This is a genomic window from Nocardioides sp. Leaf374 (assembly GCF_916862475.1).
In the GTDB taxonomy this organism is placed as follows: domain Bacteria; phylum Actinomycetota; class Actinomycetes; order Propionibacteriales; family Nocardioidaceae; genus Nocardioides; species Nocardioides kribbensis.
Map to the genome: position 1 here is coordinate 56,999 of NZ_CAKASO010000003.1, position 101,243 is coordinate 158,241.

Below are 101,243 nucleotides of genomic sequence, written 5' to 3' on the forward strand. Positions count from 1 at the left end.
GGTGCGACGGGGTCGGTAGTTGACGTCTCCACCACCGTAGGGAGCCCGGCTGAGAGCGACCTGAGCCCCGCGTGACGGCCGTGTGACGCCCGGGTGACGTCGCGTCCCGCGATGGGCGAGGATGACGGGGTGCAGCCCGGAGCCGGTCCCGTCGAGGTCCACCACGTCGAGGTCGCCCGCGCCGAGAGCGCGCGCGGCGAGCTGGTGCTGCGCGAGCGCCGCGGCGACGACGGCTCGCGGGCGCTGGAGCTGCGCGCCAACGGCGTCTTCGTCATGGACACCGTGGAGGTGCACACCGAGCGGGCGCTGGCCCGTGCCGCGCTGGAGCTGTGCGACGACCCCCGAGACGTCGTCGTCGGTGGTCTGGGCCTGGGCTACACGATGCACGAGGTGCTGGCCGACCCCCGGGTCGAGCGCTGCGCCGTGGTCGAGGTCGAGGAGGCGCTGGTCGCCTGGATGCGCGACGGCACCGTGCCGCACGGCCCCGCGCTGATGGCCGACGCCCGGGCCCGCGTGGTGGTGGCCGACGTCGCGGTCGCCCTCGCCGAGGCGCGCCCCGCGTCGTACGACCTGCTGCTGCTCGACGTCGACAACGGACCCGACCACCTCGTGCACGACGCCAACGCCTCGCTCTACCAGGCGCCGTTCCTCGACCGGGCCCGCAGCGTGCTGCGCCCCGGCGGGGTGCTGGTGGTGTGGTCGGCCGACGCCTCCCCACGCCTGGAGGAGACGATGCGCGCGGTCCTCGGCGAGGTCGAGGCGCGCCCCTTCCCCGTGCGCCTGCAGGAGCGCGAGGAGACGTACTGGCTCTACGTCTCGCGGGTACCGTCCCAGGTGTGAGCGACTCCGACCTCCCCACCGGTTCCCCGACCCGCACCTCCCCCGCGTCCGACGGCCCGCCGACGCGGGTCGAGCACGACAGCATGGGCGAGGTGGAGGTGCCGCGCGACGCGCTGTGGCGGGCCCAGACCCAGCGTGCGGTGGAGAACTTCCCGATCAGCGGCACGCCGATCGAGCCGCGGCTGGTCGCGGCCATCGGCCAGGTCAAGGCGGCCGCGGCGCGCGCCAACGCCGCGCTGGGCATCCTGCCCGAGGAGCAGGCCGCCGCCATCGCGGCCGCCGCCGACGAGGTCGCCGCCGGCGCCCACGTCGAGGCCTTCCCCGTCGATGTCTTCCAGACCGGCTCCGGCACCAGCTCCAACATGAACGCCAACGAGGTGATCGCCTCGCTGGCCGCCCGCGCGGGCGTCGAGGTGCACCCCAACGACCACGTCAACGCCAGCCAGTCGAGCAACGACACCTTCCCGACCGCGATCCACGTGGCGGCCACCCTGGCCGTCACCGAGGACCTGCTGCCCGCCCTCGACGTGCTGGCCTCCTCCCTGGAGGCCAAGGCCGAGGAGTTCGCCGGGCTGGTGAAGTCGGGGCGCACCCACCTCATGGACGCCACCCCGGTGATGCTCGGCCAGGAGCTCGGCGGCTACGCCGCCACGGTGCGCTACGCCGCGGAGCGGCTGGAGTCGGTGCTCCCCCGGGTGCGCGAGCTGCCGCTGGGCGGCACGGCCGTCGGCACCGGCATCAACACCCCGCGGGGCTTCCCGCAGCGCGCCATCGCGCTGCTCGGCGAGCAGACCGGGCAGCCCTTCACCGAGGCCCGCGACCACTTCGAGGCCCAGGGCACCCGCGACTCCCTCGTCGAGCTCTCCGGGGTGCTGCGCACCTACGCCGTGGGCCTGACCAAGATCTGCAACGACCTGCGCTGGATGTCCTCGGGGCCCACCACGGGTCTGGCGGAGATCCACCTGCCCGACCTCCAGCCCGGCTCGAGCATCATGCCCGGCAAGGTCAACCCGGTCCTGCCCGAGGCCACGCTCATGGTCTGCGCCCAGGTCATCGGCAACGACACCACCGTCACCGTGGCCGGCGCCAGCGGCTCCTTCGAGCTCAACGTCGCGATGCCGGTGATCGCGCGCAACCTGCTGGAGTCGGTGCGCCTGCTCGCCACCTCCTCGACCCTGCTGGCGCGTCGCTGCGTCGACGGCGTCACCGCCGACGCCGGGCGCATGCGCGGCTACGCCGAGTCCTCGCCCTCCGTGGTGACCCCGCTCAACAAGCACATCGGCTACGAGGCCGCCGCGACGGTCGCCAAGCGGGCCCTCGCCGACGGCGCCACCATCCGCGAGACCGTCGTCGCGATGGGCTTCCTCGAGCGCGGCGAGCTCACCGAGGCCCAGCTCGACGAGGCCCTCGACGTGGAGTCGATGACGCACCCCTGAGCCCGGCGGGCGAGCCCGCCGGGCGCGGGTCAGCCCAGCTGGAAGGGGTCGCGGGTGCCGCCGGTGAGCTCCACGAAGACCGACTTGTCCTCGAGGTACTCCCCCACGGCGTCGCTGCCGTTCTCCCGACCGATGCCCGACATCCCGAAGCCGCCGAAGGGCATGTTGGGCGCCACGACGCGGTAGGCGTTGATCCACACCGTGCCCGCCCGCAGCCTGCCGGCCACCCGGTGGGCGCGGTGCACGTCCTTGGTCCAGACCGCCCCGGCCAGGCCGTAGGGGGTGTCGTTGGCCAGGCGCACGGCCTCGTCCTCGTCGCTGAAGGTGTAGGCCGACAGCACGGGCCCGAACACCTCCTCGCGCACGATGGTCGCCTCGGGCTCCGCGACGACCACGGTGGGGCGCACGAAGAGACCGCCGAGGTCGTCGTTGGGGCCGCCGCCGGTGGCGATGGTCCACCCCTCCTCGCGGGCGCCGTCGAGGTAGCCCAGCACCTTCTCGTACTGCGGGCGGTTGGCGACCGGCCCCATCTCGGTGCCGGCGTCGGTCGGGTCGCCCTGCACGATGCTCTCGGCGCGGGCCACGACCTTGGCGACGAGCTCGTCCTTGACCGACTCGTGCACGATCAGGCGGGAGCCGGCCATGCAGGTCTGGCCGGTGGCCGCGAAGACCCCGGCCACCAGGCCGTTGGCCGCCGCGTCGAGGTCGGCGTCGGCGAAGACGACCTGGGGCGACTTGCCGCCCAGCTCGAGGGTGACCTTGTTGATGTTGGCCACGGCGGCCTGGGCCACCTTCGCCCCGGTCGCGGTGGAGCCGGTGAAGGCGACCTTGTCCACGCCCGGGTGGGCGGCCAGGCGCTCGCCGGTGGAGCGGTCCCAGCCGGTGACGACGTTGAGCACCCCGGCGGGCAGGCCCGCCTCGTGGAGCACCTCGGCGAAGGCCACGGTCGAGGCCGGGGCGTGCTCGGAGGGCTTGACCACCGCGGTGCACCCGGCGGCGAGCAGCGGCGCGAGCTTGAAGGTGAGCAGCAGCAGGGGGCTGTTCCAGGGCGTGATCGCGCCGACGACGCCGACCGGCTCGCGCACGGTGTAGCCGAAGTAGGTCTGCGGAGCGAGCGCCGGCACGGTCTTGCCCTCCAGCTTGTCGGCCAGGCCGGAGAAGTAGAGGTACCACGCGCCGAGGCCCTTGAGCTGGCCGCGCATCTCCCGCATGAGCTTGCCCGAGTCCCGCACCTCCAGCAGCGCCAGGCGCTCGGCGTTGGCGGTGATCGCGGCGGCGATGTCGCGCATGACCGCAGCGCGCTCGAAGCCGCTGCGCGCTCCCCACTCGCCCTCGAAGGCCGCGCGTGCGGAGGCCACGGCCCGGTCGACGTCCTCCGGCCCGCCGTCGGCCACGACGGCCCAGGGGCGGCCGGTGTAGGGGTTGGTCGACTCGAAGGTGCGGCCCGACAGGGCGTCGACCCGCTCGCCGTCGATGAAGAGCTGGAAGGTCTCGAGGTCGCCGGACTCGCTCACGTGGACTCCCGTGGTCGGGGGCCGGCTCCGACGCCGGCCGTCGTCACGACGCTAGGCGGCCCGGCGGCGGGCCGACTATCCGTTGCGCGCCCGCCCCCGGCCGCTCAGCGCAGCGCGGCCCCTGGGTGGGCTCAGCGCTGCAGGGTGGCGCTGGGCAGCTCGTCGAACTGCGCGCGGTACTGCTGGGCGAAGCGCGACTGGTGGAAGAAGCCCCAGCGCGTGGCCACGTCGGTGACGCGGGTCTCCAGCGGGTCGCTGGCCAGCAGCTCGGCGCGCACCTTGGCCAGGCGCACCCGGCGCACGTGGGCCATGGGCGACTCGCCCAGCTGCTCCTGGAAGGCGGCGTGCAGCGTGCGGACGCTCACGCAGCCCACCCGGGCCAGCACCTCGGGGGTCAGCGCCTCGTGGGCGTGCTCCTCGATGTGGCGTACGACGGGCGCCAGCCGTCCCAGCCGGGCCCGGTCGTCGCGGCCGGTGAGGTCGTCGGTGTACTGGTGGCGCCCGGCCAGCAGCAGCTGGGTCAGCACGTAGGACTCCAGCTGGCGGCGCGCCAGCGGGCTGTCGGCGAGCCCACCGGGCCGGTCGAGCTCGATGGCCAGGAACTGCACGGAGCGCAGCAGCGACTGCCCGGCCGCCGACTCCAGGTCGAGGAAGAGGTCGAAGGCGACGACGTCGACCACCGGACGGCCCAGCAGGTCGGCGAGGTGCGACTCCAGGCCCGCCCGCGAGATCTTGAGGATGAGCTGCTCGGCGTCGTGGGACCACCGCACCGTGGTCTGCACGTCGGGGGTGAGCACCGTGCCGCCGCGCCGGGGCCGGGTGTGGGCGCTCGACCGGCCGCCGCGCGAGGCCCAGGTCTCCCCGACCAGGTCGAGGTTGACGTGGTAGCACACGTCGGTCGGCGGCATCCACAGCTCTGTCTCGGCCTGGTAGGTGAGGTAGCCCAGCGTGAGGTGACGGTCGGTGACGGCGTTGAGACGCATGTCGAGCACGTCGCTGCCGCCCTCGAGACGGTGGGGCAGGTAGACCGACGTGACGGCCTCCCGGGCCTCCTCGAAGCTGGTGGTGTGCACCACCGGAGCGGTGGTCAGGTAGTCGCCCACGTCGTCCCTCCCCCGGCCGGGGACCTCCCCGTGACCGTCGTCACGCATCGTAGGCGAGACGGTGAAGCCCGACCGCGAGCAGGCCGCGCAGACCCCCGAGGCAGGCGCCGCCTCAGCGGCCCAGCAGGTCGAGGGCCGCCGAGGCGATGCTCGTGACGTCGATCCCGTGCAGGGCGTAGGCGTCGGGCAGGCTCGTGGACTGCCCGAACTGCGAGACCCCGAGGCAGCGCATCCGGTCGCCGCGCGCACCGGCGAGGAAGGCCAGGGTGTGGGGGTGGCCGTCGAGCACCGTGACCAGCGGGGCGGGGTGACCCGGCGGCAGCAGCAGGTCGAGCACGCCCGAGCCGGTGCCGCCCTCGCGGTCGCCACGCTGCTGGAAGGAGCGCCAGACCAGGTCGGGGCTGGTCAGGCAGACCACGCCCGCCACGATCCCGCGCTCGCCCAGCCGCGTCGCCGCGGCGAGCACCTCGGGCATGACCGCGCCCACCCCGACCAGGGTGACCTGCTCCGTCGCGGGGTCGTGGTCGGTGATGCGGTAGCCGCCGGCGACGGCCTGGCGGCGACGCCGCTCGCGCCCCTCCGGGTCCTCCGGCACCCGCGCCAGCGCCGGGTCGACCGGTCGGGTCGAGAGGCGCAGGTAGGCCGAGGTGCCGTCGGGGCGCCCGACCTGGTCCATGGCGCGCAGCACGCACCACTCCAGGTCGTGGGCGAAGGCCGGCTCCCAGGCCACGCAGCCCGGCTGCTCGAGGCCGATCGAGGGTGTCGACACCGACTGGTGGGCGCCGCCCTCGGGCGCCAGCGTGACCCCCGACGGGGTGCCGACGAGGATCGACTGGCCGCCGGCGTAGAGGCCGAAGGACCACGGCTCGAGCGCGCGCCCCACGAAGGGGTCGTAGAAGGTGCCGATCGGGATCAGCCGCTCCCCCCAGCGCGACCAGGTGGCGCCGAGCTCGCCGAGCAGGCCGACGGTGTTGACCTCCGCGATGCCCAGCTCGATGTGCTGACCGCTCTGCGACTCCGACCAGCGCAGCAGCCGCTCGGCGTCGTCGGCGAACCAGTCGCGCCGCTCGGCCACCGACCACACGCCGGTCTTGTTGATCCAGCCGCCGAGGTTGGTCGACGAGGCGACGTCGGGGCTGCAGGTGACGACCCGGGCGGCGGTCTCGGGCGCGTCGCGCACCAGGTCGGCCAGGAGCCGACCGAGCGCGGCCTGCGTCGACACGGGCTTGCGGTGCTCGTGGCCGAGCTCGGCGGGCACGCTGAGCCGGCCCACCTCGGAGACCGGCGGCCGGGCCAGGTCGGCCGCGCGGCGGGCCGCGAGGCGACCGGCGGGCGAGTCGGGGGCGAAGCCGACCCACGGGTCGTCCAGGGACGTGCCGGAGGCCTCCGCGAGGGCCTGCATCTGGGTGGCGTTGAGCAGCACGGAGTGGTTGTTGGGGTGGCCCTCGGTGGGCAGGCCGCGCCCCTTGACGGTGTAGGCGAAGACCACGGTGGGCCGGTGGTCGTCGACCGCGGCGAAGGTGTCGACGAGCAGGCCGAGGTCGTGGCCGCCCAGGTCGCGCACCGCCGCCGACAGCTCGGCCGCGGGCACCGCGGCGAGCAGGTCGCGCAGCGCGGGGTCGCCCTGGTCGCCCAGCACGCGCGCGGCCAGCTCGGAGGAGTCGGCGCGCAGCAGCCGCTGGTACTCCTCGTTGGGCATCGACTCCATGCGCCGGCGCAGCGCCTCGCCGCCGGGGCGCGCGAAGAGCTCGCCGATGCGGCGGCCCCACTTGAGGGTCACCACCTGCCAGCCGGCCGCCTCGAACATCGCCGCGAGCCGCTGGATCTGGATGTCGGGCACGACCCGGTCCAGCGACTGCCGGTTGAGGTCGACCACCCACAGCAGCTCCCCCAGGCTGGCGACCTGGGGGTCGGCCACGGCCTCCCAGATCGCACCCTCGTCGAGCTCGGCGTCGCCGAGCAGGCTGATGAAGCGGCCCGCCTCGGGGGTGGAGCCGGGGAACTGCGAGCGCACGTAGCGGTGGGCCATCGCCGCCCACAGCGTGGCGGTGGCCCCGATGCCGACCGACCCGGTGGAGAAGTCGACGGTGTCGGGGTCCTTGGACCGCGACGGGTAGGCCTGGAGGCCGCCGCGCTCGCGCAGGGTCGGCAGGTAGGAGGCGTCGAGGTCCCCGAGGAGGTGGTTGACCGCGTGGAGCACCGGCGAGGCGTGGGGCTTGACCGAGACCCGGTCGCGGTGGTCGAGACCGTGGAACCACAGCGCCACCATGATGTCGACCATCGAGGCCGACGACGACTGGTGGCCGCCCACCTTCACCCCGGTGTCGTTGGGACGACCGCGGTTGGCCGCGTCGACGATGGCGCTGGCCAGCCACAGCACACGCTGGGAGACCTGCCGCAGGGTCTCGACGTCGACGCCGCGGGTGGCCTCGGGGCCGTCGGGGCCGCTCGGGACGTCGCCGCGGTCGGTGGCCTGCTCGGGGGTGCTGGTCACGCTGTCTCCTGGGATCCGGTGGCGGGGTCGGGCTGGTCGCACTCTGCCTCGGCGGTGCACGCGCGGCACGGGCAGGGTCGCCCGAGCAGACCCGCGACGACCTGGTGGGTGTGCTCGCCGAGGTCGGGCCCGACCTCGCCCAGCGGCAGGGAGCGCTCGCCGAGCACGGGCACGATCCCCGGGAAGGCGACCTCGCGGGTGGTGCCGCCGACGTCGACCGGGCGCCACTGCACCATGTCGCGGGCGAGGTACTGCTCGTCGGCCACGATGTCGTCGGCCTGGTAGATCGGCCCGGCCGGCACGCCCGCCTCCTCGAGGCGCGCGAGGACCTCGGCGCGGTCGAGGGTGCCGGTCCACGCCTCGATGGCCCCGTCGAGCTCCTCGCGGCGCTGCCAGCGCTGGGCGTTGCGCGCGAGCCCGGGGTCCTCGGCGAGGTCGGGACGGCCGATGGCGCGCATGTAGCGCCCGAAGATGCCGTCGGCGTTGCCGGCCACGACCACCGACTGGCCGTCGGCGCACCGGTAGGCGTTGGAGGGGGCGATGCCCTCCATGCGCCCGCCCGTGCGCTCGCGGAGCACGTCGTGGGCGCTGTAGTCGGGCACCAGCGACTCCATCATCGAGAACACCGCCTCGTGCAGCGCGACGTCGATGTGGCGCGCGGCAGGGCCCACCGCGGGCGCGGCCAGCCGGCGGCGCTGCTCGCGGTCGAAGAGCGACATCACGACGCCGAAGGCGGCGTAGAGGCCGGCGATGGAGTCGCCGATCGAGACCCCGACCCGTGCCGGCGGACGGTCGGCCTCCCCGACCAGCTCGCGCATGCCACCGAAGGCCTCGGCGACCGCCGCGAAGCCCGGCCGCGCCGACAGCGGCCCGGTCTGGCCGAAGGCGGAGACACGGGCCACCACGAGCTCGGGGTTGACGCGCTCCAGCGTCGCGGCGTCCAGGCCCCACCGGTCGAGGGTGCCGGGGCGGAAGTTCTCCACCAGGGCGTCGGAGCGGGCGACGAGGTCGAGCACGGTGTCGCGCCCCTCCTGCGTGCGCAGGTCGAGCTCGACGGAGAGCTTCCCGCGGTTGATGGTGCGGTAGAGCATCGAGGTGTCGCCGGCGTAGAGGCGCCAGTTGCGCAGCTCGTCGCCGGTGCGCGGGCGCTCGATCTTGACCACCTCGGCGCCGAAGTCGGCCAGCAGCCGTCCCGCCGTCGGCGCGGCGATGAAGTTGCCCAGCTCCACGACCCGCAGGCCGGCCAGGGGCCGTTCGCGGTCCGGTCCGGCGGCGCTCATGCCGGGCCGCCGAAGTCGCCGGCGGGCACGAGCAGGCCCTGCACGGGGCTGTCGAGCCGCTGCGAGAGCCACCGCGCCACCTCGGCGGCGGCCGGCTGGTCGAGCCGGGCCGGCCCCGCGACGTCGACCCCGCCTCGCCGCAGCAGCCAGGCCAGGTCCTCGGTGGCGATGTTGCCGGTGGCGGCGGGCGCGAACGGGCAGCCGCCGAAGCCGCCGATCGAGGCGTCGAGGGCCACGCGCGCGCCCTCGCGCAGCGCCAGCCCGGTGGCCGCCCAGGCGTTGGCGTAGCCGGTGTTGCGGGTGTTGTGGAAGTGGAAGCGCAGCCCGGCGGCGCGCGCGTCCTGCGCCACGTGGGAGCCCAGCTCCTCGACCTGCGTGGGCACGCCGACGCCGACCGTGTCGGCCAGCGCCAGCTCGTCGGCGCCCAGGTCGAGGGCACGGTCGACGACGTCGCGCCAGCGCGCGGCGGGCACATCGCCCTCGAAGGGGCACCCGAAGGCCACGGCGAGGGTGACCGAGACCGTGCGGCCCGCCTCGTGGCCGATCCTCACGACGTCGCGGGCCTGCTCGAGCAGGGCCGCGGTGTCGGCGCCCTGGTTGCGCACGGCGAAGGTGTCGGTCACCGGCACCACCATGTTGAGCTCGTGACAGCCGGTGAGCACCGCGCGCTCGGCCCCACGGCGGTTCAGCACCAGCCCGACGTACGTCGCGTCGCTGCGGTCGGGCAGGGCGGCGAGGAGCTCCTCGGCCCCGGCCATCTGCGGCACCCGGTCGGGGCGCACGAAGCTCGCGACCTCCAGTCGCCGCAGCCCGAGGTCGAGCAGCCGCTCGACCAGGGCCACCCGGGTCTCGACGGGGAGCGCGCGGTCCTCGTTCTGCAGGCCGTCGCGCGGGCCGACCTCGACCAGCTCGACGGGGGTGCGGGGGGCGCCGGTCACGCGGGCTCCTTCTTCCGAGCGGCCTCGCGGCCGCGTGGTCGGGACGGCAGGACGCACCGCCGGACGGTGCGTCCTCCCGCAGTCTGGTCGGGCCCCCGCGGGGTCACTATCCGGCCTGCGCACCCACCTGACCGATCCGTGCACACCTGGCCCCCAGCCATGGCCGAGCGGCCCCTGCTGTGGCCATCATCACGTCATGGACTACGCCGAGGCCCGAGCCGCCTTCTTCACGCCCCGCGAGGGCACCACCCACGACGTCGGGTGGAGCACCCCCGCCCGCCGCCTGCGCGACACCATCGAGCCGCTGGCCGCGGTCTGCTACTGGAGCGAGCCGGCCTACGACGCCTACGCCGCGCACGGCCTCGACTTCCTGCTCGGCTACGTGTGGGGCCGCTCCAGCAGCCTGGGCGAGCCCGAGGCCATGGTCGCGGTCTCGTCCTTCGGGGTCTTCGAGCCCGGCCTGGTGAGCGGGCTCTACGACGCCGGGCGCGCCGCGCTGCCGCTGGCGCAGATGCGCGCCGCCCGCGCCGCGGGGTCCTCGGCGGCCCTGGCGGCCGTGCTGGGTGAGGACCCCGACGGTCTCGACGAGGTCCTGGCGCTGCTGGAGCGGGCGGTCGCGGCCGCGCCGCTGCCGGGGCGTCCGATGTTCGCCGGGCTGCTCGGGGCCGGCTGGCCCGAGGACCGCCTGGCCCGGCTGTGGCACGGCTGCAACCTGCTGCGCGAGCACCGCGGCGACGGGCACCTGGCGGCGCTCGCCGGCGCCGGCCTCGACGGCGTGGAGGCCAACGTGCTGACCGAGCTGTGGGTGGGCTGGGAGCCGCTGGCCTACACCGCGAGCCGCGGGTGGTCCCCGGAGCAGATGGAGGCGGCGACCGCCTCGCTCACCGCGCGCGGCCTGGTGGCCGACGGGCGCCTGACCGAGGCCGGCCGCGCGCTGCGCGAGGAGGTCGAGGAGGCCACCGACCGCGGGGAGCAGCGGGTCGTCGAGGCGCTGGGCGAGGAGCTCGACGGTCTCCTGGAGCGGCTCTCGGGGTGGTCGCAGGCCGTGGTCGACCGTGGCTGGTTCCCGCCCGACCCCTACAAGCGCGCCGCGGGCTGAGCCCCGCCCCCACGGCCGCGCCGCCCCGAGGGTCTCGGGGCGGCGCGGCCGTCGCGCTGGCGACAGCAGGGCGGGTCGGGGCGGGTCAGGGCGTGACGACGACCTTGATCGCGCCGTCGCTCTTCGAGGCCGCGGTCGCGAAGGCCTCCTCGATCTGGTCGAGGCCGAAGCGGTGCGTCACCACGGGGTCGAGGTCGATGCGCCCGGAGCGCACCAGCTCGAGGCTGCGCTCGTACTGCCCGCGCCCGCCGTTGCCGCCCACGCCGTAGACCGTGAGGGTCTTGGCCATGATCGGGATCACCGGCAACGGGGGCAGGTCGTTGGCCCAGCCGATGTGCGCCACCTTGCCCTCCTTGCGCACCGCGTCGAGCACCATCGCCGACGACGCCGGGAAGCCGCTGGTCTCGATGACGATGTCGGCGCCCGCGCCGTCGGTGAGGTCGAGGATCGCCTGGGTCGCGTCGGTCCGGGTGACGTCGATGCAGTCGCTCGCGCCGTAGGCCCGCGACACCGCGAAGGGCGCCTCCCGGGCGTCGGTGACGATCAGCCGGCCTGCGCCCGAGAGCGCGCAGAGGCGGGTCAGCGCGAGCCCGATCGGGCCCTGCCCGAGCACGACCACGCTCTCGCCCAGCACGATCCGGAGCCGGTCGACGGTGTTGAGACCGACGGCCAGCGGCTCCAGGAGCGCGGCCTGCCAGGCCTCGACGCCGTCGGGACGCGGGATGAGGTTCACCACGGGCACGGCGATCCGCTCGGTGAGGCAGCCGTCGGACCACAGGCCGATGAGCTTCTTCTTCTTGCAGTCGAAGGGCTTGTCGGTGTGGCACTCGGGGCAGTCGCCGCACGGCAGCGACGGCTTCACCGCGACGGCCCGACCCACCCACGACTCGTCGACGCCCTCGCCCACGCTTAGCACCCGGCCGGAGAAGTCGTGGCCCGGGACCCGGGGGAAGGGGGTGTCGATGCGCCCGTCGTACTGGTGGACGTCGGTGCCGCACAGCGACGCCGCCTCGATCGTGAGCACGACCCACCCGGGGCGGGCCTCGGGCTCGGGGCGCTCCTGCAGCTCGACGGTCTCCAGGCCCGTCAGCACCGCGGCGCGCATCAGACGCCCTCGGGCGCGAAGCCGCGGTCGCGCATGATCTCGAAGGCCTGCTCGGTGTGGCCGGAGGCGTGGCCCACGATGAGCGGCGTCCACTCCTCGACCGTCATCGTGCCGAGGTCGGGGATGGTGACGGTGCGTGCGAGCAGCTCGGCCGGCACCACCGCACCGGCGGTGGCCAGGGTGCGCCGGGTGCGGGCGAGCTGCCCACGGGCGAGGTCGATGGTGGGCGGCGGGTAGCCCGTGAGGTCGTGACCGACCTCCTCGCGGAAGAAGAAGTCGAGCTCGGGGTCGGCCTCGAGGCGTCGCATGTCGCCGAGCCACAGGATCGCGCACATGTTGATGTGCGAGACGACCTGGGCCACCGTCCAGCCACCGTCGCGGTGGGCGCGGTGCAGGTCGCCGTCGGTGAGCTCGGCCAGAGCGGCGTCGAGCCGGCCCAGGTCGCGGTCGGCGTCGGCGAGGGCCTGCGCAATGGCCGCAGGGGGGCCGGTGGTGGTGGCGTCGGTGGTGTCAGCGTCGACCACGGTGTGTCCTCTCGGGCAGGGCCAGGTCGGCGACCCGGCGCTGCTGCGATCCTCCGACCGCCCGCACGGCGTCCACAAGGCCGCTGAGCGCAACGCCGCACCACCTCGTCGCAGCCGGGCGCGGCTGCGCGGCGCGACGCCGTGGGTCGGCCACACTGCGGGCGTGGAGACCGAGACGCAGCCCCGCCCCCGCTACCGCACGTCGCTCGGCCTGGGTTACCTCGTGCTGGGCGTGATCGCCCTCGTGCTCGGCGCGCTGACCGTCGACGCCGTCGAGGGCGACCCGGTCTTCACCGCGGCCGGGTGGGTGCTCGGGGTCCTCGGCGCCTACAGCGTGCTGACCGCGGCCGTCGCCCGAGGCGTGCAGCTCGTCCACGACGCGTGAGCGCACCGCGGTCCTGACGTCGACCGGTGGCGGCCGACGCGCCGGTCAGTACCAGCCGACGCTCTCGCTGTGGGCCCAGGCGCCGCAGGGGCTGCCGTAGCGGTCCTGGATGTAGCCCAGCCCCCACCGGATCTGCGTGGCGGGGTTGGTGGCCCAGTCGGCGCCGGCGGAGGCCATCTTCTCGCCGGGCAGCGCCTGCGGGATGCCGTAGGCCGAGGAGGTCGGGTTGTCGGCGTTCACGGTCCAGTTCGACTCGCGGGTCCACAGCGAGTCGAGGCAGCCGAACTGGTCGGAGGAGAAGCCGAACTCGCCCATCAGCGACTGCGCGATCGAGCGCGGGTCGAGGTCGGCGATGTCCTCGGTGCGGGTCAGCGCCGGGCCCTCGTCGGCCGAGAGCGCAGCGACCTTGGCCGGGTCGCTGGCGACGCGGCGGTCGGCGGAGCGCGACACGGCGGGCTGGCGCTCCTCGAGCACGGCGCTGCCGGTGACCAGCTCGACGCCGGCGGTCGCGTCGTCGGGGTCGACCGCCGCCGCGACCGGCGAGGCGGCGTCGGCGCTCACGGAGTCGGCGGCGCTCACGGCCGGGTCGGACCCGACCACGCCGCCGGCGACGCTCACGCCGGTGGCCGCGACGGCCAACGAGGAGAGGACCACGGTGCTGCGCAGGGCCTGGCGGGGCACCTGGGCCACGCGCGAGGGCGCGGGAACCGAGCGGTGCTTCGGGACGTACTTCACGTGCTTCGACAAGGCGATGGACTCACGGGTAGACGACACGGGCCGATGCTCTGGTCACGCGATCGGGCGGTCTGCCCCGGTGGATCACGAGTGACGAACGCCGTCCACCTTGCATGACCATCCAGGGGCACGCAAACCGAACCGCCACGGTGGTGGACAAAGGTGGCGCGGGTCTCGCCACATGCGTCACAGCAGACCTCCGCCGCCACACCGGCCCCGCCCCGGGGTGGGCGGGGCCGGTGAGGGGCGAGGACCTGGGGCCGTCAGAGCGTGACGTTCTCCAGCATCTCGGTGACCAGTGCCGCGATGGGCGAGCGCTCGGAGCGCGTCAGCGTGACGTGGGCGAAGAGCGGGTGGCCCTTGAGCTTCTCGATCACCGCCACCACCCCGTCGTGGCGCCCGACCCGCAGGTTGTCGCGCTGCGCGACGTCGTGGGTGAGGACGACCTTGGAGTTGGCCCCGATGCGGGAGAGCACCGTGAGCAGCACGTTGCGCTCCAGCGACTGCGCCTCGTCGACGATGACGAAGGCGTCGTGCAGCGAACGGCCGCGGATGTGGGTCAGCGGGAGCACCTCGAGCATGCCGCGGTCGAGGATCTCGTCGATGACGTCGCGCGAGGTCATCGCGCCGAGGGTGTCGAAGACCGCCTGGCCCCAGGGCGACATCTTCTCCGACTCCGACCCGGGCAGGTAGCCGAGCTCCTGGCCCCCCACGGCGAAGAGCGGGCGGAAGACCACGACCTTCTTGTGCTGGCCGCGCTCGAGCACCGCCTCCAGCCCCGCGCACAGCGCCATGGCCGACTTGCCGGTGCCGGCGCGGCCGCCGAGCGACACGATGCCCACCTCGGGGTCGAGGAGCATCTCCAGCGCGATCCGCTGCTCCGCCGACCGGCCGTGGACACCGAACGCCTCCCGGTCGCCGCGCACGAGGTGGACCTGCTTGTCGGGTCCGACGCGGCCGAGCGCGGAGCCGCGGTCGGAGAGCAGCACGAGACCCTGGTGGCATGGCAGGTCGCGCGCGGCGTCGAGGTCGACGACGCCGTCGTCGTAGAGCTCGTCGAGGTCGCTGGCCGCGACCTCCAGCTCGGCCATGCCGGAGTAGCCGGTGTCGGAGTCGCTGATCGCCTCCGCGCGGTACTCCTGCGCGTCGAGCCCGACCGCCGAGGCCTTGATCCGCAGCGGCAGGTCCTTGGAGACCAGGGTGACCGCTAGGCCCTCGGTGGAGAGGTTGTGGGCGACGGCGAGGATGCGGGTGTCGTTGTCGCCGAGGCGGAAGCCCGAGGGCAGCGAGCTGGCGTCGGTGTGGTTGAGCTCGACGCGCAGGGTGCCGCCCTCCTCCCCCACCGGCACCGGCTCGTCGAGGCGGCCGTGGAGGATGCGCAGCTCATCGAGCGTGCGCAGGGCGGTGCGGGCGAAGTAGCCCAGCTCGGGGTGGTGACGCTTGCCCTCGAGCTCGGTGATGACCACGACGGGGAGCACCACCTCGTGCTCGGCGAAGCGCTTGAGGGCACCGGGGTCGGCCAGCAGGACGCTGGTGTCGAGTACGTAGGTACGCACCGCCGGCGCCGCGGCGCGGGCGGGGGCCTTGCGGCGGGTGCGGGTGGATCCGGGGGACTGCTGCGACTGCTGGGCCTGAGACGGCACGGGACACCCCTCACGGACCGCCGCGCGCACTCCTCGCCGCGGTCCTACTTCACACGGATGGACCGGGAAGGAACCCGCAGGCGGGAGTGCCCGCCTCCGTCCGCGCACGGCGACGAGCCGTGCGTGGTGCAGTCGTGGGTGAGCACGATCGGGCCTCCTGGTACGGCGGGCTTCCCCACCCGCCGATGCTTGCGAAAGTAGCCCCCCGCCGACCGGTTTCGAGGCAACACGCCGTGACGCGCTCGTGAACGTCACCGGGCCGGGACAGGCGGACGCGCAGGCGCCCCGCCGTCGCCGCCGGGCGGGCGTCGGGCAGGTCGGCCTCAGGAGCCGTGGCGGCGGTCGCGCAGGGCGTAGGCGCGGATCGCGCGCAGGAAGTCGACGCGGCGGAAGTCGGGCCAGTAGGCCTCGCAGAAGTAGAACTCCGACTTCGCGCTCTGCCACAGCAGGAAGCCGCCGAGCCGCTGCTCGCCGCTCGTGCGGATGACGAGGTCGGGGTCGGGCTGGCCCTTGGTGTAGAGGTGGGCGGAGATGTGGTCGACCTCCAGCTGGGCCGCGAGCTCCTCCAGCGAGGTCCCGCGCTCGGCGTGCTCGAGCAGCAGCGAGCGCACGGCGTCGGCGATCTCGCGCCGTCCGCCGTAGCCCACGGCGACGTTGACCAGCATGCCGTCGACCTCGCGCGTGGCCTCCTGCGCCGCCTTGAGCCGCTCCGCGGTGGCCGCCGGCAGCAGGTCGAGCGCGCCCACCGGGTGCAGCCGCCAGCGCTGCTGGTCGGCCAGGGAGGCCACGGCCTCCTCGATGATCTCCAGCAGCGGCTCGAGCTCGTCGGGCGGCCGGTTGAGGTTGTCGGTGGAGAGCAGCCACAGGGTGACGACGCCGATGCCGACCTCGTCGCACCAGCCGAGCAGCGGCTCGATGTTGGCGGCCCCGGCTCGGTGGCCGTGGGCGGTGTCGCGACCCACGGCGCGGGCCCACCGACGGTTGCCGTCGAGCATCACCCCGACGTGCTGGGGCAGGTTGGCGGGCATGCGCCGCAGCACCCGCGCCTCATAGGCCGGGTAGAGCACGCTCCTGAGCCCGCGCTTCCAGTCCGCCACCGGACAAGGTTAGCGCCGTCGGGGCGGTGGTCACCGCCTCGCCGACCAGGCGTCCTGGCTTCGGCGGGTCGACGTGCCGGCCGGTACTGTCGGGCCATGGACCAGCACATCCCCCAGGCGGTGCGCTCGAGGGTCGACTCGGTGCAGGAGACCATCAGCGAGACCCTCGCCGACATCAAGCCGAAGCTGCGCGGGTGGCTGCACCTCGGCACGGCCCCGCTGACCCTGGCCGCGGGCATCGTGCTGGTCGTGCTGTCGCCGACGGAGACCACGAAGATCGGCTCGGCCGTCTTCACCGGCTCCGCGCTGCTGCTGTTCACCGTCTCGGCGATCTACCACACCGGCACCTGGTCGCCGGCCGTCTGGGGCTTCCTGCGCCGCTTCGACCACTCCAACATCTTCATCCTCATCGCGGGCTCCTACACCCCGCTGACGCTGATCCTGCTCGACGGCTCGCAACAGGTCGTGCTGCTGACGACCATCTGGTCCACCGCCCTGCTCGGCGTCGGCTTCCGGGTGCTGTGGACCGACGCGCCGCGCTGGCTCTACACCCCGATCTACATCGCGATGGGCTGGGCCGCGGTGTTCTTCATCCCCGGGTTCATCGAGGGCGCCACCGAGCAGCTCGGCACGTCGATGGCCATCGGCGTGCTGGTGCTCGTGGCCGCCGGCGGGGTGCTCTACACCCTCGGCGGCGCGGTCTACGGCTTCAAGCGGCCCAACCCCTCGCCGCGCTGGTTCGGCTTCCACGAGGTCTTCCACACCTTCACGATCCTGGCCTTCGCCAGCCACTACGTCGCGGTCTCGATGGCCACCTACTCGATGCGCTGACCGACGGCGTGGAAGCATCGGCGCATGCCTGACGCCCTGCCCGACCCGTCCTTCCCCGACAACCGCTCGATGCGCGAGCGGATGCTCGCCGGCGACCCCTACATCGCCGACGACCCCGACCTGGAGCGCGAGAGCCTCGCCGCGCGCGACCTCGCCCACCGCATCAACCACCTGCCGCCCTCGGAGGCGCGGGAGCGTCGCGCCCTGCTGGTCGAGCTCCTCGGCGCGATCGGCGCGGAGACCGAGATCCGCCCCCCGCTCCACGTCGACTACGGCTACCGCACCCGCATCGGCGCCCGCACCTTCGTCAACTTCGGCCTCGTCTGCCTCGACGTCGCCGAGGTGGTCATCGGCGACGACGTGCAGATCGGACCCAACGTCCAGCTGCTCACCCCCACCCACCCCGTCGAGGCCGAGCCGCGGCGCGCCAAGTGGGAGGGGGCGCGACCCATCACCATCGGCGACAACGTCTGGCTCGGCGGCGGCACGATCGTGTGCCCCGGCGTCACCATCGGCGCCAACACGGTGGTCGGCGCCGGCTCCGTGGTCACCCGCGACCTGCCCGCCGACGTCGTGGCCGTGGGCAACCCGGCCAAGGTGATCCGCCGGCTCTGAGGGCCGCCCGGTCGCTCACACCGCGGCGGTGGTGGCGCGCACGACCAGCTCGGTGGCGAGCTCGACGTGCTCGGGCACGACCTCGCCCGGCCCGTCGGCGGCCCCCAGCGACCGCAGGATCTGCTGGGCGGCGATGCGGCCCTGCTCGTGCACGGGCTGACGCACCGTGGTGAGGTCGAAGAACCGCGCCATCTCGTGGTCGTCGACACCGACCACCGAGACGTCCTCGGGCACGCGCAGCCCGGACTCGCGCAGCGCGCTCATCAGCCCGATCGCCATCTCGTCGGAGGCGCAGAAGACCGCGGTGGGACGGTGGCCCAGGGCCGCGACGGCGCGACCGCAGTCGACCCCGCCGTCGAGGGTGAAGCGACCGTCGAGCTCGAGCGCGGGGTCGAGCGGGAGCCCGGCGTCGCGCAGCGAGGAGCGGTAGCCCTCCAGCCGCGCCGTCGGCGTGGTGAAGTCGAGGCCGTCCTCGCCCAGACCCCCGACGAAGGCGATGCGGCGGTGGCCCAGGTCGAGCAGGTGACGCATCGCGGTGCGCGACGCCTCGACGTCGTCGATCCTCACGCTCGACCACTCCTCGACCCGTGCACCCAGGGTCACGACGGGGCTGCCCTGCCGCTGCATCGCCGCGACCTCCTCGGCGGTCGGACCCAGCCCGACCACCAGCACGGCGTCGACGCGCTTGGTCAGCACCTGGGTCCGCAGCACCCGGTGCCGCGCCGCGGAGTCGCCGGCGAGGTTGTAGAGCAGCAGGTCGTAGCCCTGCTCGCGCAGCACCTGCTCGGCGCCGTGCACGACCGCGGCGAAGTACCACCGGGTCACGAACGGCACGACGATCGCCACCGAGCGGGTCTGACCCCCGCTGGCCAGGCCGACCGCGTGCGGGGAGGGCACGTAGCCCAGCCGCACCGCGGCCTCGAGCACCCGCTCGCGGGTGGACTCCGAGACCCGCGGCAGCCCCCGCAGCGCGCGCGAGACCGTGGCGGTCGAGACACCGACCTCGCGGGCGAGGTCGTGGATGCCGGTCATCGGCGCCGTCCTGCCGGTCCGGGGGTGGCGGGCCGTACGGTGTGGCCATGAGCACAGTGGACCCGCGCCCGGCAGACACCGCAGCCCGCCTCCCGCACCGCCTGCCCGACGGGTCGGTGCTCGAGCTGGGCACCGCCACGGCGGCCTACCAGATCGAGGGCGCCGTCGACGTCGACGGCCGCGGCCCGTCGGTGTGGGACACCTTCACCGCGCGCCCCGGCACGATCAAGGACGCCAGCAGCGGCGCCACCGCGTGCGACTCCTACCACCGCCACCTCGAGGACGCCGACCTCGTGGCCGGCCTGGGCGTGCGGTGGTACCGCTTCTCGATCGCCTGGCCCCGCATCCAGCCCGAGGGCCGCGGCCGCGTGGAGACCCGCGGGCTGGACCACTACGACCGCGTCGTCGACGCGCTGCTGGAGCGCGGGATCGTGCCGACCGCGACGCTCTACCACTGGGACCTGCCGCAGGCCCTGGAGGACGAGGGCGGCTGGCTGGTGCGCACCACGGCCGAGGCCTTCGCCGACTACGCCGAGGTCGTCGCCGACCGGCTGGCCGACCGTGTCGGGGTCTGGGCCACCCACAACGAGCCGTGGTGCACCGCCTACCTCGGCCACGCCGCGGGCGTCTTCGCCCCGGGTCGCCGCGAGGGCGGCGGCGCGCACCGCGCCGTGCACCACCTCAACCTCAGCCACGCCCTGGCCGCCGAGCGCATCCGCGCCGCGCACGCCGTCGACGTCGGCACGGTGCTCAACCTCGCCCCGGTGTGGCCGGAGCGGCCCGAGGCCGAGCCGCTGGCCGAGCGCATCGACGCGCTGCGCAACCGGGTGTGGCTCGATCCCCTCGTCGACGGGGAGTACGGCGAGAGCGTGCTCGCCGTGGCGCCGGAGCTCGCCGACCCCGAGCTCGTCCGGCCCGGCGACCTGGAGCTCGTGCAGGGCTCGGCCGACTGGCTCGGGGTCAACTACTACACCCCGACCCGCCCCGACCTGGTCGTGCCCGGCCGACCGCCGCACCCCGAGGGCGCGGCGTACCCGGGGGTGGGCGACTTCGACCTGGTCGTGCGCGAGCCGCGCACCGACATCGGCTGGGAGGTCGTGGCCGACGGGCTGGAGGAGCTGCTCGTCGAGACCCACCGCCGCACCGGGCTGCCGATCCTCGTCACCGAGAACGGCGCCGCCTGCGCCGACGCCGAGCGCGTCGACGGGGTGGTGCAGGACGACGACCGCATCGACTACCTGCGCGGCCACCTCGCCGCCACCCACCGCGCCCGCGCGGCCGGCGCCGACGTGCGCGCCTACGTCGTGTGGACGCTGCTGGACAACTTCGAGTGGGCCGAGGGCTACACCAAGACCTTCGGCCTGGTCCACATCGACCCGGCGGACCAGACCCGCACCCCGAAGGCCTCCTACCAGTGGCTGGCTCAGGTCGCGCGGGGTGAGGTCACCCCTTGACACTGCCGGCCAGCAGCCCGCGCACGAAGTAGCGCTGCAGCGACAGGAACACCACGAGCGGCACGATCAGCGACACGAACGCCCCGGCCGAGAGCAGGTGCCAGTCCTCGCCGCGCTGACCGGCCAGGGCGGCCAGGCGCACGGTGAGCGGTGAGATGTCGAGGTTGCCGCCGCCGAAGACGAGGGCCACGAGCAGGTCGTTCCACACCCAGAGGAACTGGAAGATGCCGAAGGCGGCGATGGCCGGGGCCATCAGGGGCAGCATGATGCGCGTGAAGATCTGCACGTGCCCGGCGCCGTCGACGCGCGCCGACTCGATGAGCTCGCCGGGGATCTCGCGCATGAAGTTGTGCAGCAGGAAGATCGCCAGCGGGAGCGCGAAGATCGCGTGGGAGAGCCAGATCGTGTAGAAGCCGCCGCCGGGGGCGTCGCGGCCGGCCAGCGGCATCAGGTTGAACGGCGGCTCGACGTAGAGCGAGAGCAGCGGGATCAGCGTGACCTGGATCGGCACGATCTGGAGGGCGAAGATCGCCACGAAGAGCGCGTCGCGGCCCTTGAAGTCCATCCAGGCGAACGCGTAGGCGGCCAGGGTCGCCAGGCTGATGGGGATGAGCACGGCCGGGATGGTGATCACCGCGGAGTTGACCAGGTAGGTCGCCAGGTCGGTGTCGGCGCCGTTGATGACCTGCTTGTAGTTGTCGAGGGTGACGTTGGGGTCGGTGAAGAAGTTCCACCAGCCGCTGCCCTTGACCTCGCCCTCGGGGCGCAGCGAGGAGATGAAGAGCCCGAAGGTCGGCACCGTCCACAGCGCGGCGATGACGACCGCTGCGAGCGAGGCCCAGCGGTTGGTGAGCTGCTGCTTGGCCGCGGTCGACGCCGGGACCACGGGCTGGTCGCTCCCGGTCCCGGGGGTGCCGGGCGTGCCGACGAGGGGCGTGGCGGTGGTCATCGGGCCTCCAGCTTGCGCATCTGAACGATGTTGTAGATGACGATGGGCGTCACGAGGATGAAGATGACGACGGCCAGCGCGGTCGCCAGCCCTTCGTTGCCCGCGACGAAGTACTGGCGGTAGAACTCGTAGGCCAGCACGCTGGAGTCGAAGTTGCCGCCCGTGCTGGTGCGCACGATGTCGAAGACCTTCAGCGTGGCGATGCTGATGGTCGTCAGCACGACGATCAGCGAGGGCCGGATGCTCGGCACGGTGATGTGGCGGAAGAGCTTGAGGCCGTTGACGCCGTCGAGCCGCGCGGCCTCGACGATGTCCTCCGGGATGGCCTTGATCGAGGCCGAGAGGATCGTCATGGCGAAGCCGGCCTGGACCCAGACCATGATGACGATGAGGAACAGCGTGTTCCACGGGCCCGTCAGCAGCACCTGGTAGGTGTCGAAGCCCAGGCTCTTGAGCACCTGGTTGAGCAGGCCGATCTGGTCGGCGGAGGTCTGGCGGTAGTCGTAGACGAACTTCCAGATGATCGAGGCCCCCACCAGCGAGATCGCCATCGGCAGGAAGATGAGCGCCTTGGCGACCTTCTCGAAGCGCGACTTGTCGATGATGACGGCGTAGACCAGGCCGATGCCGGTGGCCAGCAGCGGGGTCAGCACCACCCACAGGGCGGTGTTGCGCAGCACGGTCAGCTGCTCCTTGTCGGTGACGACCGTGACGTAGTTCTCCAGCCCGACGAACTCCTCGCCGTTGGGGCCGTGGAAGGACTGCCAGACGGTCAGCACCGCGGGGTAGAGCAGGCCCACGGCGACGAGGAGCAGGGAGGGGCCGAGGAAGGCCGCCGCCTGCACGCGCTCACCGCGGCGCGAGCGCAGCCGCTGGGTGGCCAGGAGGATCAGGGCCATCACGCCGAAGAACAGCACGACGGCGATCAGCATGTGGAGGAGCTTGTCGGAGGTGGTCACGTCTCACCGTTCCTGTCGGTGACCGCGTCGGGCCCCCGAGGGCTCGTCCGCCTGGTCACGCCGTACCTGGGGCTCGACGCTGTGCGCCGGCCGGCTCTGGGCGCCCCGGGAGCCGGGGCGGGGTCGACGTCGGGCCGCGGGCGCGGCCCGCGGCCCGACGTCGGTGGCTCACCTCAGGAGGCGGGCCAGGACTCCTCGATGTTGGTCAGCGCGTCAGCGGTGCTCTGACCGGTGATCCACGCCGTCATCTCCTTCCAGAAGGAGCCGGCGCCGACGGCGCTGGGCATCTGGTCGGAGCCGTCGAAGCGGAAGACGGCGTCGGGGTCCTGGAACGTCTCGGCCGACAGGATGTCGATCGGGCTGCTCAGGTTGGAGATGTCGAGACCGGTGTTGGCGGTGACCCAGCCACCGTCGGGCGTGGCCTTGGCCTTCTCGTTGGCCCACACGTCGGAGGACAGGTAGGTCTGGAAGGCCTGGACCTCGGGACGGCTGTCGAAGGCCGCCACGAACTCGCCGCCGCCGAGCACCGGACGACCGAAGTCCTCGGTGACGGTGGGCAGGTAGAAGGCGAACACGTCGCCGTCCTCCGACACGTCGGTGCCGGGCTCCCACTGGGCGGCGTAGAAGCTGGCCTGGCGGTGCATGACGCACTCGCCGTCGACGACGGGGTAGCCGGCGTCCTGGAAGGCGGTGGTGGCGATGGACTTCACGTCGCCGAGGCCGCCGTTGACGAACTCCTCGTCCTTGAGGATGCTGCCGACGCGGTCGAGCGCGGCGGCGACCTGCGGGTCGTCGAAGGGGATTTCGTGGTTGACCCACTGGTCGTAGACGTCGGGGCCGACCTCGCGGAGCATCGAGTCCTCGAGCCAGTCGGTGGTGACCCACCCGGTGGCGTCACCGGACTCGATGCCGGCGCACCAGGGCTTCATGCCCTTGGAGACGGCGTCCTCGGTGATGGCCATCATGTCGTCCCAGGTCTCGGGGATCTCCCAGCCGTTGTCGGCGAAGGTCTTCGGGGAGTACCACACGAAGGACTTCACGTTGGCGCCCAGCGGGGCGGCGTAGAAGGTGTCGTCGACGGTGCCGTAGGTCTTCCAGTCCTCGCCCCACCACTGGTCGACGTTCTCCGCGACCGTGTCGGGCGCCTCGACGACGGCGTCGTCGTCGCGCACGAGGCTGGCCAGCAGGCCCGGCTGCGGGATGTAGGCGATGTCGGGGGCGTTGCCGCCCTGCACGCGCACCTTGAGCTGGGTCTCGAACTCGCTGGAGCCCTCGTACTCGATCTCGGCGCCGGTGCACTCGGTGAAGAGCTCGTAGGACTTCTTCTGGGCGGCGTCCTCGGGGGCGATGATCGAGGTGTAGACGCTGACGCTGGTGCCGGTGAGGTCACCGAACTGGGTCAGCTGCTCGCATTCGGCCTTGCCCTCGCCGGGCGAGGTGCCACCGGCGGACTGGACCTCGGTGGACTCCTCCTCGGCGCAGCCGGCCAGGACCAGGCCGGCGGCCAGGACGACCGCCACACTGGCGTGTCGGATGGTGCGTGAGCGCATGGGGTGCTCCCTCTCTGGGTCGTGACCCAGACCACTGCCGAGCGTCCGGGGCGTGATGAATGAAAGCGCTTACGCAATCGAGGGGTCAAGGCGGAGGGGTAACGATCGTGTAACGCACGTCACGTGACGGCGGTCATGGTGTCGTCACCCCGACGGGTGAGCGCCTCCGGACACCGCCAGCCGTCCGACCGGTCAGGAACGGGCCGGGCCGGCCCGACCGGTACGGTCCCGGGGTGACGACGACGATGGTCGCGGGCCGCTACCGGCTCGGCGAGGTCCTGGGACGCGGCGGCATGGCCGACGTGCACCGCGCGACCGACACGGTGCTGGCCCGCGAGGTGGCGGTCAAGCTGCTGCGCAGCACCGCCGACCAGGCCAGCGACCGCGCCCGCTTCACCGCCGAGGCCCGCACCCTGGCGGGGCTCTCGCACCGCGGCCTGGTGACCGTGCTCGACGCCGGGGTCGACGACGAGCACCCCTTCCTCGTGATGGAGCTCGTCGAGGGCCCCACGCTCGGCGCCCGCCTGGCCGACGGCCCGCTGCCCGCCGCGGAGACGGCACGGATCGGCCAGCAGGTCGCCGACGCCCTCTCCTACGCCCACGGCCGCGGCGTCGTGCACCGCGACGTGAAGCCCGGCAACGTCCTGCTCGCCCCCGACGGCCGGGTCAAGCTGGCCGACTTCGGCATCGCGCGACTCATCGGCGACACCGTGCGCCACACCCAGACCGGCACCGCCGTGGGCACGGCGGCCTACCTCGCGCCGGAGCAGGTGCGCGGCGAGGAGCTCGACACCTCCGTCGACGTGTGGTCGCTGGGCCTGGTGCTGCTCGAGGCGCTCACCGGCGAGCGCGCCTACCCCGGCAGCCCCACCGAGTCGGCCATGGCCCGGCTGCACCGCCCGCCCCCGGTGCCCGCCGACCTCCCGCCGGGCTGGTCCGACCTGCTGCACGCCATGACCGCGGCCGACCCGGCCGCGCGGCCGAGCACCGCCCAGGTGGCCGCCCGGCTGGGTGCGCTGCGCCAGGGCCCGCCCTCGGGTCCGCCCGGCCCGCCGCCGTACGTCGAGCCCGCGCGCACCGCCGTGCTCACCGCGCCGGTCGCGTCGCCCGGGTCTCCCCCACCCGCCAGACCCCCCGGGCCCGCCACGCCTCCCCCGCCGCCGCTGCACCCGCCGACGGGCGGCCCGGGCCGACCCCGCCGGGGCCCGGGGGCACGCCTGGCCGCGCTCGAGCCGCACCAGAAGGGCCTGGCCGGGGCGCTCGCCGGCATCGTGCTCCTCCTCGTGGTCGCGGCCCTGGCCTCCACCGGGGGCGCCGAGCCCCCCGCCGAGGTCGACCCCGCCCCCGGCGACGTGCCGGCCCGGCTCCAGAGCCCGCTGGAGGACCTCCACGACGCGGTCGGGGAGGCCGGCCGATGAGCCCCGTGCGCCCGGGCGCCCGCAGCCGCGGCGCCCTCGCGCTGGGCACGCTCGCGCTGCTCGGCGCGGGCCTGCTCGGCTGCGGCGAGGAGAGCACCACCGGGCCTCCCGCGGCCGTCACCGACGCCCTCGCCGCGGTCGACGACGCGCTGGTGGCCCGCGACGTCGACGCGGGTCTCGACGCGCTCGACGCGCTGCGCGACGCCGCCGACGAGGCCGCTGACGCCAGCGAGCTCACCGCCGCCGAGCAGGAGCGGATCGAGCGCGCCGCCGACCGCCTCGAGGCGGCCCTGGAGGCAGTGGAGGAGGCCGACGACACCGCGCCCGGGTCGTCGACGACCCCCACGCCCACCCCCACGCCGACCGCGTCCCCCTCCACCGACGCGGGCGGGCCCGACGAGGACGAGCCCGACGAGGACGAGCCCGACGAGGAGGAGCCGGACGAGGAGGAGCCCGACGAGGACGAGCCCGACGAGGGACCGGGCCCGAAGCCCGGCAAGGGACCCGGCCAGGGGCCCGCCGACAAGGGACCGAAGCCGGGCAAGGGACCGAAGCCGTGACCACCGCCCGCCTCGTGCCGGTGACCGTCGAGCTCGACGGTGACGAGCTCGACGCCGAGGACGCCTGGCACCTCGCGCGCCGCCACGGGCTCAAGGCCGTCGCGGTCGGTGCCTTCGTGCGGTTCCGCTACGGCGACGGCTTCACCAACAGCCGGGCCCTGGCCCTGCAGGCCTGCCTCGCCGTCGTGCCCTTCCTGCTCGCCCTCACCGGCCTGGCCGCCGACGTCGACCAGGAGCGCGTGGCCGCGGTCATGGCCGCCACCATCGACGGCGTCTCGCCGGGCAGCGGCTCGGGCGACGCCCTGGCCGGGGCGGTCTCCGGCTCCGACTCCAGCGAGGAGGCCGGAGAGGTCGCGCTCGTCCTCGGCCTGCTGCTCTCCCTGGTGTCGATGACCACGGCCATGGCGCAGGTCGAGCGCGGTGCCAACCGCATCTACGGCATCCGTCGCGACCGGCCCGCGCGGGCCAAGTACGGCCGGGCCGCCGTGCTCACCGCGCTGCTCGCCGCACCTGCGGCCCTGGCCTTCCTGCTGCTCGTGGCCGGCGGTGCCTTCGCCGACGCCGTGACCGAGGCCTACGGCTGGTCGGAGGCCTCACGGACCACGTGGAACGTGCTGCGCTGGCCGGTCGGGGTCGCGCTCGGCGTCCTCACCATCGCCGTGCTGCTCGACCACGCGCCGCGACGCCGGCAGCCCGCGCTGAGCTGGCTGGCCCTCGGCGGGGTGGTCGCGGTGGCGCTCAGCATGCTGGCCACCGTGGGCCTGGCGGCCTACGTCGGGCTCAGCGACTCCTTCGGCAGCACCTACGGCCCCCTCGCGGGCATCGTGGCGCTGCTGCTGTGGTCGCTGATGAGCTCGGTGTCGTTCTTCTACGGCGTCGCGGTGTGCGCCCAGCTCGAGGCGCTGCGCGCCGGTCGCGACGACCCGGCCTACGACGACCCCGGCCGACCCCACGGCCACGTGGTCGACTGAGGCGACACCCCGGGCGGCCCACCCGCCGCCCACCCACCGGGGCGGTGGGGCCCGGCGCGTGCCCGACGTACGGTGGGGGCATGGCCACCATCGAGCTGACCGGGGACAACTTCACCACCCACGTGCAGGGCGACGACATCCTGCTCGTCGACTTCTGGGCCAGCTGGTGCGGCCCGTGCAAGCAGTTCGCGCCGACCTACGAGGCGGCCTCCGAGGCCAACCCCGACATCACCTTCGGCTCGATCAACACCGAGGAGCAGCAGGAGCTGGCCGCCGCGGCAGGGATCCAGTCGATCCCCACCCTGATGGCCTTCCGCGAGGGCATCCTCGTCTTCGCCCAGCCCGGGGCGCTGCCCGCACCGGCGCTGGACCAGGTCATCGGCGCGGTGCGCGCCCTCGACATGGACGACGTGCGCAAGCAGTTCGCCGAGCAGCAGCAGCAGCCCGGCGCCGGCCAGGGCTGAGCCGGCAGCACATAGCGACCCGCAGCCGCGGCGCGTCGGGCCTCAGGCCCGGGGCGTCGGCGGCGCGTCGCCGCGCTCGCCCGAGGGGTCGCCGCCCGGCTCCGTGGCCGGGTCGACCGCCGGGTCCGCTCCCGTCTCGTTAGGAGTCCCGTCGGTCTCGGGGGCGTCGCCGTAGACGCCGGTCTTGCGCGCCGTCTCCACGTTGCGCAGCCGCTTGACGAGGCTGAAGAACAGGAAGACCACGAAGCCGACGAGGAGCAGGAAGAGTCCGAGCGCAGGCCACCCGGCCTTGACGTCCTCGGGCTCGGGCGTCGGGTCGGCGACCCGCAGGACGAGCGCGGTGAGCTGGAGGCTGAGCTGCGATCCGAGCGTGGTCACCATGACGCCATCCTCTCAGGAGCCGTCGTAGGAGGCGTCGACGCCCGCGAAGAGGTCGTCCTCCGGCGTGGCCGAGGACACGTGGGCGGTAACCAGCTCGAAGTCCTCGGTGGGCCACACGTCGACCTGCACCTCGCGCGGGATGGCGAACCAGTGCCCGTCGGGGTCGATCTGGGTGGCGTGGGCCAGCAGTGCCTGGTCGCGCACGCCGAAGAAGTCGCCGCAGGGCACCTTGGTGGTGACCCGGGCGTCCCACTCCGGCTCCGGCTTCCACTCCTTGAGCCGCTCGCCCCACGGCGACTCCAGACCGTGGGCCACGGTGGCGTCGTGCAGGCGCTGCATGCGCTCGCGGTTGAAGGAGTGGTGGTAGTAGAGCTTGGCGACCTGCCAGGCGGCGCCGGCCTCGGGGAAGCGCTCGGGATCGGCGGCGGCCTCGAAGGCGGCCACCGACACCTCGTGGCAGCGCACGTGGTCGGGGTGGGGGTAGCCGCCGCGCTCGTCGTAGGTGGTGAGCACGTGCGGGCGGACCGAGCGGATCAGCCGCACCAGACGCTCGGTGGCCTCCTCCAGGGGGGCCAGGCCGAAGCACCCCTCGGGCAGCGGGGGCTTCGGGTCGCCCTCGGGCCAGCCGGAGTCGACGAATCCGAGCCAGTGCTGGGTGATCCCGAGGATGTCGCGCGCCCGCTCCATCTCCTGGCGTCGCACCTCGGAGATGTTCTGGAGGATGTCGGGGCGGTCCATCTTGGGGTTGAGGATCGAGCCGCGCTCGCCGCCGGTGCAGGTGACCACGTGCACCTCGGCGCCCTCGGCGACGTAGCGCGCGGTCGAGGCCGCGCCCTTGCTCGACTCGTCGTCGGGGTGGGCGTGGACGTGCATGAGCCGGAGGCCCGCGCGGGGTCCGGTGGCGTGCGACTGCGACATGGGCCCGAGTCTAGGTGGGCCGCTCCCCCGTCGCGCCGGGGCACCGGCGCAGCGCCCTGGACCCGCGTGTCACCCTGGTGGGGTGAGCTCCACCGACCTGATGACCCAACGGTACGGCGCGCCTGCGCCCTGGCGACGGCGTGCGCTCCTCGCGCTGGTCGCGGTGGTGGTGCTGGTCTTCGGCGGCTGGCTGACCTGGACCACGGTGGCCCACGCCGACCCGCCGGTGACCTCCGAGCTGGTCACCTTCGACACCGTCGACCAGCACACCGTCGACGCCACCGTGCAGGTCGACCTGCGCGACGCCGACGTCGAGGCCGACTGCCTGCTGCGCGCCTTCGCCGAGGACCACTCCACGGTGGGCGAGCTGGCCTTCACCCCCGAGTCCTCGGGCCGCCTCGACCTCACCATCCGCACCGAGCGGATGGCCACCTCGGTGGAGAAGATCGGCTGCACCGCCGAGGGCCAGCCCCGCCCCCGCTGAGCCACCCCCGCCGGCGGGGATCCGCCCGTGCCGCCCCGGATAGGGGTAAACTCCCTCTTCTGACCGTCCGCAGGGCCGTCCGGCACGGGGCCCAGCACAGACGATCCGGGGTCCTTCGCCGACCGACCGGGGACGGCATGACCGATCCACCATCGACGAGCACGCGGCACGGCCGCAGCCGCTCACCCGCAGGAGTACACCCATGACGCAGTCGACCGAGCAGGGCACGATCTGGCTCACGCAGCAGGGCTTCGACAAGCTGCAGGCCGAGCTCGACGAGCTCAAGGGCCCCGTGCGCCAGGAGATCATCGACAAGATCAGCGCCGCGCGCGACGAGGGCGACCTCAAGGAGAACAGCGGCTACCACGCCGCCCGCGAGGAGCAGGGCCGCATCGAGGGCCGCATCCGCCAGCTCGAGGACATGCTGCGTCGCGCCGAGGTGGGCGAGACCCCCGAGGACGACGGCACCGTCTCCCCCGGCATGAAGGTGACCTACAAGTTCGTCGGCGACGACGACGACGAGGCCGAGACCTTCCTGCTGGGCGCGCGCGAGATGGAGGACGAGGACAGCGACCTCAAGGTCTACTCCCCGCAGTCGCCCCTCGGCTCCGCGATCATCGGCGCCTCGAAGGGCGACACGGTCTCCTACGTCGCACCCAACGGCAAGGAGCTCCAGGTCGTCATCGTCGACGCGGTGCCCTACACCGGCTGATCAACGCCCGGGCGCTCCCCCGGGGCCCAGCACCGCCAGCGCGGCTGCCGCGTCGAGCCTCACTCGACGACGCGGTAGCCGCGTTCGCGCATCCGGGCCAGCACCAGGGCGGAGTGCTCCGCGCCCCGGGTCTCCAGCTGCAGCTGCACGGTGACCTCGTCCATGCCCAACGACGGCGAGATCCGCTCGTGGGCGACCTCGAGCACGTTCGAGCCGGTGGCGCCGACCTCGGTCAGCAGCTGGGCCAGGCCGCCCGGAGCGTCGGGGATGGTCACCTGGAGGTTGAGGTAGCGCCCGGCCGCGGCCATGCCGTGGCGGATCACCTTGCCGAGCAGCAGCGGGTCGACGTTGCCCCCGGACAGCACCGCGACCGCGGGCGTCTCGAAGCGCTCGGGGTGGTCGAGGATCGCCGCCACGGCCGCGGCGCCGGCCGGCTCGACGACCATCTTGGCCCGCTCCACCAGCGCCAGGAGGGCCCGGGCGAGCAGGTCCTCGCTCACCGTGACGACCTCGTCGACGTGGTCGCGCACGGCCGCGAAGGTGATGTCGCCCGGGCGGCCCACGGCGATGCCGTCGGCCATGGTGCGCATGTGCTCCAGCGGCGTGGGCCGGCCCCGCTCCAGGGAGCCGGGGTAGGCCGCGGCGTCCTTGGCCTGCACCCCCACGACCCGTACGTCGGGCCGTGCGGCCTTGACCGCGAGCGCGATGCCCGCGAGGAGCCCGCCACCCCCGGTGGGCACGACCACGGTGCGCACGTCGGGCATCTGCTCGAGCAGCTCCAGGCCCACGGTGCCCTGGCCCGCGACGACGTCGACGTGGTCGAAGGGGTGGATCATCACCGCGCCGGTGCGCTCGGCGAAGGCGCGCGCCGCCTCGAGGGCGTCCTCGAGGTAGCGCCCGGAGAAGACGACGTCGGCACCGTAGCCGCGGGTCGCCCGCTCCTTGGGGATCGGGGCCCCCTCGGGCATGAAGACGGTGGCGGCGATGCCGAGCTGCTGCGCCGCCAGCGCGACGCCCTGGGCGTGGTTGCCGGCCGAGGCCGCGACCACGCCGCGGGCGCGCTCCTCGGCGCTGAGCCGGCTGATCCGCACGAAGGCGCCACGGGCCTTGAACGAGCCCGTGCGCTGGAGGTTCTCGCACTTGAGCCCGACCCGGCCGCCGGCGATGGCCGAGAGCCACCGCGACTCCTCCATGGGCGTGACGATGGCCGTGCCCTCGAGCACCTCCCGGGCGGCCTCGATGTCGGCCAGCGTCACCTCCGGCACCGGCGGCACGGGGCCCAGCGGCACCCCGGGGCCCGCCGGCTCCACCGGCTCGGCCTGCTCGACGGGGGCGTCCGCCTGGTCGGTCATGCGTCCTCCTGGGTCACGGCGGGCTGCTCGCCCGTCACCTCGTAGTCGTCCTCGAGCGCCTCCACCGGGTCGTCACCGACCACCGTGCTCGCCGCGAGGTGCTGGACCACCGCGTTGACGGCGGCGGCCAGCGGCACCGCCACCAGCGCCCCGGCGATCCCGGCGACGAGCACGCCCGCGGCGATCGCGACGATGACGCCGAGCGGGTGCACCGAGACCCAGCGTCCCATCAGGAAGGGCTGCAGCACGTGGCCCTCGACCTGCTGCACGAGGATGATCACGCCGAGCATGAGCAGCGCGGTGACGGGTCCCTGGTCGACCAGGGCCACGAGCACGGCGACGCTGCCGGCGATGGTGGCACCGATCATCGGCACGAAGGCACCGAGGAAGACCAGCAAGCCGATGGCCAGCACGAAGGGCACCTGGAGCACGGCGGCGCCCAGCGCGATGCCGAGCGCGTCGACCGCGGCCACGATGACCGTGGCCCGCACGAACTGCGTCAGGGAGATCCAGGCCACGCGACCGGAGCCGTCGACGTGGGCGCGGGCGGCGCGCGGGGTCAGCCGCACGATCCAGGCCCAGATGCGCTCCCCGTCGGCGAGGAAGAAGTAGAAGGAGAAGAGCACGATGAAGAAGCCGGCGAACACGTGCCCCACCGCCGTGCCGACCTCGGTGATCCGGGCTGTGAGCTCGCCGCCGTCGCTCTGGGCCCGGATGGCCTGCTGGGCCTGGTCGAGGTAGTCGTTGATCTGGGTGTCGCTGGCGTTGAGCGGCCCCTCCTTGAGCCAGGTCCGGATCTCCCCGAGCCCCGCGACCGTCTGCTCGGCCAGGTCGGTCGCGCCGTTGGCGACCTGCTGGGTGGCGAAGGTCAGCAGCGAGCCCACGAGGGCCAGCGTGCCGAGCACCACCAGCAGCGCCGCCAGCCCGCGGGGCAGTCCGACCCGCTGGAGCAGGTCGACGACCGGCACGACCAGGGCGCTGATGAGCAGCGCGACGGCGAGCGGCAGCACGACCACCGCGAAGTAGCCCAGCGTCCAGGCGACCACGGCGCCGGCGGCGACGATCACCAGGAAGCGCCACGACCAGGCCGCGGCGAGGTCGACGCCCCACGGCACCTGGGCGCGGGTGAAGTTCGACCGGCCCGGCGTGATCGGGGCCGGCGTCAGCCGCCGCTCCCGCTCGTCGCGCAGCGCCGCCCACTGCTGGGCCAGCCGCGCCGCCAGCCCCTCGTCGCGCTCGGTGTCGGCGCGGGCCCGGCGCAACGCACGCCGCCGGCGCACCTCGGCGCTCTCCGCACCCCCGAGGTCGCCCTCGGCGCCGTCCGGGGCCTCGGCCGGTCGTGCGTCGTCGTCCACCACCGCAGGCTATCCGCCGCACCACCCCGCCCCGACCGGGGCGGGGTGCTCGTCCGGAGGGGTCAGCCCAGGGCGCGGTCGAGGTCGGCGAGCAGGTCGTCGGCGGTCTCGATGCCGACGCTGATCCGGATCAGGTCGGCGGGCACCTCCAGGTCGGTGCCGGCGACGCTGGCGTGGGTCATCCGGCCCGGGTGCTCGATGAGCGACTCGACCCCGCCCAGCGACTCCCCGAGGGTGAAGACCTCGGTGCGCTCGCAGACCGACAGCGCGGCGTCGACCCCTCCCGCGACCCGGAACGACACCATCCCGCCGTACCGGCGCATCTGGCGCGAGGCGATCTCGTGACCGGGGTGGGAGGCCAGGCCGGGGTAGACCACCTCCTCCACGCGCGGGTGGTCGAGGAGGAAGTCGACGACTTTCTCGGCGTTGTCGCAGTGGCGGTCCATGCGCAGCGCGAGGGTCTTGAGCCCGCGCAGGGTCAGCCAGGCGTCGAAGGGGCCGGCCACCGCACCGATGGCGTTCTGGTGGAAGGCGACCTTCTCGGCGACGTCGAGGTCGCGCACCACGAGCGCGCCGCCGACGACGTCGGAGTGCCCGCCGCAGTACTTCGTGGTCGAGTGCACCACCACGTCCGCACCGAGGGTCAGCGGCTGCTGGAGGTAGGGCGAGGCGAAGGTGTTGTCGACGACCAGCAGCGCCCCGGCGTCGTGGGCGACCGCGGCCAGGGCCTCGATGTCACCGATGGTGAGCAGCGGGTTGGTGGGGGTCTCGACCCAGACCAGGCGGGTGCTGCCCGGGCGGATCGCCGCGCGCACGGCGTCGACGTCGGAGACCGGCGCCGGGCTGTGCTCCAGGCCCCAGGCCCGCTCGACCTTGTCGAAGAGCCGGAACGTGCCGCCGTAGGCGTCGTCGGGGATGACCACGTGGTCGCCGGGACGGCACAGCGCGCGCACCAGGGTGTCCTCGGCGGCGAGGCCGGAGGCGAAGGCGAAGGCCCGCTCCCCCTCCTCGAGCGCGGCCAGGTTGCCCTCGAGGGCGGTGCGGGTCGGGTTGGCCGAGCGGGAGTACTCGTAGCCACCGCGCAGTCCGCCCACGCCGTCCTGCTTGTAGGTCGACGTGGCGTAGATCGGCGGGATCACCGCGCCCGTGGTCGGGTCGGGCTCGTAGCCGGCGTGGATGGCGCGGGTCTCGAAGCCCGCCTTGCTCGGGTGCTGCTGCTCGCTCACCGCTCGAGGTTAGCGCCCGCCGGCCCGCGCGCGCGGCGCCGACCGCGGCTCAGGCCTCCTGCCAGGTGCCGTCGCCGAAGACGGTGAGGCCCCACTCGACGTGCAGGTTGCGCAGGCCGTTGCTGGCCGTGCCGGCGATGGTGACGGGCAGCCGGGCCAGCGGTGCCTGCGGCGTGCCGGCGTTGGTGGGGTTGCGCACCGTCAGGCGCAGGTCGAGGTGCTGGCCCCAGAAGATGTCGTAGCTGGGCACCTCCAGCCACAGGTTGGGGATGAAGGCGCCGCCGCCGCGGTAGGTCGCGGCGTAGTCCCACTTGAGCAGGAAGGTGAAGTCGGCGACGACGTAGTCCTCGAAGGGCCAGGCGCACAGCCGCTCCCAGTGGCCACGGATCGCCATCGGACCGCGCGCCCCCGCGAGGGTCTGCCAGTCGTCGACCTGGGGCACGGCGTTGGCGGTGGAGGAGGTGATCTCCCCCGACGGCGCCCCGTCCTTGAAGACCTCCCACGCGGCCTTGGCCACGTTGACGACCATGTCGGCGCTCATGCGACGACACCTCCGTCGGAGCTCCCGGCGTCGGACATGGCCAGCACCTCGACCGGCTCGGGCTCGGCCTCGGCGGTCACCTGGGAGGTCACCGTGCCCTCGAAGAAGGCCTCCTTCTGCTCGTCGGTCCACTCCGACAGGCTCGCCGGCGCCCCGGCCTCCTGCAGCGAGATCGGCACATCGCCGGTCTCCGCGCCGAGGTCGGGCCCGGGGTCGGGCACCGGCTCGGGGTCGGTCGGGGTCTCGGGCGCGACACTGCCGGTGAGCGCGGCCCAGGTCAGGGGCCCGACCGCGCCGTCGGCGTCGAGGCCCTGGGCGGCCTGGAAGTCGCGCACGGCGCCCTCGGTCGCGGGGCCGAAGTCGCCGTCGGGCTCGGTGGCGAGGTAGCCGGCCTGCTGCAGCAGCTGCTGGAGGTAGGTCACCCACTCCCCGCTGGATCCTGCGCTGAGGTCTGGTTCGTCCATGGTGGTGGCTTCTCTCTGGATCGGTGCACGGGTCGGACAGGGTCAGGTCAGGACGGGTCAGGGCAGGGTCAGTACGGCGCCGACCTGCAGGGCGGCCGGGTCGAGCTCGCCGTTGGCGTGGGCGATCTCCGGCCACCGCGCGCCGTCGCCGTACGCCGCCTGGGCGATCGCCCAGAGCGTGTCGCCGCGCCGCACGGTGTGGGTGCGCGGCTCGGCGGTGCCGGGCTCGGCCGGCTCCACGACCGACTCCACGACCGGCTCCGCCCGGTCGGGGGCGAGCACGGGCTGCGGCGGGAGCGGGGGCAGCTGCTGGAGCATCCACCCGATCACCTGCGGCCCCTCGTGGTCGAGGCGACCGGTGGCCTGGTCGGGGGTGATGTCGAACGGTCCGAACGACGTCGCCGAGCGGGCCAGCGCGAGGTCGGCCGCCGACCACGCGGCGCTGATGTGGAGGCGCCGCACGACGACCATGCCGACCGGCAGGAGCGGGAGGCTGCCGCGACGCGCGGGGTCGGTCAGCTCCCCCGCGACCGAGCCGGGGATGCACCAGCCGTCGTCGTTGACCAGCGAGTCGAGCAGCCACTCGCGGCGCACGTCGACGAGGCAGTACTCCAGCTCGACACGGACCGACGAGGTCGTCACGGCCTCGCTGGGCGCCTGCTCCTGCACCAGCTGGCGCACGTGGAGCCGCTCGGTGAGGTCGAGGCGCAGGGTGGCGGTGTCGAAGGCGCGCGCCAGCAGGGGCGCGTCCACGCTCGCCCCGGCAGGGGCGACCGTGTCCGGCTCCGTCTCGACGAGGCGCCGCAGGGCCGTCGCCCGCAGCGCGGGCTCGGCCCGGAGCGCCAGGGCCGGCTCGGCCCGGAGCGCGACCGCGACCGCGCTCACCGGGGCGGGCTCGGCGACCAGGAGCGCGGTCAGGTCGGGGGCGGCCAGCGCGTCGGCGAGCACCGTGCTGCTGGCCCGCAGCCGCCACTGCAGGTGCTCGGCCTCCGGGTCGACGGGCTCGACGGTGCCCGTGTCGGGCGGGGTGGGCGAGCCGACCTGGAAGGTCGTGCTCGTCCACACCTCCTGCGCGGTCGGGTCGGACCACCGGGAGGGGCTGGCCTCCGCCACCCGGAAGCGGCTGCGCAGGCCGGAGGAGGACTCGAGGCTGAGGTCCTCCCACAGCCGCAGGGCGCGTGACTTGACCAGGCTGAAGACACGCAGCGCCTCGGCCCGCTCCTCGGCGCCGGCGTCGGGGGCCAGGTAGGGCTGCGCCGGGCCGAGGAGCCGGTCGAACCAGAGGCTGTCGACGGAGTCGGAGGTCATCACCACGCTGGCCCCGTCGCCGGCGTCCACCGGGATCCGGTTGACCAGGTCGGAGAAGCGCTCCCGCGCCACCACGGCGCTCCAGCCCGCCGCCGGGTCGGCGGGGTCCTCGAAGTCGCTCGGGGACAGCGTCGATCCGAAGCGGTCGAAGCGGAAGACGACGTGGGTCGACGCCGCCGTGGCGAAGTGCTCCAGGAAGAAGTCGTTCATCGGCTGGTGGAGCGCGTCCAGCGACAGGGCCATGGCCGTCTCCTCCGTCCTCGACCGCGCTCCTCAGCCGTTGGCCGGAGCGGGGGCGACCGGGGCCGGTGCCGGCGCAGGGGTCGCGACGGGCGCGGGGTCCGGAGCGGGCGTCGGGGCCGGCGTCGGGGCAGGCGTCGCGACCGGTGCGGGCGTCGGAGCGGGCGTCGGGGCCGGCGTCGGGGCCGGCGTCGGAGCGGGCGTCGCGACCGGTGCGGGCGTCGGCGTCGGCGTGGCCACCGGAGCCGGCGTCGGCGTGGCCACCGGTGCCGGCGCAGGCGTCGGCGCAGGAGTCGGAGCAGGCGCCGGCGCAGGGGTCGCGACCGGCTCGGCGACGGGGTCCGCGGGCGCCGGCGCGTGCTGGAGGTAGTCCAAGCCGTTCTTGCGCGGGGAGGCCGGGTTGATCTGCGAGACGTAGCCGACCAGCTGGATGCCCTTCACGGTCAGACCCTCGCTCTCGTAGTCGGAGGAGGCGTCGAAGGTGTGCTCGCTGGTGCCGTAGTGCCCCTTGACCGCGAACGGCCCCCAGCCCACCGACGTCGAGACGCTGGTGGTGGCGCTGTCGGACTCCCACTGCGACTTCCAGTCGTCCCACTTGATGCGCAGGTCCTTGACCAGGATCAGGCTGGTGACCACCGAGGGCAGGAAGGCCGGCTCCTTGGTGGAGGGCGTCTGCTGGGCCATGGTGCCGTCGGAGATCGTGTGGGCGGGGTAGTCGCCGAAGAGGAACCAGTTGTCGAGGTTGAGCAGCGAGGTGTCCATCCACGGCCGGAAGATGTCGACGGTGCAGTAGCTGAAGCGGATCTCCAGGTTGCTGCCCTGCATCTGCATGGCCTGGTGCGACTCGGAGTGGTCGACGCTGGCCGAGGCGCTCCAGAAGCCGATGTCGAAGCCGCCGCCCCCGCCGTAGGAGGTGCTCGACGACTGGTAGTGCTCCTCGGAGTGGCTCTTCGTGCTGTCGTACTCGTTCCACCCCTCGTCGTTGTCGGGGTCGGCCCAGGTCTCCGGGATCATGGCGGTCCACGGGATCAGCCCGACGCCGGGGAACTCGAAGAGGTTGTCGTTGAGCTTCTTCTTGGCCCGCCCGATAAGGGCGATGGCCGGGTCGGTGCCGCGGGCCGAGAGGATGGCGATGGCGTCCTCGATCTCCTGCTTGTGCCCGAAGCTCTGCCAGCGGTCCCAGGCCTCGTTGGCCTCCTCGTGGTAGAGCCGGCCCTCGATGGGCCACATCTGGCGGCGGTCGGGATCGGTGAAGACGATGGCGTAGGCCTTGTTCCAGCTGCGGACCTTCGAGCGATACTCGTCCTGGTAGTCGAGGTACTTCTCGTAGTGGGCGGTCGGGTCGCCGGTGGCCGGGTCCATCAGCGTGGCCTGGGCGCGGTCGTAGCCGGCCTGGAGCTCGGCGTTGGCCTCGAGGTCGCCCGCGATCCCGTTGGCGCCGGTGATGATCGCCCACCAGGAGTCGCTGACCTTGCTGGCGGCCGGCATGACCGAGTAGGTGGCGTTCATGTTGAGCTTGCTGTCGGTGAGCATGAAGGTGTTGAGGTAGGTGCGCTGGGAGCGCGAGATGTTGGCGAGCAGCGCGTCGTCGTAGAGCTTCTCCGGGTCCAGGGCCTTGCTTCCCGTGGTCGGCGCCGCAGCGGGATCGGTCTGGGGCGGCACGACCGGTGCGTTCTTGGCGAGGTTGCCGCCCATGGGGTCCCAGGGGTTGTAGAAGTCGTCCTTGCGGATCGGCAGGCCGACGCTGCGGAAGGCCACGAAGTAGCCCTCCTGCATCTTCTTGGTCTCCTCGTCGAGGCCGACGGCCTTCAGCTCGAGCTCGCGCAGGATGTCGTGGACGTCAGGCATGGTGGGGTCCTCCAGTGGGCGGATCGGTCGTGGTGGGTGGGTCGGCGAGCTGGTCGAGGGCGGCCTCGACCTCCGCCTTGTGCCCGAGCGCCTGCCACCGCACGAGGGCGGCGTCGACGGCCTCGGTGCAGGCCCGGGAGTCCTGCGGCCAGGCCTGCAGCAGGGCCGGTCGCAGGTGGGCGCGGTCGCGCGCCTCGTCGCGTCGGCGCACGGCGGCGTCGTACTCGCGCTGCAGCTCGAGGTAGCGCCGGTAGACCGGCGTGGGCCGGTCGTCGGCGTCGAGCAGCAGCGCGCGCGGGTCGGCACGGCGCCGACGGTCGTCGGGCACGACAGCACCTCGCTCACCCGGCGCGCAGCGCCGGAGGCACGGGCAGGACAGGACTGCGTACGCCGCGGGCGCGCGAGCGCCCGCGGGCGACGGGTGGGGCTCCTGAGGAGCGCCGAGGCTCGGCACCCGAGAAGTCGTGAGGTGGCAGCCGGTGGTTCCGCGGGCTGCGACGGCCCCCAACCTCCTCGCGCGACCCGCCCCTGTCAACGGCCCAAGGTCCCCGGATCGGTCCCGATCAGGGGAGCTCGCCGGGAAGGTCGGCGCCACCGGCGGTGTTGCACACTCGTAGGCAACGACCCGAGGAGGTCCCGTGTTCTTCACCCGCAAGCAGACCGACCTGATCGCTCCCGAGCAGACCCTGCCCGGTCGCAGCGAGAGCCCCTTCCGACTCGCCGAGCGCCACGTCGTGCTCGACGCACCCGTGCGCATCGACGAGGCCCCCGAGGGCTACGAGGTCGCCGTCTTCGGCCTCGGCTGCTTCTGGGGAGCCGAGGAGATCTACTGGAAGACGCCCGGCGTCTGGTCGACGTCGGTGGGCTACGCCGGCGGCGACACGCCCAACCCGTCGTACGAGGAGGTGTGCTCGGGGCGCACCAACCACACCGAGGCCGTGCGGGTCGTCTTCGACCCCGCCCAGGTCTCCTACGCCGACCTCGTCAAGGCCTTCTTCGAGGTGCACGACCCGACCCAGGGCATGCGCCAGGGCAACGACGTCGGCACGCAGTACCGCTCGGCGATCTACTACACCTCCCCCGCCCAGGAGCAGACCGCGCGCGAGCTGACGAAGGTCTACGGTGACGAGCTGGCCCGCCGCGGCCTCGGCGAGATCACCACCGAGATCCGCGAGGTGCCGACGTACTACTACGCCGAGGATCAGCACCAGCAGTACCTCGCGAAGAACCCCTACGGCTACCGCTGCCACGCCAACACCGGCGTGCGGTTCCCGCAGACCGCCTGAGCAGCGCCACCACCGTCCGGCGCCCGTAGCCGGACGGGCACACCCCCGGGCCGCGGCCCTCCAGCACCGTGGAGGACCGCGGCCCTGCTGCTGCCCGGACGACCTGTGCCCGTCCTACTCGGGTGCGGTAACGTAGGTAAGCCTCGCCTCACTTGAACGGGGTTCACCTGACGTCGAAGGGGTCCCATGATCCGCCGCTCCCGGCTCGCTCCTGCCCTCGCGCTCGCGCTGCTCACGCCCGCGCTGGTCTCCTGCAGCGGTGACGACGGGCCGAGCATCACCGTCTACAACGCCCAGCACGAGCAGCTGCTCGAGGAGCTGGCGCCGCAGTTCACCGAGGAGACGGGGATCGAGGTCGAGCTGCGCAACGGCAAGGACCTCGAGCTGTCCAACCAGCTGGTGCAGGAGGGCGACGCGTCGCCGGCCGACGTGTTCCTCACCGAGAACTCCCCGGCCATGTCCCAGGTCGAGGAGGCCGGGCTGTTCGCCCCGCTGCCCGAGGACCTCGTCGCCCCGATCCCGGAGCAGTACCGCCCCGCCAGCGGGCTGTGGACCGGCTTCGTCGCGCGCTCGACCGTGCTCGTCTACAACACCGACCTGGTGGACCCCGACGAGCTGCCGAGCTCGATCCTCGACCTCGCCGACCCCGAGTGGGCCGGTCGCCTGTCCTTCTCCCCCACCGGCGCCGACTTCCAGGCCATCGTCGCCGCGGTGCTGGAGCTCGAGGGCGAGGACGCGACGCGGGAGTGGCTGGAGGGCATCAAGGCCAACGGCACGGTCTACGACGGCAACAACGTGGTGCTCGAGGCGGTCGACTCCGGTGAGTCCGAGGTCGGGATCATCTACCACTACTACTGGTACCGCGACCTCGCCGAGGGCGGCGACGTCAGCGACGACAGCGCGCTCTACTTCTTCGGCGACGAGGACCCCGGTGCGTTCGTGAGCGTCTCGGGCGCGGGCGTGCTCGCCTCGAGCGACGACGCGAGCGACGCCGAGAAGTTCGTGCAGTTCCTGGTGGACCGGACCGGCCAGCAGGCCCTGGCCGACAGCTACGCCCTGGAGTACCCCCTCAACCCCGACGTCCGGCTCGACCCCCCGGTCAAGCCCTTCGACGAGCTCCAGCCGCCCCGGGTCGACGTCTCCGACCTCGACTCGCGGACGGTGGTCGACCTCATGACCGAGGTGGGCTTCCTCTGAGCACCACGGTGACGGCGGTCCCTGCCGGCACCGGCGGTCGGCGGGCCCACCAGCGCGCGCCGTGGCCGCTGGTGCTCATCGGGCTCCTCGTCGCGGCCGCCTCCCTCGTCCCCCTCGGCTACGTGCTGTGGACCACCTCCGAGCTCGAGCCCGGGCAGGCGAGCGACTTCCTGGTCCGCCCGCGCGTGGGCGAGCTGCTGTGGAACACCGTGCGCCTGCTGCTCGTCGGGACCGCGCTCAGCGTGGCCCTCGGCACGGCCGCGGCGTGGGTGGTCGAGCGCACCGACCTGCCCGGTCGCGGCTGGTGGCACGGCCTGCTGTGCGCGCCGCTCGCGGTGCCCGCCTTCGTCAACGGCTACGGCTGGGTCTCCACCACCCACGCCGTGCAGAGCTTCGGCGGTGCCGTCCTGGTGGTGACGCTGTCCTACTACCCGCTGGTCTACCTGCCCACGGTCGCCGCGCTGCGCCGGCTCGACCCCAGCGTCGAAGAGGTGGCACAGTCGCTGGGCCACGGCGCCCGCGGCGTCTTCTGGCGGGTCACGCTGCCCGCCATCAGCCCGGCGGTCCTGGGCGGCGCCCTCCTCGTCGGGCTCCACCTCCTCGCCGAGTACGGCGCACTGCAGCTGCTCAACTACCCCACGCTGACCACCGCGATCCTCCAGCAGTACGCCACCGTGTTCAACGGACCGCAGGCCACGCTGCTCGCCCTGGTGCTGGTCGGCTTCTGCGCCGTGCTGCTCGTCCTCGAGCTGGCCCTGCGCGGGCGTCGGCGGCGCTCGCGCGTCGGGTCGGGGGTCAGCCGGACCGGCGAGCGCGTCCCCCTCGGGCGGAGCCGGGCCGCCGTCGTCGCCGGCCTCTCCCTGCTGGTCGCCCTGGCGCTCGTGGTGCCCGTGGCGAGCCTGCTGCGGTGGCTGGTGCGGGGCACCTCCACCCGGCTGGACGTCGACTCCCTGCTCGGTGCCCTCGGCTCCACCCTGGCCCTGGCCGCGGCCGGCGGTGCGCTGGCCACCGCGCTCGCGGTGCCGGTCGTGTGGCTCGCGGTCAGGCACCGCGGCCCGCTGGCCACGCTCGTCGAGCGCAGCACCTACGTCGCGGGGTCGCTGCCGGGCATCGTGGTCGCGCTCGCCCTCGTCACCGTGTCGATCCGGGTGCTGCCCGCGCTCTACCAGACGGTGGTGGTGCTGCTCGCGGCGTACGCCGTGCTGTTCCTGCCGCGCGCCGTGGTCAGCGTGCGCGCGTCGCTGGAGCTCGTGCCGCCCGGTCTCGACGAGGTGGCCCGGTCGCTCGGCTGCTCGGGCCCGGCGGCGGCCGCGCGGGTGACCGTGCCCCTCGTGGCACCGGGCCTGGCCGCCTCGGTGGCGCTCGTGTCGCTCGCGGTCTCGACCGAGCTGACGGCCACGCTCCTCCTGGCCCCCATCGGCACCGAGACCCTCTCGACCCGATTCTGGTCCGACGCCTCCTCGGTCGCCTACGGCGCCGCGGCCCCCTACGCCCTCGCGCTGGTGCTGCTGTCGGTGCCGGCGACGTGGCTGCTGGGCCGCGTCTCGCTCGGAGGGGCGTCGTGACGGCCGCGGCGCCAGCGCTGGAGGTGCGCGGCCTGAGCGTGGGCTACGGCGACGGCGACGTCGTCCACGACCTCGACCTCACCGTGACCGACGGGGTCACCGCCATCCTCGGCCCGTCGGGCTGCGGCAAGACCACGCTGCTGCGCACCGTCGCCGGGTTCGTCACCCCCCGCACGGGGACCGTCACGGTGGCCGGCCGGCCCGTGGTCGCCGACCGGACCGCGGTCGCCCCGCGGCACCGGCGGCTCGGCTACGTGCCCCAGGAGGGCGGGCTCTTCCCCCACCTCGACGTCGCGGCCAACGTGGTCTTCGGGCTCCCCCGCTCCCAGCGACGGGCCGCACGCGCCACCGTCGCGAGCCTCCTCGAGCTCGTCGACCTCCCCGACACCCTCGCCGACCGCTATCCCCACGAGCTGTCGGGCGGCCAGCAGCAGCGGGTCGCCCTGGCCCGGGCGCTGGCTCCCCGCCCCTCCATGGTGCTCCTCGACGAGCCCTTCTCCTCCCTCGACGCCGGCCTGCGGGAGGAGACCGGCCGCGCCGTCGTGCGGGCGCTGCGCCGGCGGGGTGCGGCCGCGCTGCTGGTGACCCACGACCAGGGCGAGGCGCTCTCCCTGGCCGACCAGGTCGCGGTGATGCACAGCGGGCGGCTGCTCCAGGTCGGCCGGCCGGCCGCGGTCTACCTCTCACCGGCCGACGAGCGCGTCGCCGACTTCGTCGGCCTGTCGGTGTTCCTCGACGGCACGGTCGAGGTGTCCGCGCCCGGCGCGGTGCGCTGCGCCCTGGGTGAGATCGGACTGCGTGGCCCGGCGCCGGCCGGCCCGGTGCGCGTGGCCGTGCGCGCGGAGCAGGTGCAGGTGACCCCGGCCGACCGTGGTGTGGCCGCCGAGGTCCTCGACACCAGCTTCTTCGGCCACGACGCCACCGTCCGGGTGCGGCTGGCCACGGGCGAGCTGGTCGTCGCGCGCACGCCGGCGGGCGTCGTGCCCCTGCCCGGGGAGAGGGTCGGCGTCGTCGTGACCGGCGACGTGGTGGCGTTCTCGTCGGACCGTCGGCCGTGACCGCGCTGCCCGCGTCCGGTCCGCTCGGCACCCGGCCGGACCCCGACCCCGACCTCGACCTCCACCTCGACCTCGACCTGCTGGGGGGCGACCACGGTGACGTCGCCCTCGTCGACGGCGACCGCCTGGTCACCTACGGCGAGCTCACCGGGCTGGTCACGGCCCGGGCCGCCTCCCTCGGCGGGACCCGACGGCTCCTCGCGGTCCGCGCCCGCAACGACCTCGACTCCGTCGTCGACCTCCTCGCCGCGTGGGCCCGGCGCCTCCCCGTCGTCCTGCTGGGTGCCGACGACGCCGCGCGCCACCGCGAGGTGGAGGAGCGCTTCCTCGGGGCCGCCGACGCGGACCTCCACCCCGACCTGGCCCTGCTCCTGTCGACCTCGGGCTCGACCGGCTCGCCCAAGCTGGTGCGCCTCTCGCGCGCCAACGTGCTGGCCAACGCCGACAGCATCGGCTCCTACCTCGCTCTCACCACCGAGGACCGCGCGATCACCTCGCTGCCGATCCACTACTGCTACGGCCTGTCGGTGCTGACCTCCCACCTGCGGGCCGGTGCGGCCGTGGTGCTGACCGGTCTCTCGGTGACCGACGAGTGCTTCTGGCGCCTGGCCCGTCGCCACCGCGTCACCAGCCTGGCCGGCGTGCCCCACACCTTCGACCTGCTGGACGCCTCGGGGTTCGCCGAGCGCGACCTGCCCGACCTGCGCTACCTCACCCAGGCCGGCGGACGGCTCGCGCCCGCCACGGTCCGGCGCTTCGCCGAGCTGGGTCGACGGCGCGGGTGGGACCTCTTCGTCATGTACGGCGCCACCGAGGCCACCGCCCGCATGGCCTACCTCCCGCCCCACCTCGCCGCGAGCCGGCCCGACGCCATCGGGCTGCCCGTGCCCGGCGGCGACCTGCGTCTCGCGCCGGTCGAGGGCCGGGACCTCCCCGACGGCGTCGGGGAGCTCGTCTACTCCGGGCCCAACGTGATGATGGGCTACGCCCTGGAGCGTGGCGACCTCGCGCGGGGCGTCGAGCACCACGAGCTGCGCACCGGCGACCTCGGCCGGCAGTGCGACGACGGGCTGTGGGAGGTCGTGGGACGCCTCGACCGCCACGTCAAGCTCTTCGGGCTGCGCCTCGACCTCGGACGCCTCGAGGAGGTGTGCACCGTCCCCGTCCGCCTGGTGGAGCACGACGGCCGGCTCCACGCGTTCGTCGACCGCCCCCGGTCGGCGGCGGCGGCGCGCGCGTCGCTGCGGGCGGCCAGCGGCCTCCCCCACGGAGCCGTGGTGGTGCACACGCTGGCCGCGGTGCCCCTCACGTCGAGCGGCAAGGTCGACCACGCGGCCCTGCGTCGCCACGCCGCCTCCACGGCCCGGGAGGCCTCGGCGCACGACGAGGGGGCGGGCCCGGTCACCGCCGAGCGTCTGCGCGACCTCTACGCCGTCGTGCTCGGTCGGCCCGACGCCACGACCGACGACAGCTTCGTCGACCTCGGCGGCGACTCGCTGGCCTTCGTGGAGACCTCCACGCGACTCGCCGGCCTGCTCGGCGACCTCCCGGCCCACTGGCCGCACCTGACCCCCGTCGAGCTGGCGCGCAGGGCGCGTCCCGTGCGCGCGTGGACCACCCTCCTCGAGGTGCCGACGATCCTGCGCGCCGCGGCGATCCTGGCGATCGTCGCGTCCCACACCGACCTGGTGAGCGTCATGGGTGGAGCCCACGTGCTGCTGGCGGTCGCGGGCTACAACGTCGCGCGCTTCGCGCTGCCGGTGGAGGGACGCCGGCCCCGGACCCGCGCGATCCTCGCCACGGTCGCCGCGTTCGCCGTACCCGCCTCGGTCTGGATCCTCGTGGCCGGGGCGGTCACCGGCGACTACCACCCGGCCACGGCGCTCTACCTCAACCAGCTCCTCGGGCCCGACCGGTGGACCGACGACTGGGAGTTCTGGTTCCTCGAGGTCCTGGTGTGGAGCCTGCTCGCGCTGGCCGCCCTCCTCGCCGTGCCCGCCGTCGACCGGTGGCAGCGGGCGCACCGCTTCGCGGCCGCGATGGCCGCCGTGGTGGGCACCGTCGCGCTCCGCTTCGTGCTCGTGGGATGGAGCACCGCCTCGCTGCAGGAGTACGCCGTCGCGACGGCCGCCTTCTGCGTCGCGCTGGGGTGGGCCGCCGCCGAGGCGCGGACCCCGGCGCAGCGGGCGGTCGTGGCGGCGTCGGTGGTCGTGGCCCTGGGGGGCTACTTCGGCGAGGACACGACCAGGCAGGTCGTCGCGGTGCTCGGCGTCGCCGCCCTCCTCCTGCGCCGGCCGGTGAGGGTGCCGGCGCCGGTGGCACGGCTACTCGTGCCCGTCGCCCAGGCCTCGCTCTGGATCTACCTGACGCACTGGCAGGTCTACCCGCCCCTGGAGGACGCCGGGCACCCCTGGGCCGCGCTGGTGGCGAGCCTCGTCGTCGGCCTCGCCGCGGCGCGGGTCCACCGGCTCCTCCTGGCCGCCCGCCGGGCGGTCGCGCCCGCCCCCGCCGAGCCGGTGCCCCGGCCGCCGAGGTGAACGGCCCAGGACCCACCGCGCCCAGCCGCACGCTCGTCACGTGGTGGGACTCCCACCAGGTCGCGCTCTACCTCGTCGCGATCCTGGGCGGGGCAGTCCTCGGTCTCGCGGCCCCCCGGGCCGCCCCGTCGCTCGAGCACGCGATCAACCCGGCGCTGGCGCTGCTGCTCTTCGCGACCTTCCTGGGGGTGCCCCTCGTGGAGGTCGGCCGGGCGTTCGGCGACCTCCGCTTCCTCGCAGCGGTGCTGGGCGGCAACTTCCTGGTGGTGCCGCTCCTCGCCTTCGGGCTGTCGCGGTTCGTCGCCGACGACCGGGGGCTGACGCTCGGCGTGCTGCTGGTGCTGCTGACCCCGTGCATCGACTACGTGATCGTCTTCGCCGGCCTGGCCGGTGGCGCCCGGGCCCGGCTGCTGGCGGCGGCGCCCCTGCTGATGCTCGCGCAGGTGCTCCTCCTCCCGGCGTACCTCCTCCTCTTCGCGGGCGGCGACGTCCTCGCGGTCGTGGAGCCCGCGCCGTTCGTGGAGGCCTTCCTCGTCCTGATCGTGGTGCCGCTCGCCGCTGCGGCGCTCGTGCAGGCGCTGGGACGTCACCACCGCTCCGGGCGCGCCGTCGAGCGCGCCACGGCCGGCGCCATGGTGCCGCTGATGATGCTCACGCTGACCGTCGTGATCGGGTCCCAGATCGCCGCGGTCGGCTCCGAGGCGCTGCAGCTGGCCCGCCTGGTGCCCCTCTACGCCGCCTTCGTGGTGCTCGCCGTGCCGGTCGGCCTGGCCGCGAGCCGGTCCGCCGGGCTCGACGTGCCGGGCACGCGTGCGGCCGTCTTCTCCGTGGCGACCCGCAACTCGCTGGTCGTGCTGCCGCTGGCCCTCGCGCTCCCCGAGTCGCTTGCGCTGGCCCCGCTGGCCGTCGTCACCCAGACCATGGTCGAGCTGCTGGCCATGCTGGTCCTCGTGCGGCTGGTCCCCCGGCTCGCGCCGTCGACGCCGACCTGAGGTTCCACCGTCGCGGGCTGGTGCACCCCCACCCGTGGCGCGGCTCGCGGAGCCGGCGCAGGTAACACGACCCTTACGCGTGGCGCCGCGGATCGTCTTCCGCGCGAAACCACCCGGCAACACCGCGGGCGTTGGCTTCTCGCCATGACCCGCACCGCCCACCGCGACGCCCACCGGCACATCGGCCAGCTCCCGGCGTACCGCTTCTACGGCGGCCCACCGATCAGTCCCGACACCACGGCGCTGGAGACCGTGGCCGAGCTCGTCGCGACCCTCGACGCCGAGGGCACCGAGCGCGCGCTGGTGCTGCCCAACTACGGCGTGCCGGACCCCGCGGTGGCCTTCGGGCTCAACCACCTCGCCCTCGAGGCGGCGCAGCGCGACGACCGCGTGCGCTGCGGCCTGTGGGTGAGCCCGCAGCAGAGCGACGCGGCGCGCAACGACGAGGCTCTCGCCCTGGCCCGCGAGGACGGCGTGGTCGCGCTCAAGACCAGCTTCCTGCTGGGCGGGGCGCCCGACGCCCCCGACTGCGCCGAGCAGCTCGACCGGATGTTCACCACCGCCGCCGAGCTCGACCTCGTCGTGCACGTGCACACCTCGCCGGGTGCCGCCTCCGACGTCGACCGGATCAGCCGTCTCGTGGAGAGCTACGGCGACGCCACCAAGATCCACCTCGTGCACCTGGGCGGGGGCATGAGCGGCCACCTCAAGCTCGTCGGCGGCCTCTTCTTCGACTGGATCGAGGCCGGCAAGCAGGTCTACACCGACACCAGCTGGGCCATCGGCTTCGCGCCGGCCTGGCTGGCCCAGGAGATCGAGCGCCGCGGCGTGGGCCACGACCGGGTCCTCTTCGCCACCGACGCCCCCTGGGGCGACTTCGCCGGTGAGCGCGCCCGCCTGGCCGCGGCGGCCGGCGACGGCGCGCTCGCCGACGCCTTCTTCCACGCCAACTTCGACGCCCTCTACGGCACCTGAGACCCCACGGCACCACCCGCACCACCACCACGCACCACCCCAGCCCCGCACCCCAACCGAGGAGCCGCACATGTCCGTGTTCGACGACGAGATCCTGGCCGCGATGGAGAAGTCCCGCTCGGAGATCCCCCACCCCAGCCAGGAGAAGGGCACCAACCTCTACGGCTCGACCAAGCTCTTCCCCGACTACCAGGCCGGCGAGGGACAGTCCTGGCTGACCCTGGTGCACGGCATCCCGCACGAGTCGTCGGTGTCGTTCGTGGCGGTCCTCCAGACCACCCGCGCGCTGCGCAAGGGCTTCGACGCCACCCTCTACTTCTACGGCCCCGGCGCCCTGGCCTGCGCCGACACCCGCGGCTTCCCCACCACCGGCGACGTCGCCTTCCCCGGCAACCAGAACATGAACGACGCCATCAAGACCTTCATCGCCGAGGGCGGCACGGTGCTGTGCTGCCGCTTCGGGATGGCCCTGCACGGCCAGCGCGAGGAGGACCTCATCGAGGGCGTGATCCCCTGCCACCCGCTCGACGTGCAGGACGCCGTCATCCACTTCGCCAACAAGGGCGCCATCATCAACTCCGTCTACAACCTCTGAGCGGCTGACGTCATGACGGCCGACACCCGCGTGGACGTGGCGATCCTGGGCATCCGCCTCGCCGACCCGTCCGACGCCCCGGTCGCGCGCCGCGCGGGCGCCGGCCCCAGCGACGACGGGCACCTGCTGCTCGACGGTGTGGGGGCGGCGGTGCCGCTCAACCCGCGCAGCCCCTACACCGTGAGCGGCGGCAAGCTGCTCCTCGACGGCGCCGACACCGGCATGGGGGTCGAGGCGGTGGCCCGCCCCCGCTTCTACGACCTCCGGACCGCCGACGGCGTCCCCTACGAGCAGATCGCGCGGCTGCACTCCAGCAACGTGCTGGCCACGACCGTCGTCCAGACCTGCGTGCGGTACGCCGAGGCCGAGCGCTGCCGCTTCTGCGCGATCGAGGAGTCGCTGCGCGCCGGCGCGACGGTCGCGGTCAAGACGCCGGCGCAGATCGCCGAGGTGGCCCGCGCCGCCCACGACCTCGACGGCATCACCCAGCTGGTGATGACCACCGGCACCAGCAACGGCCGCGACCGCGGGGCGACCCACCTGGCCCGCTGCGTGCGGGCGGTGCGCGAGGTGCTGCCCGACCTGCCGATCCAGGTGCAGTGCGAGCCGCCGGGCGACCTGGCCTCGCTCCAGGAGCTCCACGACGCCGGCGCCCGCTCCATCGGCATCCACGTGGAGTCCCTCGACGAGGCCGCCCGCCTCGCCTGGATGCCCGGCAAGGGCTCGGTGGCGCTCGCCGACTACCGCGCCGCCTGGGCCGAGGCCGTGCGCGTCTTCGGGTGGAACCAGGTCTCGACCTACCTCCTCGTCGGCCTCGGCGAGGACCCCGACGAGCTCGTCGCCGGGGCGGTGGAGCTCATCGAGATGGGGGTCTACCCCTTCGTCGTGCCCTTCCGCCCGCTGGCGGGCACGCTGGCCGTCGACGTCGACGGAGCCGTCGCCCCGAGGCCCGCCGACGTCTACCGGGTCACCACCGAGGTCGCGGCCGCGCTGCGCGCCCACGGCATGCTGGGCTCCGACCAGGCGGCGGGCTGCGCGGCCTGCGGGGCCTGCTCGGCGCTCGGCTCGTGCTCCTCGGCGGAGGCCGCGTCGTGACCGGCCTGGTCGACGAGGTGGTCCTCACCGGCGCCCGCCGGGCGGCTCCGAGCCTCGACGCCTTCGTCGTGGTGCGCGCCGGGGCCCGCCAGGTCGCGGCCTACCACGCGCTGCGCCGCGAGGTGTTCGTGCGCGAGCAGGGCCTCTTCGACGGCTCCGACCGCGACGACGTCGACGACGACCCGCGCACCGTGGTGCTGGTCGCCGTCGCCACCCACCCCGACGCCGGCGGCGAGGTGCTCGGCGGCGTGCGGCTCCACCCCGCCACCGCCGGGCGCGACCTCGGCTGGTGGCGCGGCTCGCGGCTCGCGGTGGCCTCCGACGCCCGGCTGCTGCTGGGCGTCGGCGCCGCCCTGGTGCGCGCGGCCTGCGCCGCGGCCGAGGCCGCGGGCGCGCTGCGCTTCGACGCCACGGTGCAGGCGCAGAACGAGCCCCTCTTCCGCCGCCTCGGCTGGGTGCCGCGCGAGCGCACCCACCGGCACGGCCACCCCCACGTGGTCGTGGACTGGCCGATCGGGCGGGTGCAGCGGCTGGTCGACGCCACCAAGGCCGCCCTGGGCGGCCTGCTCGACGAGCTGTCGGCCGGGGTGCCGCCCGGGTTCCTGGGCGACGACGGCGCGCCCGTGCCCGGCTCCGACCTCGTCGCCGCCTGCGACGCCGTGCTCCCCTCCATGGTCGAGCGCGACCCCGAGTGGGCCGGCTGGTGCGCCGTGCTGGTCAACCTTAACGACCTCTCCGCCATGGGCGCCGCCCCCGTCGCGCTGCTCGACGCCCTCGGCGCCCGCGACGCCTCCTTCGCCCGCCGCGTCCTGCGCGGGCTCACCGACGCCAGCCGCGCCTGGGGCGTGCCGGTCGTCGGCGGGCACACCCAGCTCGGCGTGCCCGCCGCCCTGTCGGTCACCGCCCTGGGCCGCACCTCGCGCCCCGTCGCCGGCGGCGGCGCCGACCCGGGGCAGACGCTGCGGGTCACCGCCGACCTCGGCGGCGGCTGGCGCCCGGGCTACACCGGGTCGCAGTGGGACTCCTCCAGCCACCGCACCGGCGCGCAGCTGCGGGCCCTGGCCGGGGTCGTGCCCGCGCTGCGGCCCACCGCGGCCAAGGACGTCAGCATGAGCGGCGTGGTCGGCACCACGGGCATGCTCGCCGAGGCCTCCGGCTGCCGTGCGGTGCTCGACGTCGCGGCCGTCCCGACCCCCGAGGGGGCGGCGTACGGCGACTGGCTGACCTGCTTCCCCGGCTTCGCCATGGTCACCGCCGAGGCGGCACCGGCCCGCGCGGCGCTGCCCCCCTTCGTCACCTCCGCCGCCTGCGGCGAGCTCACCTCCGGCGCGGGCGTCGGCCTGCGCTGGCCCGACGGCGTCGTCACCGACGCCGTCACCTCCACCGTCACCGGAATGGGGTCCTCCCGATGAGCACCACGCCCACCACGCCCGGCACGCCCGGCACGCCCGGCACGCCCGGCACGCTCACCGTCGGGGCCGTCAGCGCAGGCTTCGGGCGCGACCTCGACGACAACCTGCGCCAGGTCGGCGACCTGGTGGCGCGGGCTCGCGAGCGCGGCACGTCGCTGCTGGCGCTGCCCGAGGCCTGCCTGGGCGGCTACCTGTCGGTGCTCGGCTCGGGACGCGACGGCACGCACCCCGACGCCCCCGACTCGCTCCCACCCGTGCTCGACGCCGACGGACCCGAGCTGCGCCGCGTGGCCGCGCTCGCCCGCGAGATGACGCTCGTGGTCGGCTTCTGCGAGTCCGACGGCGGCCGACGCTTCAACAGCGCCGCGATCGTCTCCGGCGAGGGGGTGCTCGGCGTGCACCGCAAGGTGCACCAGCCCCTCGGCGAGAGTCTCTACTACGAGGCCGGCGACGTCTTCCGCGCCGTCGACACCGCCGTCGGGCGACTCGGCGCCCTCATCTGCTACGACAAGGCCTTCCCCGAGGCGGCCCGCGGCCTGGCCCTCGACGGCGCCGAGACCGTCGTGTGCATCTCGGCCTGGCCGGCCTCGCGCACAGCCACGGCCGGCGACCTGGCCGACGACCGCTGGAAGCGGCGCTTCGACCTCTTCGACCAGGCCCGGGCGCTGGAGAACCAGGTCCTCTGGGTGGCCTCCAACCAGGCCGGCACCTTCGGGTCGCTGCGCTTCGTCGGCTCGGCCAAGGTCGTCGGACCCGGCGGCGACGTGCTCGCCGCCACCGGCACCACCGAGGGCGTCGCCTACGCCCGGGTCGACGTCGAGGAGCTGCTCGGCACCGCCCGGCGCGCGATGTTCCACCTGCGCGACCGGCGCCCCGACCTCTACGTCGAGCACGAGCGGGTCGCGGCGCATGCCTGAGATGACGGTCTCGGTGCGCTGGCCCGACGGCAGCCTCCAGGACTGCTGGTCGCCCTCGCTGGTCATGCACGACCACCTCGCCCCCGGCGCCCGCTACACCGTCGCCGACTTCGCCCACCGCGCCACGACCGCGCTCGCCGAGGCCGGCGAGCGCGTGCGGCAGCGCTACGGCTTCGCCTGCACCTCGGCCGCCGCCAGCGCCGAGCTGGTGCGGCGCCGAGCCGCCGCGCACCGCCCCGACGACCTCGTCGAGGTCGTGCGGATGTGGCCCCCGCTGCCCGCCGCCGCACCCACCAGCCCCACGACCCCGGAGCGCCCATGACCACCGTGCACACCACCGTCGCCGTCGTCGGCGGCGGCCAGGCCGGGCTCGCGACGAGCTGGTGCCTGACCCGCGACGGGATCGACCACGTCGTGCTCGAGGCCGCCACGGCCGCCCACGAGTGGGCCGACACCCGCTGGGACAACTTCACCCTGGTCACCCCCAACTGGCACTGCCGCCTGCCGGGCTACGCCTACGACGGCCCCGACCCCGACGGGTTCATGACCCGCGACGAGGTCGTGGCCTGGCTCGGGGGCTACGCCGCCACCTTCGACCCGCCGCTGCGCGAGCACACACGGGTCACCGCCCTGCGCCAGGGCGAGGCCGGCGGCTTCGTGCTCGAGAGCACCGGCCCCGACGGGGAGACCACCTGGAGCGCGGAGCACGTGGTCGTGGCCACCGGGGGCTACCACGTGCCGATCGTGCCGCCCTGGGCCGCGGCGCTCGACCCGGGCCTCACCCAGCTGGAGTCGGCCCACTACAAGCGCGCGGCCGACCTGCCCGACGGCGGCGTGCTCGTCGTCGGCAGTGGCCAGTCCGGCACCCAGATCGCCGAGGACCTCCACCTCGAGGGCCGCCAGGTGCACCTCGCCCTCGGCGACGCCCCGCGGGTCGCGCGCACCTACCGCGGCCGCGACTGCATGACCTGGCTGGCCGACATGGGCCTCTACGACACCGCGGTCGCGCAGTACCCCGGAGGCCTCGCGGCCCGGGAGAAGACCAACCACTACGTGACGGGGCGCGACGGCGGCCGCGACCTCGACCTGCGCCTGCTGGCCTCGCAGGGCATGCGGCTCCACGGCCTGCTGGCCGGCGGCCGCGGCACACGCCTGGAGTTCCGCCCGACGCTGACCGCGGCGCTCGACGCCGCGGACGCGACCTACAACTCCATCTGCGCCGACATCGACCGCTGGATCGAGCGCGAGGGGATCGACGCCCCGCCGCCCTCGCGCTACTCCCCCGTGTGGACCCCCGACGCCGACCCGCTCGAGCTCGACCTGGCCGCGGCCGGCGTCACCAGCGTGGTGTGGGCCATCGGCTACCGCCCCGACTACCGGTGGGTCGGCGTCGGCGCCTTCGACGGCAGCGGGCGCCCCACCCACCACCGCGGTGTCACGGCGGTGCCGGGGCTGTCCTTCCTCGGCCTGCCCTGGCTGCACACGTGGGGCTCGGGACGCTTCCTCGGGATCGCCCGCGACGCCGAGCACGTGGCGGCCACCATCCGCGAGTCCGTGGGGGCGCGGCCACAGGTGCGCCGGGTCTCCTAGTGCCGGTCACCATCGGTGCCGTCGCCGCGCACTTCGGGCGCGACCTCGACCGCGCGCTGGCCAAGGTCGAGGGCATCGTCGTGGACGCGCGGGCGGCCGGCTGCGACGTCGTCGTGCTGCCCGACGCCGCCCTCGGCGGCTACCTCGACGACCTGCGCACCCCCTCCGGCCCGCCGCCCGCGCTGCTCCCCGACTCCGAGGAGCTGCGGCGGGTGGCCCGGATCGCCGGCGACACGGTGGTCTGCCTGGGGTACGCCGAGGCCGCCGACGACGGCAGCGGACGCATCTACAACGCCGCGGTCTGCCTCACCGGCGACGGCGTGCTCGGCCACCACCGCAAGGTGCACCTTCCGGCCGGCGAGTCGCGCGTCTACGTCCCCGGCGACGCCTTCCGCGCCTTCGACACCCCGGTCGGTCGCCTCGGCCTGCTCATCGACTACGACAAGACCTTCCCCGAGGCGGCACGCGCGATGGCGCTCGACGGCGCACGTGTCCTGGCCTGCCTCTCGGCCTGGCCCGCCTCGGTGACCGACCGCGCCGAGCGGCTCGTGCACGACCGGCAGGCCCGCCTCTTCGACCTCTACGACTGCGCCCGGGCCGCGGAGAACCAGGTCGTCTGGGCCTCCTCCAACCAGACCGGCTCCCTGGGCTCGCTGCGCTTCCTGGGTCAGGCCAAGGTGGTGGGCCCGGGCGGCGACGTGCTCGCGCGCACCTCGACCAAGGGCGGGCTGGCCGTCGCGACGGTCGACGTCGACGGCGAGGTCGCCCGGGCCCGCCGCACGCTGCACCACCTCGACGAGCTCAGCCGCTCGGCCTATGCCCCGGGGAGGCACCCATGAGGATCGCCCTGCTGACCTACTCCACCAAGCCCCGCGGCGGGGTCGTGCACACCCTCGCGCTGGCCGAGGCGCTGGCGGGCCTCGACGGGCTCGACGTGCACCTGTGGACCCTCGGCCGCGGGGGTGACACCGCGTTCTTCCGCCCCGTCGACCCGGCGGTCACCGTGCACGCGGTGCCCTTCCCCGACCTCGGCGACGAGGTCGGCCCCCGCATCCTGCGCTCGATCGACACCCTCGACCGGGCCTTCGCCGCCGAGCGCGACGCCTACGACGTGGTCCACGCCCAGGACTGCATCAGCGCCAACGCCGCCATGCGCTCGGGGCCGTGCGTGCGCACCGTGCACCACCTCGACACCTTCACCACCCCCGAGCTGGTCGCCTGCCACGAGCGCGCCGTGGTCGAGCCGGTCGCGCGCGTCTGCGTCTCGGCCGCCGTCGCCGCGGAGGTCGAGGCCGGCTGGGGCCTGCCGGCCACCGTCATCGCCAACGGCGTCGACGCCGCCCGCTTCGAGGCCGGCGGGCGCGACACCGAGGGCCGCGCCCGCTGGCGACGGCGGTGCGGTCGCTACGTGCTGGCCCTCGGCGGCATCGAGCCCCGCAAGGGCACCCTCGACCTGCTCGAGGCCTACGCCCTGGCCCGGCGCGAGGTGCCCGACCTTCGCTTCGTGCTCGCCGGCGGCGAGACCCTCTTCGACTACCGCGACTACCGCGCCGCCTTCGACCGCCGCGCGGCCGAGCTGGGCGTGGAGCCCGAGGTGCTCGGCGTGGTCGCCCACGACGCCCTGCCCTCCCTGGTCGCCGAGGCCGCCGCCCTGGGCTTCGTGTCCACCCAGGAGGGCTTCGGCCTGGCCCCGCTCGAGGCCCTCGCCGCCGGGGTGCCCGTCGTGGCGCGCGACCTGCCCGTGCTGCGGGAGGTGCTCGGCGACCACGTCGCGTACGCCGGCACCTCGGACGCGATCGCCGCCGCCCTGCTCGACGCCCTCGCCGCCCCGCCCGACCCCGCCCGCGGCCGGGCCCACAGCCACGGCTTCACCTGGCGGCGCGCCGCAGCGGAGCACCTCGCCTTCTACCGCGCGCTGGGCTGAGCCGCTCAGCGGCGCCGGGCACGCACGACGGCGTCGTGCACCGCCACCTCCCGCCCGTCGGGCACGGTGACGGTGCGGCGCGACTCGGTGGCCGTGACCACCTCCCACCGCGCCGGGTCGAGCCGCGCCACGACGTCGGCGGCGCGCACCGAGGCCTCCGCCGGCGGTCCCGCCTCCTCGCCGTGCCCGTGCCCGTGCCCGTGACCGGAGCCGTGCTGGTGACCCTCGTCGTGGAGGTGACCGACCAGCAGCAGCGTGCCGCCGGGGGCGACCCAGCTGGCGAGACGGTCGTAGAAGTCCAGCTGCGGGGTGGCCGGGTGGGCGTAGTGGGTGGTGACGAGGTCGAAGCGCTCCTCGGGCTCCCAGACCGACAGGTCGGCCTCGACCCACCGGACCCGGTCGGCGACCCCGGCCGCGTCGGCCCGCTCGGCGGCCCGGGCGAGCGCGTCGGCGGCGATGTCGGCGCCGGTCACCCGCCAGCCGGCGCCGGCCAGCCACACCGCCTCCACCCCGGCGCCGCAGCCGGCCTCGAGCGCCGTGCCGGGCTCGAGGTCGCGGGTACCGGCCACGAGGTGGGGGTGGGGCCCACCGGCGGCCATGGCCAGGGCGCGGTCGCCGCGCCAGACGCCCTCCCAGTAGTCCTTGTCGAACGCGTGCGTCACGGGTCTCCCTCCGTGGCCGCCACCGCGGCGGCCGTGGCTCCCGACGATGACGGACCGGACCACCTCTGGCAATCACTGTTGCCGAACGGCAAACTGGCCCGGTGACCCATCCCCGGGAGCAGGCCGAGAGCACCCTCGACGCCGTGGGCCCACGGCTGCGTGCCCTGCGCCAGCACCGCGGCCTCACGCTCGGTGAGCTCGCCGACGAGACCGGCGTGTCCACCAGCACGCTGTCGCGGCTCGAGTCGGGGCTGCGCCGCCCCACCCTCGAGCAGCTGCTGCCCCTGGCCCGCGCCCACGGGGTCACCCTCGACGAGCTCGTCGACGCCCCGGCCACGGGCGACCCCCGGGTGCACCTGCGCCCGGTGGCGACCGGTGACGGCGGCAGCGTGATCGCACTGACCCGACGCCCGGGCGGCATCCAGGCCTACAAGTTCGTGCTACCCACCGGGCGCGACGACGCGCGCCCCACCCTGCGCACCCACGAGGGCCACGACTGGGCCTACGTGCTCGACGGCACGCTGCGCCTCGTGCTCGGCGAGCACGACCTGCGCCTGGGCCCCGGCGAGGCCGTGGAGTTCGACACCCGCACGCCGCACTGGTTCGGGGCGACCTCGGCCGGCCCGGTGGAGTTCCTCAGCCTCATCGGGCGCCAGGGCCAGCGCGCCCACCTGCGCGCGCCCTGAGCCGGGGACTCAGGGCCGCAGGTCGTGGGCGGGCTCGATGCCGGAGGCGGGCAGCAGGTCGACCTCCTCCAGGGCGGCGCGCAGCTGCTCGGCGGCGTCGATGTTCAGCGGGCTGCTGACCCAGGCGGCGTAGGGCAGGTCGAGGAAGCGCTCCTCGCGCACCGCGGGCAGGTCGCGGGTCGCGGGGTTGGCCTGCAGCACGGCGACCTTCTGCTCGAAGCTCTGGCCGGGGTAGTCGACGAAGGCGATGTAGTCGGGCCGGGCGGCCGCCACCCGCTCCCAGGAGACGGTGGTCCAGGTGTCGGCGACGTCCTCGGTGGCGTTGCGGGCACCGGCCGCGTCGATGACGCCCTGCGGCCCGCCGTAGGAGCCGCTGGTGAAGGGCGAGGCGGTGCCGCTGTCGAAGAGGAACACGGTGGGCGTCTTCGCGGCCCGCGGCGCCTGCCGCAGCCGGGCCAGGCGCTCCTCGACGTCGGCGACCCGGGCGGCCGCGTCGTCCTCGTGCCCGGTGAGGCGGCCCAGCGCGGTCAGGTCGGTGCTCAGCGCGGTCCAGGGGTCGACGACGCCGCGGCTCTCGCCGTCGCCCTGGCGGCACGACTCGGTGAGGGTCCACGCCGCGATGCCGCGCTCGGCCAGCCCGTCGGGGGTCAGACCGGCGTCCTCGTCCCACCCGTAGCTCCAGCCGGCGAGCATGAGGTCGGGGCGCTGGAGCAGGACGTTCTCGACCGTGGGGCGGTCCTCGCTGGCCACCGGGAGGTCGGCCACGACGTCCTCGCCGTAGACCCGGGCCAGGGCCTCGGCGTCGTCCTGGAGCCCGCTGATGCCGGCGACGGCGTCGGCCGCGCCCACGGCGAGCACCATCGCGATCATGCCGCCGTCGTAGACGTAGAGCCGCTCGGCCGGGTCGGGGTAGGCGCGCTCCTCCCCGCAGTTCTCGAGCACGAGCGAGGCGCCGGTCGCGCCCGGCGAGCCCGCCGCCGGGCCGGTCGCGGGGCCGGCACCGCACGACGTCGTCAGGGCCAGGACCGCCACGGCGGCGAGCGCGGAGACAGGGCGGACGGCGAGGAGACGGACCGGGATTGGACGGACGGGGAGGGGACGGTGCACGGGGGACCTGCCTTCGGGAGGGAGGAGCGACGGGAGGGCGGCGGGAGGGTGGCGGGAGGGCGGTGGGCCGACGCGGCGGGAGCCGGGTCAGCGCAGGTGGCGGCCGGGGCCGACGACGAGGTGGTGGCGACCCCGCGAGTCGCTGAGGTGGGCGGCGTCGACGCCGAAGACCCGGGCGACGACGTCGCGGGTGAGCACGTCGTGCGGTGCACCCGCGGCGTGGACCCGGCCCTCGTGGAGCACGACCACCTGGTCGGCGTAGGCCGCGGCGAGCGCGAGGTCGTGCAGCGCGGTCAGCACGGTGCGCCCGGAGGCGCGCAGCAGCGCGAGCAGCGCCACCTGATGGCTGACGTCGAGGTGGTTGGTCGGCTCGTCGAGCACGAGCAGCTCGCAGTCCTGCACCAGGCCGCGGGCCAGGCAGACCCGCCGCCGCTCGCCGCCCGAGAGCTGGGCGCAGGGCCGGTCGAGGGCGGCGTCGAGCCCGACCTCGGCGAGGGCGGCGCGGGCGTGGGGCCGGTCGCCGTCGCCGCGCGCCCACGGCCGGTGGTGGGGCAGGCGCCCCAGCGCCACGAACTCCCCCGCGGTCATGTCGGCCGGCGGGCTCTCCTCCTGCGCCACGAACGCCACGACCTGCGCCCGGCGGCGCGCCGGCAGGTCGTGGACCTCGCGGTCGCCGACCAGCACCGCCCCGGTCTCGGGGCGCGTCAGGCCCGCCAGCGTGCGCAGCAGCGTCGTCTTCCCCGAGCCGTTGACGCCGAGCACGGCGGTGGTGCTGCCGGGTGCCAGGTCGAGGTCGACACCGCGCAGCACGACGCGCCCGCCGACCGCGCACGACAGCGCCCGGGCCGTCAGGGCCGGTGCGGGCCGGCCGCTCACGCCCCGCCCCCGAAGTGGTAGCGCCGGCGCCCGAGCAGCAGCAGGAAGACCGGCGCGCCCACGAGGCCGGTGACCACGCTCAGCGGGATCTCCTGCGGGCTCACGACGGTGCGGGCGACCACGTCGACCCACACCAGGAAGACCGCGCCACCGAGCGCGGCCACCGGGAGCATCGCCCGGTGGCCGCCGCCGACGACCAGGCGCGCCAGGTGGGGCACGACGAGGCCGACGAAGCCGATGCCCCCCGAGACCGCCACCAGCACCCCGACGAGGGCGGAGGTGAGGACGAAGAGCGCGATCCGCAGCGCCGCGACCGGCACGCCGACCGCGGCGGCGGTGTCGTCGCCGGTGGCCAGCGCGTCGAGCCAGCCGTGCACGCCGACGACGAGCACCGCCGCCACCAGCACCGCCGCCGCGGGCGCCACCAGCTGCGCCCAGGTCGCGCCCGCGAGCGAGCCGAGCAGCCAGAAGAGCACCGACTCGGTCGCGCGGGGCTCCTCGCCGAGGAAGACCATGAGGCTGGAGACCGACGAGAAGGCCGACGACATCACCACCCCGGTCAGCACCAGCCGCAGCGGGGTCAGGCCGCCCTGGGCCAGCGAGACCCCGAAGACGAGCACCGCCGCGCCGAGCGCCCCGAGCAGGGCGCCCACCGACAGCGCCCACGCCCCGAGCGCGGCGAGCGCACCGAAGGCGATGACCGCCGTCGCCCCGACGCCGGCACCCGCCGAGACCCCGAGCAGGTAGGGGTCGGCCAGCGGGTTGCGCACCAGGGTCTGCATCGCCGTGCCGGCCAGCGCGAGCCCGGCGCCGACCACCGCCGCCATCAGCACGCGCGGGGCGCGCAGCTCCCAGACGATGACGTCGAGCACCGGGTCGGGGCCCGGGCGCCCGTGCAGAACGCGCTCGCGCACCACGTCGACGACCCCGCCCACCGGCAGCCGCTCCGAGCCCAGCGCGAGGGCCACCACGAGCGAGACGGCCAGGGCCGCCAGCAGGCCCAGGTGCAGCGCGAGCCGCGGGCCGCGTCGTACGCCGGGCGGGGGCGGGTCGGCGGCGCGCGCGGGCGCGGTCGGCGGGGCGGGACGGGTCACGGCCACAGCGGGTCTCGCATCTGTCGGGGACCCGAGTCGCGCGGGCCGGCATCGGTCAGGCGAGCCAGCCGGTCTTCGGACTCGAGTTCGTCCCGGTGGGACACCTTCCCAGGCCACGGGCCCAGTGGTGCGTCGTCCCACCAGTCACTCTCACCGCTGCGCGTCAGCTCCGGATTCTCACCGGATTCCCGCACATCGTCAGATGTGTTCTGGCTCGCGGCGAAGTTAGCACGCCGCGGTCGCCCCCGGCGCCGCGCTCACCGGGCCCGGGCGGTCGAGGCCGCGGCGGTGCAGACGGTGTAGCCGAGCTCCCGCGCGGCCGCCTCCACCTGCGCGCGGGTCGAGGCGCTGACCCGGGGCGAGCCGGCGAGGGCGCGCGAGACCGTGGCGGGCGAGACCCCGGCGCGGGCCGCGACGTCGGCCATCGTGGCCGCCCCGGGCCCGGAGCCGCGGCCCGCTCCGTGCGCCAGGTCGGCGGCCGGGGCGAAGCGCTCGTAGCCCACCCGTCGGGCGACGGCGCGCACGTGGTCGCGGGTCGCGGCGCCGACGCCCGGGGCGTCGTTGAGCGCCCGGGAGACCGAGGCCACCGAGACCCGCGCCTCCCGGGCCACGTCGGCCACGGTGACCCGCGCGGGCACGGCTCAGGCCCGGCCGGGGGTGGGGCCGCCGAGGAGCTTGGCCAGCCACTCCAGCTGGGCCGCCTCCTGGTGGAACTGCCCGCCCTCGTGGTCGTTCCAGGGGTAGACGACCAGCTCGCTGGGCCCGCCGTAGGTGTTGCGGGCCGCGTGCACGGTGGAGGGCGGGCAGACGGTGTCCATCAGCGCCACCGACATCAGCGCGGGCGCGCTCGCGCGGCGCCCCAGCACCGCCGCGTCGAAGTGGGCGAGCGTGGCGAAGGCGCGGTCGGCGGCGTCGCGGTGGGAGGCGAGGAAGGCCGCCACCTCGAGGTAGGGGCCGGTCGAGGCGATGGCCACCCCGCGCGGCATGTCGCACAGGAAGGGCACGTCGGCGAGCACGCCGGCCAGTCCGTCGTGCAGGCCCGAGACGGCCAGCGCGATGCCGCCGCCCTGGCTGACGCCGGCGACGACGACCCGGTCGCGGTCGACGCCCGGCAGCGCGACACCGGCGTCGACCGCCAGCACCGCGTCGGTGAAGAGCCGGCGGTAGTAGTGCCGGGCCGGGTCCTCCAGGCCCCGCGTCATGAAGCCCCCGAGGTACGACGGTCCGTGCCCGTGGGGGTCGGGGGTGTCGCCGACCCAGCCGCCGCCGGAGCCCTGGCCGCGGCTGTCGACGTCGAGGGTGGCGTAGCCCGCCAGCGTCCAGTGCGGCACCTGGTGGGGCAGGCCGCGGCCGCCGGTGTAGCCCTGGTAGCGGATGACCAGCGGGAGGTCGCCGCCCACCCCGGCGGGGCGGCGGTACCACGCCCGCACGGGCTCGCCGTCGTAGCCGCTGAGGGTCACGTCGCTCACCTCGACCAGGGGCAGGCGGGCGTCGACGGGCTCGACCCGGGGAGCGCGGGCGCGCGCGCGGGAGGCCTGGAGGGTCTCCTCCCAGAAGGCGGCGAGGCCGGTGGGCTCGGTGACGCTGCCGCGGTAGGCGGCGAGCTCGGCGGCGGGAAGGTCGTACTGGGGCACGGTGGTCCTCGAGGGGTCGGGAACGGGCGCGGACGGGCGTGGACGGGAGGGGCGCGCAGCGGCGGGCGGTCAGCCCTTGACGGCGCCCTGGAGCAGCGCGCGGGAGAACTGGCGCTGGAAGAGCACGAAGACCGCGACGGTGGGCGCCAGGATGAGCAGCGAGCCGGCGGAGAGCAGCACGATGTCGGTGCCGTACTGGCCCTGGAAGGCGCCGAGCGCGCCGGCCATCGTGCGCTTGCTGGGGTCGCTGACCAGGACGATGGCGAGGATGAACTGGTTCCAGGTCCACAGGAAGAGCAGGATCGCCAGCGACGACAGGGCCGGCACGGCCAGCGGCAGGTGGATGTGGCGGAAGGTGCGCCAGGCCCCGGCGCCGTCGACGTAGGCCGCCTCGGAGAGCTCGACCGGCACGGTGAGGAAGTGTGCCCGCATCCAGAAGACCGCGAAGGGCATGTAGAGCGCGATGAGCGGCAGCACGAGCGCGGCGCGGGTGTTGAGCAGCCCGAGCGCCTCGATCTGGTAGTAGAGCGGCGTGATGAGCGACTCGAACGGGATGGTGAGCCCGAGCACGAAGAGCAGGAAGATCCACGACGCGCCGGGCACCTTGAGCGAGGCCAGCCCGTAGCCGGCCAGGCTGGCCAGCACCAGCGCAGCGGGCACGACGCCGGCCACGATGAGCATGCTCGAGACCAGCAGCGGGGTGAGGTCGGCGACGCGGTAGGCGTCGACGAAGTTGTGCCACTGCGGGTCGGCGGGCCAGCTGAGCCCGGTGGGGATGCTGCCCTGCGGCTGGAGCGCGGTGAGCAGCAGGCTGGCGAAGGGCACGAGGGTCAGCACCATGAAGACGACGAGGAGGCCCCGTCCGGCGAGGTCGGCACGGCGGGTCGCGGTCACTGGTCGGCCCTCTGGGTCAGTCGCTGGACGGGGACGATCGTGACGAGCACCAGCACCATGAGCACGACGGCCATGGCCGAGGCCTGGCCGATCTCGCGCTCGGTGAAGGCGAGGCGGTAGATCTCCACCCCGGGCACCATCGTGGAGCGGCCGGGACCGCCCTGGGTCGAGATGTAGATGATGTCGAAGCTGGCCAGCGCCGCGATCATCGTGACCGTGACGCAGACGCCCAGCTCGCGGCGCAGACCGGGCAGGGTGACGTGGCGCAGCTCGCTGAGCCGCCCGGCCCCGTCGATGCGGGCCGCCTCGTACAGCGAGGGGTCGATCTTGCTGATGCCGGTGAGCAGCAGCAGGGTGCACAGGCCGAGCATCACCCAGGAGCCGATGAGCCCCACCGCGGGCAGCGCGGTCTCGAAGTCGGCCAGCCAGGGCCGGGCGACGTCGCCGAGCCCGATCGCGCGGAGCACCTCGTTGGCGATGCCGTCGCTGGAGTAGACCCAGTCCCACACGATGCCGGCGGCCACCAGCGGGATGACCTGCGGGATGAAGAGCACGGTGCGCGAGACGGTCGCGAAGGGACCCGGTCGCAGCCCGTGCATCAGCGAGGCCGCGACCAGGCCGAGCACGACGGGCACGACGGTGAAGAACAGGATCAGCTCGAAGGCGTGCAGCAGCGTCTCTAGCTGGTCGGGGTCGGTGAGCACCCGACGGTAGTTCTCCGCACCCACCCACGTGGCGGGGCCGATGCCGTTCCAGTCGTAGAGCGAGTACTGCACCGAGGTGCCGAGCGGGAAGAGCACGAAGTAGCCGTAGAAGGCCAGGGCCGGCGCGACGAAGGCCAGGTGGCCCCACCGGCGCAGGCCGCCGGGGCGGGGACCGCGCCGGGGTGCGCGGCCCGTGGCGGCCGGGGAGGTCAGGGCCTCCCCAGCCGCCACGGGAGCTGCGGAGACGCTCACGACGACAGCTCGTCCTCGTAGGTCGCCTGGAGCGCCGGGGGGACGTCGGCGCCGCTGGTGCGGCCGTCGAGGAGCGACTGGAGCTCCGGGCGGATCGAGTTGGCGTAGATGCCGGAGGTGGCGTTGGCGATGAAGTCCACCAGCACCCCCGACTCCCCGATGGTCTGGGCGCCGGCGAGGGTCTGGGCGATCAGCGAGTCGGGGTCGACCTCGGGCAGCGGCAGCGAGGCGGGCCCGCCGGGGGCGGCACCGCCCTGCTCGACGACGATCTCGCGGGCGGTCTCGTCGGTGTGGACCCAGTTCAGGAAGTAGGCCATCTCGTCGGCGTGCTCGGCCTTGGCCGGGATCGCGTAGGTGTTGGGGGCGCCCATCGCGACCGGGGCGTTGCCCTCCTCGACGGGGGGCATGAGGAAGAAGCCGACGTCCTCGCCCATCGAGGAGTCGAGGTTGGCCGACTCCCAGTCGCCGTTGAACATGAACAGGCCCTCGCCGTCGACGAAGCGGCCCATCATCGTGGTGTAGTCGAGGCTGTTGGCGTCGGAGGGGAAGTAGCCCTCCTCGGCCCAGCGCCCGATGTAGTCGGCCGCCTCGACGGCGGCCGGGGTGTCGATGGTGGCGCCGGGCTTCTGGTAGGTCCACGCGGCCACCTCGGCCGGGTCGCCCATCTGGTTCAGCAGGGCCTGGAAGGGGAAGGCCACGCCGCCGATGTCGTTGAACTGCACGATCGGCTGCTCGCCGGCGGCCTTGGCCTCGGCCATGGCGTCCTCGAGCTCGTCGATGGTGGCCGGCGGCTCCTCGAGCCCGATCTCCTCGGCGATGCGGGTGTTGTAGTAGACGCCCGTCACCGAGTAGCCCACGCCCATGGCGTAGAGCGAGCCGCTGCCGCGGGTGCCGTCGTCGTCGACCCGGAGCTGCTCGAGCTGCGACTCGGGGAACTCGTCCCAGCCGAAGGCGTCGTAGTAGGGGTCGAGGTCGAGCAGCAGCCCGTCCTTGGCCGCGTCGACGATCGTGGGCAGGCGGATGAGGTCGGGGGCGTCGTCGCTGGCCATGACGCGCGGGGCGTTCTCGGTCAGCGCGGCGAACTGGTCGCTGCGGATGTCGAAGGTGATGTTGGGGTGCTGGCGGGTGAACTCCTCGCTCAGCTCCTCGACCAGCGGGAAGCCGGTCTCGAGGTAGAGGTCCAGGGTCACGTCCTCGTCGGTGAGCTCGGTGCCCACCTCGCGGTCGGGGTCCTGGGTCGCGGTCTCGTTGCCCGACCCCGGCGCGCCGCAGCCGGCCACGGCCAGCACGGAGAGGGTCGCCACGAGGCCGGTGAGCCGGGCGGGGAAGCGGACGGTCGTCCTGGTCACGGGTGCTCCTTCGATCGGGGTGCCGCGGGTGGGACCCGAGTCCGCGACGGCGCCAACCTAAGTGGCGTCCGTCACGCGCGTCAACAACTTCTTGTAAAGCACTTTTATGGAACGATCCAGCCGCTGTGCGGACCCTCGCTGGCCGCTCCGAGGACGCGGCGCCCCCTCACGGGGCGGCGGTGGATGCGCGCTGCACCAGCGAGCAGTCGAGCACCGAGGTCTGGCGCTGCGGGGCGGCTCCCCCGGCGACGGCCGCCGCCATCGCCTGCAGCAGGAGCCGTACGGCGACCTCCCCGGACTCCTCGAAGGGCTGGTGCACCGTGGACAGGTCGGCGGCGTCGGCGACCGGCCCGTCGTCGAAGCCGAGCACGCTCACGTCGTCGGGCACCCGCAGCGCGAGCGCCCGCGCGGCCCGCACGACGCCGAGCGCGAGGTCGTCGAAGTGGGCCATCACCGCCGTCGGCCGCCCGCCCGGTCCCCCGGCCAGCATCCCGGCCGCGACCTGCTCCGCGGCCGCCGCGGTGCCGAGGCAGGAGACCACCTCGAGGGTGGCCCCGGGCACCTCGGCCACCGCCTCGCGGAAGCCTCCGAGCCGACGTCGCGCCTGCGACTCGTACTCCGCCTCCTGCCGCTCCAGCACGTAGCCGAGCCGGCGGTGGCCGAGGTCGAGCAGGTGCTGCGCGGCGGTGCGACCGGCGCCGAAGTCGTCGATGGTCACCACGCTGAAGGCGCCGCTGTCGGCGTCGACCACGACCACCGGCACCCCGTGGGCCAGCAGCCGCTCCTCGACGACCTGCTCGATCGAGGAGCCCATGACGATCAGCCCGTCGACCGCACCGCGCACGGGGATGCTCGCCAGCAGCGGCGTCGCGGCCGTGGCCGCCGACTCGTGGTCGAAGACCCCGACCTCCAGCTGCTGGCCGGAGGCGCCGCGGAGGATCCCGGTGAGCCGCTGGAGGTAGGACGGGTAGGCGGTGAAGGGAGCGACGACCCCGATCCGCCCGACCCGCTTGCGGGCCAGGTGCGCCGCGCTCGACTTCGGCACGTAGCCCAGCTCGTCGGCGACCGCGAGGACCCGCTCGCGGGTGGGCCTCGCCACCCGCTCGGGCTTGTTGAGCACGTTGGACACCGTCGAGATGCTCACCGCCGCCTCGCGGGCGACGTCGTAGATCGTCGCGGCGCGACGGGGGGGCCCCGGCATGGGGGGAGGCTACACACCGCCGACCCCCCGGCGTGATCCAGATCATCCCGGCCGCGCGTGACGATCGCGCAGGTCGGTGCGACTACCTGGTGTTCGCATCCACGAACGACCCACCACACCGAGGAGGAACCATCATGGGTATCGCTGACAAGGCCAAGAACGCCGCTGAGGACGCTCTCGGCAAGGCCAAGGAGGTCGTCGGGGACGTCACCGGCAACGACTCGCTGAAGGCGGAGGGCAAGGCCGACCAGGCCAAGGCCTCGGCCAAGAAGACCGGCGAGGACGTCAAGGACGTCTTCAAGGGCTGACCCGGGCCCCAGGCCCCCGGGGGCCGGTCGACGACCGGCGCGCCGCGTGACGCTCCCCCGCACCGGACTCCTCACGCCCTGCAGGCGGCTCTCCCGCGACCGGTCCGTGTCGTGCGAGGGCCGCCTGTCGCGCCCCGGACCGCCGGGGCGCCACCCAACCACCGACCGACGCCACCGCGCGTCACGACCAGGAGGCACGACCCGATGTCCCGCTCGACCACCACCCCGGCCCGTCCGCGCACCTCTCCCGCACCGGCGCCGCCGCCGCTGCCCGTGCGCCTGGCCGCCGAGACCGTCGGCACCTTCTGGCTCGTGCTGGCCGGTTGCGGCACCGCCGTCCTGGCCGGTGACGAGGTCGGCTACCTCGGCGTCGCGCTGGCCTTCGGCCTGGCCGTGCTCACCATGGCCTACGCCGTGGGTCACGTCTCGGGCGGCCACTTCAACCCCGCCGTCAGCCTGGGCCTCGCCGTCGCCCGCCGCTTCGCGTGGCGCGACGTGCCGGCCTACGTCGGCGCCCAGCTGGTCGGAGCGAGCGTCGCGGGCGGCCTGCTCTACGTCATCGCCTCGGGCCGCGAGGGCTTCACCACCGCCGACGGCTTCGCCACCAACGGCTACGGCGACCTGTCGCCGGCCGGCTACACCCTGCTCGCCGCCGCGGTCACCGAGGTCGTGCTCACCGCCGTCTTCGTCTTCGTCATCCTCGGCGTCACCGACCGTCGCGCGCCCGCCGGCTTCGGCCCCCTGGCCATCGGCCTCACCCTGACGCTGGTGCACCTGGTCTCGATCCCGGTGACCAACACCTCGGTCAACCCCGCCCGCACCCTGGGCGTGGCCTGGTTCGACACCGCCGCCCTCGGCCAGTCGTGGCTCTTCGTCGTCGCGCCCCTCGTCGGGGCCGCACTGGCCGGTCTCGCCTACGCCGGCGCCACCGGCGACCGCCACGCCGGGGTCGACATCGAGGGCGACGCGCGGCACTGACCCGACCGCGGCCCGGCGCGCTGAGCGGATTTACGCTGTAAGTCCCTGCGTGCGCTCCAGGATGGAGCCAGGGCCGCCTCAACCGGAACGAACGGCAAGGACACCCGTGGACGACCTGCACCACCTCCTCGATCGGCTGCGCGCGGAGCGCCGCGCCGACCCGGGCGCGGCGCGCTGCTGGCAGGACCACCTGCAGCGGCTGGCCCACGACCTGCGCCGCGTCGCGCTGGCCCGCCCGGAGGCCTTCGCCGCCCTGGCGACGGCCCCCGCGGCGGCGCCGGGGCTGCGCCCGCCGCTGGGCGACGTCGACTGGGTCGAGGAGGTGCTGGTCGTGCTCGTCGACGGCGGGTTCGACGACGCGGCCGCGGTGGCGGCGTACCGTGCGTTCGTGACCTGCGTGCTCGGCCACCTGCTGCTCGAGGCCTCGCTGCACGCAGGTGGCCCCGACTCCCCCGGGGCGCCCGGCGACCCCGCGGCCCGGGGTCGCCGCCCCGTGCTCGACCGCCTCGGCGCCAGCCTGGCCGAGGACCACGACGCCGACGAGTTCGACGACGCCCTCGAGGCCGTCCTGGCCCGGATGGAGGCCCTGCGTGCCGAGCACTGACATCCGCCCCGAGCACACCGAGGACGAGGGCCTGGTCTCCCGGGTCGACCGCTTCCAGCAGCGCCACAAGGCCGTGGGCCTGCCCCTGGCGGTGGTCTACAAGTACGTCGACGACGCGGGCGGGAGCCTGTCGGCGCAGATCACCTACTACGCCTTCGTCTCGCTCTTCCCGCTGCTGCTCCTGGCCTCGACGATCCTCGGCTTCGTGCTCGTCGGCCACCCCGACCTCCAGGAGCGGCTGCTCGACTCCGCGCTGGCGCAGCTGCCGGCGGTCGGTGACGACCTCCAGCGCCCCGAGGGCCTCGGCGGCGGCGCGACCGGCATCGTCGTCGGTCTCGGCGGCGCGCTCTACGGCGCGATGGGCGTGGGCCAGGCGGTGCAGAACGCCGTCAACAACGCCTGGACCGTGCCGCGCAACCAGCGTCCGAACCCCATCGCCGCCCGCGGCCGCAGCCTGGTGCTGCTCGGCGTGATCGGGGCCGACGTGCTCGCCACCACGGCCGTCGCCGGGATCGTGGGCGCGATCGACGTGCTCGGCCCGCTCTCGTCGGTGGCGATCCTCGTCGGCACCCTGCTCATCCACGCCGCCGCCTTCTCCTTCGTCTTCCGCTTCGCCACGACCCGTGAGCTGGAGCGGCGCGACGTCCTGCCCGGGGCCTGCGTGGCGGCAGTGGCCTGGCTCGGGCTCCAGTACGCCGGGGTCGCGCTGGTCGGCGCTTCGAGCGGCGGCGCCAGCGCCACCAACGGCGTCTTCGCCGTCGTGCTGGGTCTGCTCGGCTTCCTCTACCTCACCAGCGTGATGCTGGTGCTCTGCCTGGAGCTCAACGTCGTGCTCGTCGACCGCCTCCACCCGCGCACCCTGCTGACGCCCTTCACCGACAACGTCACCCTCACCGAGGGCGACGTGCGCTCCTACACCGACCTGGCCAAGGCCCAGCAGCTCAAGGGCTTCCAGCGCGTCGAGGTGGGCTTCGCCACCGAGCACCTGCCCGACGACCTCGCCGAGGACCTCGGCGACGACAGGTCCTCCGGGCCCGGCTAGGTTCCGGGGGCCACCCCACCGCCGCCCAGGAGGCCGACGTGACCGCACCCACCGCCGGGACCGCCGGGACCGCCTCGGTCGGCGAGGCCGAGCGCCTGCGCGTCCAGCGGCACACGATGCGCGTGGTCGTGGCCGGCCAGGTGCTGGGCGGGGCCGGGCTGGCCGCGGGTGTCACGGTCGGGGCGCTGCTGGCCCAGCAGATGCTCGGCTCCGACGGTCTGGCCGGGCTGCCCGTCGCGCTCTTCACGCTCGGCTCGGCGCTCGCGGCGTACGTCGTGGGGCGCACCAGCCAGCGGCTCGGGCGCCGGGTCGGGCTCGCCGCGGGCTTCCTGGCCGGCGGGGCGGGAGCGGCGGGCATCGTCGTGGCCGCCGCCCTCGACAGCGTCGTGCTGCTGCTCCCGGCCCTGCTGGTCTACGGCGCCGGCACGGCCACCAACCTCCAGGCGAGGTACGCCGGCACCGACCTGGCCTCCCCCGCCGAGCGCGGCCGCGCGATCAGCACCGCGCTGGTGGCCACCACGGTCGGCGCCGTCGCCGGGCCCAACCTCGTCGGCCCGCTGGGCCGCCTCGCGGTCGGGCTCGGTCTGCCCGCCCTGGCCGGGCCGTTCCTGCTGGCCGCGGTGGCCTACTCCGCGGCCGGGGTCGTGCTGCTCGCCCTGCTGCGGCCCGACCCGTTGCTGCTCGCCCGGCGCCTCGACACCGCGCCCGCACCGACCGCGGCCGGTGCGCCGGTCTCCCCCGGCACCCGGCGCGACACCCGGCCCGGCACCCGGCCCGGCACCCGGCCCGGCGCCCACGTCGGCGCCACCGTCATGGTGCTCACCCAGGTCACGATGGTGGCGATCATGACGATGACGCCGGTCCACATGCGCGAGCACGGCCACGACCTGGCCGACGTCGGCCTCGTGATCAGCCTGCACATCGCCGCGATGTACCTGCCCTCCCCGCTCACCGGCCGGCTGGTCGACCGGTGGGGCCGCACACCGGTGGCGGTGCTCGCCGGCGCGGTGCTGCTGGCCTCCGGGGTCACCGCGGCCCTCGCGCCCGGCGACTCGCTCGTGCTCACCACCCTGGCCCTGGTGCTGCTCGGCCTGGGCTGGAACCTCGGCCTCATCGCCGGCACGGCCCTCGTGGTCGACGCCACCGAGCCCGCCACCCGGCCCCGCGTGCAGGGCGCGATCGACGTGCTGGTCGCCCTGGCCGGTGCCACCGGCGGCGTGCTGTCGGGCCTGGTGGTGAGCGCCAGCAGCTTCGCGACGCTCTCGCTGGGCGGCGGGCTGCTCGCCCTCGCCCTGCTGCCCGCGCTGCGCCGGGCCACCCCGCGCCGGGCCTAGAGGGTCACCTCGCAGTAGTCGTCGGGGCGCGCCGAGTCGTGCCACGGCAGGCAGTAGGAGCGCTCGGCCACCCAGCCGGTGCCCGCGAGCACCAGCAGCGCGGTGAGCGGCACGGCCGCGGCCAGGGCCAGGTGGGTGACCGGGCGCAGGCGGCGTACGACCGGGCCGACGCAGAGCGCGGCCGCCACCAGGAGCAGCGCCCCCTGGAGCAGCCAGCCGACGACGAGCACGGCGTCGGTCAGACCGCACGACGGCGTCGTCGACGTGCACGCGGTCATGACACCGAAGCCGAGCAGCGCCGACCCGGCCGTGGCCAGCCCGAGCGTGATCAGCAGCCCGAAGACCTGGAGGGCGGTGCGCAGGAGGATGAAGGAGTAGCTCATCGCCCCAGCCTCGGGGGCGCCGCGCCCCGGCGCCTGAGCACGCGGGCTCGTTCGCCCGGGCGCGGGACCTCCGACCCTGGCCGGACCCGCCCGCCGGGTCGAGGCTCGGGGCCATGGCCCTCGACTGCGTCGCCTCCAACCCCGAGCACTACCGCGTGGTCATGGAGAACGAGCGCGTGCGCGTGCTGCTCTACGAGGACGTCCCCGGCGTCCGCACGGTGGTCCACCGCCACCCCGACTCGGTGATGTGGACGCTGTCGTCCTTCCGTCGGCGCCTGGTGGGCGGGCAGTCCGAGGTCGACGTGGAGCTGCCGGCCGGCGCGGCGGTGTGGCTCCCGGCGCAGGAGCACCTCGGGGAGAACATCGGCGAGACCGACACCCGGGTGCTCTTCGTGGAGCTCAAGGAGCCTGCGCCCGCCGGCGCGGACCCCGGCCCCGGCTCCGGGACGGCGGTCGCGCTCGGCCCGGATTAGGACTGCTCGGGGAGGATGGGGCCATGCCCGAACTCCCCCGCAAGGCAGCAGCGCGCACGGCCCGCCTCGCGGCCCTGCCGCTGGGATACGCCGGGCGCAGCGCGCTCGGCTTCGGCAAGCGGATCGGCGGCAGACCCGCCGAGACCGTCATGTCCGACATCCAGCAACGCACGGCCGAGCAGGTCTTCCGCACCCTGGGCGAGCTCAAGGGCGGGGCCATGAAGTTCGGCCAGGCGCTCTCGGTGCTCGAGGCCGCCCTGCCCGAGGAGCTCGCCGGCCCCTACCGCGCCGAGCTGACCAAGCTCCAGGACTCCGCGCCCCCCATGCCGACCCAGACCGTGCGCGACACCATCGCCTCCGACCTCGGCCCGACCTGGCGCAGCCAGCTGACCTGGCTCGACGGCGGCCCGACGGCGGCCGCCTCCATCGGCCAGGTGCACAAGGGCCGGTGGCACGACGGGCGCGACGTCGCGGTGAAGGTGCAGTACCCCGGCGCCGGGGACGCCCTGCGCTCCGACCTCAAGCAGCTCTCCCGCCTGGCCCGCACCATCGGGCCGATGGTGCCCGGTCTCGACGTCAAGCCGCTCATCGAGGAGATGCAGGCCCGCACCGAGGAGGAGCTCGACTACCGCCTCGAGGCCGAGGCCCAGCGGGCCTTCGCAGCCGCGTTCCGCGACGACCCCGACATCCTCGTGCCCGACGTGGTGGCCGCCGGCGACACCACCCTGGTCACCGAGTGGCTCGAGTCGACCTCCTCGCTGGCCAAGGTGATCGCCGAGGGCACCCAGGCCGAGCGCGACCACTACGGCGAGCTCTTCGTGCGCTTCCTCGTGGCCGGACCGGCGCGCACGGGCATGCTCCACGCCGACCCCCACCCCGGCAACTTCCGCATCCTGCCGCGCCGCGACGACGAGCCGGGCGGCATGGGCGTGCTCGACTTCGGCGCCGTGGCCCGGCTCCCCGAGGGGCGCCTGCCCGAGGCCACCGGCCGGCTCATCCGCGTCGCCGCCACCGGCGACGCCGACGCCCTCATGGAGGGGCTGCGGGGCGAGGGCTTCGTGCGCGACAAGGTCAGCCTCGACCCCCAGCAGCTGCTCGACTACCTCGCGCCCTTCGTCGAGCCGACCAAGACCGAGCGCTTCCGCTTCACCCGCGCGTGGATGCAGGAGCAGTTCCAGCGGATCAACAACCCTCGCGACCCCTCCTTCACCGTCGCCATCAAGATCAACCTGCCCCCGTCCTACCTCCTCATCCACCGCACCTGGCTGGGCGCGATCGGGATCCTCAGCCAGCTCGAGGCCGAGGTGCCCTTCCGCGAGATCCTCACCGAGTCGATGCCGGGCTTCGCGGAGGGCTGAGCCGGGTGTGATGGGGTGGCCCGGTGGACGGTCGATCTCTCGGGAGCGTGGTCGGAGCCGCAGGTGGCGCGCTCTTCGTCTGGAACGCCGCCGGCGACCTGGCCGCCACCACGTGGCTGCGGGCCGCGGCGGTGGCCCTGCTCGTCCTGACCGTGGGTGCGGCGCTGGTCGCCCGACGCGGTCGCGGCGGTGGGGGCGCGGCACCCCCGCGCAGCGCGGTGCGCACCTACGGCTGGAGCGTCACGCTGATGGCGGTCGCGATCGTCGTCGGTGCGCGCGCTTGGGTGGCCCTCGACCTCGAGGCGGTGGTGCTGCCCTGGGTGGTGCTCGTCGTCGGCGCCCACTTCCTGCCCTTCGCACGCGCCTTCGGCGCCCCCGTCTTCACCCGGCTCGGCGGCCTGCTGGTGCTGGTCGGCGGCGCCGGCGCGGTGGCGGCGGGCCTGGGCGTCGGGGACGCAGCGCCGGTCGCGGGGCTGCTCGCCGGGCTGGCGCTGCTCGCCTCCTGCCTCACCGCGGAGGTCCGCGGGCACGACCCGGGCCCCGCCGGCGCCGCGACCTGACCCGCCGGCGCCGCTAGGGCGTGGGGCCCGTCAGCGGCAGGTGCATCACGTGGAGCCCGACCAGGCCGTGGGCGCGGGAGTCGAAGGCCTCCGGCACGGTGCCGACGACGGTGAAGCCCAGCGAGCGCCACAGCGCGACGGCGGCGGTGTTGGTCTCGACCACCGCGTTGAACTGGATGGCGCGGAATCCCTGCTCGCGGTGCCACCGCACCACGTGCTCGCCCAGCCGCCGCCCGACGCCGCGCCCGCGGGCCCGCTCGGAGACCATGAACGACGCCGTGCCGACGTGGGCGCCCCGCCCGGGCCGGTTGGGGCCCATCCTGGCGCTGCCGAGCACCTCGCCGTCCTCCTCGAGCACCACCACCGCGCCCGGGCCGCCGGTCCACAGGGCACGGGCCTCCTCGCAGGTGAGGTCCTCGGGGTAGGCGTAGGTCTCCCCGGCCCGCACGATCTGCTCGAAGAAGGTCCACACGCGCGGCCAGTCGGCCTCGGTCGCGGGACGGATGGCGGGGTCGGGCGCGGCGGAGGGCTGCTCGGTCACTCGGTCATCCTGCCCGGGCGTCCTGCCCGGCGCTCACGTGACCGCTCAGGTGAGCGCTCAGGTGACCGGTGTGCAGTCGTGGCCGCAGCCGCCGGCCCCCGCGGCGGGCGGCCCGTCGGCGTGGTCGGCCGGGCGGTGCAGCACCGCGCCGGTGGGCTCGACCCTCACGTCCTCGCCCGTGTCGCCGCAGGCCGTGGCGGTGCCGTCGACGAGCAGGGTGTGGCCGCGCGGCTCGCGGGGCGGGAAGAGCACGGTGACCGCCTCGTGGGCCGCGAGGTTGGCCAGCGTGCCGCGCCCGGGGGCACGCACGAGCAGCGTGCCGCCCTCGAGGGTCGGCTCGACCGTCACGGCCTTCACCCCGGCCGAGGTGGAGACGGTCAGCAGGTAGCCCGCGCCGAAGTCCTCCAGCGCGGCGGCCAGGTCGGCGATCTCCACGGGGATGCTCATGCCCCGAGCCTAGGCGCTGCCCGCGGCCGGGGTCAGGCGTCGACCCAGCGGCGACCGACCTCGCGGGCCGCGAGCGCCCCGGAGCTCAGCTCGGCCAGCGTGGCGTGGAGGGCCGGCTCGCGCTCGGGGGCCACCCCCAGGCGCAGGGTGACGGCCCCGGCGTACGTCGCCCCGAGGACGCGGGTGCCGCGCGCCCGCAGCTCGCCCTCGATCCGGCCCGCGTCGGCGTGGGGCACGTCGACCTCGAGCTCGACGAGCAGCGAGCGGCGCACGACGTCGGTCTCGTCGAGCGCGGCGCGCACGGCGTCGCCGTAGGCGCGCACCAGGCCGCCGGCGCCCAGCAGCGTGCCGCCGAACCAGCGCGTCACCACCGCGACGACGTCGCTGAGGCCGGCCCCGCGCAGCACCTCGAGCATCGGGGCGCCGGCCGTGCCGGCGGGCTCGCCGTCGTCGGAGGAGCGCTCCACCGGCTGCGGTGGCGGGCCGAGCACGAAGGCGGAGCAGTGGTGCCGCGCGTCGTGGTGGGCCCGCCGCTGCCGCTCGACCACGGCCCGGGCGGCCTCCTCCGCGGCCCCGCCCCCGACCCGCTCCACAACGCAGAGGAAGCGCGAGCGCCTCACCTCGGTCTCGACCGCGACCGAGCCGCGCACCGTCACGTAGGCCTGGGCGCTCACGGGCTCACCACACCCCGAGCACGCCGCCGCCGAGGCGCACCACGAAGGCCGAGACCACGAGCAGGAAGAAGACCCGCACGAAGGCGGCGCCGCGCGCGACCGCCGTGCGCGCGCCGACGTAGGCCCCGAGCACGTTGCAGACGCCCATGAGCAGCCCTATCTGCCACAGCACGGCGCCCTGGGGCACGAAGACGCACAGCGCGGCGAGGTTGGTGGCCCAGTTGGCCATCTTCGCCTGAGCGGAGGCGGCGAGGAAGCCGTAGCCGAGCAGGCCGACGAGGGCGAAGACGAAGAAGCTGCCGGTGCCCGGGCCGAGCGCCCCGTCGTAGAAGCCGACGAGCACCCCGACGCCGAGCGCGGCGGTGGTGTGGTGGTGGCCGGCGAAGCGCAGCGCGGTGACCTCGCCGAGGCTGGGCTTGAGCAGCACGTAGGCCCCCACCACCACCAGGGCGACGAGCACGATCGGCTCGAGGGCCCCGCGGGGCACCTGCGAGGCGACCAGTGCGCCCAGCGCGGAGCCGACGAAGGCGGCCAGCATGAGCGGCAGGAAGGTCCGCGGGTCGGGGCGCACGCGGCGGTAGAAGGTCACCGCGCTCGTGCTGGTGCCGCAGATCGAGGCCAGCTTGTTGGTCGCCAGCACCTGCACCGGCGAGGCGCCCGGCAGGCCGAGCAGCAGCGCCGGCAGCTGGATCAGACCGCCGCCTCCCACCACGGCGTCCACGAAGCCCGCCGAGACCGCCGCGAGGGCGAGGAGCGCGATCACGGTCAGCGACAGGTCCCCCACTGCGCCGACTGTAGGCGTCTGGCCGGGGCTGGTAGGCAGGAGGGGTGACGCGTGCCCTCCCGCCCCTGTCCGACCGCCCCCGCCGCCGCCTGACCCCCGCGGCGGGTCTCCTCGCCCTCGTGCTGACCGCCGGCTGCGGCTCCGGCGCGGGGGGCGACGACGCCCCTGCACGCAGCAGCGGACCCTCGGGCGGCCCCGGGGCCACCTCCTCGGTCGACCCGCAGCAGCCGGCCACCGGGCGAGCCGCGTTCGCCGCCCTCGAGGAGCGGTACGCCGCCCGGGTCGGCGTCGTGGCCATCGACACGGCCACCGGTGAGACCCTGGCCCACCGCGGCGACGAGCGCTTCCCCTACGCCTCGACCGTCAAGGCGCTGGCCGCCGCGGTGCTGCTCGACCGCACGACGCCCTCCGAGCTCGAGCGGGTCGTGCCGGTGTGCCGCACCGACCTGGTCGACTACTCCCCCGTGGTCGAGCAGCGGGTGGGGCGCGGCCTCACCCTCGGCGCCGCCGCCGAGGCCGCCGTGCGGGTCAGCGACAACACCGCCGGCAACATCGTGCTCGAGGCGATCGGCGGGCCCGACGGCCTGCGTCGCGCCCTGCGCGGGCTGGGCGACCGGGTGACCGACCCGCGGCGCACCGAGCCGACGCTCAACCGCTTCGAGCCCGGCGACGACCGCGACACCACCACGCCGCGGGCGCTGGCCACCACGCTGCGCACCCTCGCGGTCGACGACACCCTCGCTCCCGCCGACCGACGGCTGCTGCTGCGGTGGATGTCGGGCAACGAGACCGGTGACACCCTGGTGCGCGCCGGCGTGCCCGACGACTGGGCGGTCGCCGACAAGTCCGGGTCGGGGGCCACCTACGCCGCCCGCAACGACGTCGCCGTCGTCACCCCGCCCGGCCGCGCACCGGTCGTGGTGGCCGTGCTGACCCGCAGCGAGGACGTCGACGCCGTCGCGCGCGACGCCCTGGTCGCGGCGGCCGCCGGGGTCGTGGCCCGCGAGCTCGGAGAGGCAGACTGACGGCGTGCGCATCGTCTCCCTCCTCCCCGCCACCACCGAGGCGCTCTTCGCCATCGGCGCGGGCGACGACGTCGTCGGCGTGACCTTCGAGTGCGACACCCCCGCCGAGGCCCGCAGCCGCACCATCGTGTCGACCTCGGCGATGCCCGAGGGGCTGGCGCCGGAGGAGATCGACGCCTTCGTCTCCGCTGCGGCCGCACGCGGTGAGGACCTCTACCGCCTCGACGCCGGCGCGCTGGCGGGACTCGACGCCGACCTGGTGGTGACCCAGGACCTCTGCGCGGTCTGCGCGGTCGACGTCGGCGTGGTCGACGACGCGCTGGCGCACCTGGGCTGCACCGCGGAGGTCCTGACCTGCGACCCCCACACCCTGGCGGAGGTGCTCGACACCGTCGTCGCGCTGGGCCGGGCCACCGGCCGCGAGCCTGCCGCGCAGGCGCTCGCCGCCTCGCTGTCGACCCGCCTCGACGCCGTCCGGGCGCGCGTGGCGGGCCGACCCCGCCCACGGGTGGTGGTGCTGGAGTGGACCGACCCGCCCTACGCCCCCGGCCACTGGATCCCCGAGATGGTCGAGGCCGCCGGCGGTGAGTGCGTGCTCGGCGCTGCGGGCGAGAAGTCGACCCGGGTGCTGTGGGAGCGCGTGCACGAAGCGCGCCCCGACGTCGTCGTGGTCGCCCCGTGCGGCTACGACCGCGAGGGCGCGCGCCTGCAGGCCGACGCGCTCCTCGCCGCGGGCCTGCTGCCCGCCGGGGTCCTCGTGCACCCCGTGGACGCCGACGCCCACTGGGCCCGCCCCGGCCCGCGGGTCGTCGACGGCGTCGAGGAGCTCGCCGCCCTGCTGCACCCTGCGTGAGCCGCCGTGCCCGTCGAGCGTCGGAGCGCCGTCGCGCCCTGTCGAGGGCCGTCGGGCGGTTGCGCCGGCGCACGCACCCGGAGTAGGCCTGGGGTGACGGCGCCCGTCGGGGTGCCGCGCGGACGTGGAAGGTCGTGGTGGGGATGGTCCTGACGAGACGCGCGAGCCGCTCGGTGGGCGCCGTGGTGGCGTCGGCGGTGGCCGTGCTGGTGACGGCGGCGCTGCCGGCGAGCGCCGCGACCAGGACGTTCTCCGACAAGGCCGGCGACCTCGACCACCCCGCCGACCTGCGCGCGGTGACGGTGGTCAACCGTGAGGGCGCCGTGCGGGTGACGGTGGAGGTGCGCGACCTGCGCAAGAGCGGCCCGAAGGTCACCGGGGGCTCGGTCTTCCTCGACACCGACGGTGACCGGGAGCCCGACTACGTGCTGACCGGCGGTTTCTTCGCCGGCACCGACTACGCGCTGCTGCGCACCTCCTCCTGGAGCCTGCGCGAGACCGGGGAGCGCGTGCTGTGCGACTACGCCCTGCACCCCCGCTACGCCGACGACCTGGTCAGGATGCGCCTCGACACCGACTGCTTCGAGGCCGAGCCGGGCGAGGGCCCGGTGCGGGTGGAGGTCAGGGTCGCCGGCTCGCGACCCGACGGCGGGGTCGCGGTCGACTGGCTGCGCTCGCCGCGCTCCTTCGGCGCGGCGGTGGCGCGGTCCTAGCGGCCCTCGTGCCGCCGCCCGCGACTGTCGGTGCCCCCCGCTAGACCTGTCGTACGCCGGAGCAGGGTGCACCGGACGGGAGCGGAGGACGCGTGCACGACCACGACACCCCACCGTTGCGCGACCGGGTGGCGGTCCCGATCCTCGACGAGGCCGCCGAGGCGACCTGGCCGCGCCCGCGGGAGTGCTCGCTGTGCTTCGTGGCCCGGATGCTGCAGGTCCACGGCTGCGACGGCTCGACGCGCTGGGCCGAGCGCTTCCGCGAGGTGCGCTCCCCCACGGCGACGGGGCTGGAGCGGCGGCTGTCCCACCGAGGCGGCGGGTGCGACTGCGCCGCGCTCGCCGCGGGGTGGCGACCGGCGCGTCACGTGATGGAGCGCGACCTGCACACCGACGAGCTCAGCGCGCCCGCGCGGTGGCCCGACTGCGCAGGGGTGCGCCGGACGTCGTCGCGGGGCTGCGGCCACTGGGAGCGCGCCCCGCGCTGAGCCGAGGGCCCGAGGCGGGGCCGCGGTCTCAGTCGCCCCCGACCCACCAGCCCCGGCCGCCGCCGAAGAGCCCGCCGTAGCCGCCGCCGCGGGCGCCGCCCTCGTCCCAGCCGCCGCCCCCGCCGGAGCGGCCGCTGCGGTCGCCGAGGTAGGAGCCGACCACGGCGGCGCCGAGGTCGTCGAGCTCCGGGGCGACGACCCGGCCGTCGACCCGCTGGGCCATCTGCTCGATGAAGCGGGCCAGACCGGGGTCCTCGCCGAGGCGGAAGAAGGTGGTCTGGGCCCCCAGCCGCATCGCGTTGTCGAGCTCGCGCACGGCGTAGGCCACGGTGAGCGGGTGGGGCGGGTAGCTGAAGTAGACCTCGCCGCTGGTCTCCAGGTGGGAGGTCGGCTCGCCGTCGGTGACGATGAGCAGCACCGGCTGGGCGTTGGGGTGCTTGCGGAAGTGGCGGTTGGCCAGCAGCAGCGCGTGGTGCAGGTTGGTGCCCTTGTCCCACATGGCGTCGAGGGCGGTGAGCTCCTCGATCTCCATGACCTGGGCGCTGCGGCCGAAGCCGATCAGCTGCAGGTGGTCGCCGCGGAAGCGGCTGCGGATGAGGGTGTGCAGCGCCAGCGCGGTGCGCTTCATCGGCACCCAGCGCCCGTCCATCGCCATCGAGAACGACGTGTCGACCAGCAGCGCGACGCAGGCCTGGGTGCGGGCCTCGGTCTCCTGCACCTCGACGTCGTCGATGGTCAGCCGCACGCCGTCGGCGGCCGAGCCTCCCTCGGAGACGGTGCGCAGCACGGCGTTGGTGACGGTGCGGGTGACGTCCCACGGCTCGGTGTCGCCGAAGGCCCACGACCGGGTGGCGCCGGAGCGCTCGCCCGAGGCGCCGGCGCGGTCGAGGTCGCGCTGGCCCTGACGCCCGGAGATGCGCTGGGCCACGTCGCGCAGCAGCGACCTCCCGAGCTGGCGCATGGCCTTCGGGGTCAGCCGCAGCTGGCCGTCGGAGCCGCGCTGCAGCGTCCCGGAGTCGCGCAGCGCATGCTCGAGCTGCTGCAGGGTGCGGGCGTCGACGCCCGCGGCGTCGCCGAGCTGCTGGGCCAGCAGCTCGAGGTCGAGGTCGTCCATGCGCGCGCCGCCGTAGGACTGCGAGAGCTGCTCGGAGAGCGCGTCGAGGTCGGCGAGGTCCTGGAAGGCGCCCGTGCCGTCGCCGAGGCCGAGGCCCTCCTGGCCGTCCATCCGCTCCGAGCCGCCCCAGTCCTCGCCGGGGCGCAGCGCCTGGAGGTTGCCGTCGAGGCGGCCGAGCTGGTCCATCAGCTCCGGTGAGCCGAAGGCCTGCGCCGCCAGGGCGTCGAGCTCGTCGCGCTGCTCCTGGGTCATCGAGTTGCGCATCCGCTGGGCGGCCGCGGCGCGCTGGGCCAGGGAGTCGAGCAGCTCCTCGACGCTCTGGGGGTCCTCGGGGAAGTGCTGGCCGTGCTTGTCCATGAAGTCGGCGAAGTCCTGCTCGGTGTCCTCGCCGCGACGGTGCTTGTCGAGCAGGTCGTTGAGGTCGGAGACCATCGCGGCGACCGCGGCGCGGTCCTCGTCGGTGGCGTTCTCCAGGGCCTGCTTCATACCCGCGAAGCGCTGGTCGAGCATCTCGCGACCGAGCTGGTCCTTGATCTGCTCGAAGGCCTCGCGGGCCTCGCGCGACTGCCAGTCGTAGGACGACAGCTCGCTGACCGCGGCCGCGGGGCTCGGCGGGAGGCCCTCGAGCTGCATCTCGCGGAAGGCCCGGTCGGCGTCGTCCATCATCGCGTCGCGCGCCAGCTGCTTGCGCTCCTCGAGCACGGCCCGGTCGAGGAGCTCGCGCACCTCCTGCATCGTGCCGTCGAGGTTGTGGCGCGAGAGCAGCTCACGACGCTTCTCCGCGACCTGGCGGGCCAGGTCGTCGAGGCCCTGCTGGTCGCGGCCACCGCGACGCAGGAACTCGCGCATCGCCCGCTCCGGTGAGGCACCGGCCATCACGTCCTCGCCGATGGCGTCGAGGGCCTCGGCCAGGTCGACGGGCGGGGCGAGCGGGTCGGCGCCCCCGTCGTAGCGGCCGTAGCTCGCGGCGCGGCGACGGCTCCAGCGGTCAGCCATAGACGGTCTCGCCACCCCCGGACTCCTTGCTCACCTTGCGGGCGAGGTAGAGCCCCTCGAGGGCCAGCTCGATGGCGCCGGCGCGCTGGCCGTCGTTGGTCGCGCCGAGCCGGTCGCAGACGTCGTCGTAGAGCTCCGACTCCCCCAGCACCGGCAGCCCGGTGAGGAAGTCGCGGGCGGTGACCTGCTCGCCGGTGGTGACCATGACGCCGCTCTCGAGGGCGTCGACGAGCACGCCGAAGTCGAGACCGCGGAAGTGCGTGCGCACGGTCTCGGCGGTGGCGGTGCGCAGCAGGTGGGTGAGGATCTCACCCTCGCGGCCCTCCTCGCCCGACTCGAACTCGATCTTGCCGCCGAGCACGTCGACGGCGGTCTCGAGGTCCACCGGACGCGCCACGGCGTCGTCCTCGCCCTGGGAGACCGCGCGGTGGATGGCGGCGGCCGCGATGGTCTCGGCGCCGGCGATGGCGAAGCGGGCCGAGACGCCGGAGCGCTGGTCGACCGAGGAGGACTCGCGCAGGTTGCGGGTGAAGCGGGCGAGGATCTCGACGAGGTAGTCGGGCACCTCGGCCACGAGGTCGGCCTCCTGGCGGATCACCGCGACCTCGTCGACCAGCTCGGTCGGGTAGTGGGTGCGGATCTCGGCGCCGAACCGGTCCTTGAGCGGGGTGATGATGCGGCCGCGGTTGGTGTAGTCCTCGGGGTTGGCGCTGGCCACGACGAGGGTGTCGAGCGGCAGGCGCAGCACGTAGCCGCGGATCTGGATGTCGCGCTCCTCCATCACGTTGAGCATCGCCACCTGGATCCGCTCCGCGAGGTCGGGCAGCTCGTTGATGGCCACGATGCCGCGGTGGCTGCGCGGGATGAGCCCGAAGTGGATGGTCTCCGGGTCACCCAGCGAGCGGCCCTCGGCCACCTTCATCGGGTCGACGTCGCCGATGAGGTCGGCCACGCTGGTGTCGGGGGTGGCCAGCTTCTCGGCGTAGCGCTCGTCGCGGTGGCGCCAGGTGATCGGCAGGGCGTCGCCGAGCTCACCGGCCCGGCGGCGCGAGGCCACGGTGATGGGGTCGTAGGGGTGCTCGCCGAGCTCGGAGCCGGCGATGACCGGGGTCCACTCGTCGAGCAGGCCGACCATGGTGCGCAGCAGCCGGGTCTTGCCCTGGCCGCGCTCGCCGAGCAGCACGATGTCGTGGCCGGCGATGAGGGCGCGCTCGAGCTGGGGGATCACGGTGTCCTGGAGGCCGTGCAGGCCGGGCCAGGGATCGCGGCCCTCGCGCAGGGCGGCGAGGAGGTTGTCGCGGATCTCGGTGCGCAGCGGGCGGTGCTCGTGGCCCGAGGCCCGCAGCTCGCCGACGGTGGTGGAGGTGGGAGCAGACGTCACGCGATCCACGCTACTGACGGGTCGCAACCGCCCCGTCGCGCGTCGGGCGCGGGTCAGGGGCGCTCGGCTCCCAGCGGGGCCACGGGCACCACGGCCACGGCGCCGTCGGCGTGCTCGAGCACGGCCGGCGCCACGGAGCCGAGCAGCAGCGAGCGCACCGGGGAGCCGGGGCGGTAGCCCACGACGGTGAGGTCGCGGCCCCGTGAGGCCGCGACGATCTCGTCGTCGGCCAGGCCGTAGGCGACGGTCAGGGTGACGTCGACGCCGGGGTGCCGCTCCGCCAGGCCGGCGACCGCCTCCGACAGCAGGGCGCGCACGTCGGCGACCTCGGGGTCCTCGGCCGGGGCGCGGTGCAGGCCGGCGGCGGTGGCCCGCACGTCCCAGACGCAGTGGAGCACCTCCAGCGGCAGGCCGCGCAGCGCCGCCTGCTGGTAGCCGAACTCGACCACCGCGAGCGAGCCCGGGGTGCCGTCGACACCGACCAGCACCCCGCCGCGCGGGCGGTCGTCGGGGTGGGCGCCCCGACCCGCCCGGCCGGGGCGGCGCACGGCGGCACCGGGGCGCACCACGACCACCGGGCAGTGGGCGTGGCGCGCGACGGCGACGCTCACCGAGCCCAGCAGCAGCGAGGCCACGGGGCCGCGCCCCCGGGACCCGAGCACGAGCAGCGAGGCGTGCCGGGAGAGGTCCTCGAGCATGGAGCGCGGGTCGTCGGCACGCAGCAGCAGCACCACCTCGAGGTCGGGGTGGTCGGCCAGCACCCGCGCCCGGGCGTCCTGGAGCAGCGTGCACGCGTCGTCGCCCACGGCGTCGAGCACGTCGCGCGAGTCGACACCGGCCTGGTCGAGCCACACCGAGCCCACCAGGCGGTAGGCGTGCACCAGGGCCAACGGCCGGCGCAGCAGCAGGCACTGCCGCGCCGCCCACGCCAGCGCGAGGTCGGCGTCGTGGGAGCCGTCGATCCCGACGACCACGGCTCCGGTGGGCAGGTCGGCGGTCGGGCGGGCGGAGGAGAGGTCGGTCACCGTCATGGCTCCAGCCTCACCAGCCCCGCGGGCGGCAGCCACGGACGAAGGTCCCGACCCCGCGGGCCCTCGGTCGTCGCTACGCTCTCGGCTCGTGACGCTCGCGGTGGTCCTCCTGGCGGCGCTCAGCGCCGTGCTCGCCGTTGCCGTGGCCGCGCTGGCCCTGCGCCTGTCGGCCGCCCGCCGGCGGGAGCGCGAGGCGCGGCGGCGCGTCGCCGTGCTGGAGGCCGACCTCGACGTCGCCCTGCGCCCGCGTCCCGCGGCCACCCCGGCCGAGCGCGCCGTGCGCCGGGTCGTGCGGACCGCCACCAGGGTCCGCGAGCAGGGCGTGGCGGGTCTGCTCCAGTCCTCGCTGGAGGACCTCCAGGCCTGGGCCGCCGAGCAGCAGCAGAGCGTGGCGAGCATGGCCAGCTCCGACGGTCGGGTGACGCTGCTGTTCTCCGACATCGAGGGGTCGACACGGCTCAACGAGCGGCTCGGCGACGCCACCTGGGTGCGGGTGCTCCAGGCCCACGACACCCTCCTGCGCGCCCGGATCGAGCGCTACCGCGGCCAGGTGGTCAAGACCGCCGGCGACGGCTTCATGGTCGCCTTCCGCGATCCCGAGGCGGCCTGCCGCGCCGCCGTGGGGGTGCAGCGCGACCTCAAGCGCACCCTCGACCCCCGGCTGCGGCTGGTGGCGCCGGTGCGGGTGCGCATCGGCATCCACACCGGTCCCGTGGTCGCCCGCGACGGCGACTACTTCGGGCGCAACGTCGCCATGGCCGCCCGGGTCGCCGACACCGCCCAGGGCGGGGAGGTCCTGGCCAGCGAGGCCGTCCGCGCCGCCCTCGACGACGACGCCGCGGTCGACCTGGTCGAGGCCGGGGAGGTCGGGCTCAAGGGCCTGCCGGGCGTGCACGCCCTGTGGCGGGTCCTGCCCCGCGGGGAGGTCGGGTGAGCACCGGACCGCTGCGCGCGACCTGCCCGTGCGGCAGCGGCGCGGCCTACGACGCCTGCTGCGGGCGCCTGCACCGTGGCGCCGCGCGGGCGGAGACCCCCGAGGAGCTGATGCGCTCGCGCTACGCCGCCTTCGCGGTGGGCGACGCGGCGTACCTCTTCCGCACCTGGCACCCGCGCACCCGCCCCGACAACCTCGAGCTCGACCCCGCCACGGTGTGGACCGGGCTCGAGGTGCTCTCGGCCGGGGCCGACGACGTCGCCTTCGTGGCCCGTTACGAGCGGCACGGGCTCCCCGGGGAGCAGCGCGAGCACAGCCGCTTCGTGCGGCGGGCCGGGCGGTGGGTCTACCTCGACGGCAGCGGCGGCGACCACGGCGGGGCCGGCGGCTAGCCCCCTCGCGGAGCCGAGGACACCCGTCCCGTGGGGAGAGGACCATCGGCCCTCGCCGCGCCCGAGCGCCCCGGCGCAGGCTCGGAGGCGTGCTCCACCACCGCGACCTCTCCCCCGACGAGTGCATCGCCCACCTGCGCGAGGCGGAGGTCGGCCGGATGGCCGTCTCCACGCCGGGCGGGCCCCACATCGTGCCGCTGACCTACGTGCTCCACGACGGCCGCTTGGTCGTGCGCACCAGCCCGTGGAGCATCGTCGGCACGCACGCCCGCGAGGGCCTGGTCGCCTTCGAGGTCGACGCGCTCGACGTGGCCAGCCGCAGCGGCTGGAGCGTGGTGGTGCGGGGGCGCGGCGAGTTCGTGACCGACCCCGCCCAGCTGGCGGCGGTGCGGGAGTGCTGGCCCGTGCCGTGGGCCGCCGGCACCCGCACGCTCGTGGTCGCGCTGCCGACCACCGACGTCACCGGCCGCAGCTTCGGTGCGTCGTCGGTCGCTCACTCGGCCTGACCGCCCTCACCCACCCGACCGACCCGCCCGACCCGCCCGACCGATCCGCCCGGCCGACCCCGCGCGACGGGCCGGGCCGGCCCTGACGCAGGAGGCCCTCCGTGCGCCACACTGAGCCGATGCCCCACCGTCGACTCGACCTCAGCGGCTCCACCCACGCGCTGCTGGACGCCGTGGTCGCCATCTCCTCCGACCTCGACCTCCACAGCGTGCTGCTGCGCATCGTGGAGTCGGCCGCCGCGCTCACCGGCGCCCAGTACGCCGCCCTCGGCGTCATCGGCCGCGACGGCGACCTGTCCGACTTCGTCACCACCGGCCTCGACGACGCCGAGCGTGAGGCGATCGGCGCCCCGCCGCACGGCCGGGGCATCCTGCGGCTGCTGGTCGACCACCCGGAGCCGCTGCGCCTGCAGGACCTCTCCGCCCACCCCGCCTCCTACGGCTTCCCCGCCCACCACCCTCCGATGCGGACCTTCCTCGGGGTGCCCGTGCGGGTGCGCGGCGCGGTCTTCGGCAACCTCTACCTGACCCAGAAAAGCCCTGTCGAGGGCGCTCCGGGGCCCGAGCCCGGCTTCACCGACGAGGACGTCGCGCTGGTCGAGGCGCTGGCCTCGGCGGCGGGCTTCGTGATCGGCAACGCACGCGCCTACGGCCTGAGCGAGCGACGGCGGGAGTGGCTGGAGGCCGCGGCGGTGCTGGGCGAGCACCTCCAGCCGCCCGTCGACCGGGGCGACACCCTGGTGCGCGTGGCCGAGGCGACCCGCACGGTGGGGCGTGCCCGCGCGGCGGCCGTGCTGCGCCTGCCCACCGGCCCGCAGGCCCCGACGATCGCGGCGCTGGCCTGCCACGAGGCCCAGCGCGAGGCGTTCACCGACCTGCTCGAGGCCGCCCTGCCGCTCGTCGCCGGCCACGTCGACGCGGTGGAGGGACCGCTGCCGGAGCCGGTCGACCTCGAGGTCGAGGGCCAGGCGGTCGTGCTGGTGCCCGTGCGGACCCACCTCACCTCGCCGGTCGCCCTCGCGGTGGTCACCGACCTCGCCCACGGACCGCAGGACGTCGAGGAGCGCGAGCTGCTGGTCTCCTTCGCCGACCAGGCCGCCCTGTCCCTCGACCGGGCGCAGGCGCTGGCCGAGCGGGCCCAGATGGCGGTCGTCTCCGACCGGGAGCGGATCGCCCGCGACCTCCACGACGTGGTGATCCAGCGCCTCTTCGCCACCGGCCTGCAGCTGCAGGGCGCCGGCATGCTGACCACCGACCGCGAGGTCGCGGCGCGGGTGGACCGCGCCGTCGACGACCTCGACGCCACGATCCGCGACATCCGCGGCACGATCTTCGCGCTGCGCCACCGCAGCGTCGCCACCCTGCGCGACGAGCTCGACGAGCTGGTCGGCGACGCCGCCCCCCTGCTCGGCTTCACCCCGCTGCTGCGCACCGAGGGCCCGGTCGACACCGCGGTCACCGCCCGGGTGCGCGAGCACCTGCTGCCGGTGCTGCGCGAGGCCCTCAGCAACATCGCCCGCCACGCCGAGGCCGGGGCCGCCTGGGTCACCCTCGGCGTCGACGACGGCGAGGTGACGCTGCGCGTCGAGGACGACGGTCGCGGTCTGCCCGTCGAGCGCGTCGAGAGCGGGCTGCGCAACGCCGCCCACCGCGCCGAGGGGCTCGGGGGCTCCCTGGAGCTGGCCCCCCGCGAGCCGCGCGGCACGGTGCTGGTGTGGCGCGCCCGCGCCGGGTCGTGAGCCCGTGGGACCCGGGTGCCGCTCAGTCCCGGGGGCTCCCGGCGCCCGGGCCCAGCAGCCGGCTGGCCAGCACGGCGGCCTGGGTGCGCCGCTCCAGGCCGAGCTTGGCCAGGATGCTCGACACGTAGTTCTTCACGGTCTTCTCCGCCAGGTGCACCCGCTCGCCGATCTGGCGGTTGGTGAGGCCCTCGGCGATGAGGGCCAGCAGCTTGAGCTCCTGCTCGGTCAGCTCGGCCAGCTCCGGCACGGTCGCCGAGCCGGTGCGCACCCGGTCGAGCACCCGGGCGGTGAGGGCGGGGTCGATGAGGGAGTGCCCCATGGCGACCGAGCGCACGGCGCCGACGAGGTCTTGGCCGCGGATCTGCTTGAGCACGTAGCCCGCGGCGCCGGCCATGATCGCGGCGAAGAGGGCCTCGTCGTCGTCGTAGGAGGTCAGCACCAGGGCCTTGATGCCGGGGTCCACGGCGCGCACCGCGCGGCACACCTCGATGCCCGAGCCGTCGGGCAGGCGGGCGTCGAGCACGGCCACGTCGGGGCGCAGGGCGGGGATGCGGGAGATGGCCTCGTGCGCCGAGCCCGACTCCCCCACCACCTCGATGCCGCCCGACTGCTCCAGCAGCGCACGGATGCCCTGGCGCACCACCTCGTGGTCGTCGAGGAGGAACACGCGGACCGGACGGTCCTGCCCGGCCTGCCCGCTCCGGTCGCCCTGATCGCTCTGTGTCTGGTCAGCCACGGTGCAGCTCCTCGGTCTCGGCCACCGGGTCGGGCCGCGGGGGCCCGTCGTGACCACCCAGATCTACCACGTCCAGCCGGTCGAGCACCGCCGTGTACGCCGCGACGTCGGCCGCGGGGTCGACCAGCGCCCCGAAGAGCAGCGCCCGCAGCAGCGCGGCGCGGGTCGCCGCACCGGCGTAGCGGTCGAGGCGGGCGGGGTCGGCGCCGCCGCGCACGAGGTCGAGGGCGGCGACCGCCTCGGCCCACAGCGGCGGGCGCCACGCCGGGTCGACGTCGACCACCACCGGGGCCCCGGCGGCGTCGAGCAGCACGTGCCCCGCGAGGTCGGCGTGCACGAGCTGGTGGCGGGTCGCCGCCGGGGAGGCCGCGTCGGGGTCGAGCCCGTCGAGCAGGTCGGCGACGCGGCGCACGAGTCCCGCGGCACCGGCCGGGAGCGTGCCGGCCGCGGCACGCAGGTCGGCGCCGCCCGCGAAGGCCAGCCGCTCGGCGCGGGCCCGGGCGTCGGTGCGCTCCAGCACCACCGCGGGCGGCTCGGTCACGAGCGGGGCCAGCCGGGCGTGAAGCAGCCGCCCCGCGGCCAGCGTCACCGCAGGGTCGAGGCAGGCGGTCGTGCCCGGCTCCCAGCGGCTGGCCGCCCACCCCTCGACGACCCAGGCGCCGTCGCGCGCCGGCACCGGCATCGCCACCCGCAGGTCCTGGGCCCGGCGGTCGGGGCGCTCGTCGAGGCGCACGGCCAGGCGCGCCAGCAGCGGGCTGAGCCAGCCCTGCACGGCGGCGTCCCGACCGGGGCTGAGCACGAGGTCCCCGGCGCGCACGCTGTCGGTGAGCGCCCCGGGGAGCGGCTCGACGACCTCGGGCACCGCGAAGAGGTCGAGCACGTGGCTCGAGGGGGTCGCGGGGGTCGGCACGGCCCGGAGGCTACCGGGGCGGCAGGATGGCGACGTGCCCGACGTACGTGCCTCCGTCGCGGTGCGGCCGCGCCGCCCCGACGACCTGCCCGCCCTGGTCGCGGTGCTGGCCGCCCAGCAGCCCGGCTCGGGCTACCCGATGCGCTGGCCGCTGCCCTTCCCCGCCGAGGAGTTCGTGGTGCGCCCCGGCGAGCGCGCGGCCTGGGTGGCCGAGCGCGAGGGGCGCGTGGTCGGCCACGTCTCGGTCACCGACGTGCCGCCCGACCTGGCCGAGGCCTTCGCGCGCCCGGCCCCCGAGCCCGCCCCGGCCATGGTGGCGGTGCTCTACGTCGACCCCGCGACCCAGGGCACCGGCACGGGCGGGCTGCTGCTCGACCGCGCCGTCGCCTGGATCCGCGACGCCGGGCTGCGGCCGGTGCTCGACGTCGCCCCCTCCCACCCGCGCGCGCTGGCCGTCTACCGCCGGCGCGGCTGGGTCGAGGTGGGCACCGCCCGGCCCGCCTGGCTGCGCGCCGACCGGCCCGACCTGATCCTCATGGAGCTGCCGCTCAGGCGATGAAGCCCTCCTCGCGCAGCCAGTCCTCGGCCACGTCGGAGGCCTCGCGGCCCGCGACGTCGATCTCGGCGTTGAGTCCCAGCAGCACCTCGTTGGTCAGCTCGGCGGCCACCGGGTCGACGAGCTCCTCGATCTCGGGGTGGTCCTCGACCAGCTGCTCGCCCACCACCAGCGAGATGTTGTAGTTGGGGAAGTACTGCCGGTCGTCCTCGAGCACGGTGAGGTCGAGGGCCAGGATCCGACCGTCGGTGGTGAACACCTCGCCGAAGGTGCACTCCCCCTGCGCGGTCGCCTCGTAGATCGCGCCGGTCTGGTAGAGCCCGATGTTGTCGTCGGGGGTGCCCTGGGCCTCGCCGCGCGGGATGTCGTAGGTCTTCAGCATGCCCGGCAGGCCGTCGGGCCGGTTCTCGAACTCCGACTCCACGCAGAAGGTGCGCTCGTCGACGGGGATGTCCTGGATCTGCGAGAGCTTGGTGATGCCCAGCCGCTCGGCGCTCTGCGCGGTCATGGCGAAGCCGTAGGTGTTGTTGGCCGGGGTGGGCGGCAGCCAGCGAAGGTCGTTCTCGGCCAGGTCGCGCTCGGCGACCGCCTCGTACTGCTCCTCGGTGCCCTCGATCGGCTCGTCCTCGCCGAGGTAGGAGATCCAGGCCGTGCCGGTGTACTCCCACATCGCGTCGATCTCGCCCTGCACCTGGGCCTGGCGGGCGGAGTTGCTGCCGGGGATGTTGGTGAGGTCGGTGACCTCGGCGCCGGCAGCCTTCATCAGGATGAGCACGATCTTGCCGAGCAGGATGTTCTCGGAGAAGTTCTTCGAGCCCACGGCGATCTCGGTGCCCTCCAGCGAGACGCCCTCGAGCGGACCGGCCAGGGTCGCGTCGGGCACGTAGCCGCCGGCGGTGCCCAGGCCGCAGCCCGCAGGCACGGCCAGCGCCGCGACGGCCAGCCCGGTGGCGGCCAGGCGGCGGGCGCGCGTGCGCAGACGGGTGGGGCGGGTGGGGCGGGTGGCAGGACCGGTCATCTCAGACCCCCTTCGGTCGGGCGACGAACTCCAGGACCCGGCCCAGCCACTCCACGAGGAGGGCGAGCAGGGCCACGAGCAGCGCGCCGGAGACGACCAGCGAGTAGCGGAACAGGTTGATGCCGGCGACGATCATGGCGCCGAGCCCGCCGGCGTTGATGAAGGTCGCCAGTGCGGCGGTGCCGACGATGAGCACCAGCGCGGTGCGCACGCCCGACATGATCACCGGCAGCGCCAGCGGCAGCTCGACGCGCAGCAGCACCGACGCCGAGGTCATCCCGATGCCGCGCCCGGCCTCGACCAGGGTGGGGTCGACGCCCTGGAGGCCGACGATGGTGTTGCGGAGCACGGGCAGCACGCCGTAGACCACCAGGGCGATGATCGCGGTGCCGAAGCCGAAGCCGAGCCACAGCGCGAGCAGCACGATCAGCCCGACGGCAGGTGCGGCCTGGCCGGCGTTGGCCAGGCCCACGACCACGGGCGAGGCGGCCTTGAGCCGGCCCCGGGTCAGCGCGATGCCCAGGGGCACGGCGACGGCGACGACGAGCAGACCGGCCACGGCGGTGAGCTTGACGTGCTCGACCATGAGCGAGGTGACCGTCGACCAGGCCAGCTGGCTCTGCTCCACGGAGTCGAGGTCGGCGGTCTGGCGCCACACGACCCAGGCCCCGAAGGCCAGCGCGACCAGCACCGGCGGCAGCACGAGGAGCAGCAGCATCTCCGGGTCGAGGCGCCGTCCCCGGCGCTTCGCCGGCGGGGCCTCGCCGGTCGGGTCGACCGTCGCGCCGGCCGAGGCCGTCGTGGCGCTCGTGGCGCTCATGCCCGCTCCCCCGCCGCCTGCTCGTGGGCCCGCTCCTCCACGGCGCGGTCCTCGAGCAGGCGCATGTGGTCGGTGACGGTGTCGAAGGTGACGATGCCGATGTAGCGGTCGCGGTCACCGGTGACCACGGCGGCGCCGTGGCTGCTGGTGAGCATGGTGTCGAGGGCGTCGTTGAGCGTCGAGCGCTCGTCGACGGTGACGAGGTCCTCGGTGGGCTCGACGATCCGGTCGCCCTTGAGCTGGCGCAGCCAGGGCCAGCCGCGGGGGCGGTCACGGTCGTCGAGCACGATCACGGAGCGCTCGCCGGCCGCCTCGGCCCGCTGCACGGCGTCGGCGGTGGGCTCGCCGATGCGGGCGGTGACGGTCTCGCGCAGGTCGACCTCGTTGACCCGGGCCAGGCTGAGCTGCTTGAGCGTGGAGCCGGAGCCCACGAAGTCGCTGACGAAGTCGTCGGCCGGCGAGGCGAGCACGACCTCAGGGGTGTCGTACTGCGCGATGTGGCCGCCCTCGCGCAGGATCACGATCCGGTCGCCGAGCTTGATCGCCTCGTCGATGTCGTGGGTGACGCAGACGATGGTCTTGCGCAGCTCGCGCTGGATCGAGAGCAGCTCGTCCTGCAGGCGCTGGCGGGTGATGGGGTCGACGGCGCCGAAGGGCTCGTCCATGAGGATCACCGGCGGGTCGGCGGCCAGGCCGCGGGCCACGCCCACGCGCTGCTGCTGCCCGCCGGAGAGCTCGCGGGGGTAGCGGTCGCGGTAGCGCGAGGGGTCGAGCCCGACGAGGTCGAGCAGGTCGTCGACGCGGCCCTTGACCCGCGAGGCGTCCCAGCCGAGCATCTTGGGCACGATCGCGATGTTCTTGGCCACGGTCATGTGGGGGAAGAGGCTGCCGCCCTGGATGACGTAGCCGATCTTGCGGCGCAGCTCGTCGGCGCTGCTCCTCCGCACGTCCTCGCCGTCGATGAGGATCGTGCCCGAGGTGGGCTCGATGAGCCGGTTGATCATCTTCAGCGAGGTGGTCTTGCCGCAGCCCGACGGGCCGACGAACATCACGATCTCGCCGGCGGGGATGGTCAGCGACAGCGACTCCACCGCCGCGGTCTTCTGGCCGGGGTAGCGCTTGACGACCTCCTCGAGGCGGATCTCCGCCCCGCTGATGCCGGTGGTCTGCCCGGTGGTGTGCCCGGTCGTGTGCTGCGTGGTCATGCCCTGATTCCCTTCGAGATGGTGAGCCGCCCGAGGAGCAGCAGGAGCACGTCGGCCACGAGGGCGACGAGGACGATGCCGAGGGTGCCGACCAGGGCGTAGTTGACGGCGTTGGCGCCGCCGATCTGCGCCAGGCCGGTGAAGATGTAGCCGCCGAGACCCGGTCCGAGGATGTACGCCGCGATCGCCGCGATGCCCATCGACATCTGGGTCGACGTGCGCACCCCGGCGTGGATGACGGGCCACGCCAGCGGCAGGCGCACCCGCCACAGCACCGCCAGCGGGCTCATGCCCATGCCGCGGGCCGACTCCACCAGCGTCGGGTCGACGCCCTGGAGGCCGACCACGGCGTTGCGCAGCACCGGCAGGAGGGCGTAGAAGGCGACCGCGACGAAGGCCGAGATCGGCTGGATGCCGGTGAGGGCCAGCATCACGCCGACCAGTGCCAGGGCCGGGATGGTGAGGCCGATCGCGCTCAGCGCGTTGGCCAGGCCCTGGAGCCACGAGTAGCGCACGATCACCACGGCCAGCAGCACCGCCAGCACGCTGGCCACCAGCACGGCCTGCATCACCAGGTTGAAGTGCTGGAACGTGTTGTACAGGATCTGGTCCTGCCGTTCCCTGACGAAGTCCCACACGTCGCGTCCACCGCCTCCAGGATCCGCCGGGGGTCAGCGGTCCGCGGCCACCCCACCACAGGTGTGGCCGGTGCGTCCCGTGATGTCACCCGGGTGGGTGAACACCCGTGACCCCCGCGGGGGCGACCATGCGCGGCCTCAGGAGCGCGCGAGGAAGGCCAGCAGGTCCTGGCGCGTGAGCACCCCGACGGGCTTGCCGTCCTCCTGCACGAGCACGGCGTCGACCTCCTCCAGCAGGTGCACCGCCTCGCGGGCGTCCTCGCCGGCGCCGATGGTGCGCAGCGGCGGCGACATGTGCTCCTCGACCGGGTCGGTGAGCCGCGCGGTGCCGGCGTAGAGGGCGTCGAGCAGGGCACGGTCGGAGACGGCGCCGGCGACCTCGGCCGCGACGATCGGCGGCTCGGCGCGCACGACGGGCATCTGCGAGACGCCGTACTCCTGGAGGATCGCCACGGCCTCGGCGATGGTCTCGGCCGGGTGGGTGTGCACCAGGTCGGGCAGCTGGCCGGACTTGCCGCGCAGCACCTCCCCCACGGTCTGGGCGTGGGGGGCGCCGTCGCCGGAGGGGAAGCCGTACTGCGCCAGCCAGTCGTCGTTGAAGATCTTGGTCAGGTAGCCGCGCCCGGAGTCGGGGAGGATGACGACGATGACGGCGTCCTCGCCCTCGGGGGTGCCGGCCAGCTCGTGGGCCAGCCGGCGCGCGGCGTAGGCCGCCATGCCGCACGAGCCGCCCACCAGGAGCGCCTCCTCGCGGGCCAGGCGGCGGGTGAAGGCGAAGGAGTCGGCGTCGGAGACCTCGATGATGCGGTCGGCGACGCCGCGGTCGTAGGTCTCGGGCCAGAAGTCCTCGCCGACGCCCTCGACGAGGTAGGGCCGCCCGGTGCCGCCGGAGTAGACCGACCCGGCCGGGTCGGCACCGACCACCTGGATCTCGCGGCCGGCCGCGGCGGCCTGCTCCTTGAGGTAGCGCCCGGTGCCGCTGATCGTGCCGCCGGTGCCGACACCGCACACCAGGTGGGTGATCCGGCCCTCGGTCTGCGCCCAGATCTCCGGGCCGGTGGTCTCGTAGTGCGAGCGCGGGTTGTGGGGGTTGGAGTACTGGTCGGGCTTCCAGGCGCCGGGCTGGGAGGCCAGGCGGTCGGAGACGTTGTAGTAGGAGTCGGGGTGCTCCGGGGCCACCGCCGTCGGGCAGACCACGACCTCGGCGCCGTAGGCCTTGAGCACGTTGCGCTTGTCCTCGCTGACCTTGTCGGGGCACACGAAGACGCAGCGGTAGCCCTTGGCTTGGGCGACCATGGCCAGCCCGACACCGGTGTTGCCGGAGGTCGGCTCCACGATCGTGCCGCCGGGCTGCAGCGCGCCGGAGGCCTCGGCCGCCTCGATCATCCGGGTGGCGATGCGGTCCTTCACCGACCCGCCCGGGTTGAGGTACTCCACCTTGGCCAGCACCAGCGGGCCACCCGTCGCGGGCAGGTCGAGGGTGCGCGAGAGGCGCACCAGCGGGGTGTTGCCGATCAGGTCCAGGAGCGAGTCGACGTACTGCACCCGGTCAATCTAGGGCCCGTTCACCCCTCCCGGCGAAGTGTGGACGGGCGTGCTCCGTAGAATCCCCGCGTGGGAAAAGCAGCAGCGGCACGCAAGCTCGCCTCCGCCGCTGCCTTCGGCGGCGGCGGTCTGTCGGTGCTCGGCGCCGGTCTCTACGGCGTCCTGACCGCCGAGGCGCGCCTGGCGCGCAAGACGATCGGGCCGATCCTCGAGGAGCCGCCGCCCGACCCGACCGGCTGGTACGGCCGCGGCCGGCCCGGGCCCGCGATCAAGGTCGCCCTGCTCGGTGACTCCAGTGCCGCGGGCTACGGCGTCGAGCGGGTCGAGGAGACCCCCGGCGCGCTGATCGCCTCCGGCGTCGCCGAGCACGCCGACCGCCGGGTCTACCTGCGCGACTTCGCCGTCGTCGGCGCCAAGTCCTCCGACCTCGGCGAGCAGATCGACCGGGCGCTGCCCATCGAGCCCGACGTCGCGGTCATCCTCATCGGCGCCAACGACGTCACCCACGTCGTGACGCCCGCGGTCTCGGTGCGCCACCTCTCCGAGGGGGTGCGCCGCCTCCGCGAGGCCGGGGTGGCCGTCGTCGTCGGCACCTGCCCCGACCTCGGCACCCTCAAGCCCATCGCCCCGCCGCTCAAGCAGGTCGCCCGCGCCTGGTCGCGCCGCCTGGCCGCGGGCCAGACCATCGCGGTCATTGAGGAGGGCGGGCGCACCGTGTCGCTGGCCTCGGTGCTCGGACCCGAGTTCGCCGCGGCGCCCGCGCTGCTCTTCGGCCCCGACCAGTTCCACCCCTCCGCCGCCGGCTACCGCTCGCTCTCCGCGGTGCTGCTGCCCTCCACGCTGGCGGCGCTCGGCGTCATCGACACCGACGAGGCCCAGCTCGAGGCCCTGCGGGGCGAGGGCGTGCTGCCCATCACCGCCGCCGCGATCCAGGCCGTCAACCACCCCGGCACCGAGCTGGGCGGCACCGAGATCGGTGGCAACCGGCTCGGCGTGCGCGGCCTGTGGGTCGAGCTGCGCCACCGTCGTCGCCGGCCCGAGACCGAGGGCGAGACCCCCGACGAGCACGACGAGGACGCGGGCGAGCAGGGCACGCCCGACCCCGAGCTCGCCCGCGGCTGACTCGCCCCACGACCCCGGCGCAGACGCAGGCGCAGACGCAGACGGTGGCGCAGACGGACGGAACCCCCCGGACCGAGGTCCGGGGGGTTCCGTGTTCCACGCCGACCTAGCGGGGCCGGACAGGTGGGTGCTGCTCCTGGGTCAGTCCTGCTGGAAGAAGGCCAGGATGCGCAGCAGGTTGGTGTAGATCCAGACCAGGCTCACGGTCATCGCGAACGCCGCGCGCCACGACTCGCGCTCGGGCAGGCCGTTGGCGATGCCCTGCTCGACGAAGTCGAAGTCCATGATCAGCATGAAGACGCCGAGCACCAGACCGACCACCGCGAAGACGAGGCTGAGGCCGGTGCCGACACCGAAGAAGCCGATCTGGGCGCCGAAGAGGCCGAGCACGAGCTCCATGACGGCCAGGCCGACCATGCCGAGCACGGCGGCGGTCACCATCATCCGGAACTTCGGGGTGACCTGGATGTTGAGGACCTTGTAGGCCGCCAGCGTGCCGGCGAAGGCCGCGAAGGTGCCGATGACCGCGCCCTGGACGACGCCGGGGTACATGACGTTGAAGAGCAGGCTCAGCGCGCCGAGGGCGACACCCTCGAAGGCGGCGAAGACGAGCACGAGAGCCGGGCTGATGACCCGCTTGAAGGAGTTGACCATCGACAGCGCGAAGGCGCCGAGCGCGCCGATCGTCGCGGCCGCGCCCACCGTGGGCAGGGCGGTCTCGGCGGTGGTCTCGGTGACCTCCGGCATGGCGATCCAGGTCGCGAGGGCGGTCAGGATGACCACGCCGAGCGTGATCGCCGTCTTCTGCACGACGCTGTCGATCGTCATCGGACCGGTGGTGGCCGGCGTCTGCTGGGCGGGGCCGCCCGGGGTGCCGACGCCCCACTGCGAGGGGTCGTTCGAGTAGCCGGGGTACCCGTTGCCCGCGTAGGTCTGGTTGCCGTAGGCGTTCGCGCCGGAGCGGTTGAACTCCTCCGACCGGCGGAACACCGGGTTGTTGCTCTGCATTGGTCTCTCCTTGGAGGCCGGTGGTGACCGTCTCCCTGACGGTTCACTGAGTGGGGACCACTGTAGGGGTCCTCACCAGCCTCAACGTCACACCCGTCCGGGGCGTTCCCGGTGCGGCTGTGAATCTCCTGAGCCGCCGGCGGGCCCCGACACCCGACCGGCGCTAGCGGCGTACGGCGTGCACGACCGTGTCGGTCACGGCGACCTCGGCGCCCTCCACCTGCTGCGTGCGGGTCGGGGCGTCGGCGCGGCGCACGTCCCAGTGCTGCGGGTCGAGCAGGCCCACGACCCGGTCGGGGGTGAAGAGGATGTCGTCGCCGTGGTGGTGGCGCACCCCGGTCTCGACGTCGTGGGGGTGGTGGCCCACCACCAGCAGCGAGCCTCCGGGCGCGACGGCGGCGCCGAGGCGGGTGTAGAGCGGCGCGAAGAGCTGGGTCGGCACGTGCACGAAGTGGGCGCTGACCAGGTCGTACTGCTCGGGCAGGGTCTCGGCGAGCAGGTCCGTCTGCAGCCAGGTGGCCCCGACCCCCTCCTGCGCCGCCCGGGCCGCCCCCCGGTCGAGGGCCACCTGCGAGAGGTCGACGCCGGTGGTGCGCCAGCCGCGGTGGGCCAGCCACAGCACGTCGGCCCCCTCGCCGCAGCCGATGTCGACCGCCGAGCCGGGGGCGAGCCCGCCGACGACGTCGACGAGGTGGGGGTTGGGGGCGCCGCTCCAGATCCGCTCGGAGGAGGAGTAGCGCTCGTCCCAGAACTCCGCGGTCCACATGTCGTCGGTCATGGGCCCATGCTCCCCCTTCAGGTCGACCTGAGGTCAACCGCCCATCGCAGCCAGCTCCCAGACATGACCGTCGAGGTCGCGGAAGGACCAGCCGTACATCCCCGGGTGCTCCTGCTTGGCGCCCGCCGGCGATCCGCCGGCGGCGAGCGCCCGCTCCACCGTGCAGTCGACCTCCGCGGCGTCGGACGCGGTGAGCGCCACCAGCACCTGGTCTCCCGACGGCGGGGCGGTGGTGCCGTGGAAGGAGTGGAAGTAGTCCTGGCGCAGGAGCATGGCGCATGCGGAGTCGTTGACGACCATGCAGGCCGCTCGCTCGTCGCTGTAGTCATCGTTGAAGGTGAAGCCCAGACCTTCCCAGAACGCGCGGCTGGCCGCCACGTCGGCCACAGGCAGGTTCACGAACATCATGCGGGTCACGGAGATCTCCTCGGTCCTCGAGCCGGCCCGTCGCCGGCGTCCTGGGTGGTCCGACCGGGTTCCGGCCGCGGACTCATCGCGACACGAGCCCTCGTTGACGGTGTGCCCCCGGTGGGACTCGAACCCACACTGCGGCGCTTTTAAGGCGCCTTCCTCTGCCGTTGGGATACGGGGGCCCGCTCCGGGGGAGCGCCTAGAGGTAGGTCTTGCGAGCGTAGATCGCGTGGGCGCCGGCGGCGCGGTCGAGGAACAGCAGCCCCTGGCAGTGGTCGATCTCGTGCTGCAGGGCACGGGCCTCGAAGGCGCTGGTCGAGATCTCCACCTCCTCGCCGGTGCCGGGCAGCTGGCCGCGCACCGTGATCCGGCCGGCCCGCTTCACGTCGCCGGTGAGGTCGGGCACGCTCATGCAGCCCTCGCGGGCCTTCTCGTTGCGGCTGGAGGAGACCACCTCGGCGTTGCAGAGCACGAAGGTGCCGTGGTGCTCGCGGGTCTTGGGGTGCTCGGAGACGTCGACGCAGAAGACCTGCGCCCCGACCCCCACCTGCGGGGCGGCCAGGCCGACGCAGCCCGGGCTGACCCGCATCGTGGCCACGAGGTCGGCCGCGAGCCGCACGACCTCGGCGGAGGTCGGGTCGACCCGCTCCCCCACGCTCGACAGCACAGGCGCCGGCGCGGTGACGACGTCGAGCACCCGGCCCTCCACGCCGAGCTCGGCCTCGGTCCAGGCCGCCACCCGGGGATCGACAGCGCTCACAGGTCGTCGGCCTCGGCGCGGCGCAGCGTGGCCCCGACGCCCAGCGCCGTCGCCGCGGTGCGCACGGCGGCCTCGAGGGCGTCGACGTCGGCCCCGGCGGGCAGGTCGATCTCGGCCACGAGGAGGTAGAGGTCGCCGGCCAGGCGGGTGGTGAGGTCGGTGATGTTGCCGCCGACCTCGGCGACGCGGCCCACCACCGACGACACGATGCCGGGTCGGTCGCCGCCGTGCACGGTGAGCACCCAGGAGCTGCCCGCGGGCGCGGCGCCGGCGCCCGGCGACACCGCACGCACGGTCACGGTGAGCGAGCCGTCGTCGGCCAGCGGCGCCAGGGCCGCCTCGATCGACGCGGCCGAGGGCTCGCCCGCGCAGACCAGCATCATCGCGAAGTGACCCCGCAGCAGGGTCATCGTGGAGTCCTCGAGGTTCAGCCCGAGCTCGGCCAGGCGGCCGGTGGTCTCGGCGATGATCCCCGGGCGGTCGTGGCCCAGGACGGTGATCGCGTGCTGGGTCGGGGGCGGCGTGGGGGTGCTCACCGCTCCATTGTCGCAAGGGCCGCGGCGCGGCCGAGCACCTCGTCCAGCATCGGCTCCGTCAGCCGCCCCGTGAACGTGTTCTGCTGGCTGGGGTGGTAGCAGCCCAGCAGCGCCACCTCCTCGCCGTCGGGCCGCACGAGCCGCGCCTGCGCACCGTGGCCGAACCTCGCGGCCGGCCGCGGCACCTGCCACCCGGCCCGCCGTACGCCGCCCAGCGCCGCCGCCCAGCCGAAGGCGCCGAGCGCGACCACGACGCGCACGTGCTCGCCCACCAGGGCCAGCTCGCGGTCGAGCCAGGGGGCGCAGGTGTCGCGCTCGGCCGGGGTCGGCCTGTTCTGCGGCGGGGCACAGCGCACGGCGGCCACCATGCGCGTGTGCACCAGGCGCTGACCGTCGCCGGCGTGCTCGCTGGTGGGGCGCTCCGCCAGCCCGACGCGGTGCAGCGAGGCGAAGAGCCAGTCGCCGGAGCGGTCGCCGGTGAAGATCCGACCCGTGCGGTTGGCGCCGTGGGCGGCCGGGGCGAGGCCGACGACCAGCACCCGCGGGTGCTCGGCGCCCCAGCCGGCGACGGGCCGCCCCCAGTAGGGCTGCTCGGCGAAGGCGGCGCGCTTCATGAGCGCCACCTCCTCGCGCCAGGCGACCAGCCGCGGGCAGGCCCGGCAGGTGGTCACCTCGCGGGCGAGCAGCTCCAGTGGGGTGCGGGGCTCGGCCGGGTCGTCGGGCCAGCCGGTGCCGGGCCGCACCGGCGAGGCGAAGACCTCGCCGGTCAGCGGGTGGGGCAGCCCGTCCGGCACCGGCCCGACCTCAGAGCGGGGTCTGGGTGGTGGTCTGGGTGGTGGTCTGGGTGGCGACCGGGCCTCCGGTCGGGGACGCCGCGTCGTCGCTGCTCATCTTGTCCTTGGCGGCAGCGGCCACGTCGCCGGCCTTCTCGCGGGCGACCTCGGCAGCAGCGGTGGCCTGGGTGCGGGCGGTGTCGGCGGCCCTGTCCTTGGCCGACTGCACGCGCGGGTCGTGCGCGACCTTGCGGGCGGCGGTGACGATCTCGTCGTAGCGGTCACGGCCGGCGCGGGCGCCCAGCACGTAGCCGACGGCTCCGGCGGCGATCAGGGTGGTCTTGCTCATCGGTCGTTCTCCTCCTGTGGGGGGTGGATCACTCGAGCCCCCCACTGTGCCGTCGCGCTCAGGCGGGCGGCACCACCCCTGCGGGGGCGGCCACCGACCAGGCGATCCCGTCGAGGATGTCGGTCTCGGAGGCCACGACCCCGGCGACCGCGGTGCGTCGCAGCACCCGCGAGAGCACCAGGGCACCGGCCCCGATGACGTCGGCGCGTCCCGGGTGCATCCAGGGCAGGGCCAGCCGCTCGGCCACCGTCATCGCGAGCAGCCGCTCGGTCAGCTCGTGCACCGCCTCGACGGGGAGCTCGGCCTGGTCGACGGCGTCGCGGTCGTAGGCCGGCAGGCCCAGCACCCCCGCGGCGACCGAGGTCGCGGTACCGGCGACGCAGACCACCGTGCGGGCCGCGGCGGCGTCGACCGGGCAGGCGTCGAGGGCGGCGTCGACGTCGGCGACGCAGGCCGCCACCTCGTCCGCGGTCGGCGGGTCGGAGTGCAGGTGCCGCTCGTGCAGGCGCACCGAGCCGACGTCCATCGAGTGCGCCGCCGTCGGTGCCGCCCCGCCGAGGATCAGCTCGGTCGAGCCGCCGCCGACGTCGACGACCAGCACCGGCTCGGCCGGCGCGTCGAGCTCGCGCACGGCCCCGGCGTAGGCCAGGGCGGCCTCCTCGGCGCCGGAGAGCACCTCGGGCAGCACCCCGAGGCGCGCGCGCACGCCCTCGCGGAAGTCCTCGGCGTTGCTCGCGTCGCGGGTGGCCGAGGTGGCGCAGAAGCGGACGTCCTCGGGTCGCACCCCGTGCTCGGCCAGGATCGCGGCGTAGCGCTCGACCTCGGCGAAGGTGCGCTCCAGCGCCTCCGGGGAGAGCCGTCCGGTGCGGTCGACGCCCGCGCCGAGGCGCACGACGGTGGCCTCGCGCACCAGCACCTCCGGCATGGTGCCGACCAGCAGCTTGATCGTGTTGGTGCCGCAGTCGACGGCGGCTACGGGCCGACGCACGGACCCTGCTCCCACCACGGGCCCAGCAGCGCGAGCACCTCGTCGCCCAGCGGGTTGACGCCGGGGCCCTGCGCCAGGGCCTGGCCGGCGAGCACGTGCAGGCACTTGACCCGGCTCGGCATGCCCCCGGCGGAGATGCCGGCGATCTCGGGCACCGCGCCGGTCCGTTGCTCCAGCTCGCCGCGGGCCTCGAGGTAGCGCTCGTGGGCGCGGGCGTAGGCCGCGGCCAGCTCGGGGTCCTCGCCGAGGCGGGCCTCCATCTCCTTCATCAGCCCCGAGCCCTCCAGGGTCCCGATGCGGGAGGCGGCGCGGGGGCAGGTGAGGTAGAAGGTCGTCGGGAAGGGCGTGCCGTTGGGCAGGCGCGGCTCGGTGGTGACGACGTCGGGGCTGCCGCACGGGCAGCGGTGGCCCACGGCGTGGATGGCGCGGGGCTCACGGCCCAGCTGCTCGCCGATGGCCGCCTCGTCGGCGGGGTCGATCACTGGTCGCTGTCCTCCTGGCCGCTGGGGGCCTGCTCCGGGGAGCCGTCGATCTCGGTGGCGGGCGGGGTGCCCTCGTCCTTCGGGGGGCGTCCGGCGGTCTCGACCGACGCCCACGCCTCGTCCCACCACGCGGTGGGCTCCTCGGGCGCGACGTCGGCGGGGTCGGTGAGCGTGGCCTCGGCCTCGAGCGGCTCGCCGTCCTCGTCGAGCACCACGAAGGAGCGCTCGCCGGGCATGACGTAGCCGAAGCGCTCGCGCGCCACCTGCTCGACGTACGCCGGGTCCTCCCAGCGCCGCTGCTCGCGCTCGAGCACGTCGATGTCGGCCTGGCGCTCCGCGATCTCGGTGCGCAGGTCGTCGAGGTGGGCCCGCTGCTGGAGGTAGGCCCGCGCCGAGGAGGCGTAGGACACCGCGAGCACGGCGAGCACGAGCACGAGGATCATCGCGCGACCGGTCAGCCGCGGGCGCCGCGCCGACGCGCCGGGCCCGTCGGGGGCACGGCCGGCCAGGGGGGCGCGGGTCC

General features: G+C 74.7%; 106 protein-coding genes, 1 tRNA gene and 1 riboswitch. Of the genes, 47 read left to right on the top strand and 60 right to left on the bottom strand.

Features of this window, described 5'->3' with window-relative positions; all coding sequences use genetic code 11:
- Nucleotides 1-129: 129 nt before the first annotated feature.
- Nucleotides 130-840 (top strand): hypothetical protein, encoded by a 711-nt coding sequence (locus LPA27_RS02240; RefSeq protein ID WP_228941356.1) that lies wholly within the window; start codon nucleotides 130-132, stop codon nucleotides 838-840.
- Nucleotides 837-2,276 (top strand): class II fumarate hydratase, encoded by a 1,440-nt coding sequence (locus tag LPA27_RS02245; protein WP_267477173.1) that lies wholly within the window; start codon nucleotides 837-839, stop codon nucleotides 2,274-2,276. The genes LPA27_RS02240 and LPA27_RS02245 overlap by 4 nt, the downstream gene beginning before the upstream one ends.
- Before the next feature lie 29 nt (nucleotides 2,277-2,305).
- Here LPA27_RS02245 and LPA27_RS02250 read toward each other — a convergent pair whose 3' ends face one another.
- From LPA27_RS02250 to LPA27_RS02270, 5 genes are all read right to left on the bottom strand, one after another.
- Nucleotides 2,306-3,790, bottom strand: a complete 1,485-nt coding sequence (locus LPA27_RS02250) for an aldehyde dehydrogenase (RefSeq protein WP_228941357.1) — start codon at nucleotides 3,788-3,790, stop codon at nucleotides 2,306-2,308.
- A 131-nt stretch (nucleotides 3,791-3,921) separates the two neighbouring features.
- The gene (locus tag LPA27_RS02255; RefSeq protein WP_228941358.1) at nucleotides 3,922-4,893 is read right to left on the bottom strand and encodes an AraC family transcriptional regulator; all 972 of its coding nucleotides are present in this window, start codon (nucleotides 4,891-4,893) and stop codon (nucleotides 3,922-3,924) included.
- A 112-nt stretch (nucleotides 4,894-5,005) separates the two neighbouring features.
- Entirely contained in the window at nucleotides 5,006-7,387 is a 2,382-nt protein-coding gene (locus LPA27_RS02260) for a transketolase-like TK C-terminal-containing protein (RefSeq protein ID WP_228941359.1), read from the bottom strand.
- Nucleotides 7,384-8,667 (bottom strand): CaiB/BaiF CoA transferase family protein, encoded by a 1,284-nt coding sequence (locus LPA27_RS02265; RefSeq protein WP_082499884.1) that lies wholly within the window; start codon nucleotides 8,665-8,667, stop codon nucleotides 7,384-7,386. The genes LPA27_RS02260 and LPA27_RS02265 overlap by 4 nt, the downstream gene beginning before the upstream one ends.
- Complete coding sequence (locus LPA27_RS02270) at nucleotides 8,664-9,605, bottom strand: hydroxymethylglutaryl-CoA lyase (protein WP_056862199.1); 942 nt, start codon at nucleotides 9,603-9,605, stop codon at nucleotides 8,664-8,666. Before LPA27_RS02270 ends, LPA27_RS02265 begins: the two co-directional genes overlap by 4 nt.
- A 196-nt stretch (nucleotides 9,606-9,801) precedes the next feature.
- Between LPA27_RS02270 and LPA27_RS02275 the strand changes: the two genes are divergently transcribed.
- Entirely contained in the window at nucleotides 9,802-10,704 is a 903-nt protein-coding gene (locus tag LPA27_RS02275) for an SCO6745 family protein (protein WP_056904731.1), read from the top strand.
- 85 nt (nucleotides 10,705-10,789) lie between these two features.
- Here LPA27_RS02275 and LPA27_RS02280 read toward each other — a convergent pair whose 3' ends face one another.
- Complete coding sequence (locus tag LPA27_RS02280) at nucleotides 10,790-11,809, bottom strand: zinc-dependent alcohol dehydrogenase (RefSeq protein ID WP_056904732.1); 1,020 nt, start codon at nucleotides 11,807-11,809, stop codon at nucleotides 10,790-10,792.
- Nucleotides 11,809-12,333, bottom strand: coding sequence for a DinB family protein (locus LPA27_RS02285; protein WP_056862196.1), 525 nt, complete (start codon nucleotides 12,331-12,333; stop codon nucleotides 11,809-11,811). Before LPA27_RS02285 ends, LPA27_RS02280 begins: the two co-directional genes overlap by 1 nt.
- A 163-nt stretch (nucleotides 12,334-12,496) precedes the next feature.
- On the opposite strand from LPA27_RS02285, the gene LPA27_RS02290 reads away from it, so the two are divergent.
- The gene (locus LPA27_RS02290) at nucleotides 12,497-12,718 is read left to right on the top strand and encodes a hypothetical protein (protein WP_228941360.1); all 222 of its coding nucleotides are present in this window, start codon (nucleotides 12,497-12,499) and stop codon (nucleotides 12,716-12,718) included.
- 45 nt (nucleotides 12,719-12,763) lie between these two features.
- On the opposite strand, the gene LPA27_RS02295 is transcribed toward LPA27_RS02290, so the two are convergent.
- The 3 genes from LPA27_RS02295 to LPA27_RS02305 all read right to left on the bottom strand — a co-directional run bounded on the left by LPA27_RS02295 (nucleotide 12,764) and on the right by LPA27_RS02305 (nucleotide 16,193).
- Nucleotides 12,764-13,492: a lytic transglycosylase domain-containing protein gene (locus tag LPA27_RS02295; protein WP_228941361.1), complete on the bottom strand. Its 729-nt coding sequence runs from the start codon at nucleotides 13,490-13,492 to the stop codon at nucleotides 12,764-12,766.
- Nucleotides 13,493-13,716: 224 nt separating this feature from the next.
- Complete coding sequence (locus LPA27_RS02300) at nucleotides 13,717-15,096, bottom strand: PhoH family protein (protein ID WP_056862193.1); 1,380 nt, start codon at nucleotides 15,094-15,096, stop codon at nucleotides 13,717-13,719.
- A gap of 323 nt (nucleotides 15,097-15,419) precedes the next feature.
- Nucleotides 15,420-16,193 carry an isoprenyl transferase gene (locus tag LPA27_RS02305; RefSeq protein ID WP_056862192.1) on the bottom strand — a complete coding sequence of 258 codons (774 nt, stop codon included), beginning with the start codon at nucleotides 16,191-16,193 and terminating at the stop codon, nucleotides 15,420-15,422.
- Nucleotides 16,194-16,289: 96 nt separating this feature from the next.
- On the opposite strand from LPA27_RS02305, the gene trhA reads away from it, so the two are divergent.
- Together trhA and LPA27_RS02315 are read left to right on the top strand one after the other, a co-directional pair.
- Nucleotides 16,290-17,024, top strand: coding sequence for a PAQR family membrane homeostasis protein TrhA (gene trhA, locus LPA27_RS02310; protein ID WP_056862191.1), 735 nt, complete (start codon nucleotides 16,290-16,292; stop codon nucleotides 17,022-17,024).
- 24 nt (nucleotides 17,025-17,048) lie between these two features.
- Nucleotides 17,049-17,639: a sugar O-acetyltransferase gene (locus LPA27_RS02315; RefSeq protein WP_056862190.1), complete on the top strand. Its 591-nt coding sequence runs from the start codon at nucleotides 17,049-17,051 to the stop codon at nucleotides 17,637-17,639.
- A 15-nt stretch (nucleotides 17,640-17,654) separates the two neighbouring features.
- On the opposite strand, the gene LPA27_RS02320 is transcribed toward LPA27_RS02315, so the two are convergent.
- Complete coding sequence (locus LPA27_RS02320) at nucleotides 17,655-18,671, bottom strand: LacI family DNA-binding transcriptional regulator (RefSeq protein WP_228941362.1); 1,017 nt, start codon at nucleotides 18,669-18,671, stop codon at nucleotides 17,655-17,657.
- A gap of 47 nt (nucleotides 18,672-18,718) precedes the next feature.
- Here LPA27_RS02320 and LPA27_RS02325 point away from each other — a divergent pair, with 47 nt between their 5' ends.
- Nucleotides 18,719-20,125, top strand: coding sequence for a GH1 family beta-glucosidase (locus tag LPA27_RS02325; RefSeq protein WP_228941363.1), 1,407 nt, complete (start codon nucleotides 18,719-18,721; stop codon nucleotides 20,123-20,125).
- On the opposite strand, the gene LPA27_RS02330 is transcribed toward LPA27_RS02325, so the two are convergent.
- From LPA27_RS02330 to LPA27_RS02340, 3 genes are all read right to left on the bottom strand, one after another.
- Nucleotides 20,115-21,074 (bottom strand): carbohydrate ABC transporter permease, encoded by a 960-nt coding sequence (locus tag LPA27_RS02330; RefSeq protein ID WP_056862187.1) that lies wholly within the window; start codon nucleotides 21,072-21,074, stop codon nucleotides 20,115-20,117. The two genes, LPA27_RS02325 and LPA27_RS02330, sit on opposite strands and share 11 nt — an antisense overlap.
- A complete protein-coding gene (locus tag LPA27_RS02335; RefSeq protein ID WP_082499881.1) occupies nucleotides 21,071-22,033 on the bottom strand; it encodes a carbohydrate ABC transporter permease in 963 nt (320 codons plus the stop codon). Before LPA27_RS02335 ends, LPA27_RS02330 begins: the two co-directional genes overlap by 4 nt.
- A 173-nt stretch (nucleotides 22,034-22,206) precedes the next feature.
- A complete protein-coding gene (locus LPA27_RS02340; RefSeq protein ID WP_056862186.1) occupies nucleotides 22,207-23,583 on the bottom strand; it encodes an ABC transporter substrate-binding protein in 1,377 nt (458 codons plus the stop codon).
- A gap of 233 nt (nucleotides 23,584-23,816) precedes the next feature.
- Here LPA27_RS02340 and LPA27_RS02345 point away from each other — a divergent pair, with 233 nt between their 5' ends.
- The 4 genes from LPA27_RS02345 to LPA27_RS02360 all read left to right on the top strand — a co-directional run bounded on the left by LPA27_RS02345 (nucleotide 23,817) and on the right by LPA27_RS02360 (nucleotide 26,996).
- Nucleotides 23,817-25,001, top strand: coding sequence for a serine/threonine-protein kinase (locus tag LPA27_RS02345; RefSeq protein ID WP_228941364.1), 1,185 nt, complete (start codon nucleotides 23,817-23,819; stop codon nucleotides 24,999-25,001).
- On the top strand, nucleotides 24,998-25,561 hold the full coding sequence (locus LPA27_RS02350) for a hypothetical protein (RefSeq protein WP_228941365.1): 564 nt from the start codon (nucleotides 24,998-25,000) through the stop codon (nucleotides 25,559-25,561). The genes LPA27_RS02345 and LPA27_RS02350 overlap by 4 nt, the downstream gene beginning before the upstream one ends.
- The gene (locus LPA27_RS02355) at nucleotides 25,558-26,532 is read left to right on the top strand and encodes a YihY/virulence factor BrkB family protein (protein WP_228941366.1); all 975 of its coding nucleotides are present in this window, start codon (nucleotides 25,558-25,560) and stop codon (nucleotides 26,530-26,532) included. Before LPA27_RS02350 ends, LPA27_RS02355 begins: the two co-directional genes overlap by 4 nt.
- Nucleotides 26,533-26,612: 80 nt before the next feature.
- Entirely contained in the window at nucleotides 26,613-26,996 is a 384-nt protein-coding gene (locus tag LPA27_RS02360; protein WP_228941367.1) for a thioredoxin family protein, read from the top strand.
- 42 nt (nucleotides 26,997-27,038) lie between these two features.
- On the opposite strand, the gene LPA27_RS02365 is transcribed toward LPA27_RS02360, so the two are convergent.
- Both LPA27_RS02365 and mca read right to left on the bottom strand, forming a co-directional pair.
- Nucleotides 27,039-27,377 (bottom strand): hypothetical protein, encoded by a 339-nt coding sequence (locus LPA27_RS02365; RefSeq protein ID WP_228941368.1) that lies wholly within the window; start codon nucleotides 27,375-27,377, stop codon nucleotides 27,039-27,041.
- Between the two features lie 12 nt (nucleotides 27,378-27,389).
- Nucleotides 27,390-28,295 (bottom strand): mycothiol conjugate amidase Mca, encoded by a 906-nt coding sequence (gene mca, locus LPA27_RS02370; RefSeq protein WP_193662222.1) that lies wholly within the window; start codon nucleotides 28,293-28,295, stop codon nucleotides 27,390-27,392.
- An 82-nt stretch (nucleotides 28,296-28,377) separates the two neighbouring features.
- On the opposite strand from mca, the gene LPA27_RS02375 reads away from it, so the two are divergent.
- Nucleotides 28,378-28,779, top strand: a complete 402-nt coding sequence (locus tag LPA27_RS02375; RefSeq protein WP_056862179.1) for a DUF4307 domain-containing protein — start codon at nucleotides 28,378-28,380, stop codon at nucleotides 28,777-28,779.
- A gap of 202 nt (nucleotides 28,780-28,981) precedes the next feature.
- Entirely contained in the window at nucleotides 28,982-29,491 is a 510-nt protein-coding gene (gene greA, locus LPA27_RS02380) for a transcription elongation factor GreA (protein WP_056862178.1), read from the top strand.
- A gap of 59 nt (nucleotides 29,492-29,550) precedes the next feature.
- On the opposite strand, the gene ilvA is transcribed toward greA, so the two are convergent.
- The 8 genes from ilvA to LPA27_RS02420 form a co-directional block, all read right to left on the bottom strand.
- A complete protein-coding gene (gene ilvA, locus LPA27_RS02385; RefSeq protein ID WP_082499880.1) occupies nucleotides 29,551-30,843 on the bottom strand; it encodes a threonine ammonia-lyase in 1,293 nt (430 codons plus the stop codon).
- On the bottom strand, nucleotides 30,840-32,198 hold the full coding sequence (locus LPA27_RS02390) for an AI-2E family transporter (protein ID WP_228941369.1): 1,359 nt from the start codon (nucleotides 32,196-32,198) through the stop codon (nucleotides 30,840-30,842). Before LPA27_RS02390 ends, ilvA begins: the two co-directional genes overlap by 4 nt.
- A 62-nt stretch (nucleotides 32,199-32,260) precedes the next feature.
- On the bottom strand, nucleotides 32,261-33,424 hold the full coding sequence (locus LPA27_RS02395) for a cystathionine gamma-synthase (RefSeq protein WP_056862177.1): 1,164 nt from the start codon (nucleotides 33,422-33,424) through the stop codon (nucleotides 32,261-32,263).
- A gap of 49 nt (nucleotides 33,425-33,473) precedes the next feature.
- Nucleotides 33,474-33,965 carry a hypothetical protein gene (locus LPA27_RS02400; protein ID WP_056862176.1) on the bottom strand — a complete coding sequence of 164 codons (492 nt, stop codon included), beginning with the start codon at nucleotides 33,963-33,965 and terminating at the stop codon, nucleotides 33,474-33,476.
- Complete coding sequence (locus LPA27_RS02405) at nucleotides 33,962-34,429, bottom strand: peptidoglycan-binding domain-containing protein (RefSeq protein WP_228941370.1); 468 nt, start codon at nucleotides 34,427-34,429, stop codon at nucleotides 33,962-33,964. Before LPA27_RS02405 ends, LPA27_RS02400 begins: the two co-directional genes overlap by 4 nt.
- A gap of 57 nt (nucleotides 34,430-34,486) precedes the next feature.
- Nucleotides 34,487-35,980, bottom strand: a complete 1,494-nt coding sequence (locus LPA27_RS02410) for a LysM peptidoglycan-binding domain-containing protein (protein WP_228941371.1) — start codon at nucleotides 35,978-35,980, stop codon at nucleotides 34,487-34,489.
- A 30-nt stretch (nucleotides 35,981-36,010) separates the two neighbouring features.
- The gene (locus tag LPA27_RS02415; protein WP_228941372.1) at nucleotides 36,011-37,825 is read right to left on the bottom strand and encodes a hypothetical protein; all 1,815 of its coding nucleotides are present in this window, start codon (nucleotides 37,823-37,825) and stop codon (nucleotides 36,011-36,013) included.
- The gene (locus LPA27_RS02420; RefSeq protein WP_056862173.1) at nucleotides 37,818-38,153 is read right to left on the bottom strand and encodes a hypothetical protein; all 336 of its coding nucleotides are present in this window, start codon (nucleotides 38,151-38,153) and stop codon (nucleotides 37,818-37,820) included. Before LPA27_RS02420 ends, LPA27_RS02415 begins: the two co-directional genes overlap by 8 nt.
- A 310-nt stretch (nucleotides 38,154-38,463) precedes the next feature.
- Between LPA27_RS02420 and msrA the strand changes: the two genes are divergently transcribed.
- The 15 genes from msrA (at nucleotide 38,464) to LPA27_RS02495 (ending at nucleotide 54,968) form a co-directional block, all read left to right on the top strand.
- Nucleotides 38,464-39,111 (top strand): peptide-methionine (S)-S-oxide reductase MsrA, encoded by a 648-nt coding sequence (msrA, locus tag LPA27_RS02425; RefSeq protein ID WP_228941373.1) that lies wholly within the window; start codon nucleotides 38,464-38,466, stop codon nucleotides 39,109-39,111.
- Between the two features lie 186 nt (nucleotides 39,112-39,297).
- On the top strand, nucleotides 39,298-40,308 hold the full coding sequence (locus tag LPA27_RS02430; RefSeq protein WP_228941374.1) for an iron ABC transporter substrate-binding protein: 1,011 nt from the start codon (nucleotides 39,298-39,300) through the stop codon (nucleotides 40,306-40,308).
- Between the two features lie 8 nt (nucleotides 40,309-40,316).
- The gene (locus LPA27_RS02435; protein ID WP_228941375.1) at nucleotides 40,317-41,873 is read left to right on the top strand and encodes an ABC transporter permease; all 1,557 of its coding nucleotides are present in this window, start codon (nucleotides 40,317-40,319) and stop codon (nucleotides 41,871-41,873) included.
- Nucleotides 41,870-42,931: an ABC transporter ATP-binding protein gene (locus tag LPA27_RS02440; RefSeq protein WP_228941376.1), complete on the top strand. Its 1,062-nt coding sequence runs from the start codon at nucleotides 41,870-41,872 to the stop codon at nucleotides 42,929-42,931. The genes LPA27_RS02435 and LPA27_RS02440 overlap by 4 nt, the downstream gene beginning before the upstream one ends.
- Nucleotides 42,928-45,468 (top strand): AMP-binding protein, encoded by a 2,541-nt coding sequence (locus LPA27_RS02445; RefSeq protein ID WP_228941377.1) that lies wholly within the window; start codon nucleotides 42,928-42,930, stop codon nucleotides 45,466-45,468. The genes LPA27_RS02440 and LPA27_RS02445 overlap by 4 nt, the downstream gene beginning before the upstream one ends.
- Nucleotides 45,465-46,460: a bile acid:sodium symporter gene (locus LPA27_RS02450; RefSeq protein ID WP_228941378.1), complete on the top strand. Its 996-nt coding sequence runs from the start codon at nucleotides 45,465-45,467 to the stop codon at nucleotides 46,458-46,460. The genes LPA27_RS02445 and LPA27_RS02450 overlap by 4 nt, the downstream gene beginning before the upstream one ends.
- Before the next feature lie 144 nt (nucleotides 46,461-46,604).
- Nucleotides 46,605-47,435, top strand: coding sequence for an amidohydrolase family protein (locus LPA27_RS02455; RefSeq protein ID WP_228941379.1), 831 nt, complete (start codon nucleotides 46,605-46,607; stop codon nucleotides 47,433-47,435).
- 70 nt (nucleotides 47,436-47,505) lie between these two features.
- A complete protein-coding gene (locus LPA27_RS02460) occupies nucleotides 47,506-48,030 on the top strand; it encodes an MSMEG_0572/Sll0783 family nitrogen starvation response protein (RefSeq protein ID WP_228941380.1) in 525 nt (174 codons plus the stop codon).
- 12 nt (nucleotides 48,031-48,042) lie between these two features.
- Entirely contained in the window at nucleotides 48,043-49,125 is a 1,083-nt protein-coding gene (locus LPA27_RS02465) for an MSMEG_0568 family radical SAM protein (protein ID WP_228941381.1), read from the top strand.
- Entirely contained in the window at nucleotides 49,122-50,537 is a 1,416-nt protein-coding gene (locus LPA27_RS02470) for an MSMEG_0567/sll0787 family protein (RefSeq protein WP_228941382.1), read from the top strand. The genes LPA27_RS02465 and LPA27_RS02470 overlap by 4 nt, the downstream gene beginning before the upstream one ends.
- The gene (locus tag LPA27_RS02475) at nucleotides 50,534-51,454 is read left to right on the top strand and encodes a carbon-nitrogen hydrolase family protein (protein ID WP_056904750.1); all 921 of its coding nucleotides are present in this window, start codon (nucleotides 50,534-50,536) and stop codon (nucleotides 51,452-51,454) included. Before LPA27_RS02470 ends, LPA27_RS02475 begins: the two co-directional genes overlap by 4 nt.
- A complete protein-coding gene (locus LPA27_RS02480; RefSeq protein WP_228941383.1) occupies nucleotides 51,447-51,776 on the top strand; it encodes an MSMEG_0570 family nitrogen starvation response protein in 330 nt (109 codons plus the stop codon). The genes LPA27_RS02475 and LPA27_RS02480 overlap by 8 nt, the downstream gene beginning before the upstream one ends.
- Nucleotides 51,773-53,044 (top strand): MSMEG_0569 family flavin-dependent oxidoreductase, encoded by a 1,272-nt coding sequence (locus LPA27_RS02485; RefSeq protein ID WP_228941384.1) that lies wholly within the window; start codon nucleotides 51,773-51,775, stop codon nucleotides 53,042-53,044. The genes LPA27_RS02480 and LPA27_RS02485 overlap by 4 nt, the downstream gene beginning before the upstream one ends.
- Nucleotides 53,044-53,883: a carbon-nitrogen hydrolase family protein gene (locus tag LPA27_RS02490; RefSeq protein ID WP_228941385.1), complete on the top strand. Its 840-nt coding sequence runs from the start codon at nucleotides 53,044-53,046 to the stop codon at nucleotides 53,881-53,883. The genes LPA27_RS02485 and LPA27_RS02490 overlap by 1 nt, the downstream gene beginning before the upstream one ends.
- The gene (locus LPA27_RS02495) at nucleotides 53,880-54,968 is read left to right on the top strand and encodes an MSMEG_0565 family glycosyltransferase (RefSeq protein WP_228941386.1); all 1,089 of its coding nucleotides are present in this window, start codon (nucleotides 53,880-53,882) and stop codon (nucleotides 54,966-54,968) included. Before LPA27_RS02490 ends, LPA27_RS02495 begins: the two co-directional genes overlap by 4 nt.
- 5 nt (nucleotides 54,969-54,973) lie before the next feature.
- Here the strand turns inward: LPA27_RS02495 and LPA27_RS02500 are convergent, their stop codons facing one another.
- Nucleotides 54,974-55,630 (bottom strand): SAM-dependent methyltransferase, encoded by a 657-nt coding sequence (locus tag LPA27_RS02500; protein ID WP_228941387.1) that lies wholly within the window; start codon nucleotides 55,628-55,630, stop codon nucleotides 54,974-54,976.
- Nucleotides 55,631-55,731: 101 nt separating this feature from the next.
- Between LPA27_RS02500 and LPA27_RS02505 the strand changes: the two genes are divergently transcribed.
- Complete coding sequence (locus LPA27_RS02505; protein ID WP_228941388.1) at nucleotides 55,732-56,316, top strand: helix-turn-helix domain-containing protein; 585 nt, start codon at nucleotides 55,732-55,734, stop codon at nucleotides 56,314-56,316.
- 9 nt (nucleotides 56,317-56,325) lie between these two features.
- Here the strand turns inward: LPA27_RS02505 and LPA27_RS02510 are convergent, their stop codons facing one another.
- The 9 genes from LPA27_RS02510 to LPA27_RS02550 all read right to left on the bottom strand — a co-directional run bounded on the left by LPA27_RS02510 (nucleotide 56,326) and on the right by LPA27_RS02550 (nucleotide 65,427).
- Nucleotides 56,326-57,348: an ABC transporter substrate-binding protein gene (locus LPA27_RS02510; RefSeq protein WP_228941389.1), complete on the bottom strand. Its 1,023-nt coding sequence runs from the start codon at nucleotides 57,346-57,348 to the stop codon at nucleotides 56,326-56,328.
- A 162-nt stretch (nucleotides 57,349-57,510) separates the two neighbouring features.
- Nucleotides 57,511-58,299: an ABC transporter ATP-binding protein gene (locus LPA27_RS02515; RefSeq protein ID WP_228941390.1), complete on the bottom strand. Its 789-nt coding sequence runs from the start codon at nucleotides 58,297-58,299 to the stop codon at nucleotides 57,511-57,513.
- Nucleotides 58,296-59,309, bottom strand: a complete 1,014-nt coding sequence (locus LPA27_RS02520; RefSeq protein ID WP_228941426.1) for a FecCD family ABC transporter permease — start codon at nucleotides 59,307-59,309, stop codon at nucleotides 58,296-58,298. Before LPA27_RS02520 ends, LPA27_RS02515 begins: the two co-directional genes overlap by 4 nt.
- A gap of 132 nt (nucleotides 59,310-59,441) precedes the next feature.
- Nucleotides 59,442-59,622, bottom strand: a riboswitch (cobalamin riboswitch).
- Between the two features lie 28 nt (nucleotides 59,623-59,650).
- Complete coding sequence (locus LPA27_RS19335) at nucleotides 59,651-60,004, bottom strand: helix-turn-helix domain-containing protein (RefSeq protein WP_228941391.1); 354 nt, start codon at nucleotides 60,002-60,004, stop codon at nucleotides 59,651-59,653.
- A gap of 30 nt (nucleotides 60,005-60,034) precedes the next feature.
- On the bottom strand, nucleotides 60,035-61,027 hold the full coding sequence (locus LPA27_RS02530; RefSeq protein ID WP_056862157.1) for an acetylxylan esterase: 993 nt from the start codon (nucleotides 61,025-61,027) through the stop codon (nucleotides 60,035-60,037).
- A 69-nt stretch (nucleotides 61,028-61,096) separates the two neighbouring features.
- The gene (locus LPA27_RS02535; protein ID WP_228941392.1) at nucleotides 61,097-61,921 is read right to left on the bottom strand and encodes a carbohydrate ABC transporter permease; all 825 of its coding nucleotides are present in this window, start codon (nucleotides 61,919-61,921) and stop codon (nucleotides 61,097-61,099) included.
- Nucleotides 61,918-62,877 (bottom strand): carbohydrate ABC transporter permease, encoded by a 960-nt coding sequence (locus LPA27_RS02540; protein ID WP_200920153.1) that lies wholly within the window; start codon nucleotides 62,875-62,877, stop codon nucleotides 61,918-61,920. Before LPA27_RS02540 ends, LPA27_RS02535 begins: the two co-directional genes overlap by 4 nt.
- Nucleotides 62,874-64,226, bottom strand: coding sequence for an ABC transporter substrate-binding protein (locus tag LPA27_RS02545; protein WP_228941393.1), 1,353 nt, complete (start codon nucleotides 64,224-64,226; stop codon nucleotides 62,874-62,876). Before LPA27_RS02545 ends, LPA27_RS02540 begins: the two co-directional genes overlap by 4 nt.
- 166 nt (nucleotides 64,227-64,392) lie before the next feature.
- Complete coding sequence (locus LPA27_RS02550) at nucleotides 64,393-65,427, bottom strand: LacI family DNA-binding transcriptional regulator (protein WP_056862155.1); 1,035 nt, start codon at nucleotides 65,425-65,427, stop codon at nucleotides 64,393-64,395.
- A gap of 134 nt (nucleotides 65,428-65,561) precedes the next feature.
- Between LPA27_RS02550 and LPA27_RS02555 the strand changes: the two genes are divergently transcribed.
- The 5 genes from LPA27_RS02555 (at nucleotide 65,562) to LPA27_RS02575 (ending at nucleotide 69,693) form a co-directional block, all read left to right on the top strand.
- On the top strand, nucleotides 65,562-65,735 hold the full coding sequence (locus tag LPA27_RS02555; RefSeq protein WP_082499875.1) for a CsbD family protein: 174 nt from the start codon (nucleotides 65,562-65,564) through the stop codon (nucleotides 65,733-65,735).
- Nucleotides 65,736-65,939: 204 nt separating this feature from the next.
- The gene (gene aqpZ / locus LPA27_RS02560) at nucleotides 65,940-66,713 is read left to right on the top strand and encodes an aquaporin Z (protein WP_056862154.1); all 774 of its coding nucleotides are present in this window, start codon (nucleotides 65,940-65,942) and stop codon (nucleotides 66,711-66,713) included.
- A gap of 106 nt (nucleotides 66,714-66,819) precedes the next feature.
- Nucleotides 66,820-67,317, top strand: a complete 498-nt coding sequence (locus LPA27_RS02565; protein ID WP_228941394.1) for a TetR/AcrR family transcriptional regulator C-terminal domain-containing protein — start codon at nucleotides 66,820-66,822, stop codon at nucleotides 67,315-67,317.
- Complete coding sequence (locus LPA27_RS02570; RefSeq protein ID WP_228941395.1) at nucleotides 67,304-68,359, top strand: YihY/virulence factor BrkB family protein; 1,056 nt, start codon at nucleotides 67,304-67,306, stop codon at nucleotides 68,357-68,359. Before LPA27_RS02565 ends, LPA27_RS02570 begins: the two co-directional genes overlap by 14 nt.
- A gap of 38 nt (nucleotides 68,360-68,397) precedes the next feature.
- Entirely contained in the window at nucleotides 68,398-69,693 is a 1,296-nt protein-coding gene (locus tag LPA27_RS02575) for an MFS transporter (RefSeq protein ID WP_228941396.1), read from the top strand.
- On the opposite strand, the gene LPA27_RS02580 is transcribed toward LPA27_RS02575, so the two are convergent.
- A complete protein-coding gene (locus LPA27_RS02580; RefSeq protein ID WP_056862151.1) occupies nucleotides 69,690-70,076 on the bottom strand; it encodes a hypothetical protein in 387 nt (128 codons plus the stop codon). The genes LPA27_RS02575 and LPA27_RS02580 overlap by 4 nt on opposite strands.
- Nucleotides 70,077-70,189: 113 nt before the next feature.
- On the opposite strand from LPA27_RS02580, the gene LPA27_RS02585 reads away from it, so the two are divergent.
- The 3 genes from LPA27_RS02585 to LPA27_RS02595 are packed head-to-tail and all read left to right on the top strand — an operon-like array spanning nucleotide 70,190 to nucleotide 72,467.
- A complete protein-coding gene (locus tag LPA27_RS02585) occupies nucleotides 70,190-70,549 on the top strand; it encodes a cupin domain-containing protein (RefSeq protein ID WP_228941397.1) in 360 nt (119 codons plus the stop codon).
- A gap of 23 nt (nucleotides 70,550-70,572) precedes the next feature.
- Nucleotides 70,573-71,907, top strand: coding sequence for an ABC1 kinase family protein (locus tag LPA27_RS02590; protein ID WP_228941398.1), 1,335 nt, complete (start codon nucleotides 70,573-70,575; stop codon nucleotides 71,905-71,907).
- Nucleotides 71,908-71,930: 23 nt separating this feature from the next.
- Nucleotides 71,931-72,467 carry a hypothetical protein gene (locus LPA27_RS02595; protein WP_156718282.1) on the top strand — a complete coding sequence of 179 codons (537 nt, stop codon included), beginning with the start codon at nucleotides 71,931-71,933 and terminating at the stop codon, nucleotides 72,465-72,467.
- A 13-nt stretch (nucleotides 72,468-72,480) separates the two neighbouring features.
- Here LPA27_RS02595 and LPA27_RS02600 read toward each other — a convergent pair whose 3' ends face one another.
- The 4 genes from LPA27_RS02600 to LPA27_RS02615 are packed head-to-tail and all read right to left on the bottom strand — an operon-like array spanning nucleotide 72,481 to nucleotide 74,913.
- A complete protein-coding gene (locus tag LPA27_RS02600) occupies nucleotides 72,481-73,008 on the bottom strand; it encodes a GNAT family N-acetyltransferase (RefSeq protein ID WP_228941399.1) in 528 nt (175 codons plus the stop codon).
- A 57-nt stretch (nucleotides 73,009-73,065) separates the two neighbouring features.
- On the bottom strand, nucleotides 73,066-73,455 hold the full coding sequence (locus tag LPA27_RS02605; protein ID WP_228941400.1) for a pyridoxamine 5'-phosphate oxidase: 390 nt from the start codon (nucleotides 73,453-73,455) through the stop codon (nucleotides 73,066-73,068).
- A 32-nt stretch (nucleotides 73,456-73,487) separates the two neighbouring features.
- Complete coding sequence (locus tag LPA27_RS02610; RefSeq protein ID WP_228941401.1) at nucleotides 73,488-74,129, bottom strand: IMPACT family protein; 642 nt, start codon at nucleotides 74,127-74,129, stop codon at nucleotides 73,488-73,490.
- Between the two features lie 4 nt (nucleotides 74,130-74,133).
- Nucleotides 74,134-74,913, bottom strand: a complete 780-nt coding sequence (locus LPA27_RS02615; protein ID WP_228941402.1) for a TSUP family transporter — start codon at nucleotides 74,911-74,913, stop codon at nucleotides 74,134-74,136.
- Nucleotides 74,914-74,957: 44 nt separating this feature from the next.
- On the opposite strand from LPA27_RS02615, the gene bla reads away from it, so the two are divergent.
- The 4 genes from bla (at nucleotide 74,958) to LPA27_RS02635 (ending at nucleotide 77,992) form a co-directional block, all read left to right on the top strand.
- On the top strand, nucleotides 74,958-75,938 hold the full coding sequence (gene bla / locus LPA27_RS02620) for a class A beta-lactamase (RefSeq protein WP_228941403.1): 981 nt from the start codon (nucleotides 74,958-74,960) through the stop codon (nucleotides 75,936-75,938).
- A gap of 4 nt (nucleotides 75,939-75,942) precedes the next feature.
- Nucleotides 75,943-76,791: an ABC transporter substrate-binding protein gene (locus tag LPA27_RS02625; protein WP_228941404.1), complete on the top strand. Its 849-nt coding sequence runs from the start codon at nucleotides 75,943-75,945 to the stop codon at nucleotides 76,789-76,791.
- A 143-nt stretch (nucleotides 76,792-76,934) separates the two neighbouring features.
- Nucleotides 76,935-77,504 (top strand): hypothetical protein, encoded by a 570-nt coding sequence (locus tag LPA27_RS02630; RefSeq protein ID WP_228941405.1) that lies wholly within the window; start codon nucleotides 76,935-76,937, stop codon nucleotides 77,502-77,504.
- Between the two features lie 92 nt (nucleotides 77,505-77,596).
- Complete coding sequence (locus LPA27_RS02635) at nucleotides 77,597-77,992, top strand: DUF2695 domain-containing protein (protein WP_228941406.1); 396 nt, start codon at nucleotides 77,597-77,599, stop codon at nucleotides 77,990-77,992.
- A gap of 28 nt (nucleotides 77,993-78,020) precedes the next feature.
- On the opposite strand, the gene LPA27_RS02640 is transcribed toward LPA27_RS02635, so the two are convergent.
- Genes LPA27_RS02640 through LPA27_RS02650 form a run of 3 tightly spaced genes read right to left on the bottom strand, consistent with a single transcriptional unit; the run spans nucleotide 78,021 to nucleotide 82,514 of the window.
- Complete coding sequence (locus tag LPA27_RS02640) at nucleotides 78,021-80,102, bottom strand: vWA domain-containing protein (protein WP_228941407.1); 2,082 nt, start codon at nucleotides 80,100-80,102, stop codon at nucleotides 78,021-78,023.
- Nucleotides 80,095-81,483: a hypothetical protein gene (locus tag LPA27_RS02645; RefSeq protein ID WP_056862141.1), complete on the bottom strand. Its 1,389-nt coding sequence runs from the start codon at nucleotides 81,481-81,483 to the stop codon at nucleotides 80,095-80,097. Before LPA27_RS02645 ends, LPA27_RS02640 begins: the two co-directional genes overlap by 8 nt.
- A 53-nt stretch (nucleotides 81,484-81,536) precedes the next feature.
- Nucleotides 81,537-82,514: a universal stress protein gene (locus LPA27_RS02650; protein ID WP_228941408.1), complete on the bottom strand. Its 978-nt coding sequence runs from the start codon at nucleotides 82,512-82,514 to the stop codon at nucleotides 81,537-81,539.
- Between the two features lie 88 nt (nucleotides 82,515-82,602).
- Between LPA27_RS02650 and LPA27_RS02655 the strand changes: the two genes are divergently transcribed.
- The 4 genes from LPA27_RS02655 to LPA27_RS02670 all read left to right on the top strand — a co-directional run bounded on the left by LPA27_RS02655 (nucleotide 82,603) and on the right by LPA27_RS02670 (nucleotide 86,085).
- Nucleotides 82,603-83,448, top strand: coding sequence for an adenylate/guanylate cyclase domain-containing protein (locus LPA27_RS02655; RefSeq protein ID WP_056904770.1), 846 nt, complete (start codon nucleotides 82,603-82,605; stop codon nucleotides 83,446-83,448).
- A complete protein-coding gene (locus LPA27_RS02660; RefSeq protein ID WP_416383223.1) occupies nucleotides 83,445-83,840 on the top strand; it encodes a YchJ family protein in 396 nt (131 codons plus the stop codon). Before LPA27_RS02655 ends, LPA27_RS02660 begins: the two co-directional genes overlap by 4 nt.
- An 89-nt stretch (nucleotides 83,841-83,929) precedes the next feature.
- A complete protein-coding gene (locus tag LPA27_RS02665) occupies nucleotides 83,930-84,346 on the top strand; it encodes a pyridoxamine 5'-phosphate oxidase family protein (protein WP_228941409.1) in 417 nt (138 codons plus the stop codon).
- 119 nt (nucleotides 84,347-84,465) lie between these two features.
- Nucleotides 84,466-86,085, top strand: a complete 1,620-nt coding sequence (locus LPA27_RS02670; RefSeq protein ID WP_228941410.1) for a GAF domain-containing sensor histidine kinase — start codon at nucleotides 84,466-84,468, stop codon at nucleotides 86,083-86,085.
- A gap of 22 nt (nucleotides 86,086-86,107) precedes the next feature.
- Here LPA27_RS02670 and LPA27_RS02675 read toward each other — a convergent pair whose 3' ends face one another.
- Nucleotides 86,108-86,821: a response regulator gene (locus LPA27_RS02675; protein ID WP_416383224.1), complete on the bottom strand. Its 714-nt coding sequence runs from the start codon at nucleotides 86,819-86,821 to the stop codon at nucleotides 86,108-86,110.
- On the bottom strand, nucleotides 86,814-87,731 hold the full coding sequence (locus LPA27_RS02680) for a hypothetical protein (protein WP_228941411.1): 918 nt from the start codon (nucleotides 87,729-87,731) through the stop codon (nucleotides 86,814-86,816). The genes LPA27_RS02675 and LPA27_RS02680 overlap by 8 nt, the downstream gene beginning before the upstream one ends.
- Nucleotides 87,732-87,765: 34 nt before the next feature.
- On the opposite strand from LPA27_RS02680, the gene LPA27_RS02685 reads away from it, so the two are divergent.
- Complete coding sequence (locus LPA27_RS02685; protein WP_228941412.1) at nucleotides 87,766-88,290, top strand: GNAT family N-acetyltransferase; 525 nt, start codon at nucleotides 87,766-87,768, stop codon at nucleotides 88,288-88,290.
- Here LPA27_RS02685 and LPA27_RS02690 read toward each other — a convergent pair.
- From LPA27_RS02690 to LPA27_RS02710, 5 genes are all read right to left on the bottom strand, one after another.
- On the bottom strand, nucleotides 88,280-89,305 hold the full coding sequence (locus LPA27_RS02690; RefSeq protein ID WP_228941413.1) for a glycine betaine ABC transporter substrate-binding protein: 1,026 nt from the start codon (nucleotides 89,303-89,305) through the stop codon (nucleotides 88,280-88,282). The two genes, LPA27_RS02685 and LPA27_RS02690, sit on opposite strands and share 11 nt — an antisense overlap.
- Before the next feature lies 1 nt (nucleotide 89,306).
- On the bottom strand, nucleotides 89,307-90,125 hold the full coding sequence (locus tag LPA27_RS02695) for an ABC transporter permease (protein WP_228941414.1): 819 nt from the start codon (nucleotides 90,123-90,125) through the stop codon (nucleotides 89,307-89,309).
- Nucleotides 90,122-91,330: an ABC transporter ATP-binding protein gene (locus LPA27_RS02700; RefSeq protein WP_228941415.1), complete on the bottom strand. Its 1,209-nt coding sequence runs from the start codon at nucleotides 91,328-91,330 to the stop codon at nucleotides 90,122-90,124. The genes LPA27_RS02695 and LPA27_RS02700 overlap by 4 nt, the downstream gene beginning before the upstream one ends.
- On the bottom strand, nucleotides 91,327-91,968 hold the full coding sequence (locus LPA27_RS02705; protein WP_056904780.1) for an ABC transporter permease: 642 nt from the start codon (nucleotides 91,966-91,968) through the stop codon (nucleotides 91,327-91,329). The genes LPA27_RS02700 and LPA27_RS02705 overlap by 4 nt, the downstream gene beginning before the upstream one ends.
- Before the next feature lie 138 nt (nucleotides 91,969-92,106).
- Nucleotides 92,107-93,513: a cystathionine beta-synthase gene (locus LPA27_RS02710; protein WP_056862131.1), complete on the bottom strand. Its 1,407-nt coding sequence runs from the start codon at nucleotides 93,511-93,513 to the stop codon at nucleotides 92,107-92,109.
- 69 nt (nucleotides 93,514-93,582) lie between these two features.
- On the opposite strand from LPA27_RS02710, the gene LPA27_RS02715 reads away from it, so the two are divergent.
- Nucleotides 93,583-94,635, top strand: a complete 1,053-nt coding sequence (locus tag LPA27_RS02715) for an SGNH/GDSL hydrolase family protein (protein WP_228941416.1) — start codon at nucleotides 93,583-93,585, stop codon at nucleotides 94,633-94,635.
- Between the two features lie 141 nt (nucleotides 94,636-94,776).
- Here LPA27_RS02715 and LPA27_RS02720 read toward each other — a convergent pair whose 3' ends face one another.
- The 11 genes from LPA27_RS02720 to LPA27_RS02770 all read right to left on the bottom strand — a co-directional run.
- Complete coding sequence (locus LPA27_RS02720) at nucleotides 94,777-95,643, bottom strand: Bax inhibitor-1/YccA family membrane protein (RefSeq protein WP_056862129.1); 867 nt, start codon at nucleotides 95,641-95,643, stop codon at nucleotides 94,777-94,779.
- Nucleotides 95,644-95,806: 163 nt separating this feature from the next.
- On the bottom strand, nucleotides 95,807-96,421 hold the full coding sequence (locus LPA27_RS02725; RefSeq protein WP_228941417.1) for an SAM-dependent methyltransferase: 615 nt from the start codon (nucleotides 96,419-96,421) through the stop codon (nucleotides 95,807-95,809).
- 33 nt (nucleotides 96,422-96,454) lie between these two features.
- Nucleotides 96,455-96,829, bottom strand: a complete 375-nt coding sequence (locus tag LPA27_RS02730) for a VOC family protein (RefSeq protein ID WP_228941429.1) — start codon at nucleotides 96,827-96,829, stop codon at nucleotides 96,455-96,457.
- Nucleotides 96,830-96,941: 112 nt separating this feature from the next.
- A tRNA-Leu gene (locus tag LPA27_RS02735) sits at nucleotides 96,942-97,014 on the bottom strand.
- Between the two features lie 17 nt (nucleotides 97,015-97,031).
- The gene (gene def, locus LPA27_RS02740) at nucleotides 97,032-97,592 is read right to left on the bottom strand and encodes a peptide deformylase (protein WP_228941418.1); all 561 of its coding nucleotides are present in this window, start codon (nucleotides 97,590-97,592) and stop codon (nucleotides 97,032-97,034) included.
- Entirely contained in the window at nucleotides 97,589-98,128 is a 540-nt protein-coding gene (locus LPA27_RS02745; RefSeq protein WP_056904783.1) for a glycine cleavage system protein R, read from the bottom strand. Before LPA27_RS02745 ends, def begins: the two co-directional genes overlap by 4 nt.
- Nucleotides 98,125-98,922, bottom strand: coding sequence for a uracil-DNA glycosylase (locus LPA27_RS02750; protein ID WP_324251231.1), 798 nt, complete (start codon nucleotides 98,920-98,922; stop codon nucleotides 98,125-98,127). The genes LPA27_RS02745 and LPA27_RS02750 overlap by 4 nt, the downstream gene beginning before the upstream one ends.
- Nucleotides 98,923-98,932: 10 nt before the next feature.
- Entirely contained in the window at nucleotides 98,933-99,250 is a 318-nt protein-coding gene (locus tag LPA27_RS02755) for a hypothetical protein (RefSeq protein WP_228941419.1), read from the bottom strand.
- 58 nt (nucleotides 99,251-99,308) lie between these two features.
- On the bottom strand, nucleotides 99,309-100,238 hold the full coding sequence (locus LPA27_RS02760; RefSeq protein ID WP_228941420.1) for an exopolyphosphatase: 930 nt from the start codon (nucleotides 100,236-100,238) through the stop codon (nucleotides 99,309-99,311).
- The gene (locus LPA27_RS02765) at nucleotides 100,223-100,720 is read right to left on the bottom strand and encodes a DUF501 domain-containing protein (protein WP_228941421.1); all 498 of its coding nucleotides are present in this window, start codon (nucleotides 100,718-100,720) and stop codon (nucleotides 100,223-100,225) included. Before LPA27_RS02765 ends, LPA27_RS02760 begins: the two co-directional genes overlap by 16 nt.
- The coding region (locus LPA27_RS02770; RefSeq protein WP_228941422.1) for an FtsB family cell division protein at nucleotides 100,717-101,243 on the bottom strand (527 nt) is incomplete at its 5' end. The genes LPA27_RS02770 and LPA27_RS02765, both read right to left, overlap by 4 nt.

Bases quoted from the DNA above. Each gene is read 5' to 3' on its own strand.
- LPA27_RS02265 (WP_082499884.1), bottom strand. From the start codon at position 8,667: ATGAGCGCCGCCGGACCGGACCGCGAACGGCCCCTGGCCGGCCTGCGG.
- LPA27_RS02275 (WP_056904731.1), top strand. From the start codon at position 9,802: ATGGACTACGCCGAGGCCCGAGCCGCCTTCTTCACGCCCCGCGAGGGC.
- LPA27_RS02280 (WP_056904732.1), bottom strand. From the start codon at position 11,809: ATGCGCGCCGCGGTGCTGACGGGCCTGGAGACCGTCGAGCTGCAGGAG.
- trhA (WP_056862191.1), top strand. From the start codon at position 16,290: ATGGACCAGCACATCCCCCAGGCGGTGCGCTCGAGGGTCGACTCGGTG.
- LPA27_RS02315 (WP_056862190.1), top strand. From the start codon at position 17,049: ATGCCTGACGCCCTGCCCGACCCGTCCTTCCCCGACAACCGCTCGATG.
- LPA27_RS02320 (WP_228941362.1), bottom strand. From the start codon at position 18,671: ATGACCGGCATCCACGACCTCGCCCGCGAGGTCGGTGTCTCGACCGCC.
- LPA27_RS02325 (WP_228941363.1), top strand. From the start codon at position 18,719: ATGAGCACAGTGGACCCGCGCCCGGCAGACACCGCAGCCCGCCTCCCG.
- LPA27_RS02330 (WP_056862187.1), bottom strand. From the start codon at position 21,074: ATGACCACCGCCACGCCCCTCGTCGGCACGCCCGGCACCCCCGGGACC.
- LPA27_RS02340 (WP_056862186.1), bottom strand. From the start codon at position 23,583: ATGCGCTCACGCACCATCCGACACGCCAGTGTGGCGGTCGTCCTGGCC.
- LPA27_RS02350 (WP_228941365.1), top strand. From the start codon at position 24,998: ATGAGCCCCGTGCGCCCGGGCGCCCGCAGCCGCGGCGCCCTCGCGCTG.
- LPA27_RS02360 (WP_228941367.1), top strand. From the start codon at position 26,613: ATGGCCACCATCGAGCTGACCGGGGACAACTTCACCACCCACGTGCAG.
- LPA27_RS02365 (WP_228941368.1), bottom strand. From the start codon at position 27,377: ATGGTGACCACGCTCGGATCGCAGCTCAGCCTCCAGCTCACCGCGCTC.
- mca (WP_193662222.1), bottom strand. From the start codon at position 28,295: ATGTCGCAGTCGCACGCCACCGGACCCCGCGCGGGCCTCCGGCTCATG.
- greA (WP_056862178.1), top strand. From the start codon at position 28,982: ATGACGCAGTCGACCGAGCAGGGCACGATCTGGCTCACGCAGCAGGGC.
- ilvA (WP_082499880.1), bottom strand. From the start codon at position 30,843: ATGACCGACCAGGCGGACGCCCCCGTCGAGCAGGCCGAGCCGGTGGAG.
- LPA27_RS02400 (WP_056862176.1), bottom strand. From the start codon at position 33,965: ATGAGCGCCGACATGGTCGTCAACGTGGCCAAGGCCGCGTGGGAGGTC.
- LPA27_RS02405 (WP_228941370.1), bottom strand. From the start codon at position 34,429: ATGGACGAACCAGACCTCAGCGCAGGATCCAGCGGGGAGTGGGTGACC.
- LPA27_RS02410 (WP_228941371.1), bottom strand. From the start codon at position 35,980: ATGGCCCTGTCGCTGGACGCGCTCCACCAGCCGATGAACGACTTCTTC.
- LPA27_RS02415 (WP_228941372.1), bottom strand. From the start codon at position 37,825: ATGCCTGACGTCCACGACATCCTGCGCGAGCTCGAGCTGAAGGCCGTC.
- LPA27_RS02430 (WP_228941374.1), top strand. From the start codon at position 39,298: ATGATCCGCCGCTCCCGGCTCGCTCCTGCCCTCGCGCTCGCGCTGCTC.
- LPA27_RS02455 (WP_228941379.1), top strand. From the start codon at position 46,605: ATGACCCGCACCGCCCACCGCGACGCCCACCGGCACATCGGCCAGCTC.
- LPA27_RS02460 (WP_228941380.1), top strand. From the start codon at position 47,506: ATGTCCGTGTTCGACGACGAGATCCTGGCCGCGATGGAGAAGTCCCGC.
- LPA27_RS02465 (WP_228941381.1), top strand. From the start codon at position 48,043: ATGACGGCCGACACCCGCGTGGACGTGGCGATCCTGGGCATCCGCCTC.
- LPA27_RS02475 (WP_056904750.1), top strand. From the start codon at position 50,534: ATGAGCACCACGCCCACCACGCCCGGCACGCCCGGCACGCCCGGCACG.
- LPA27_RS02480 (WP_228941383.1), top strand. From the start codon at position 51,447: ATGCCTGAGATGACGGTCTCGGTGCGCTGGCCCGACGGCAGCCTCCAG.
- LPA27_RS02485 (WP_228941384.1), top strand. From the start codon at position 51,773: ATGACCACCGTGCACACCACCGTCGCCGTCGTCGGCGGCGGCCAGGCC.
- LPA27_RS02495 (WP_228941386.1), top strand. From the start codon at position 53,880: ATGAGGATCGCCCTGCTGACCTACTCCACCAAGCCCCGCGGCGGGGTC.
- LPA27_RS02550 (WP_056862155.1), bottom strand. From the start codon at position 65,427: ATGCCGGGGCCCCCCCGTCGCGCCGCGACGATCTACGACGTCGCCCGC.
- LPA27_RS02555 (WP_082499875.1), top strand. From the start codon at position 65,562: ATGGGTATCGCTGACAAGGCCAAGAACGCCGCTGAGGACGCTCTCGGC.
- aqpZ (WP_056862154.1), top strand. From the start codon at position 65,940: ATGTCCCGCTCGACCACCACCCCGGCCCGTCCGCGCACCTCTCCCGCA.
- LPA27_RS02580 (WP_056862151.1), bottom strand. From the start codon at position 70,076: ATGAGCTACTCCTTCATCCTCCTGCGCACCGCCCTCCAGGTCTTCGGG.
- LPA27_RS02585 (WP_228941397.1), top strand. From the start codon at position 70,190: ATGGCCCTCGACTGCGTCGCCTCCAACCCCGAGCACTACCGCGTGGTC.
- LPA27_RS02590 (WP_228941398.1), top strand. From the start codon at position 70,573: ATGCCCGAACTCCCCCGCAAGGCAGCAGCGCGCACGGCCCGCCTCGCG.
- LPA27_RS02605 (WP_228941400.1), bottom strand. From the start codon at position 73,455: ATGAGCATCCCCGTGGAGATCGCCGACCTGGCCGCCGCGCTGGAGGAC.
- LPA27_RS02630 (WP_228941405.1), top strand. From the start codon at position 76,935: ATGGTCCTGACGAGACGCGCGAGCCGCTCGGTGGGCGCCGTGGTGGCG.
- LPA27_RS02640 (WP_228941407.1), bottom strand. From the start codon at position 80,102: ATGGCTGACCGCTGGAGCCGTCGCCGCGCCGCGAGCTACGGCCGCTAC.
- LPA27_RS02650 (WP_228941408.1), bottom strand. From the start codon at position 82,514: ATGACGGTGACCGACCTCTCCTCCGCCCGCCCGACCGCCGACCTGCCC.
- LPA27_RS02670 (WP_228941410.1), top strand. From the start codon at position 84,466: ATGCCCCACCGTCGACTCGACCTCAGCGGCTCCACCCACGCGCTGCTG.
- LPA27_RS02690 (WP_228941413.1), bottom strand. From the start codon at position 89,305: ATGACCGGTCCTGCCACCCGCCCCACCCGCCCCACCCGTCTGCGCACG.
- LPA27_RS02695 (WP_228941414.1), bottom strand. From the start codon at position 90,125: ATGAGCGCCACGAGCGCCACGACGGCCTCGGCCGGCGCGACGGTCGAC.
- LPA27_RS02700 (WP_228941415.1), bottom strand. From the start codon at position 91,330: ATGACCACGCAGCACACGACCGGGCACACCACCGGGCAGACCACCGGC.
- LPA27_RS02720 (WP_056862129.1), bottom strand. From the start codon at position 95,643: ATGCAGAGCAACAACCCGGTGTTCCGCCGGTCGGAGGAGTTCAACCGC.
- LPA27_RS02725 (WP_228941417.1), bottom strand. From the start codon at position 96,421: ATGACCGACGACATGTGGACCGCGGAGTTCTGGGACGAGCGCTACTCC.
- LPA27_RS02730 (WP_228941429.1), bottom strand. From the start codon at position 96,829: ATGATGTTCGTGAACCTGCCTGTGGCCGACGTGGCGGCCAGCCGCGCG.
- LPA27_RS02755 (WP_228941419.1), bottom strand. From the start codon at position 99,250: ATGAGCAAGACCACCCTGATCGCCGCCGGAGCCGTCGGCTACGTGCTG.